This is a genomic window from Streptomyces sp. NPDC093984 (assembly GCF_044764595.1).
GTDB lineage: Bacteria > Actinomycetota > Actinomycetes > Streptomycetales > Streptomycetaceae > Streptomyces > Streptomyces cynarae.
The window spans coordinates 454139-569481 of sequence record NZ_JBIWIM010000004.1 but is presented as its reverse complement, the minus strand read 5'-3'; the positions used below and the strand labels follow the sequence as shown (position 1 = coordinate 569481).

The following is a 115343-nucleotide window of genomic DNA, read 5'->3' as shown; positions in this document are numbered from 1 at the left end:
AGGTGGCTCACCGATCCGTCCGGCCGCCGTACCGCCTTCAGGACCTCCCCCGCGTAGTAGCCGTCCAGTCCGGTCCAGGTGCCGTCCCCGTTGGGCCGCAGACGCGCTCGCCGACCCACACCGGACAAGGGCTCCAGCGTGACACCCCCATCGGCCGTCAGCCGCAGGACGAATCCCTGCGTGCCCCAGTACCACTGCCCCACCAGTTCCAGCACCGCCCGGTCCACGTCGGGCAGCGGCCGCCACGGCTCGGGGATCCGCGGCTCCGCCTCCGCCACGATCGCCACGAGGTCGGCGGCAACGGAGGAGACAGCCGGCCCCGACGTGCAGTTGGCCAGCACGACGGCCGCCACGTCATCCTCCACGCTCAGGGTGAGATCGGCCAGGAACCCGGGCAGGGAACCGGAATGCCCGATCAGGAGACGGCTGTCCCGGCGCTGAAGCCGCAACCCGAGACCGTACGCAGAACCCGCGACCACATCCGACGCCTCGGGCGGCGCGGCAGGCGTCCGCATCTCCCGTACGGACTCCGCACTCAGCACCCGCTCGTCACCCTGCGCCAGGAAGACAGCGAAACGGGCCAAGTCGCCGGTGGTCGACCACAGTTGACCGGCCGGAGCCATCCGCCCGAGATCCTCGGCCGGCTCCGGCAGCATCACATCCGCCCACGGATGCACTGCCCACCCGCCCGCATGCGGTGCCTGCGGCCGACCGCCGGTCCGGTGCAGCCCCAGCGGCTCCAGCACCTCACGCCGCAGAACGTCCTCCCACGGCGCCCTGCGCACCTCCTCGACCAGAGCGCCCAGCAGCGTGTAGCCGGGGTTGGAGTAGTGGAACCTGCGCCCGACCGGATGCCGCAAGGGATGCTCGCCCAGCACGTCCGCCAGCTCGGGCCGCAGCGTTCCGGGCGTCCGTTCCCACCACGGCCCGGGCGACTCCGCCGCGAGACCACCGGTGTGCGCGAGCAGATCGGCGATGGTCGCCTCCCCCACCCCTGTGCCGGGCAGATGTTTCTCCAGCGGATCGCCCAGATCCAGAAGCCCCTCGTCACGCAGTCGCAGGACGAGAACCGCTGTGAACGTCTTGGTGATGGACCCGATCCGGTACTGCACGTTCTCGTCCGGAGCATGGCCGTCCACGCAGGATCGCGCACCGTGCCACACCGTCCGCCCACCCCGGACAACGGCCGCCACCAGTGACGGCGCCCGCCCCTCGGCCTGCGCCACGGCGATCCGGTGCAGCAGGGCCCGGCGCGTTGCGGGAAGCAGCTCTTCCTGAGATGTCGTCATGGCCCCAGTCCACCCGGCACGGCGTCCCGCGTCGAGCCCCTGCACGGTTACCAGGTGGTTTGGGGACGAGCGTAGTCCCGGGTCGGAAGTGCGCGCACGCTTCGAGGCCGCTGGCGAGGGCCTGGACGCGGGCTGCCGGAGCGGAACTCGCGTGGACAAGCCTCCGGGTGTGTGACCCGCTCGATCGTGCCGCGCGGTCGATGCGCTTCCCCGGCCGGTCGGACGGGCGGATCAGCGCAGTCCGGCGAAGAGATCGTTCTCGGGTATGGCCGCGCCGGTGGCGTCCTGGACACGTACGAAGGTCTCCATGCCCATCAATTCGCCGAACCTCTCCTTGCCCATCTTGAGGAAGAAGATGTTCTCGCCCTGACTGGCGTGCGCGGCCAATGCGTCGAACTTCTGACTGCTGAACGCGGTGGTGTCCACCCACGTGGTGATCTCATCGTCGGGGAGGCCGATCTCGGCCAGCGCGGCGGTCTCGGCAGGATCCGGCTCCGGCATGTCCTCATGAAACTCGCGCATGATCTCGCCGAACCGCTGCATCATCGAGCGGGGCACCGTGGTCCAGTACACCTTCGGTGTCAGCGCGGTCATCTCCAGCGCCGCCATCGTGATGCGGTGGGCCTGGATGTGGTCGGGGTGGCCGTAGAAGCCGTTCTCGTCGTAGGTGACGACCACATCGGGTCGGTAGTGCCGCATGAGTTCCGCGAGTCGGGCCGCGCCTTCCTGCACGGGGGTCTGCCAGAAGGATCCGGGGGCCTCGTTGCTCGGCCAGCCCATCATCCCGGAGTCGGCATAGTCCAGCATCTCCAGATCGCTGACCTTCAGGACGTCACAGCTCGCCTCAAGTTCCTGACGGCGCATCAAGGCGACCGCCACCGGATCGTGCCCGGGATCGCCCGGCTTGACACCCCCCGGTCCGTCACCGCAACGGCCGTCGGTACACGTCACGAGAACCGTGCGGATGCCTTCCGCCGCGTACCGCGCGAGGACCCCTCCGGTGCCGGTGGCCTCGTCGTCGGGGTGGGCGTGTACTGCCATGAGCGTCAACGGCCGGTCAGTCATGAAACAGTCCTCCTGCAGAAATACGTCTTGGTCCCGAGTGTGCGCCGGGCATGTCGCGATCTTGGGACCCGGACCCTGCTGGGGCGGACAACCTCGTGGTCTCCGCGTTCCCAGCCCGGGCGGCGCCGGTCCCACGGTCGATGTAACCGCGCCGGCCGGTCCGGCTGTTCCTGGCGCGGCCGCTTGGCCTTCCAAGCGTCGCGTTCAACCCGAACGAGGTAGAGGCGCGACCCGCATGTTTCAGCGCCACGTCGGATCCGACTTCCACCCAGCGATCAGCCTCCAGGGGTTCTACCGTCTGAACCGCTCCGGGTCTGATGGAGGCTCGATTCCCTGAGAGGATCGAGTCATGGCACGTCCGAATCTCAGCTGGATGGCGTACCGCCATCACCCCGCCGAGAACCACGAGATTCCGCCACGAAATGCGAGATCCTGCAAGAAGACGGATCAGGTCTGTGCCATGTCCACGAACCGGGAGTAGTGGCCCTGGAAGGCGACCGTGATCGTCGCGGTGGGGCCGTTACGGTGCTTGCCGACGATGATGTCCGCCTCGCCCGCGCGCGGCGACTCCTTCTCGTAGGCGTCCTCACGGTGCAGCAGGATCACCATGTCGGCGTCCTGCTCGATCGAACCCGACTCACGCAGGTCGGACACCATGGGCTTCTTGTCCGTCCGCTGCTCCGGACCACGGTTCAGCTGCGACAGCGCGATCACCGGCAGCTCCAGCTCCTTGGCCAGGAGCTTCAGGTTTCGCGACATCTCAGAAACCTCCTGCTGCCGGCTCTCGGACCGCTTGGAACCGGACTGCATCAGCTGCAGATAGTCGATGACGACCAGTTTCAGATCATTGCGCTGCTTCAGACGACGGCACTTCGCCCGGATCTCCATCATCGACAGGTTCGGCGAGTCGTCGATGTAGAGGGGCGCGGCCGAGACGTCCGGCATACGACGCGCCAACCTCGTCCAGTCCTCGTCCGTCATCGTGCCCGACCGCATGTGATGCAGTGCCACCCGAGCCTCGGCGGACAGCAGACGCATCGCGATCTCGTTGCGGCCCATCTCGAGCGAGAAGATCACGCTCGGCAGGTTGTGCTTGATGGCAGCCGCTCGGGCGAAGTCCAGAGCCAGCGTCGACTTACCCATCGCGGGACGCGCGGCAATGATGATCATCTGGCCCGGGTGCAGACCGTTGGTGAGCTGGTCCAGATCGGTGAAGCCGGTCGGCACACCGGTCATCTCCCCCGACCGTGAGCCGATCGCCTCGATCTCGTCGAGCGCACCTTCCATGATCTCGCTCAGCGGGAGATAGTCCTCCGCCGTGCGCTGCTCGGTCACCGCGAAGATCTCGGCCTGAGCGCTGTTGACGATCTCGTCGATGTCGCCGTCGGCCGCGTATCCCATCTGCGTGATGCGCGTACCGGCCTCCACCAGGCGCCGCAGTACCGCACGCTCGTGCACGATCTGCGCGTAGTACTCCGCGTTCGCCGCGGTCGGCACCGTCTGCACCAGTGTGTGCAGATACGAAGCGCCGCCGACCTTGGTGATCTCACCACGCTTGGTCAGCTCCGCCGCGACCGTGATGGGGTCGGCCGGCTCACCCTTCGCGTACAGGTCGAGGATCGCCTGGTAGATCGTTTCGTGCGCCGGTCGGTAGAAGTCATGGCCCTTGAGGATCTCCACGACGTCCGCGATCGCGTCCTTGGACAGGAGCATGCCTCCGAGGACGGACTGCTCGGCGTCCAGGTCCTGCGGGGGCACCCGCTCGAAGGCGGAGCCACCCCCCTCCCACGCGCCGCTGTCCGGCCCCCTGTCGTGCTGCTCGTCACGGCCCCGGCCGCCCTCGCCGCGTCGGCGGGAGGCGGGGACACGATCGCCGGGGCCGCTGTCGGCCCACTGATCGTCCAAGGGCTCGGAAATGCTCACCGGGCCGCCTCCTCCCGTCCGCCGCGCGGACCTCGCCGTGCACCCCAGTTCTAGGGCACGACACTGACAAAGCGAGAAGCCCAGCTCCGGTTCAGACGCGTCGGCCGGGCGCGTCGTCCGAGGACGGAGAGGGAGTGGGCGCCGGACCACGTTAGGCCCCTGGGCACCGTCAGCCAATCTGGTTATCCACAGGCCATGTGGACGAGACGCCCAACACTGTGGACAACTCCGCGAAACCTGTGCACGACACGGTGGACAGCTCTGTGAACAAGCCCTCAGCTGATTCCTGACAACCCATCTGACCTGGAGATTTCCCGTCCACCGCTTGTGCAGAAGAAAAACTTTCCCAGTCGGATCAAGATCGCCACCGACCGTGGACAGCGCGGTGGGGCACAGCGTCTAAAGTAAGGGACACAATGCCATTGCGGCTCTTACCTGTGGACGATTAGATTGGTGGCCATGACACAGGCTCCCGCGACACCCCGCGCCCTTGGACGCCGGCACGACCGGGAGATCGTCGCACTGGCCGTCCCGGCCTTCGGCGCACTCATCGCGGAGCCCCTCTTCGTGATGGCCGACAGCGCGATCGTCGGCCATCTCGGCACCGCACAGCTGGCCGGCCTCGGCGTCGCCTCGGCACTTCTCACCACCGCCGTCAGCGTCTTCGTCTTTCTCGCCTACGCCACCACGGCCGCGGTCGCGCGCCGCGTCGGCGCGGGCGATCTACGATCCGCCATCCGCCAGGGCATGGACGGCATCTGGCTGGCGCTACTGCTGGGCGCGGCCGTCATCGCCGTCGTCCTGCCCACGGCACCCGGCATCGTGACCCTCTTCGGCGCCTCGCCGACCGCGGCCCCTTATGCGACCACGTACTTGCGGATCTCGGCACTCGGCATCCCCGCGATGCTGGTCGTGCTGGCGGCTACCGGCGTGCTGCGCGGACTGCAGGACACAAGAACACCGCTGTACGTGGCAGTCGCGGGCTTCATGGCGAACGCCGCCCTCAACGCGGGGCTCGTTTACGGCGCGGACCTGGGCATCGCCGGATCCGCATGGGGCACCGTGGCCGCGCAGTGCGGGATGGCGGCCGCGTACCTGTACGTCGTCGTCCGCGGCGCCCGTCGGCACGGCGCCTCGCTGCGGCCGGACGCGGCCGGGATACGTGCCTGCGCGCAAGCGGGGGCACCGCTGTTGATCCGTACGCTCTCGCTGCGGGCGATCCTCATGATCGCAACGGCCGTCGCCGCGCGGCTCGGGGACGCCGACATCGCCGCGCACCAGATCATCCTTTCCCTGTGGAGCCTGCTCGCGTTCGCGCTGGACGCGATCGCCATCGCAGGGCAGGCGATCATCGGACGCTATCTCGGCGCGGACGACGCGTGGGGCGCCCGCGCAGCATGCCGCCGCATGGTGCAGTGGGGCATCGTCGCCGGCCTCGTGCTCGGACTGCTCGTACTCATGGCCCGGCCGCTGTTCCTCCCACTGTTCACCAGCGACTCCGCGGTGAAGGCCACGGCACTGCCCGCCCTGCTGATGGTGGCACTGTCGCAGCCCGTATGCGGGATCGTCTTCGTCCTGGACGGAGTCCTGATGGGTGCGGGCGACGGGCCGTATCTCGCCTGGGCGATGGTCGTCACCCTGGCCGTCTTCGCACCCGTGGCCCTGCTCGTCCCCACGCTCGGCGGCGGACTCACCGCCCTCTGGGCGGCGATGACTCTGATGATGACGATCCGCATGCTGACCCTGTGGCTGCGCGCCCGCTCCGGTCGCTGGATCGTGACGGGCGCGACGCGCTGACCGTTTCACGTGAAACATGCCCTGGTGACGACTCCGGCCACTGAAAAGGGGCCGCACCCGTCACGGGTGCGGCCCCTTTCAGAGCTGCTCAAGCCGAGGGCAGCGATCAGGCCGCGACGACCTCGATGTTGACCTTGGCGGCAACCTCGGGGTGCAGACGCACGGACGTCTCGTGGGCGCCCAGCGTCTTGATCGGCGCACCGAGCTCGATGCGGCGCTTGTCGACCTCGGGGCCACCGGAGGCCTTGATCGCCGAGGCGATGTCGGCCGGGGTGACGGAACCGAAGAGACGGCCGGAGTCGCCGGAGCGGACGGCCAGGCGGACCTTCACGCCCTCGAGCTGGGCCTTGACCTGGTTGGCCTGCTCGATGGTCTGGATCTCGTGGATCTTGCGAGCGCGACGGATCTGCTCGACGTCCTTCTCGCCACCCTTGGTCCAGCGGATCGCGAACTTCCGCGGGATCAGGTAGTTGCGGGCGTACCCGTCCTTGACGTCGACGACGTCGCCCGCGGCGCCGAGGCCGGAGACCTCGTGAGTGAGGATGATCTTCATGAGTCGGTCACCCTTCCTTTAGCGCGCGGTGGACGTGTAGGGCAGCAGCGCCATCTCACGGCTGTTCTTGACGGCCGTGGCGACGTCACGCTGGTGCTGCGTGCAGTTGCCGGTCACGCGACGGGCACGGATCTTGCCGCGGTCGGAAATGAACTTCCGCAGCATGTTCGTGTCCTTGTAGTCCACGTACGTGACCTTGTCCTTGCAGAATGCGCAGACCTTCTTCTTCGGCTTGCGCACAGGCGGCTTCGCCATGGTGTTTCTCCTGTGTGATCAAGAAGTGTGGGGTACGGCCCGCCTAGAAGGGGGGCTCGTCCGAGTAGCCGCCACCGCCGCCGGAGCCACCGCCCCAGCCGCCGCCCTGGCCGCCTCCGCCCTGGCCGCCGGCGGGAGCGCCGGTCGCCCACGGGTCGTCGGCCGGAGCACCGCCCTGACCGCCGCTGGGGCCGCCGCCCCAGCCGCCGCCCTGACCGCCACCGCCGGCGTAACCGCCCTGGCCACCGCGGCCGGCGGTCTTGGTGACCTTGGCCGTGGCGTTGCGCAGGCTGGCGCCGACCTCGTCGACGTCGAGCTCGTAGACCGTGCGCTTGACGCCCTCACGGTCCTCGTAGGACCGCTGCTTCAGCCGGCCCTGCACGATGACGCGCATGCCTCGCTGAAGCGACTCGGCGACGTTCTCCGCCGCCTGGCGCCAGACCGAGCAGGTCAGGAAGAGGCTTTCGCCGTCCTTCCACTCATTGGTCTGACGGTCGAAGGTGCGGGGAGTGGACGCGATGCGGAACTTCGCGACCGCCGCACCGGACGGGGTGAAGCGCAGCTCGGGGTCATCGACAAGGTTGCCGACGACCGTGATGACGGTCTCGCCTGCCATGGGGGAACCTCTCGGCGGGTTTGCTGCTGGCTGCTGGTGCTGCTACTCGAATCCCGGGATCAGCTGAGCGGGAGGCTCAGTGGGTCTCGGGACGGAGGACCTTGGTCCGGAGGACCGACTCGTTCAGGTTCATCTGGCGGTCGAGCTCCTTGACGACCGCAGGCTCGGCCTGCAGGTCGATGACCGAGTAGATGCCCTCGGGCTTCTTCTTGATCTCGTAGGCGAGACGACGACGACCCCAGGTGTCGACCTTCTCGACCTTTCCGCCACCGTCACGGACGACGGAAAGGAAGTTCTCGATCAGCGGGGAGACAGCACGCTCCTCGAGATCGGGGTCGAGGATGACCATCACCTCGTAGTGACGCATGTGGAACCCACCTCCTTTGGACTCAGCGGCCACGGTCGTTCCGTGGCAGGAGGGTTGTGATGCGTACGTAACCGTGTCTGTCAGTAAATCAGCCGCCACTGACAATCGGAGGCCAGTCGACGGTTGACCAGGCTGTGCCTGGGCAGACACCGGTGCAGACGGTACAGAGTACCCGCACACGTGCTTCCGGTTGAAATCCGGCCCCGGAGGCCGTCAATCTGTACACATCGGGTGTGTATGGCGCTACGATGCGCCGCCTTCCGCAGGAGGTGCCCCATGGCACAGGTATTGCGACCCAACACCACCGGTTCCCTCTTCGCCACGGACGGCAAGGCCCACCCCGTCCAGGACACCCTGCTCGCGGTGACCCTGGTGCTCGGTGTCACGGCCTTCGTGACGGCGCTGGTGTCCAAGGACCTGCATCTGATCAGCTCCTGGACCGGCCTGGTGGGGATCTTCACCGGCGCCTACGGGCAGTACATCTCCGTGACGACCCGAGAGCGCTTCGGCCTGATCCTGGGGCTCGGTGCCTCGGCCGTCGGCTTCTTCCTGGGCATGGCCCACGGCGGTCTCTTCGGCGGCGTCGTCGGCCACTGACCGTCGGGTCGCGGTGTGTCCGGCGGGGCCGTGAGGCGACCCGCCGGACGCACAGGGGGCGTAGGGCCAGTCGGGGCGCTCGCGGGGCGCAGTAGGCTTCGGCGCGAGAGCCGGAGCCCCTGTACCCATGGGGACACACCAGCCCGAGGAGCGCCCCGAATGAGCCTGACCCTGAGGACGATCAGTCGCGAGCAGCATCTGGCGTACATCCAGAGCCTGCCGGCGGCGAGCCACATGCAGGTCCCGGCCTGGGCAGACGTCAAGGCGGAGTGGCGCTCCGAGAACCTCGGCTGGTTCGACAAGAGCGGCGAACTGGTGGGCGTCGGTCTGGTGTTGTACCGGCAGCTGCCCAAGATCAAGCGCTATCTGGCGTATCTGCCCGAGGGTCCGGTGATCAACTGGTTCGCGCCGAACCTGGAGGACTGGATCCAGCCGATGCTCGCGCACCTGAAGCAACAGGGCGCCTTCTCCGTGAAGATGGGCCCGCCGGTGGTCATCCGACGGTGGAACGCGGAGACCATCAAGAAGGGCATCCAGGACCCGGACGTCAAGCGGCTGCGTGACCTGGAGGCCGACTTCATCGAGCCGCGCGCGTTCGAAGTCTCCGACAAGCTGCGCCGGATGGGCTGGCAGCAGGGCGAGGACGGCGGCGCCGGCTTCGGCGATGTGCAGCCGCGGTACGTCTTCCAGGTGCCGCTCGCCAACCGGTCCCTGGAAGAGGTCCACAAGAACTTCAACCAGTTGTGGCGCCGCAACATCAAGAAGGCCGAGAAGGCGGGCGTCGAGGTGGTCCAGGGCGGCTACCACGACCTCGAGGAGTGGCAGCGCCTGTACGAGATCACCGCGGTGCGCGACCACTTCCGGCCCCGCCCGCTGTCGTACTTCCAGCGCATGTGGACGGCCCTCAACAGCGAGGACCCCAACCGTATGCGGCTGTACTTCGCGCGGCACAACGGTGTGAACCTGTCGGCGGCGACGATGCTGATCGTAGGCGGCCACGTCTGGTACTCCTACGGAGCCTCCGACAACATCGGCCGTGAGGTGCGGCCTTCGAACGCGATGCAGTGGCGGATGCTGCGCGACGCCTACGCGCTCGGTGCGACCGTCTACGACCTGCGCGGCATCTCCGACTCGCTGGACGAGACCGACCACCTCTTCGGCCTGATCCAGTTCAAGGTGGGCACGGGCGGGCAGGCCGCCGAGTACCTCGGCGAGTGGGACTTCCCGCTCAACAAGCTGCTGCACAAGGCGCTCGACATCTACATGTCGCGCCGCTGACGCCGGAGCCCCGCGCCGGGTCGCCCGAGCGGCCCGGACCAGCCCGTCGGTCCGGCGGATCCGTCACAATTCCCTCTCAGACCTCTGACACACGGCAGCCACGAGAAAGGTTCCGGGACCGGCCATGGCGCTCACGCTCTACGTCGACACCGCGCGCTGGCGGGCACACCACAAGCACGTGCAGGAGCAGTTCCCGGGGCTCGTCCCCGTCTGCAAGGGCAACGGCTACGGGTTCGGCCACGAGCGGCTGGCGGAGGAGGCCACCCGCCTGGGCGCGGACATGCTCGCCGTGGGCACGACGTACGAGGCGGCCCGGATCAAGGACTGGTTCGGCGGCGACCTGCTGGTGCTGACGCCGTTCCGGCGGGGTGAGGAGCCCGTGCCGCTGCCGGACCGCGTCATCCGCTCGGTGTCGTCCGTGGACGGCGTGTACGGGCTCGTGGGCGCCCGGGTGGTCATCGAGGTGATGTCCTCGATGAAGCGCCACGGGGTCAGCGAGCAGGACCTGCCGCAGCTGCACGCGGCCATAGAGAACGTGCGCCTGGAAGGCTTCGCCATCCACCTGCCGCTGGACCGTACCGACGGCTCCGACGCCGTGGAGGAGGTCATCGGCTGGATGGACCGGCTGCGCGCGGCCCGGCTGCCGCTGCACACGATGTTCGTGAGCCACCTCAAGGCGGATGAGCTGGCCCGGCTGCAGCAGCAGTTCCCGCAGACCCGCTTCCGCGCCCGCATCGGCACCCGGCTGTGGCTCGGGGACCACGAGGCCACCGAGTACCGCGGGGCGGTCCTGGACGTGACGCGCGTGGCCAAGGGCGACCGCTTCGGCTACCGGCAGCAGAAGGCGGCCTCCGACGGCTTCCTGGTCGTCGTGGCGGGCGGGACGTCACACGGGGTGGGCCTGGAGGCCCCCAAGGCCATGCACGGTGTTATGCCGCGCGCCAAGGGAGTGGCCCGGGCCGGCCTCGCGACGGTGAACCGGAACCTGTCGCCGTTCGTCTGGGCGGGCAAGCAACGCTGGTTCGCCGAGCCGCCGCACATGCAGGTCTCGATCCTGTTCATCCCGGCTGACGCCACGGAGCCGAAGGTGGGCGATGAACTGGTGGCCCATCTGCGGCACACGACGACGCAGTTCGACCGGCTCGTCGACCGCTGAGCACAGGCCCGGAAGCACGACGAAGGCCGTACACGAAGCTCGTGTACGGCCTTGTCCGTGACGGCCCGGCGACGGTTCTCTCAGCGCGAACCGTCGTCAGCCGGTTGTCCGCCGCGGCTCCCCCAGTCCACCTGCGGCCCCTCGAAATGCGCCGCGTGCCGCGGCGGATGAGCGGCGGCTCCTAGCGCGAAGACATCCGGCGCACCGTCCAGTACGCCGCCGGACGGATCGTCGTCGCCGGCCCGGCGCACCGTGTCCCGTTCCGGCAGGAAGATGTCGCGTACGACGACGGCGCACAGGTAGAGCGTCCCCAGCAGGTGGACGGCGATGGCGAGCTGGTACCCGTCCGTCGGCAGGCCCTTGTGGGCGTCTCCGCTGGTCGTGTACGCGAGGTACGTCCAGATCCCCAGGAAGTACGCGACCTCGCAGGCCTGCCAGATCAGGAAGTCCCGCCAGCGCGGCCGGGCGAGTGCGGCGAGGGGGACCAGCCACAGCACGTACTGCGGCGAGTAGACCTTGTTGGTCAGGATGAACGCGGCGACGATCAGGAAGGCGAGCTGGGCGAAGCGCGGGCGACGCGGAGCGGTCAGCGTCATCGCGGTGATGCCGGCGGAGGCCAGCACCATCATGATCAGCGCGTAGGTGTTGGCGGTGTCCCCGGTGATGTCGATGTTGAACCAGCGCGAGACGAACAGGAAGACGGACCCGAAGTCCACCCCGCGCTCCTGGCTGAAGCGGTAGAACTTGGACCAGCCCTCGGGGGCGAGCCACATCACCGGCAGGTTGACCACGAGCCACGCGCCGACGGCGCCCAGGACGGCGGTCCCGTACTCCCGCCACCTGCCCGCCCGCCAGCACAGCACGAGGAGCGGTCCGAGCACCAGGAACGGGTAGAACTTGGCGGCCGTCGCGAGCCCCACGAGGACGCCGAAGGCAAGGGCCCGGCCCCGTGACCACATCAGCATCGCGGCGGCCAGCAGGGCCACGGCGAGCAGGTCCCAGTTGATGGTGGCGGTCAGCGCGAAGGCGGGCGCGAGGGCGACGAGAAGGCCGTCCCAGGGGCGCCTGCGGTGGATGCGGGCGGTGCACACGGCGATGACCGCCGCGCACACCATGAGCATTCCGGCGTTGACCATCCAGTAGGTCTGCTCGCGGGCCTGGATGCCGCCGCCGCTCGGAGTCATCCAGGAGGCGACCTCCATGAACACACCGGTGAGCACCGGGTACTCGAGGTAGTCCATGTCGCCCGGAAGCTTGTCGAAGTAGGGCACGAGCCCGTCGGCGAAGCCGCGCCCCTGGTAGAGGTGCGGGATGTCCGAGTAGCAGGCGTGCGTGTACTGCGAGCTGGCGCCGAAGAACCAGCCGCTGTCGTAGCAGGGCAGCTTCTGGACCATGCCGAGGGCGAACATGCCGATCGCGACGAGCACCACGATCCGCACGGGCGTCCACCAGGACGTCCCGAGCAGGGAGCGCCGTCCGACGGGCCCGCCGATCAGCTCGCTGCCGGCCGCGGCGACCTCGTCCTCCCTGGTCGGCCGCACCACATCCGGCTGGGGCGCGCTCACGCGCGTCGTCTCTGCACTGGGCATGAGGCTCATCCTGCCGCATCCGGCCAGGAAAACGCCGAGGGCCGCCACACCGGTCGGTGTGACGGCCCTCTTCGGGCGGTGTTTCACGTGAAACGGAGTGTTTCACGTGAAACACATTCCGTGACTACTACCCGTTCGGCCCGGCGAAGATCCCTCCGTTGCCGTTGCCCCGGGTGTTTCCGCTGCCGGTCGACTCCGTCGGCGACGAGGTCACTCCGCCCGTGCCGCCCGCGTCGGTGCCGCCGGGGCCGGTTCCGCCGTTCCCGTTGCCCCCTCCATTGCCACTGCAGGGACTGTTGCCCCAGAAGCCGCAGGTGTCGCTCGGCGAGGGAGAGGACGAGGTCAGCGACGGGCTCGGCGTCGCGCTCGGCGTCGGGCTCTGGGTGACGCTCTGCGTGGGCGAGGGGGTCACGCTCGGGCTCGGGGTGTCGTTGACGACCGTACCGATGGGCTCCGGCGTCGGGAACGACTCCGCGGGCTGACCCTTGAGCGCCTGTTCCATGTAGTCGTGCCAGATCTCAGCCGGGAACGAGGCACCGTGGATCTGCTTCTGCCCGCCCGTTCCATACATCTCCAGGAACGTCCGGTTCTTGTTGGACTCGTTGTCGTCCATGCGGAACATGCTGATCGCGGTGGACAGCTGCGGGGTGTACCCGACGAACCAGGCGGACTTGTTGCCGTCCGTCGTACCGGTCTTGCCTGCCACGTCGCGCCCCGTCAGCTTCGCCGCGGTACCGGTGCCCTTGTCGACCACGGTCTTGAGGACGTCGGTGACGTTGTCGGCGACCTTCGCGGTGAACGCGTCCTTGGCCTGCTTGGTGTGCTGGAAGACCACCCCGTCCTTGCTGCTGACCTTGTCGACCGAGTAGGGATCGTTCTGCTTGCCACTGGCCGCGAAGGTGGCGTAGGCACCCGCCATGCGGATCGCGCTCGGGGAGGAGGTACCGATGGAGAACGAGGGGTAGTTCGAGCTGGCCAGGCTGCCCTCCAGGATGCCCGCGTCCAGGGCGGTCTGCTTCACCTTGTCGAGGCCGACGTCCATGCCCAGCTGCACATAGGCGGAGTTCACCGAGAACTGCATCGCCTCACGCAGGTCGATCTTGTAGGCCGGCGGGTCGCCCACCGACTCGTTGCCGTCGTTCGTCTGCAGCCACTCCTGGCCCTTCTCGTTCTTCCAGACGGTTCCGTTGTACTCCTTGATCTTCAGCTTGTTCTTGCCGCTGTAGAGACTCTTCGGTGAGACGACGGTGCGCTCGTCCTGGGCCTGCTCCGGTCCGAGGTCGGGGTTACGGACACCCCACTTCATCGCCGCCGCCAGCACGAACGGCTTGAACGTCGAACCCACCTGGGCACCGGTCGAGTCCGCGTTGTTGGTGAAGTGCTTGGTCGCGTCCTCACCACCGTAGATCGCCTTGATCGCACCGCTGGCCGGGTCCACGGACGCGCCGCCGAACTGGACGTATTTGTCGGTGTTCGGGCGCAGGTTCGGCTTGATGTTGGCCTTCTGGACGTTCTTGACCGCGGCCTCGAGCTCGTCGACCTTCTTCTTCTCGAAGGTCGTGTAGATCTGGTACCCGCCCTGCTGCAGCTTGTCCTGGGTGATGTGGGTCGTGCTGCTGTGGGTGACCAGGTAGCTGTTGGCCAGATCGACGAGATAACCGATCTGGCCGCTCAGCCGGGTGTTCGATCGCGGGTTCTGGACCTGCGGAAGCGTCGTGTACTTGGCGCGCTCCGCGGCGCTCAGGTGCCCGTACTGGACCATCTTGTTGAGGGTGTCCTGCATCTGCAGGGTGGCACGCTTCTGGTTTGCCTGGGGAGTGGCGTTCTTGGGGTCGATGGACGTGGCGCCTGCCGGGTCGTAGTACGTGGCGCCCTTGAGCATCGCCGCCAGGAAGGCGCACTCGCCGGGGTCCAGTTTGATGGCGGGCTTGTTGAAGTACGCGTGGGCGGCGGCCTCGATGCCGTAGGCGTTGCGCCCGTAGTACGCGGAGTTCAGGTAGCCGGCCAGGATGTCGTCCTTGGGGACGGTGGCGCCGACCTTGATGGCGATGAAGATCTCCTTGAACTTCCTGGAGACCGTCTGGGCCTGGTCGTCCAGCCTCGCGTTCTTCACGTACTGCTGGGTGATGGTGGAGCCGCCCTGGGTCTGACCGCCCGTGGCCATGTTGAACAGGGCGCGCGCGATGCCCTTGGGGTCGATGCCGCTGTCGGTGTAGAAGGTCTTGTTCTCCTGGGAGATGACGGCGTACTGCATCGCCTTGGGGATCTGCGACAGGTTGACGATCTGGCGGTTGGTCTCGCCACCCGTGGCGACCATCTGGCTGCCGTCGGCCCAGTAGTAGACGTTGTTCTGGGACTGCGCGGTCTTGGCGACGTCCGGCACGCTCACCATCGCGTACCCGACGCCCGCGACCGCCACCAGGCTCCCTATGAAACCGATGAACAGCCCCGCGACCAGTTTCCAGGAGGGCACCCAGCGTGCGGCGCCGTACTTGCCCGCGCGCGGGTAGTCGATGAAGCGCTTCGTGGCCGGAGCCGCGCCCCGGCCACGGCCGGCGCCGTCGGCCGCTCTGCGCCGGCCGCCCGCGTTTCTCTGGGCCGCCCTCCGGGCCTCGGCTCGGCCACCGTACGGGCGCTCCTCACCTCCCGCTCCGTAGGGGGCGGACGGAGACCCGGTGGCGCCTCGCGGTGCCGCGCGGCGGCCGGGGGACGCCGACTGACCGCGTCGGGCCGCGGCACGTCCGCCTCCCTGCGGCTGCGGCGGTTTGCGACGGTGCTCGCTCATCGAACGATTACTCCTCGGGCAGGCGCATCCTGGCGCGCCTGGAAACGGCGGCTGGTTTCCGGTCCCCCCGAAGTACGGATGCGGGCGTTTCGGCATTCACCCGTACTGCACCGAGGACGAGGACGTCCCCCATAGGTCACTCGGTTCCCGGTGGTGTGCATGCCGCACAGACTACGCACCGCCAAAACCGACGGAGGTCCGAACTTCACCCCAAACCAGGCAACTTGCGTCCTACGAATCGGTGATGTGACCCCGTTCACCATGCCCGCTCTTGTCGCGCCCGGAGAGGCGTTCTATCGTCGTGATGTATCGAGTCGATACATCAGCGCGACATAAAGACCGTGCGGACGAGTCAGCGACAGGAGGGAGGCGCACATGAGCCGGCGTTCCGGGATCCTCGAGTTCGCCGTCCTCGGCCTGCTCCGCGAGTCCCCGATGCACGGCTACGAGCTGCGCAAACGGCTCAATACGTCACTGGGTGTATTCCGCGCGTTCAGCTACGGGACGCTCTACCCCTGCCTCAAGACGCTGGTCGCCAACGGCTGGTTGATCGAGGAGTCGGGGAGCGCCTCCGAGGACGCCGGCGCCGTTCCGCTCGCCGGGCGGCGCGCCAAGATCGTCTACCGGCTGACACCCGAAGGCAAGGAGCACTTCGAGGAGCTGCTCTCCCAGACGGGCCCCGACGTGTACGAGGACGAGCACTTCGCCGCTCGTTTCGCCTTCTTCGGACAGACGTCCCGTGACGTGCGCATGCGCGTCCTGGAGGGCCGCCGCAGCCGGCTGGAGGAGCGTCTGGAGAAGATGCGTGCCTCCCTGGCGCGCACCCGGGAGCGCCTCGACGACTACACCCTCGAGCTCCAGCGCCACGGGATGGAGTCCGTGGAGCGCGAAGTGCGCTGGCTGAACGAGCTCATCGAGAGTGAGCGGGCCGGACGGGACCTCAGAGGTTCCACTGCCGACGGCTCCGCTCCTGACAGCACATCTGGAGCGACGGGCGGCCTGCCCCGGCACCGGGACAGCACCCGGCCGGATCCGTCCGACGACACCACCACGTGAGGCCCGGTCGGGGCCTCACACGTACACACAGGGAGCAACCGGAATGGGTTCGGTTCGCGTAGCCATCGTCGGCGTGGGCAACTGCGCCGCATCGCTGGTGCAGGGAGTCGAGTACTACAAGGACGCCGACCCGGCGTCCAAGGTCCCGGGTCTGATGCACGTCCAGTTCGGCGACTACCACGTGCGGGACGTCGAGTTCGTCGCCGCGTTCGACGTGGACGCCAAGAAGGTCGGCCTCGACCTCGCGGACGCCATCGGCGCCTCGGAGAACAACACCATCAAGATCTGCGACGTCCCGTCCACCGGCGTGACGGTCCAGCGCGGCCACACCCTCGACGGTCTCGGCAAGTACTACCGCGCCACCATCGAGGAGTCCGCGGAGGAGCCGGTCGACGTCGTCCAGGTCCTCAAGGACAAGCAGGTCGACGTCCTCGTCTGCTACCTGCCCGTCGGCTCCGAGGACGCGGCGAAGTTCTACGCCCAGTGCGCCATCGACGCCAAGGTCGCCTTCGTCAACGCCCTTCCGGTCTTCATCGCCGGCACCAAGGAGTGGGCCGACAAGTTCACCGAGGCCGGCGTCCCGATCGTCGGTGACGACATCAAGTCGCAGGTCGGCGCGACCATCACGCACCGCGTCATGGCGAAGCTGTTCGAGGACCGGGGCGTGATCCTGGACCGCACGATGCAGCTGAACGTCGGCGGCAACATGGACTTCAAGAACATGCTCGAGCGCGACCGCCTGGAGTCCAAGAAGATCTCCAAGACGCAGGCCGTCACCTCCCAGATCCCCGACCGGGACCTCGGCGAGAAGAACGTCCACATCGGCCCGTCCGACTACGTGGCCTGGCTCGACGACCGCAAGTGGGCCTACGTCCGCCTCGAGGGCCGTGCCTTCGGCGACGTCCCGCTGAACCTGGAGTACAAGCTCGAGGTCTGGGACTCCCCGAACTCCGCGGGTGTCATCATCGACGCCCTGCGCGCGGCGAAGATCGCCAAGGACCGCGGCATCGGCGGCCCCGTGCTGTCCGCGTCCTCGTACTTCATGAAGTCCCCGCCGGTCCAGTACTTCGACGACGAGGCCCGCGAGAACGTCGAGAAGTTCATCCGGGGCGAGGTCGAGCGCTGACGTCGCTCCCGTGCCCGTGCGGGGTCCCCGGGTCTCTGCCCGGGGACCCCGCACGTATGTGAGGCTGTGCCCCATGTCCGTCGTGCGCGATCTCCGCGTCCTCCTGCGCTTCAGCGGCTTCCGGCGCCTGCTCGCCGTACGGCTGCTGTCCCAGGGGGCCGACGGCGTCTACCAGGTCGCGCTCGCCACGTACGTGGTCTTCTCCCCCGAGAAGCAGACCTCGGCCACCGCGATCGCCTCCGCCATGGCCGTGCTGCTCCTGCCCTACTCCCTCGTCGGCCCCTTCGCGGGTGTCCTGCTGGACCGCTGGCGGCGCCGCCAGGTCTTCCTCCACGGCAACCTGCTGCGCGCCCTGCTGGCCTGCGCGACCGCCGTGCTGATGGTGAGCCATGTACCGGACTGGCTCTTCTACGTCTCCGCGCTGTGCGTCACCGCGGTCAACCGTTTCGTCCTGGCCGGCCTGTCCGCGGCGCTGCCCCGGGTGGTCGACGCCGAACGCCTGGTGATGGCCAACTCGCTCTCGCCGACGGCGGGCACGCTCGCCGCGACCGCGGGCGGCGGACTCGCCTTCGCCGTACGGCTGGTGATCGCCGACTCCGATGCCGCGGTGGTGCTGCTGGGTGCGCTCCTGTATCTGGGATCGGCCCTCGCATCGCTGAGCCTGGCTCCGGGAGCGCTGGGACCGGACGGGGTTGCGGTGCAGCCGCGCCTTGGTGCCGTGCTGGTCGGCACCACGCGGGATCTGGTGGCCGGTGTACGGCATCTCGCGGCACCCCCGCGCCGGGAGGCCGCCTGGGCGCTCACCGCGATGACCCTGATGCGGTTCTGCTACGGCGCGCTGCTCGTCCTGCTGCTCATGCTGTGCCGCTACGCCCTCTCCGCGAACCCGCGTCAGGGGCTGGCCCTGCTGGGACTGGCGCTGGGCATCTCCGGGGCCGGGTTCTTCGCCGCGGCCGTGGTGACGCCGTGGGCGGCGGGGCGTCTCGGCCCCGGCCGCTGGATCGCGGTGTGCGCGGGGTCCGCCGCCGTACTGGAGCCCTCGCTCGGCCTGCCGTTTGCCGCGGGACCCATGCTGATGGCCTCGTTCGTCCTGGGGCTGACCACCCAGGGCGCGAAGATCTCCACCGACACGATCGTTCAGTCCTCGGTCGACGACGGCTTCCGCGGCCGGATCTTCTCGGTCTACGACGTGCTCTTCAATGTGGCCTTCGTCGGCGCGGCCGCGGTCGCCGCCTTGATGCTGCCTCCTGACGGCCGATCAGCGGCTTTGGTCGTCATGGTCGCCGTGGTATACGCAGCGGTTGCTCTGTCTATGTCCCGCTTTGAGCGCCAGTAAGTGTCACGTCAAGGCTACGGAGCCGAAGGCGAGTCCAAGGTTGTCAGTTCGGCCCTGTAGCTTACGGGCGTCTTATTTCGCGCCATGCGCACCCGCGTTCGAGGGGGACCCCGAAAGTGACCACTCCGCCGCCCCAGGGCACGAATCCCTACGCCCAGCAGCCCACCGTGCCCATGGGGCAGCAGCCCGGCCAGCCGGGAGTCGCGCAGCAGGCATACCCGCAGCAGCCGTACGCTCCGCAGCAGCCCTATCCGCCGCAGCAGACGTACCCGCAGCAGCAGCCGTACGCACCCTTCCCGCAGCAGCAGGGCGCACCGGTTCCTCCGCCGGCCCCTGCCGCGCCCGCCAAGCGGAGCGGCAAGAAGGCGCTGAAGATCATAGGCGCCGTCGTCGCCTTCGTCCTCATCGCCCTCCTCAAGTTCGGCGCCGGGTTCGGCCTGAGCTGGTTCTTCAACCGCGACGACGCGGAGACCACCTCGGTGGGGTCCTGCATGCACAACGACGGCACGGACTCCAAGCCTGACCTCAAGGACGTCGACTGCTCCTCGAGCAACGCCCAGTACAAGGTCGTCCAGAAGTTTGACGGCAGTAGCGACGAGAACAAGTGCCAGGACGTCAAGGACGCGACGATCTCCTACATTCAGTACGGCGGCGGCCACGACGTTGTGCTCTGCCTGAACGAGCTCAAGAAGTAGATCGACCCACGGCACGCGCGGAGGGGCGGTGTTTCACGTGAAACACCGCCCCTCCGCGCGTGCCGTGGTGACGTTCCGGGGTCATGTTTCACGTGAAACATGACCCCGTTCCCTCATCCCTCGCTCTGCTCGGCCCACCACTCCTTGAGCGCGGCCACCGCAGCGTCATGTCCCATCGGCCCGTTCTCCAGGCGCAGCTCCAGCATGTGCTTGTACGCACGACCGACCACGGGCCCCGGACCGACGCCCAGGATCTCCATGATCTGGTTGCCGTCCAGGTCGGGGCGGATCGCGTCCAGCTCCTCCTGCTCCTTGAGCTGGGCGATGCGCTCCTCCAGGCCGTCGTACGCGCGGGAGAGCGCGGCCGCCTTGCGCTTGTTGCGGGTCGTGCAGTCCGAGCGGGTCAGCTTGTGGAGACGGTCGAGGAGCGGGCCCGCGTCACGGACGTACCGGCGCACCGCCGAGTCCGTCCACTCTCCCGTGCCGTAGCCGTGGAAGCGCAGGTGCAGTTCGACCAGACGGGAGACGTCCTTCACCAGCTCGTTGGGGTACTTCAGCTCCGTCATCCGCTTCTTGGTCATCTTGGCGCCGACCACCTCGTGGTGGTGGAAGGAGACACGGCCGTCCTTCTCGAAACGGCGCGTCTTCGGCTTTCCGATGTCATGCAGCAGCGCGGCAAGCCGCAGCGCCAGATCGGGTCCGTCCTGCTCCAGCGCCATCGCCTGCTCCAGGACGATCAGCGTGTGGTCATAGACATCCTTGTGCCGGTGATGCTCGTCGCGCTCCAGGCGCAGAGCGGGCAGCTCCGGCAGAACGTGATCGGCGAGCCCCGTCTCGACCAGCAGCGTCAGCCCCTTGCGCGGGTAGGCGGACAGGACCAACTTGTTCAGCTCGTCCCGTACACGTTCGGCGGAGACGATCTCGATGCGCCCGGCCATGTCCTTCATGGCCGTGACGACCTCGGGAGCCACCTCGAAGTCCAGCTGGGCCGCGAAGCGGGCGGCCCGCATCATCCGCAGCGGATCGTCCGAGAAGGACTCCTCGGGGGTCCCCGGAGTGCGCAGCACCCGGGCGGCGAGATCGTCGAGCCCCCGGTGCGGGTCGATGAACTCCTTCTCGGGCAGCGCGACGGCCATCGCGTTGACCGTGAAGTCGCGCCGGACCAGATCCTCCTCGATGGAGTCGCCGTACGACACCTCGGGCTTGCGCGAGTTCCGGTCGTAGGCCTCCGACCGGTACGTCGTCACCTCGATCTGGAACCGCTGGACAGCGTCTCCGACGCGGGCGTCCTTCTGGGCCCCCACGGTGCCGAAGGCGATCCCGACCTCCCATGTGGCGTCCGCCCACGGCCGCACGATCTTCAGGACGTCCTCGGGGCGGGCGTCCGTCGTGAAGTCCAGGTCGTTGCCGAGCCGGCCGAGGAGGGCGTCCCGCACCGAGCCACCGACCAGAGCGAGTGAGAAGCCCGCCTCCTTGAAGCGGCGGGCGAGGTCGTCGGCGACAGGGGAGACCCGCAGCAGTTCGCTCACAGCGCGCTGCTGTACCTGACTCAGGGCACGGGGATTGTCTTCGTTGGCGTTCGGCACAACAGAAAAGGGTACGTGTCCCAGGCGATGGCGGGCGCCCGCATTAAACCTGCACAAGCGTTCCGTGAACGGCCGTGAACAGCCAGTGGCGGGTGCCTTCCCGATCCCCGCCATGACGGGACTGCCCCGCTCCCTTTCCGATCTTGTGGTGCGGACCGCGGCACTTCCCTTCCACGCGCATCGTTACCATGCGGGGACGCACATTCCGACGACCACTGACGACGAGGGACGGGCGAGCGCGTGGCCGAGGCGGCAGACTTCCAGGGGATGAGTTCCTCACCTGCCCGCCGGTGGCTCCGGCGTACCGGAGCGCTGCTCGCGGGCGCACCCCTGCTGGCCGGCCTGCTGCAGCTGCCCGCCGGCCCGGCGGCGCACGCCGCCGCCAGGAGCGCCGCGGTGGAGGCCGGCAGCTCCCGAGCGGTCACTGTCTCCCTCGACTCGCTCAGCCCCAGCGTGCCGACCGACGGCGACACCCTCACCGTCTCCGGCACGGTCACCAACAACGGCAAGCAGGCCGTCACCGACGCCCACGTGGGCCTGCGCGTCGGCCAGGAGCTGACCAGCCGCGCGTCCATCGACAGCGTCGCCCGGCGCACCGCCTACCTGCCGGGCGTCGACGGCTCCGAGGTCGGTGGCAAGTACGTCGAGAAGTTCGCCCGGCTCGCGCCCGGTGCCACCCAGGAATTCAGCATCTCCGTGCCCGTCAAGGAACTGGACCTCGACTCCGACGGGGTCTACCCGCTCGGTGTCTCGCTCTCCGGCCAGACCGCCGCGCAACCCTACGATCAGGTGCTCGGCATCCAGCGGACGTTCCTGCCCTGGCAGCCCGACGACGCCGCCGCCAAGACGCAGACGACATTCCTGTGGCCGCTGGTCTCCGACGTCCACATGACCGCGGAGACCCTCCCCAACCAGCAGCAGACACCCGTCTTCCAGAACGACGACCTGGCCAAGGAGCTCTCCCCGGGCGGCCGTCTCTCGCAGCTCCTTTCACAGGGCAGGAACCTCGACGTCACCTGGGTGATCGACCCCGACCTGCTCGCCTCCGTGGACGCGATGGCGGGCAGCTACAGCATCAAGGGCGACGGCGACAAGGTCACGGCGGGCAAGAGCCAGGCGGTCGCCAAGCAGTGGCTCGCCGACCTTCAGAAGGCGGTCCAGAACAAGGAGGTCGTCGCTCTGCCCTACGGCGACCCCGACCTGGCCTCGCTCGCCCACAACGGCAAGAACGTCACCGGCTCCCTCAGCCACCTCAAGGACGCCACGGACGTCGCCGCGAGCACCGTGGAGACCATCCTCCACGTGAAACCCGACACGGACTTCGCCTGGCCCGTGGACGGCGCGGTCGACCCCTCCATCATCAAGGTCGCCACCTCCGCCGGCGCCGACAAGGTGATCGCCCGGAGCGACAGCCTCCAGGAGACCCGCGGCCTGTCCTACACGCCCACCGCCGCGCGCCCCATCGGGGGCGGCACCACGGCGGTGGTCTCGGACGACGGCCTGTCGAGCGCGTTCGACGGCGACATGACCTCGGCCACGAGCTCCACCCTCGCCGTACAGGATTTCCTGGCGCAGAGCCTGATGATCAACCTCGAGGAGCCGGACAAGCAGCGCAGCATCGTGGTCGCTCCCTCGCGGATGCCGTCCGCGAGCCAGGCCCAGTCGATGGCGGAGGCGCTGACGGCCCTGCAGGGCAGCCACTGGTCGGAGTCGGCCGATCTGTCGGCGGCCGCCGAGGCCAAGCCGGACCCGGATGCCACGACGAGGGTTCCGGCAGCGTCCCGCTACCCCTCCTCGCTGCGCAGGCAGGAGCTTCCGCAGTCCGCGTTCGAGCAGATCGAGAACACGCAGGACAAGCTCGACAGCTTCAAGGTGATCCTGACCGACCCCGAACGAGTGGTCACCCCCTTCGGGCGCGCCATAGACCGCGCGATGTCCACCTCGTGGCGCGGGCACGCCTCCGAGGCCTCGGTCTTCCGCCAGGGCGTCGAGTCCTACCTCGACGGGCTCACCGACCAGGTGCGGCTGATCGAGAAGTCCGAGACGAAGCTCTCCGGCCGCAGCGCGACCATCCCCGTGACGGTGCAGAACAATCTCATGCAGGGGGTCGACCACCTGGTCCTGCGGCTCACCTCCCAGCAGCCGACGCGTTTGAAGATCGGCAACGGCCCCTACTTCGAGCAGCCCATCTCCGTCTCGGGCGGGCACAGCCAGTCCGTGAAGTTCACCACCACGGCCAACGCCAACGGCCGGGCGGCGGTGGTCGCCCAGCTCTTCACCGAGGACGGGCAGGCGTACGGCCCTCCGATCACCTTCGACGTGAACGTCACCGAGATCACCCCCACGGTGATGCTCGTCATCGCCGGTGGCGTCCTGCTGCTGGTGCTCGCCGGGTTCCGCATGTACACCCAGCGCAAGCGCCTGGCCGCACGGCAGGCCGAGGAGGAGCGGCAGGACGACCCGCAGCACGCGGACGACGGGGGTCTGAACAAGGCCGCCGACGGCACCGTAGACACTGGGGACACCGCAGGATCCGCGGCGGCGCCCGCTCAGGAGTCGGACGCGGAGACCGGGGCAGACGACCCGGAGCACCCGAGTGACCCGGGGCCGGACACCGCACCGGAAAGCGCCGACCCGTCCGGGACGGGTGAGAGAGTGGACCGTTGAGCGATGTCGTGGCCAAGGGCCCGGGTACAACGAGGTGGGGTAACCATGAACGCGCCGTACGACGGTGACCGCGAGCAGGGCGCCGTGGGCAGCTCGGGCTACCCCGAGGGCCCGCCACCGCACCAGCCCGATCAGGTACCGCCGCAGCCCCCGGCCGACATGTACCTCCAGGACGCCTACCACCAGGACCCCTACCAGGCGCACGACCTCTCCGCCCAGGACCCGGTGACCGAGGCGCTCTACGACCGCGCCGCGCACCCCCCGCCGCCCCCCGGCCCGTACCAGCCGCAGCAGCCCCTGTACGCCCAGCCGCCGACGCCGCAGTACACCCCCGACCCTCGCGTGTGGGCCCAGCCGCCGGCGCCCGAGCCGGAGGGACCGTCGCAGTACCTGCCGCACGGCGACGACCCCCGCACCACTCAGTTCGTGGGCGTCGACGACCTCGTCACCCAGGCCGGCGAGGAGCGCCACGAGCCGGACGCCTTCGCGCACCTGTTCAGGGACCAGCAGCGGGGCGGCGGACAGCCGTACGTGCGGCAGCCGTCCGTGCCGGGCCCCGCACCGGCCCAGGGCCAGGGCCCGGCCGGGCCGTACCCGGCAGCGGCCTACGCCCAGGCGTCCCCGCAGGAGCGGACGTACGCCGCCCCTTCGCCGGCCGCCGATGCGGCACCGGCGGCAGCGCCCGAGGCGACCGCCGAGCCCGCCGCGCCACCCGCGCCCGAAGGGAAGAAGGGCGGGCGGGCTTCGAACCTGCTGAAGTCCAGCGCCGTGATGGCGGCGGGCACGATGGTCTCCCGGCTCACCGGGTTCATCCGCTCAGCGCTGATCGTCTCGGCGCTGGGCGTCGGCCTCCTCGGCGACACCTTCCAGGTCGCCTACCAGCTGCCGACGATGATCTACATCCTCACCGTGGGCGGCGGCCTCAACTCCGTCTTCGTGCCGCAGCTGGTGCGCGCCATGAAGGAGGACGAGGACGGCGGCGAGGCGTACGCCAACCGGCTGCTGACCCTGGTCATGGTGGCGCTCGGTGGGCTCACCGTGGTCGCGATCCTGGGGGCGCCCTTCCTGATCCGCCTGCTGTCCGACTCGGTCGCCAGCGACCCGGCGGCCAACGAGGTCGGCGTCACCTTCGTCCGGTACTTCCTGCCCTCGATCTTCTTCATGGGCATCCACGTGGTGATGGGGCAGGTCCTCAACGCGCGGGGGAAGTTCGGCGCGATGATGTGGACCCCGGTCCTGAACAACATCGTCATCATCGTGACGCTCGGCGCATTCATCTGGGTGTACGGCAGCGCGGCCAACTCCGGGATGAAGGTGACGAACATCCCGCCGGAGGGGCAGCGGTTGCTCGGAATCGGCGTGCTGCTCGGCATGGTCGTACAGGCCCTGGCGATGATCCCGTACCTGCGCGAGACCGGTTTCCGGCTGCGGCCGCGCTTCGACTGGAAGGGCCATGGCCTCGGCAAGGCCGCGACGCTCGCCAAGTGGACCGTCCTGTTCGTCCTCGCCAACCAGGCGGGCGCGCTCGTCGTCTCACAGCTGTCCACCTCGGCGGGCAAGCACTCCCCGGTCGACGGCACCGGCTTCGCGGCCTACGCCAACGCCCAGCTGATCTGGGGGCTCCCGCAGGCCATCATCACCGTCTCCCTGATGGCCGCCCTGCTGCCGCGCATCTCGCGCTCGGCCGCCGAGGGCGACGGCGGAGCGGTGCGCGAAGACATCTCGCAGGGCCTGCGCACCACGGCCGTCGCGATCGTGCCGATCGCCTTCGGGTTCGTCTCGCTGGGCATCCCGATGTGCACCCTGATCTTCGGCTCGTCGGGCACCAGCGAGGCCACCAACATGGGCTACATGCTGATGGCCTTCGGCCTCGGCCTCATCCCGTACTCCGTGCAGTACGTCGTGCTCCGCGCCTTCTACGCGTACGAGGACACCCGTACCCCCTTCTACAACACGGTCATCGTGGCCGCTGTGAACGCGGGGGCCTCCGCCGTCTGCTACTTCGTCCTCCCGGCCCGCTGGGCCGTGATCGGCATGGCGGGCTCCTACGGCCTCGCGTACGCGATCGGCGTCGGTGTCGCCTGGGCCCGGCTGCGCAAGCGGCTGGGCGGCGACCTGGACGGCGCCCGGGTGCTGCGGACGTACGCACGGCTCGGCATCGCCTCGGTGCCGGCCGCCCTGCTGAGCGGAGCGGCCTGCTACGAGATCGGCCACACGCTGGGGCAGGGGGTCGCCGGCTCGCTGGCCGCCCTCGTCGGCGGTGGCGTCCTGCTTCTCGGTGTCTTCTACGTCGCCGCACGCAAGATGCGCATCGAGGAACTCAACTCAATGGTCGGCATGGTCCGCGGGCGCCTGGGGCGCTGAGGCGGGGGTACGCGCACAACCATTGTCCGCCGCCGTGTGTCGTGCATAGCGGCGGACTGTGGGCACAATTGGTTTCTGCGTCGGACAGCGCGCAACGGATGGGGAGGCAGGTACGACGGTGGCGGAACGGAGCACGGCTGCCGTCGACGTGGCAGACAACAGCGGTGACGAGCCGCTGACCGCCAAGGCGGACCAGTCCACGTCCGACGGGGTGGCCAAGGACCGGGAGCGGGACACGGACAGCGACGAGCCGCAGGGGAGCGGCGGGACCGAGCGTCCCGGGAAGGCCTCACCACCCGAACTGCACAGCGGCCACAAGCTCGCCAGACGCTACCGTCTCGAGGAGTGCGTCACCCGTCTGGACGGATTCAGCAGCTGGCGTGCGGTGGACGAGAAACTCCGCCGCGCCGTCGGCATTCATGTCCTTCCCTCGGACCACACCAGGGCGCGTTCCGTGCTGGCCGCGGCCCGTTCCTCCGCGCTGCTGGGCGACCCGCGATTCGTGCAGGTCCTGGACGCGGTCGAGGAGAACGACCTCGTCTATGTCGTGCACGAATGGCTGCCCGACGCCGTCGAACTGACCACGCTGCTCGCCACCGGACCGCTGGAAGCCCACGACGCCTACCAGATGGTCACCCAGGTGGCCCAAGCCATGGCCGCCGCCCACCGCGAGGGCCTCTCCCATCTCCGCCTGAACCCCAGCACCATCCTGCGCACCTCCTCAGGCCAGTGGCGCATCCGCGGCCTCGCGGTGAACGCCGCCCTGCGCGGCATCAGCTCCGACACCCCGCAACGCACCGACACAGAGGCCCTCGGCGCGCTCCTGTACGCCGCCCTCACCCAGCGCTGGCCCTACGAGGACGACGCCTACGGTCTGTCCGGGCTGCCCAAGGGCGTCGGTCTGATCGCCCCCGACCAGGTGCGCGCCGGCGTGCACCGCGGTCTGTCCGAACTCGCCATGCGGGCGCTGGCCAACGACGGTGCCACCGCCTCCCGCCACGAGGCTCCGTGCACCACACCTGAGGAACTGGTCAAGGCGATCGGTGAGATGCCCCGCATCCGCCCGCCGGAGCCCTCGTTCACAGCGCCGCCCGACTACCAGCGCACGACGTACCAGCAGGGCACGTACGGCCGCCCCGCGGCCCACCCGGGCATCACCCAGCCCGTACCGGCCCCGCCGCCCCCACTGCAGAGCCGCACGGGCAAGGCCCTCAAGTGGGCGGTCTCCGCGCTGCTGATCGCGGCGCTGGGCCTGGGCAGCTGGCAACTCGCGGAAGCCCTGATGAACCAGGGCAAGAAGTCCGACAACACGAACCAGACGCATACGACGGACGGGAACGACAAGAACGGCGGCATCACGCCCAAGCCGCTCACCCAGATCAAGATCCAGGGTGCGCAGGAGTACGTCGCCAAGGGGGACGCCCAGGCGCCGGACGACGTGGCCAACACGTATGACAACGACAGTTCGACGTACTGGCGGACGAAGAGCTTCGTAGACGGCCCGGACATGAATCCGGCCTTCAAGCCCGGCGTGGGCATCGTCTACGACCTCGGCTCGGCGCAGACCGTGTCGGCGGCCTCGATAGGGCTGCGGTACCCCGGCGACCACACAACAATCACGCTGTATGCGACGGACTCCTTGAGCTCGTCGACGCCCGTGAGCTCGATGACGAAAATGGGAACGTTGACGACGACCGGGACCTCCGCGACAGTGAAGGCCACCAAGGCCGTCAAGACCCGCTATGTGCTGCTCTGGCTCACGGCCCTGCCGCACGCGGACGGGGACAGTTACAGCGGAGCCGGCTACAAGCAGGCCATCACCGACGTGAAGTTCACCGGCTGAGGAAGCGTCAAGGGGGAGGGGGTCCGATGGCGGATGGCACCGCATACGACGATGCAAGCGATCAGGACCTCCTCGCCCGTCACGTAGAGGGCGATCCCGACGCCTTCGGTGAGATCGTCCGCCGGCACCGCGACCGACTGTGGGCCGTGGCGCTGCGGACGCTGGGGGACCGTGAGGAGGCCGCCGACGCCGTTCAGGACGCTCTGGTTTCTGCCTACCGGGCGGCACATACGTTTCGGGGCCAGTCCGCCGTCACGACCTGGTTGCACCGGATCACGGTGAACGCGTGCCTGGACCGCGTCCGTAAGGCTGCTTCCAGGAAGACCTCGCCCGTGGACGACACCGAACGGCTGGAGCAGCTCCTGGAGCCGCATGAGTCGGCGTCGGCGCCGGCCGAACGGAATGATCTGCACCGCCAACTGCTGGAGGCTCTGGGCACCCTGCCCCCGGACCAGCGTGCCGCGCTCGTCCTCGTGGACATGCAGGGCTACCCGGTCGCGGAGGCCGCCCGCATCCTCGATGTGCCGACGGGCACGGTGAAGAGCCGCTGTGCCCGCGGCAGAGCCAGACTGCTGCCGCTGCTCACCCATCTGCGCGTGGAGGGCGGCGGGGACGTCAAAAAGTCGGGTGCCGGACGGAACCGGGCTCAGGGGGCATCCGTCCCACCCCCAGCAGGACCACATGATGCAGGGCCAAGCGATTCAGCTGCTGTGAAGGGCGGAGGTGGGCGAGCGTGACATCCACGACCGATATGGCCGGGCACCCGGACGTCGAGGAGCTCTCCGACCTCAGCGAAGGTCTTCTGCCGTCCTCCCGTGTCGAGGACGTGCGGCGGCATCTGGACGAGTGCCCCCTGTGTGCGGACGCGTACGACTCCCTGGAGGAGATCCGCGGGCTCCTCGGCACGATTCCGGGCCCGCCGCGCATGCCCGACGATGTGGCGAGCCGTATCGATGCCGCGCTCGCCGCGGAGGCGCTGCCGGACGTCGCGGCACCAGTGTCGGCACCCGAGAGCGCTGATGCCGACTCCCCCGAACTCACCGCGCATGTTTCACGTGAAACAGCGTTCTCTTCCGCCGCTGACCGCCCTTCGGGCCATGCCCGTGCGGCCACCGGACCGGGCCGCGCCCAGCGCACCCGTCGCGGCCGCCCCAGGACCGTCGCCGTGGCCGCCGTCTTCACAGCTGCGGCCGTGGGTCTGGGCGTCCTGCTGGTGCAGACGCTGGGCGGCGACACGGGGAAGAGCACAACGGCCACGCCGCAGCACACTGACGCCGCGCACACGTACTCCGAAGGCACGCTGCAGAGCCGGGTCACCAACCTGCTCGCCGGGAAGGCGGACGGGGGCGGCTCCGCCAGTGCCAAGCCCTGGGGCGTCCAGTCCGACCCCGGCACGACCGGGTCTTCAGGCATGCGGCCGAACAAGACGTTCCACGACACCACGGTCAACGTGCCGACGTGCGTACAGCAGGCCATCACCACCAACGAGACCGTCCTCGCCGCCGACAAGGGCGTGTACCAGGGGACCCTCGTCTATCTCCTCGTCACCCCCGACGCCTCCGACAGCACGAAGGTCACGGCCTACATCGTCGACGCGGCCTGCGTGAAGCAGGCCTCGGGGTCCCCCGGCAAGGTGCTGCTGACGCACTCGTACGCCCGCTCCTGAGGTTTCGCGTCTCGGAGCGGTTCCTACCCGGGTGTCATTGGGAACTCTGTGCGGTGCCGTGTCTCCGTGTGCCCGGACACACCGGGAATGCGGGCCCCTTAGGATCCGTTGGGTGGGGTGAGAGCGCCGAGCGAGGCTCCCACCGGCAGTAGGCAGCAGCAGTCTCCAGAGACGAGGAATCAAGCCGTGAGCGACGTCCGTAACGTGATCATCATCGGCTCCGGGCCCGCCGGTTACACGGCGGCGCTCTACACCGCGCGCGCGTCGCTGAAGCCACTGGTGTTCGAGGGCGCCGTCACCGCGGGTGGTGCGCTCATGAACACTACCGAGGTCGAGAACTTCCCCGGTTTCCAGGACGGCATCATGGGCCCCGAGCTCATGGACAACATGCGCGCGCAGGCCGAGCGCTTCGGTGCCGAGCTGGTTCCGGACGACATCGTCTCCGCCGACCTCACCGGTGAGATCAAGACCGTCACGGACACCGCGGGCACGGTGCACAAGGCGAAGGCCGTCATCGTCGCCACCGGCTCCCAGCACCGCAAGCTGGGCCTGCCGAACGAGGACGCCCTCTCCGGCCGCGGAGTCTCCTGGTGCGCCACCTGTGACGGGTTCTTCTTCAAGGACCAGGACATCGCCGTGATCGGCGGCGGCGACACCGCGATGGAGGAGGCCACCTTCCTTTCGCGCTTCGCCAAGTCCGTCACCGTCGTCCACCGTCGTGACACCCTGCGGGCCTCGAAGGCGATGCAGGACCGCGCCTTCGCCGACCCGAAGATCAAGTTCGTGTGGGACAGCGAGGTCGCCGAAATCAAGGGCAACCCCAAGCTCGAGGGCCTGACGCTGCGGAACCTGAAGACCGGGGAGCTCACCGAGCTGCCGGTGACCGGCCTGTTCATCGCGATCGGGCACGACCCGCGCACCGAGCTGTTCAAGGGCCAGCTCGACCTCGACGAGGAGGGCTACCTCAAGGTGGACGCCCCCTCGACCCGCACCAACCTGACCGGTGTCTTCGGCGCGGGCGACGTGGTCGACCACACCTACCGCCAGGCGATCACCGCAGCCGGCACGGGCTGCTCCGCCGCCCTGGACGCCGAGCGCTACCTCGCCGCCCTCGCGGACAGTGAGCAGCAGGCCGAGCCCGAGAAGACCACCGTCTGACCCCCCGATTCGCCCATCGCATCACCGAGGTAAGGAGCCCGCCGTGGCAGGCACCCTGAAGAACGTGACCGACGCCTCCTTCGAGGAGGACGTCCTCAAGAGCGACAAGCCCGTCCTGGTGGACTTCTGGGCTGCCTGGTGCGGCCCCTGCCGCCAGATCGCCCCGTCGCTCGAGGCGATCGCCGCCGAGTACGGTGAAAAGATCGAGGTCGTCAAGCTCAACATCGACGAGAACCCGGCGACGGCCGCCAAGTACGGCGTCATGTCGATCCCGACCCTGAACGTCTACCAGGGTGGCGAGGTCGCCAAGACCATCGTCGGTGCCAAGCCGAAGGCCGCGATCGTCCGCGACCTCGAGGACTTCATCGCCGAGTAGACGGCGAGGCCGCCGAGCCAGGCCGCGCCGAGCGCGGCCGACAGCGAGGTGGCGATGTTTCACGTGAAACGCGTAGGGGCCGACCTTCAGAGGTCGGCCCCTACGCATGAGCCCGGCTACAGAGGCCGCAATGCCGGCTCCTTCTGCACGGCTCCCAGCAGACGGTCCAACGCCAGCTCGACGTCTTCCTTCCAGGAGAGGGTCGAGCGCAGTTCCAGCCTGAGCCGGGGGTACGTCGGGTGCGGCCGTACTGTCTTGAATCCCACGGCCAGCAGATGGTCGGCAGGCAGCAGGCACGCTGGTTCCTTCCAGCGTGCATCGCCGAAGGCCTCGATCGCCTTGAAGCCCCGGCGCAGCAGATCCTTGGCGACCGTCTGGACCATCACCCGGCCAAGCCCCTGGCCCTGGTAACCGGGCATGATGAAGGCGGTCATCAGCTGGACCGCGTCCGGTGACACCGGGCTCGTGGGGAAGGCCGTGGAACGCGGGACATAGGCGGGCGGTGCGTACAGCACGAAGCCCACCGGTACGTCGTCCACGTAGACCACCCGGCCGCAGGAGCCCCAGTCCAACAGGACGGCGGAGATCCAGGCCTCCTTCTCCAGCGCGGAGGTGCCGGCCTTTACCGCCGCCTCTCCGCTGACGGGGTCCAGTTCCCAGAAGACACACGCGCGACAGCGCTTGGGAAGGTCCGGAAGGTTGTCCAGCGTGAGCGGTACGAGCCGACGCCCCATGAAGGCAGTTCCTCGCTTCCTTCGCCCGCAGCGCTGCGGGCGGCTGTCAGAGCGCTCCGCTCCCTGAGCAGGCTGCCGACGAACCCGCCGACCGCTCCCACACTCAGGCCCGCGGTCACCAGTCCGGTACGGCTCATGGTTCGCATGGCCCCCGCCTCCCCGATCAAGGTGCCGTCAGGTGGATGCGCCATACCCGAACGCATCGTATCCACGTTGGTGATTCGATCGATACTGCCTGAAAGCAAAGAGCGGGCCGTGTCCCGGTACACACCGGACACGGCCCACCCGGAGGATCGCCGATCCGCGACCGGCTTCACCCGGAAGGCTCAGTCCTCCGGCTCCTCGGCGTCGCCGTCCTGCAGACCCTTCTGCAGGACCGGCCCCTCGCCCGGGGCAAGCGTGCTGAGGATCCGCTCCAGATCCTCCATCGAGGCGAACTCGACGGTGATCTTGCCCTTCTTCTGTCCGAGGTCGACCTTCACCCGGGTCTCGAAGCGATCCGAGAGCCGCGTCGCCAGGTCGCTGAGCGCCGGGGAGACCCGGGCACCGGCGCGTGGCCCCTTGGAACGCGGGGCACTGCGCGGCCGGGACCCCATGAGCGTGACGATCTCCTCGACGGCGCGCACGGACAGCCCCTCGGCCACGATGCGGTGCGCCAGCCGGTCCTGCTCCTCCGAGTCCTCCACGGACAGCAGCGCCCGGGCGTGCCCTGCGGAGAGCACCCCGGCGGCCACCCGGCGCTGCACCGCCGGCGACAGCTTCAGCAGCCTCAGGGTGTTGGACACCTGAGGACGCGACCGGCCGATGCGGTCGGCCAGCTGGTCGTGGGTGCAGTTGAAGTCCCTGAGGAGCTGGTCGTAGGCGGCTGCCTCTTCCAGCGGGTTCAGCTGCGCTCGGTGCAGGTTCTCCAGGAGGGCGTCCAGGAGCAGCTTCTCGTCGTCCGTGGCTCGCACGATCGCCGGGATGGCCTCCAGGCCGGCCTCACGGCAGGCCCGCCAGCGCCGCTCGCCCATGATGAGCTCGTAGCGCGCCGGGCCCAGCTGACGCACCACGATCGGCTGGAGAAGGCCGACCTCCTTGATGGAGGTGACGAGTTCGGCGAGCGCGTCCTCGTCGAACACCTCACGGGGCTGCCGGGGATTCGGGGTGATGGCGTCGAGGGGCAGCTCGGCGAAGTGAGCACCGATCGGCGGCGCAGGCGTCTCCACCGCGCTCTGCGCGGACGTGTCCTCGGTTTCACGTGAAACAGTCGACAGCGTGGCCACCTTCGCGGCGGCCACCCCCCGGTCCGTCGTCAGGACGGGGGCCGCCGGTGAGGCGGGTGCGCCGCCACCCACCGCCCCCTGAGCCGTCGGCTTGTCCCCTGTCGGGGCAGCAGGGATCAGTGCGCCGAGACCACGGCCCAACCCCCTCCGTCGCTCGCTCACTGAATCCCCTCCACCATGCTCTGTTCCGTCCGGGCGCCGACATGGGCGTGCTGTCCGTCGTAGTGGACGCCGACACCCTTCAGCGCGATTTCACGTGCCGCCTCAAGATACGAGAGGGCACCGCTCGACCCTGGATCGTAGGTCAGCACCGTCTGCCCATAGCTCGGCGCCTCGGAAATACGGACCGAGCGAGGAATGCTGGTCCTCAGCACCTCGTCGCCGAAGTGATTGCGCACCTCTTCCGCGACCTGGGATGCCAGGCGTGTCCGGCCGTCGTACATGGTGAGCAGGATGGTCGACACATGCAGGGCCGGGTTGAGGTGCCCCCGCACCAGGTCGACATTGCGAAGCAGCTGCCCCAGACCCTCCAGTGCGTAGTACTCGCACTGGATCGGGATGAGCACCTCCTGCCCGGCGACCAGGGCGTTGACCGTCAACAGGCCAAGAGAGGGCGGGCAGTCGATGAGGATGTAGTCCAACGGCTGCTCATAGGCTTGGATCGCCCGCTCCAGTCGGCTCTCCCGGGCCACCAGGGACACCAGCTCGATCTCCGCACCCGCGAGGTCGATCGTGGCCGGAGCGCAGAAGAGACCTTCCACGTCGGGGACGGGCTGGACGACCTCTGCGAGCGGCTTGCTCTCGACCAACACGTCATAAATGGACGGGACTTCGGCGTGGTGGTCGATCCCCAGCGCGGTGGACGCATTGCCCTGCGGGTCCAGGTCGATCACCAGGACACGGGCGCCATGCAGGGCGAGGGAAGCGGCGAGATTGACGGTCGTCGTCGTCTTGCCCACGCCACCCTTCTGGTTGGCGACCACAATGACCCGGGTCTGCTCCGGCCGCGGCAGCCCCTCGCCGGCACGACCCAGTGCCTCCACCGCAAGTTGGGCAGCACGACCGATGGGAGTGTCGTCCATCGGGGGCGGTGTTTCACGTGAAACATCCTCCCCCATCGACTCGGTACGGGGACCGGGGACCGGATCGGTCATCGGTCCCGCGATGTTGGCGTCGGACCGCAAGGATTCACTCTCCTCGACATCAGGCTCGCAATGAACAGAGCCTCCCATGCCTTCGGGGTTGTGAACCAGTGAGGTCTGGTCTTCTGTGGAGAAATCCACCTCTGTGGACAACTCCGTACCCTCCACGGGGGGTACCACGCTATGAGTAGACCGCTTTCCGAGAGATCCGAGAGGCTTACGATCGCGGGGTTCGGCAGCCCGGCCGCGACTGATGATGCCGTGCAGCAGTGAGCGACGTTTCACGTGAAACACGATGCACAGCAGCCGCGGTCAAGCTTCCGCGACACTCCGAGATGCGTAGGTTTGGCAGCTTGTGTGGCCTACGGCCCACACTCAGACCAGATCAGACAACCGCCAGGTCAACGACGTCGGCGTGCCCGCCCCGTCCGGGCCGCCTTGGCCCGCTTGGCTGCGAACCGTACCCCACCGGGGCTCTCCCCGACCTCGACCCGCACGACGGTCGACGGCGGGTCCACGATGCCCTCCCCTACATGGAGGATGGACGTCTCGACCGCACCGAGCTTGGCCAGAGCGGTGGCCGCACTCTTCAGTTCCTCTTCCGCGGTGTCGCCCTTGAGGGCCAGCATCTCCCCGTAGGGACGCAGCAGCGGAATGCCCCAGGTGGCCAGACGATCCAGCGGCGCCACCGCCCGGGCGGTCACGACATGGACCGGCGGAATCCTGCCCATGACCTCCTCGGCCCGACCGCGAACGACGGTCACATGATCAAGGCCGAGCAGCTCGACGACCTCCGTGAGGAAATTGGTGCGCCGCAGCAGCGGCTCGAGCAACGTGATCTTCAGGTCGTCCCGAACGAGCGCCAGGGGAATACCGGGCAGGCCGGCACCCGAGCCGACGTCGCACACCGTCACCCCTTCGGGGACGACCTCCGAGAGCACCGCGCAGTTCAGCAGGTGCCTCTCCCACAGGCGGGGCACCTCCCGCGGGCCGATCAGCCCTCGTTGCACGCCCGCCTCTGCCAGCAGCTCGGCGTACCGGACCGCATCCGCGAAGCGATCACCGAATACGTCACGTGCCTGTTCGGGCGCAGGGGGGAGCTCCGCTGCCTCCGTCACGGGGACCGTCCTTCCGTACCGCATCAGCGCGACCAGCGCCGATCACCAGAACTACCAGGCTGACAAAGTTCGGCCCCGCCTGCGCTACAGACGGGGCCGGAGAGACGTACGGACCGATTCAGGCGGGCAGCACGACGACGAAGCGCTGCGGCTCCTCGCCCTCGGACTCGCTGCGCAGGCCCGCGGACTTGACCGCGTCGTGCACCACCTTGCGCTCGAACGGCGTCATCGGCTTGAGCTTCACGGGCTCCCCGGTGCTCTTGACCTCGGCCGCCGCCTTGGCGCCGAGTTCCGAGAGCTCGGCGCGCTTCTTGGCGCGGAAGCCCGCGATGTCGAGCATCAGGCGGCTGCGGTCGCCGGTCTCCCGGTGCACGGCCAGGCGCGTGAGCTCCTGGAGCGCCTCCAGCACCTCACCGTCACGGCCGACCAGCTTCAGCAGGTCACGGCTGCCCGTGTCGCTGATGATCGAGACGGACGCGCGGTCGCCCTCGACGTCCATGTCGATGTCGCCGTCGAGATCGGCGATGTCCAGCAGACCCTCGAGGTAGTCCGCCGCGATCTCACCCTCCTGCTCCAGGCGGGTCAGGGTGTCTGCACCCTCGGCAGCGGCGGAGGTGGTGCCTTCCGTCACGGGATGGACTCCTTCTTACTTCTTGGACGGGGACTTGGGCCGCTGCGGACCCTTGCGCTGGCCGGACTGGGCCCGGCTACGGGTGCCACCGCCGGGCTGCTGCGCCGCCTTCTTGGCAGCACCGGCCGGCTTGGCGTCCTGCGGCTCATCGGCCTTGTCCAGCGACGGCGAGGAGGTCTCCGGCTCGGAGCCCCCGGCCGGCTTGGCACCACCGGACTGGCGCTGCGCCTTGCTCTGCCGCTTGGGCTGCTGACGCTTCGGGGCGGCGGCACCGGTGACCGTCGTCGTACCGTCCTCGGCGGTGGCGACGGCCGTGACCTCGCTCTTCACCACGGTGCCGTCGGGCTGGGCCGCGAGGCCGGCCTTGTTCAGGGCGTTGATGAACTTGCGCTCGAACTCGTTGCGGTCCCGGCCCTTGGCGACGATCGCCTTGACGATGGTCTTCTCGCTGCGGCGACGGATCTTGCCGTGGTGCGTGACGTGCTTGCTCAGGCGCTCCAGGTAGGCCGCCTGCGCCTTGGAACCCGGGGTCGGGTTGTTGTGGATGACGTACATCTGCTGGCCCATGGTCCACACGTTGGTGGTCAGCCAGTAGACGAGGACACCGACCGGGAAGTTGATGCCGAAGACGGCGAACATGACCGGGAAGACGTACATCAGCATCTTCTGCTGCTGCATGAACGGCGTCTTCACCGTCGTGTCGACGTTCTTCGTCATCAGCTGGCGCTGCGTGTAGAACTGCGACGCCGACATCAGGACGATCATGACCGCGGTGACGACCCGGACGTCGGTCAGCGAGGCACCGAGCTGGGCGACCTTGCCCGAGCCGTCCGTGAACTTCGCGGCCAGCGGGGCGCCGAAGATGTGCGCCTTACGGGCGCTGGCAAGCAGCGTGTCGTTGATGACACCGATCGTCTTGCCCGTCGCGATGCCGTTGAGCACGTGGTACAGGGCGAAGAAGAACGGGGACTGCGCCAGGATGGGAAGGCACGAGGAGAGCGGGTTGGTGCCCGACTCCTTGTACAGCTTCATCATCTCTTCGGACTGACGCTGCTTGTCGTTCTTGTAGCGCTCCTGGATCTTCTTCATCTCGGGCTGGAGCGTCTGCATGGCCCGGGTCGCCTTGATCTGCTTCACGAAGAGCGGGATCAGGCAGATACGGATCAGGATCACCAGGGACACGATGGACAGGCCCCAGGCCCAGCCGGTGTCGGCGCCGAAGATCGCGCCGTACACCTTGTGGAACTGGACGATGACCCAGGAAACGGGTGTGGTGATGAAGCTGAAGAGGCTGGCAATCGTGTCCACTAATCATGCTCCTTGGGCATGGGACGAGGTCTCTGCGGCCGGGCTCGAAGGGAGATCCCCCTCGGTGGCCGGTTCGGCGGCGGAGGGCCCGCCCTTACGTGCACGCCAGGCGTCACGCAGCATTTCGTGCCACCGCGGACGCTTGCGCGGCGGGACATGGTCCACACCGCCGAGCGACCACGGATTGCACCGCAGGATGCGCCAGGCGGTCAGCGCCGTGCCCTTGATCGCACCGTGCCGGTCGATGGCCGTGTAGCCGTAGTGGGAACACGACGGGTAGTACTTGCACACGGGCCCGAGCAGCGGACTGATCGTCCACTGGTACAGCTTGATCAGAGCCAGCAGCGGGTACTTCATCGCGCGCCCCCTCCTCCCAGCAGCCGCTGGAGAGCGGCATCCAGGTCTCGGGCCAGCTGTGCATGGTCGGCGTCACCCGCACCGGGCAGCGCTCGTACGACTACCAGGCTACCGGGGGGCAACAGGGCCACTCGGTCACGCATCAGATGGCGAAGCCTGCGCTTCACCTTGTTGCGAACGACCGCTCCGCCCACTGCCTTGCTCACGACGAAACCCGCACGCGTCGGGGGAGCGCTCTCCCCAGGCGCGTGCGGGTCCGTGGCACCGCTACGTAGGTGGACGACGAGAAGCGGGCGTCCGGCCCGGCGTCCTCGGCGTACCGCGGTCGCGAAGTCCTCGCGCCGCCTCAGCCGATGCTCGGTAGGCAGCACGTCATGACCTGTACGCGATCAGGCGGACAGGCGGGCGCGACCCTTGCTGCGGCGGGACGCCAGGATGGCGCGGCCGGCACGGGTGCGCATACGCAGCCGGAAGCCGTGGGTCTTCGCGCGACGACGGTTGTTCGGCTGGAAGGTGCGCTTGCTCACTCGGGGGCTCCAGTAATGATTCGGTGGGTGGCGGGGTGTCGCCTGGCTGTCACCGTGCGCCCACGAGTAGCTCGCATTACGCCCGAGTGCACCGCTTCCCGATCACCGAAATGTGCCCTGGTCGGCACACTGGTACGTGATCTGTGCCCATCGGAGGCAGGCGGCAGCAGCCATCGACAACTCGACCTGGTTACGGTACGCGGGGCTGCGCCATCCGGTCAAACCGATGGTCGGTCGGGGACACTTGTCCACAGGCTGGGGACAACAACTTGAACCGCACGGGCCGCCCTGACTACCGTGACTGGACTCCGATTCGTTCCCTTATCCCTGCCCGAGCAGTTTTGCTCCCGACCTGACCGAACCGATTCACATCCCGACCCGTCCCGCAACCACACGTTCGTGGGACCTGTGAGAGAGCGTGCCCTGTGGCTGACGTACCCGCCGATCTTGCCGCAGTGTGGCCGCGAGTACTCGAGCAGCTCCTCGGTGAGGGCCACGGGCCGGGCGTCGAGGCGAAGGACGAGCACTGGATCAGGCGCTGCCAGCCGCTGGCGCTGGTGGCCGACACCGCCCTGCTCGCCGTTCCGAACGAGTTCGCGAAGGGTGTCCTCGAGGGCCGGCTGGCGCCGATCGTCAGCGAGACGCTGAGCCGTGAGTGCGGCCGTCCGATCCGTATCGCGATCACCGTCGACGACTCCGCGGGCGAGCCGCCCGCCCCGCCCGCCCAGTCGCGCTACGAGGAGCCCGAGCTGCCCTCTCCGCAGGGCCGCGACGGATATGACGGCGGCGGCTACGAGGGGTACGGTCGTCACCGCGCCGACGACCACCGCGACCACCGCGATCACCGCGCAGGCCGCCCCGACCAGCGTCCCGGCGACCAGCTCCCGCCCGCCCGCGCCGACCAGCTCCCTGCCGCCCGGCCTGCGTACCCGGGCGAGTACCAGCGCCCCGAGCCCGGCGCCTGGCCGCGCCCCGCCCAGGACGACTACGGCTGGCAGCAGCAGCGGCTCGGCTTTTCCGAGCGCGACCCGTACGCGACACCGGACTACCGCGCGCAGTCGCTGGACCGGTCGCCGTACGAGCAGCAGCGCTCGGACTACGACGGCGGACGCCCGGATTACGACGGCGGACGCCCGGATTACGACGGCGGACGCCCGGATTACGAAAGTGGGCGCCCGGAGTACGACAGCGGTCGCCCCGACTACGACAAGCAGCGGCCCGACCGCCGTGAGCTCCCGGAGCCGCCCTCAGGCAACGGCCATGTGCACAGAGGGGGCCCGGTCGGCCCGAACCTGCCCACGACCGGCGCACCCGGTCCGCTGGCCGCGCAGCCCGCGCCGGCGACCGGGCCGGGCGAGCCCACCGCGCGCCTGAACCCCAAGTACCTCTTCGACACGTTCGTGATCGGTGCCTCGAACCGCTTCGCGCACGCCGCCGCCGTCGCCGTCGCCGAGGCACCGGCCAAGGCCTACAACCCCCTGTTCATCTATGGGGAGTCGGGGCTCGGCAAGACCCACCTGCTGCACGCGATCGGGCACTACGCGCGCAGCCTGTACCCCGGCACGCGCGTGCGGTACGTGAGCTCCGAGGAGTTCACCAACGAGTTCATCAACTCCATTCGCGACGGCAAGGCGGATGCCTTCCGCAAGCGCTACCGCGACATGGACATCCTGCTCGTCGACGACATCCAGTTCCTGGCGCAGAAGGAGTCGACGCAGGAGGAGTTCTTCCACACCTTCAACACCCTCCACAACGCCAACAAGCAGATCGTGCTGTCCTCGGACCGGCCGCCCAAGCAGCTGGTCACCCTGGAGGACCGGCTGCGCAACCGCTTCGAGTGGGGACTGATCACCGACGTCCAGCCGCCGGAGCTGGAGACGCGCATCGCGATCCTGCGCAAGAAGGCGGTACAGGAGCAGCTGAACGCGCCGCCGGAGGTGCTGGAGTTCATCGCCTCCCGGATCTCGCGCAACATCCGCGAGCTGGAGGGCGCGCTGATCCGGGTGACGGCGTTCGCGTCGCTCAACCGGCAGCCCGTGGACCTGGGCCTGACGGAGATCGTGCTCAAGGACCTGATCCCGGGCGGCGAGGACACGGCCCCCGAGATCACCGCGACGGCGATCATGGCGGCCACCGCCGACTACTTCGGTCTGACGGTGGAGGACCTGTGCGGCACCTCGCGCGGCCGAGCGCTGGTGACCGCACGGCAGATCGCGATGTACCTGTGCCGTGAGCTGACCGATCTGTCGCTGCCGAAGATCGGCGCGCAGTTCGGGGGCCGCGACCACACGACGGTCATGCACGCCGACCGCAAGATCCGCGCTCTGATGGCCGAGCGGCGCTCCATCTACAACCAGGTGACGGAACTGACGAACCGCATCAAGAACGGCTGACGCGGTCGGCACGGGCCGGCACGGACGGTCCTACGCCTTCGCAGGTGCCCTGGGGCAAGGCCCCGGGGCGCCTTTTGCGTTCCCGTCGTGCCCAGGGCGGCTTGCCCGCGCCCCCGGTCCACGGACGCCCTACGACACCCGCTGTTCGATTAACTGCCGGGTTACGGCCACTCTCCACAGATCCGGTGACTTTCTTCCGTCCACATCCTGGGGACCGCCAAGTTGTCCAGATCGCATCCACAGGGGGTGCGGGGGAAAGACCATCACGCCAGCTCATCGGCTTGTGGATTCGTGGACGGCCAGTCTCCACAGTCTGTGGACGAGGAGAAGATCCACAGGCTGCGCACGGAGTTGTCCACCGGCAACCCACAGGCCGAGGCGGGTTGTCCCCAGTGATCCCCAGCTTCTCCACAGTCCTGTCCACTGTTCGGCAACGCGGCGCGCCTCCTCACCGACCGGAGTGAAAGGCGTCACACCAAGGTGCTGGGTTGCCCTGTGGGAAAGACGGGTAAAGCTGGGGACGGCACTGGGGAGAAGTGCCCCGAGGCTGTGCACGGGGTGTGCAGAACTTTCCGTTCTCCACAGAGACCCCTGGTTGTCCACGGGCTGCGCCCACAGGCCCCGTGGACAAAATTCCGCCTCCGACCTGGGACAACGCGGTTATCCACGGTTTCCACAGGCCCTACTACTACTCCCGACTAGAGAGACCGGGGAATTAGCTTGGAAGCGGGGTCTGTGCACAACTCGCCCTCCGGCTCCCGACTGCCCCTCGTCACGACTTGACCCCGAGAGGCACCTACTGTCAGTGGGGTGCGTCAGACTGGTCCCCGGTGTCCTTCCCCTCACCGGGACCCACGACACCGAGTCAGACGACGAAGGCCAGGCAGGGCGAGAGCGCCGGCAACAGCAGGAGGCGGCTTACGGTGAAGATCCGGGTGGAACGCGACGTACTCGCGGAGGCAGTGGCCTGGGCGGCGCGCAGCCTCCCGGCCCGTCCGCCGGCGCCTGTCCTCGCCGGCCTGCTGCTGAGGGCCGAGGACGGCCAGCTGAGCCTGTCCAGCTTCGACTACGAGGTCTCCGCGCGTGTGTCCGTGGAGGCGGAGGTCGAGGAGGAGGGCACGGTCCTCGTCTCCGGCCGCCTCCTCGCCGACATCTCCCGCGCCCTCCCCAACCGCCCGGTGGAGATTTCCACAGACGGTGTACGGGCGACGGTGGTCTGCGGCTCGTCCCGGTTCACCCTGCACACACTGCCTGTGGAGGAGTACCCGGCGCTGCCGCAGATGCCGAACGCGACGGGCACGGTGCCCGGCGAGGTCTTCGCCTCCGCCGTGCAGCAGGTCGCGATCGCCGCCGGCCGTGACGACACGCTGCCCGTGCTGACCGGTGTGCGCATCGAGATCGAGGGCGACACGGTCACGCTGGCCTCCACCGACCGCTACCGCTTCGCGGTCCGCGAGTTCCTGTGGAAGCCGGAGAACCCGGAGGCGTCCGCGGTGGCCCTGGTGCCCGCCAAGACGCTCCTGGACACCGCCAAGGCGCTGACCAGCGGCGACAGCGTGACCCTGGCGCTGTCCGGCTCGGGCGCGGGCGAGGGCCTGATCGGTTTCGAGGGCGCCGGGCGGCGGACGACGACCCGCCTCCTGGAGGGCGACCTGCCGAAGTACCGCACGCTGTTCCCGACGGAGTTCAACTCGGTCGCCACCCTGGAGACCGCGCCCTTCGTGGAGGCCGTCAAGCGCGTGGCGCTGGTCGCCGAGCGCAACACCCCGGTGCGGCTGAGCTTCGAGCAGGGCGTGCTGATCCTGGAGGCCGGTTCCAGCGACGACGCACAGGCTGTGGAAAGGGTCGACGCCCATCTGGAGGGCGACGACATCTCGATCGCCTTCAACCCGACCTTCCTGCTGGACGGCCTGAGCGCGATCGACTCCCCGGTGGCCCAGCTGTCCTTCACGACGTCCACCAAGCCCGCGCTGCTGGGTGGCAAGCCGGCCGTGGACGCCGAGGCGGACGAGGCGTACAAGTACCTGATCATGCCGGTGCGCCTCAGCGGCTGACGGTCGTCCACAGTCCTCTGGGGTCCGGTGGATGACGGGTCCCAGGGGGAAGCCGCAGGTGGGACTACGTATGAGCGCGTATGCCCACAGCTGTGCGTGACCGTCCGGGTTTAGGCTCGGACACGGGTACGGACGTGCCCCACACGCCACACAGCGACCTAAGGAACAACTGATGGAGCTCGGTCTCGTCGGCCTCGGCAAGATGGGCGGCAACATGCGCGAGCGGATACGCCGCGCAGGCCACACCGTCATCGGATACGACCGCAACCCGGACCTCGCCGATGTCCACAGCCTGGAAGAGCTTGTGGGCAAGCTGAAGGGCCCGCGTGTGGTCTGGGTGATGGTCCCGGCCGGTGCCGCGACCCAGTCGACGATCGACGAACTGGCCGAGCTGCTCGAGCCCGGTGACGTGGTCGTGGACGGCGGCAACTCCCGCTGGACGGACGACGAGAAGCACGCCGCCGAACTCGGCATCAAGGGCATCGGCTTCGTCGACTGCGGCGTCTCCGGCGGCGTGTGGGGCCTGCAGAACGGCTATGCGCTGATGTACGGCGGCGACCCCGAGAACATCGCCAAGGTGCAGCCGATCTTCGACGCGCTCAAGCCGGAGGGGCCGTACGGCTCGGTCCACGCGGGCAAGGTCGGCGCCGGCCACTTCTCGAAGATGGTCCACAACGGCATCGAGTACGCGATGATGCAGGCCTACGCCGAGGGCTGGGAGCTGCTGGAGAAGGTCAAGTCCGTGGACAACGTCCGCGAGGTCTTCCGCTCCTGGCAGGAGGGCACCGTCATCCGCTCCTGGCTGCTCGACCTCGCGGTCAACGCCCTGGACGACGACGAGCACCTGGACAAGCTGCGCGGCTACGCCGAGGACTCCGGCGAGGGCCGCTGGACGGTCGAGGCCGCCATCGACAACGCCGTCCCGCTCCCGGCGATCACGGCGTCCCTGTTCGCCCGCTTCAGCTCGCGGCAGGAGGACTCGCCGCAGATGAAGATGATCGCGGCACTGCGCAACCAGTTCGGCGGCCACGCCGTAGAGAAGAAGTAATCCTTAAGGGCCGCACGGCGGTCCACAACCCTGGGGGAGGTCGGCGAACGACCATGCACGTCACGCATCTGTCGCTGGCCGACTTCCGTTCGTACGCCCGGGTCGAAGTCCCGCTCGACCCGGGCGTCACCGCCTTCGTCGGCCCGAACGGCCAGGGCAAGACGAACCTCGTGGAGGCGGTCGGCTATCTCGCCACCCTCGGCAGCCACCGTGTCTCCTCCGACGCCCCCCTCGTCCGCGTGGGCGCCGAGCGCGCGATCATCCGGGCCGCGGTGCGCCAGGGCGAGAGACAGCAGCTGATCGAGCTGGAACTGAACCCCGGCAAGGCCAACCGCGCCCGCATCAACCGGTCCTCGCAGGTCAGGCCCCGGGATGTGCTCGGCATCGTACGGACGGTGCTGTTCGCGCCCGAGGACCTCGCGCTGGTCAAGGGCGACCCGGGCGAGCGGCGCCGTTTCCTGGACGAGCTGATCACCGCGCGCTCCCCGCGCATGGCCGGCGTCCGCTCCGACTACGACCGGGTCCTCAAGCAGCGCAACACCCTGCTGAAGTCGGCCGCGCTGGCCCGCCGTCACGGCGGTCGCTCCATGGACCTGTCCACCCTCGACGTCTGGGACCAGCACCTCGCGCGCGTGGGCGCCGAACTGCTCGCCCAGCGCCTCGATCTGATCGCGGCGATCCAGCCGCTCGCCGACAAGGCGTACGAACAACTGGCGCCCGGCGGCGGCCCGGTCGCCCTGGCGTACAAGCCGTCCGCGCCCGGCGAGGCCCACACGCGTGAGGCCCTGTACGAGCAGCTGACGGCGGCGCTCGCCGACGCACGCAAACAGGAGATCGAACGCGGCGTCACCCTGGTCGGACCGCACCGGGACGACCTGCTGCTCAAGCTCGGTCAGCTGCCCGCGAAGGGGTACGCGTCCCACGGCGAGTCCTGGTCGTACGCGCTGGCGCTGCGCCTGGCGTCGTACGACCTGCTGCGCGCCGAGGGCAACGAGCCGGTGCTCGTCCTCGACGACGTCTTCGCCGAGCTGGACAGCCGCCGGCGCGAGCGGCTGGCGGAGCTGGTGGCGCCCGGTGAGCAGGTCCTGGTGACCGCAGCGGTCGACGACGACGTACCCGACGTACTGACGGGGACGCGGTACTCCGTGTCCGACGGCACCGTGGAGCGCGCATGAGCACCGACGAGCCCACACCGAAGAAGACGCCTGAGCTGTCCGGCGTGGACCTCGCGCGCGTGGCGCTGCGCGCCGCCAAGGAGCAGGCACGCGCGCGGGGGGAGGCGGCGCAGCAGAAGAGGCAGGCGCGCAGCGGCGGTCTGCGCTCCGGCGCGCGCGGCGACCGGCGCGACCCCATGCCGCTCGGTGCGGCGATCAACCGGCTGATCGCCGATCGCGGCTGGGAGACCCCGGCCGCGGTGGGCGGTGTGATGGGCCGCTGGCCGCAGATCGTCGGCGAGGACCTCGCCCGGCACTGCGTTCCGCAGACGTACGACGAGGACGAGCGGGTCCTGGTCGTGCGGTGCGACTCCACGGCGTGGGCGACGCAGCTGCGGCTGCTGGCGCCGCAGCTGGTGGCGCGGCTCAACGAGGACCTGGGGCACGGCACGGTCCGGTTGATCAAGGTCCAGGGCCCCGGCGGTCCCGCCCCCCGCTTCGGCCCGCTGCGCGCCCCGGGGAGCTCAGGGCCCGGGGACACCTACGGGTGACAGACATCACATAAATCCGTCGGCGACAGGGAGGCGACGGCTCTTTCGCCGTGCCCGCGCGCGGTCGCGAAGACCGGTCTTACTCCCACGTAGCCAAGGGTTGACAGCCGGAAGCGCTGAGTGCCGCTCAGAGCCTCTTGGAGCCCCGCTCCGCATATGGGGAGTCGGGCGAGACCGGTTGAGGGCGGCACATGCGGACTCAGGTACCGGCAAACCCCCATCACTGTCGGCGCTACCGGTAGACTGGACGACAATCCCGCCCCGACCGTGGGGACCGTCCGGGAAAAGCTGAGCAACGCTGATCAAGGCTTACCAACGCAACATGCCGCAGCCGCTCCGGCAACCCGCCGACGAGCCCGGCTCGTGCTGTGCCAGAAAGGGCGCTTCGTGGCCGATTCCGGCAACCCCAACGAGAACATCCTGTCCACCGACGCCGGCCTGAACGGCGCGGAGGCCGCCTCCAACGGCGAGGTCACCGCGTCGTACGACGCCAGCGCCATCACCGTCCTCGAGGGTCTGGACGCGGTCCGCAAGCGACCCGGCATGTACATCGGTTCGACCGGTGAGCGAGGGCTGCACCACCTCGTGTACGAGGTCGTCGACAACTCGGTCGACGAGGCGCTGGCCGGTTACGCGGACACGATCGACGTGACGATCCTGGCCGACGGCGGCGTGCGCGTCGTCGACAACGGCCGTGGCATCCCGGTGGGCATCGTCCCCTCCGAAGGGAAGCCGGCCGTCGAGGTCGTGCTGACCGTGCTGCACGCGGGCGGCAAGTTCGGCGGCGGCGGCTACGCGGTCTCCGGCGGTCTGCACGGCGTCGGCGTCTCCGTCGTGAACGCCCTGTCGAGCAAGGTCTCCGTCGAGGTCAAGACCGACGGCCACCGCTGGACGCAGGACTACAAGATGGGCGTCCCGACGGCCCCGCTCGCCCAGCACGAGGCGACCGACGAGACCGGGACCTCGGTCACCTTCTGGGCGGACCCGGACATCTTCGAGACCACCGAGTACTCCTTCGAGACGCTCTCGCGGCGCTTCCAGGAGATGGCGTTCCTCAACAAGGGCCTGACGATCAGGCTCACCGACGAGCGCGAGTCGGCGAAGGCCACCTCCGGGGCGGACGAGGCGGGTGCCGACGAGAAGGACGAGGTCAAGACCGTCACGTACCACTACGAGGGCGGCATCGTCGACTTCGTGAAGTACCTCAACTCCCGCAAGGGAGACGTGGTGCACCCCTCCGTGATCGATCTCGAGGCCGAGGACAAGGACAAGAGCCTGTCCCTCGAGGTCGCGATGCAGTGGAACAGCGGTTACAGCGAGGGCGTGTACTCCTTCGCCAACATCATCCACACCCACGAGGGCGGTACGCACGAAGAGGGCTTCCGCGCCGCGCTGACCTCGCTGATCAACAAGTACGCGCGCGACAAGAGGCTGCTGCGCGAGAAGGACGACAACCTCACGGGCGACGACATCCGCGAGGGTCTGACGGCGATCATCTCGGTCAAGCTGAGCGAGCCTCAGTTCGAGGGTCAGACCAAGACCAAGCTGGGCAACACGGAGGCGAAGACCTTCGTCCAGAAGGCGGTCTACGAGCACCTCAACGACTGGCTGGACCGCAACCCGGTCGAGGCCGCGGACATCATCCGCAAGGGCATCCAGGCGGCCACCGCGCGCGTGGCGGCCCGCAAGGCCCGCGACCTCACCCGCCGCAAGGGCCTCCTGGAGAGCGCGTCCCTGCCGGGCAAGCTCGCCGACTGCCAGTCCAACGACCCGGCCAAGTGCGAGATCTTCATCGTCGAGGGTGACTCCGCCGGCGGCTCGGCCAAGTCCGGCCGGAACCCGCAGTACCAGGCGATCCTCCCGATCCGCGGCAAGATCCTGAACGTCGAGAAGGCCAGGATCGACAAGATCCTGCAGAACCAGGAGATCCAGGCGCTGATCTCCGCCTTCGGGACGGGTGTGCACGAGGACTTCGACATCGAGAAGCTCCGCTATCACAAGATCATCCTGATGGCCGACGCCGACGTGGACGGCCAGCACATCAGCACCCTCCTGCTGACCTTCCTGTTCCGCTTCATGCGGCCGCTGGTCGAGGCCGGACACGTGTACCTCTCCCGTCCTCCGCTGTACAAGATCAAGTGGGGCCGGGACGACATCGAGTACGCGTACTCGGACCGCGAGCGCGACGCGCTGATCGAGATGGGCCGGCAGCGCGGCAAGCGTGTCCGTGAGGACTCGATCCAGCGCTTCAAGGGCCTCGGCGAGATGAACGCCGAGGAACTGCGCATCACGACCATGGACCAGGAGCACCGCGTCCTCGGCCAGGTCACCCTCGACGACGCCGCCCAGGCCGACGACCTGTTCTCGGTCCTGATGGGCGAGGACGTCGAGGCGCGGCGCGCGTTCATCCAGCGCAACGCCAAGGACGTCCGCTTCCTCGACATCTGAGTCGGTCTCAGCTGACCGCACCAGGAAGGATCCTCACCAGCAATGACCGACGAGAACATGCCTGTGACGCCTGAAGAGGGCGGCGAGAGCGGCCTGCGAGTCGAGCCCGTCGGGCTCGAGACGGAGATGCAGCGCTCGTACCTCGACTACGCGATGTCCGTCATCGTCTCGCGCGCGCTGCCGGACGTACGCGACGGTCTCAAGCCCGTGCACCGCCGCGTGCTGTACGCGATGTACGACGGCGGCTACCGGCCCGAGCGCGGTTTCTACAAGTGCGCCCGCGTCGTCGGCGACGTCATGGGCAACTACCACCCGCACGGCGACTCCTCGATCTACGACGCGCTGGTCCGCCTGGCGCAGCCGTGGTCGATGCGGATGCCGCTGGTGGACTCCAACGGCAACTTCGGCTCCCCGGGCAACGACCCGGCGGCGGCGATGCGCTACACCGAGTGCAAGATGGCGCCGCTGTCCATGGAGATGGTCCGTGACATCGACGAGGAGACCGTCGACTTCACGGACAACTACGACGGCCGCTCCCAGGAGCCGACGGTCCTCCCGTCCCGCTTCCCGAACCTGCTGATCAACGGATCGGCCGGTATCGCGGTCGGCATGGCGACCAACATCCCGCCGCACAACCTGCGCGAGGTCGCGGCCGGCGCCCAGTGGTACCTGGAGAACCCCGAGGCCTCCCACGAGGAGCTGCTGGACGCGCTCATGGAGCGCATCAAGGGCCCCGACTTCCCGACCGGCGCGCTCGTCGTGGGCCGCAAGGGCATCGAGGAGGCCTACCGCACCGGCCGCGGCTCGATCACCATGCGCGCGGTCGTCGAGGTCGAGGAGATCCAGAACCGCCAGTGCCTGGTGGTCACCGAGCTGCCCTACCAGGTCAACCCGGACAACCTCGCGCAGAAGATCGCCGACCTGGTGAAGGACGGCAAGATCGGCGGCATCGCGGACGTCCGCGACGAGACGTCGTCACGTACCGGCCAGCGCCTGGTCATCGTGCTGAAGCGCGACGCGGTCGCCAAGGTCGTCCTGAACAACCTCTACAAGCACACCGACCTGCAGACGAACTTCGGCGCCAACATGCTGGCGCTCGTCGACGGCGTGCCGCGCACCCTGTCCCTGGACGCGTTCATCCGCCACTGGGTGACGCACCAGATCGAGGTCGTCGTCCGCCGTACGCGCTTCCGGCTGCGCAAGGCCGAGGAGCGGGCGCACATCCTGCGCGGCCTGCTGAAGGCCCTGGACGCCATCGACGAGGTCATCGCCCTGATCCGGGCCAGCCAGACCGTCGAGATCGCGCGCACCGGCCTGATGGGCCTGCTGGAGATCGACGAGATCCAGGCCAACGCCATCCTCGAGATGCAGCTGCGGCGTCTGGCCGCCCTGGAGCGCCAGAAGATCGTCCAGGAGCACGACGAACTCCAGGCGAAGATCAACGAGTACAACGAGATCCTCGCCTCCCCGGTCCGCCAGCGCGGGATCGTCAGCGAGGAACTGGCCGCGATCGTCGAGAAGTACGGCGACGACCGGCAGACCAAGCTGATCCCGTACGAGGGCGACATGTCCATCGAGGACCTGATCGCCGAGGAGGACATCGTCGTCACGGTCACCCGCGGCGGCTACATCAAGCGCACCAAGACCGACGACTACCGCGCCCAGAAGCGCGGCGGCAAGGGCGTGCGCGGCGCGAAGCTCAAGGAAGACGACATCGTCGACCACTTCTTCGTGTCGACCACGCACCACTGGCTGCTGTTCTTCACCAACAAGGGCCGCGTCTACCGCGCCAAGGCCTACGAGCTGCCCGACGCCGGCCGGGACGCGCGCGGCCAGCACGTGGCGAACCTGCTGGCCTTCCAGCCGGACGAGGCGATCGCCGAGATCCTCGCGATCCGCGACTACGAGGCCGCTCCCTACCTGGTGCTCGCCACCAAGGGCGGCCTGGTCAAGAAGACGCCTCTGAAGGATTACGATTCGCCCCGCTCCGGCGGTGTCATCGCGATCAACCTCCGTGAGACGGTGGACGGTTCCGATGACGAACTGATCGGGGCCGAACTGGTCTCGCCCGACGATGATCTGCTTCTGATCAGCAAGAAGGCACAGTCGATCCGGTTCACGGCGACCGACGAGTCCCTGCGCCCGATGGGCCGCGCCACCTCGGGTGTCAAGGGCATGAGTTTCCGTGAGGGCGACGAACTGCTCTCGATGAATGTTGTTCGACCCGGTACGTTCGTGTTCACTGCCACCGACGGTGGGTACGCGAAGCGCACCGCCGTCGACGAGTACCGCGTCCAGGGCCGCGGCGGCCTCGGCATCAAGGCCGCCAAGATCGTGGAGGACCGCGGCTCGCTCGTCGGCGCGCTGGTGGTCGAGGAGACCGACGAGATCCTCGCCATCACACTGTCCGGCGGTGTGATCCGTACGCGGGTCAATGAGATCAGGGAGACGGGCCGTGACACCATGGGCGTCCAACTGATCAACCTGGGCAAGCGCGATGCCGTGGTCGGTATCGCACGTAACGCCGAGGCGGGACGCGAGGCGGAGGAAGTCGACGGCGACGTGGCCGTGGACGAGACCGCGGAAGGTGCCGCGACCACCGGCACGGACGAGGGTGAGGCGCCCTCGGCCGAGTAGCACGAGGAGTGAGTCAGCGTGAGCGGAGCCACGGGCGCCGGATCGACCGGTATGGACACGGACGGCGGCGGCCGTGGCTCCGCCGCGGAAGCGACAGATCCGCACACGACGAATCTGAAGGCGATCAAGCCGCCCGCGACTGACTCGCCCTCGCCCGACCCGCAGCAGAAGCCCGGCTCCGGCTCGCCGGCCGCCACGGGCGCCGGCGCCGCGCAGCCGACCGCGTCCCCGCTGCCCGGAGAGCGCCGGCAGCAGCAGCCCGCGGGCCCCTACCACCCGCCGCAGGCCTACCCGCCGCAGGCCCCGGCCGGTGCCGTACGCCGCCCCCGCACCGGGGCGGGCACGGTGCCCCGCACCCGCAAGGCACGCCTGCGCGTGGCCAAGGCCGACCCCTGGTCGGTGATGAAGGTCAGCTTCCTGCTCTCCATCGCGCTCGGCATCTGCACGATCGTGGCCTCCGCGGTGCTGTGGATGGTCATGGACGCGATGGGCGTCTTCTCCACGGTCGGCGGCACGATCTCGGAGGCCACCGGCTCGAACGAGTCGAACGGCTTCGACCTGCAATCGTTCCTGTCCCTGCCGCACGTCCTGATGTTCACCACGATCATCGCGGTCATCGACGTCGTCCTGGCGACGGCCCTCGCGACGCTCGGCGCCTTCATCTACAACCTGTCGGCCGGTTTCGTGGGCGGCATCGAACTGACGCTGGCGGAGGACGAGTAGACACCGCCCTCGCGCTCTCGCGGGGCCCGGGAGCCCACCCGCCGGCTATCGATTTTGGGACTTCCCACCTGGTGCGCTAATCTTCAGGGGTCAGCGCGCGGGAGACACACCGCAGAGCGCGGCGGGGCTATAGCTCAGTTGGTTAGAGCGCATCCCTGATAAGGATGAGGCCACAGGTTCAAATCCTGTTAGCCCCACCAGCGAAAAGACCCCCGGTCCACTAGGGCCGGGGGTCTTCTGGTGTCGGCGATCTGGGGCGCAGGCTTCGGGCGATGAGCGGTACCGACAGCAGGAGCAGGGCTCCCTCGACGGCCAGGCTGAGCAGCCCGAGCGGTTCGGTCCAGTTACCGATGTCGTCGCCGTAGTCGGGCAGTCCCGGGCCCCTGGAGAGGATGTAGCCCAGGAGGGGGCCGACGGCGACACCGGCTGCCAGCAGCCATCCCGGCCGGACGAAGCCGACCAGGAGCAGCGCGGCGGCGACCACGGCCGCGATCTCGAGGACGTGGTATGCGACGCCGAGGTAATAGGGGTCCCTCGTCACCGTGATGCCGCCTTGGTCCACGACATGGATGGCGGCCACGGCGAGGGACAGCAGAGCTCCCACCCACCTGGCCACCCAGGCGGATCCCGGCACCGGCGCGGTGCGGTGTGACATCCGAGGTGCCTTCTCCCTGCTCGGGCAGCGCGTACACGCCGGTCCTGTATCGGGTCCAGCTTCGGCGCACGGCTGCTCCCCGTCGCCCCCGACGGGGCAGAGGAGTGACAGGGGGAGGTGCCGCCGCGGACGGCGCTGCCGCGGCCGGGATCGCTGATCGCCTCGGGCCGACGGCGGCGTCAGGGCATGGAAAGGCCCGACCGCCGGCGACGGGGGATGCACCGGCGATCGGGCTATGGCCAAGGGTAACAAGGTCACTTGCGCGGCGGGGGGCGACTGCGCGACGGCGGCCCGGCGTTGTGATCCGGATCACGGTTCGCCGCACGGTGGGTCGTACGAGAGGCGGGGCAGGTACTCCTGCCATTTCTCCCGCGTCAGAACGCCCCGCGTGGTCGAGCAGATGCGGCGGACGGCCTGGTCGACGTCCAGGTTCCAAAGCCGGACGGTGTCCGCGCCGCTCGACACCCCGAGGAGGTGACTGGCGGGGCTGAAGGAGAGGAAGTTGCCCGTCTTGGCGTTGGGGCTCATCGACTGGCCGATGGGGGACGCCTTGTCCGGGTCGGTGACGTTCCACAGCCGCACGGTGTTGTCGTTGCCACCGCTGGCCAGCCTGTGCCCGTCCGGGCTGAACGTCAGCGACACGACCGCCTCAGTGTGGCCGATGAGGGCCGTGCCCAGCCGGGTGGTGCGGAGCGGGTCGGTGACGTTCCACAGCCGGACCGTGTCGTCGTCGCTGCCGCTGGCCAGCGTGTGGCCGTCCGGGCTGTAGGCGAGCGTGTTGATCGGGCCCAGATGCCCGGTGAGCGGCGAGCCGAGCGATCGCGGGCGCCGCGGGTCGGTGACGTTCCACAGCCGCACGGTGCCGTCGGCGCTGCCGCTGGCGAGGGCGTGGCCGTCGGGGCTGTAGGCGAGGGCGTTGACGTAGCCGGTGTGGCCGGTGAGGGGCTTGCCCAGGCGGCGCGGGCGGGCCGGGTCGGTGATGTCCAGCAGCTGGATGGTGCGGTCGTCGTAGTCGACGGCCAGTGTGTGTCCGTCGGGGCTGAGCGCCAGCGCGTCCGCGCCCGCGTACCGGGTCCGCAGCGGGACGGCCGGGCCGTAGGGGACCGGATGGGCGGGATCGGCGACGTTCCACAGCTGGGCCGTGTTGCTGGTCCCCGTCAGGACGGCGAGGGTGCGGCCGTCGGGCGAGAACACCAGCGACCGCAGGTCCCGCTCCCCGGTCGTGAAGGGCTTGCCCAGTGCCACCGGCCGCTCGGGGTCCGTCACGTTCCACAGCCGGATCCTGCTGTCGCCCGCGGCCGTCGCGAGGACCTTGCCGTCCGGGCTGAACGCCCCGATCCGGCCGATCATGTCCGACCTCCGTATCGACCACAGCCGGACCTTGCTGTCGCCGCTGCCGGTGGCGAGGGTGTGCCCGTCGGGGCTGAAGCCGAGGGCGTACATCTCGCCGCTGCTGCCCGCGAGCGGTTCGCCGACCTGCGAGGGGTAGGCCGGGTTGCTGACGTTCCACAGGCTCGCCGTGCTGTCCGCGCTGGCCACGGCGATCAGGGACCCGTCCGGGCTGAAGGCCACGGACCACACCGGGCCGGTGTGTCCGGTCAGGGGCTCGCCGAGGGAGCTGGGGTGCCGTAGGTCGGTGACGTTCCACAGCCGGACGGTGTCGTCCGCGCTGCCGCTGGCGAGGGTGTGGCCGTCCGGGCTGAAGGCCACGGAGTGCACGGTATGGGTGTGACCGGTCAGGGGCTCGCCGAGGGAGTGCGGGTTCCGCGGGTCGGTGACGTCCCACAGCCGGACCGTGGTGTCGTCGCCACCGGAGGCCAGCGTCCTCCCGTCGGGGCTGAACGCGATGGACCGTACGGCGTTGGTGTGGCCGGTCAGCCTGGTGAGCGAGACCGGATGCCGTGGGTCGGTGACGTTCCACAGCCGTACGGTGTGATCCTCGTCGGCGGTGGCCAGCGTGTGCCCGTCCGGGCTGAAGGCGGCCAGGAAGATCGTGCCGTCGTGGCCGGTCAGGGGCTCGCCGAGGGAGCGCGGGTGCCCTGGGTCGGTGACGTCCCACAGCCGTATCGTGCCGTCGTCTCCGGCGCTGGCCAGGGTGTGGCCGTCCGGGCTGAACACCGCGCTGCTCACCCAGCTCGTGTGACCCCTGAGGGGCCTGCCCAGGGGGCGTGGGCGCGCCGGGTCCGTGACGTCCCACAGCCGGACGGTCCGGTCGTAGCTGGCGGTGGCCAGGGTCCGCCGGTCCGGGCTGAACGAGGTCAGATAGACGGCGCCGGTGTGGCCGAGCAGCGGCGTGGCCAGCGGCGCGTTCACGATGGAGATCAACCGGCTGTTGGTGCCCTCGTCGTCCGGTCGCAGGCGGTGGGCCACGACGTCGATCTGGGCGGAGAGCGACGGATCCGTGTACTGCACCCGGTCCGCCTCGGCGACCACCTGCTCGAACACCGCGTCGTCCCGCTGCTGCCACGCGACCACCGACGAACCGACCGCCAGCAGCGCCAGGACGACCAGCGCCGCCACCGCTCCCCGCCGGAGCCGGACGGTGCGCTTGCGCAGCCGGACCGAAGCGGCCAGGAACTCCACCGCGCTGCGGGTGAGGAAGGTGTCACCGGAGGACTTCGCCCAGGTATGAGCCTGCTCCAGACGAGAACCCCGGTACAGCAGCGCGCTGTCGCGGTCGGAGTCCTCCCAGGCCCTGCCGTCCTCCTCCAGCCGCTGGCGCAGCAGGTTCCCGTTCCTGTCCTCGTCGATCCAGTCGCGCAGGCGTGGCCAGGCGTGGAGCAGCGCCTCATGGGTGATCTCCACGGTCTCCGCGTCCAGCGTCACCAGTCGGGCGCGAACCAGCGCTTCGAGCGACTCCTCCGTCTTGCCGGGGTCCCTCGACTCCTCCGCCAGCTGCCGCCGGGTCCCCCGCCTGCGGGTGGCCTGGGTGTCCTCGCCCAGCCGGACCAGCCTGAGCAGCAGCAGGCGCGCGGCCGTGCGGGCCGCCGGGTCGAGACCGGACCAGGCCCGCTCGGCCGTCGCCGCCACCGCTCCCTGGATCCCGCCGGCCGCCCGGTAGCCGGCCAGCGTCAGCCGGCCCGCCTTGCGCCGCTGCCAGGTGGCGAGCAGGGCGTGCGAGAGCAGGGGCAGCACGCCCGCGTCGTGCGCCCCGCGCGGGCCGTCGACGCTGACCTCCCGGACGATCAGCTCCGCCAGCCCCGGTTCGAGTTCGAGCCCCACGGCCTTGGCCGGACCCGACACCGCCTCGCGCAGCTCCGCGGTGGTCAGCGGCCCGAGCACCATGTGCCGGTGCTGCAGCGCGTCGGCCAGTTCGGGATGCCCGAGGCACTGCTCGTAGAAGTCGGCGCGTATGCCGAGGACCACGAGCACGGGGGCGGGGTCACCGGGGGCGGCGGGGGAGCACGCGGCGTGCAGGAGCCGGACGAACATGCGCCGTTCGGCCTCGTCCGAGCAGAGGGTGAACGCCTCCTCGAACTGGTCCACGATGACGACCGGGCGGGCGGCGCGGGACGTCTCGCGCCGCGCCCAGGCCGCGACGGCCTCCCGCACCGCGTGCTCGAAGCGCCCGGTGCCGGGCTCGTGCGCCTCCGTTTCCTTCTCGGCGGACAGGACGGGGGCGAGCTCGGGGATCCGGCGGGTCAGCTCCGCGAGGGGGTCGCCGCCCGGTACGAGCTGCAGCACGTCCCTGTCCCGGCCGCCGCGCAGGACGGGCACCAGACCGGCGTTCAGCAGGGAGGACTTCCCCGCTCCCGAGGCGCCCACGAGCATGACCAGGCCGCCGGTCCGCTCGGCCGCCTCGAGCTGGCCGACGAGGGCGGCCGTCCACCGCTCCCGGCCGAAGAACCACCGGGCGTCCTCCCGGCGGTAGGGAGCCAGCCCCCGGTACGGGCACACGCCACCGGGGACGGCCGGGGCGTCGGCGGACGAACGCTCCTCGTCTTCCGTGTCCTCCTCGGACGCCGGGGGGCGGTCGCCGACCGGGTCGGCCATCGCGCGCTCCCACAGACGCTGCCACTGGGCCAGGTCGTACAGGCCGGTGGACACCGGCGCGGGCCGTGAGCGCCGTGCCTCGGGGATCAGGACGTGCAGCACCGCCGCGAGGGCGGCGAACTGGGCGGGCACGTTCCTGGCCCGCCGCCAGTCGCTGATCCGCTGCGCGGACACCCGTACGGGGCGCCCTCGTTCGTCGACCCGCTGCAGCCGGACGACCGCCTCCGCCACGCGTTTGAGGGGAGGGTTGCCGGCCTCCTTGTACAGCAGGGCGAGACGTTCCGCGAAGGCCGTGCGTGCTCCCGAGTCGGAACTCAAGGTCCCCACCTCTTACTTCCACCGCACCTGACGTCCGGACCGGAAAACTCACCTTATACGGCTGACCTGCGGTTAAGTCGCCCGGACCGTACCGGAATCTCCTCGTGGAAGGCATCAACTGGCAGGATCCACGGCGCGGGAGCGAACCGACCGCGCGGTGCCCGGACGGGCCACCGACCGGCGCTCGGCGAGACGACGTGCGACATCGCAGGTCCGCGACGCGCCCCGCCTTTCCTCGACCGTGCCGGTACGGCTCGGCGCGACGCCACCACCCGGTTCGGCACCGGTCTCCACGAGGGGAGGGACCGGTGCCGGACGGTGGGGCGCGGAGAAGTCGCCCCCGACTGCACCCGAGTGCCCCGGGTCGCCGTCCTCGCCACCGTACGCCGCCGCAGCACGCCCCTGGATAGCTGACGGTCCGTCAGTTATGGTCTGCCCTGCCGTACCGTTTCCGAAAGGGTGGGTGCAGTGCAGACACGTCCGCCAAGTCCCCGGCCGCCGGGCACCCCACGGTGGGTCGCGATGTACCACCAGCCGTCCACGGCCTCCTGGCGGGTGGCGGCGGAGTCGCCCCACCGCTCCGCCGTGCTGTACGCGGTCGGTGAGATGACCCAGACCGTGCGGGCGCGCGGAGACGATGTGACGGTCGCGCTGTGGGGTCCGAAGGACGGCACCTGGCATCTGTTCGAAGCGCCGGAGGGCACCACCGCCACGGCACCGCTTCCGCGCCCTGCCCGGAGCAGCGCGGAGCCGGGCAAGCTCGCCGAACGCATGGCCGACCGCCGCCACCAGGTCCTGATGGCCGGCCTGAGCAAGGCAGGGCTGTACGACCTCACGCAGGAGGACACGGCGGCGCTCCAGGAGCTGGTGGAGCGGCTCGACGAGCCGACGGTGCGTCGCGTCGCCCACTGGCTCGCCGCTGCCGGCGGCCAAGGGGCGTCCGTCTGACGACTCCCGTCGGGCGCGCGACGCCCGGCGGGAAGCCCCGAACGCCCCGAGCCCCAGGCCCAGGCCCAGGCCCAGGCCCAGGCCCAGGCCGCTCGGTCCGTCACCGCCCCGCGCGCGGAGCGCTACGGTTGCCTCTGTGCGGACGGAGAAGGAGGCGGACCGGATGAGCAGTACCGTCGCGGAGGCCCTGGTCACCCTGGGCCGCCGGTACGTACGGGACGCTCCGGGCTCGCTCGGCAAGGCGCTTGTGGCCGCGCGGTTCCTGAACCCGCATCTGCGGGACCACCCCCGCCGACGGGTCGTCGAGACCCGCTTCGGTGCGCGGTTCGCGGTCGACACCCAGGACCTGATCCAGCGGTACCTGTATCTCTTCGGGGTGTGGGAGCCGCACATGACCCGCTGGATCCAGCGCCGGCTGAAGCCGGGAGACGGCTTCGTCGACGTCGGGGCCAACATCGGCGTCTTCAGCGTGCTGGCCTCACACCTCGTCGGCGACCGGGGACAGGTCGTGGCGATCGAGGCCTCCCCGGCGTTCCACCACCGCCTGTTGCAGCAGGCCCGGCTGAACGGGTGCCGGAACATCCGGGCCGTGAACGCCGCCGTCTCCGACGCCCCCACCACACTGACCTTCGTGCTCGCCAGCTCGCGCAACATGGGCGCGAACAGCATCGTCCCGTACGACGGGCCCGCCGAGTCCACCTTCGAGATCGACGCCCTGCCGCTGCCGGAGCTGCTCGATCCGCAGGAGATCGCGAACGCCCGTGTGATCAAGATAGATGTCGAGGGGGCGGAGGGCCGCGTCGTCCGCGGACTGGCGCCCGTGCTGGACAAGCTCCGGCCGGACGCGGAGATCACCGTCGAGGTGACCCCCGAGCGCATGGCGCGACTCGGCGACCGCGCCGAGGACCTGATGAGCACCATGGCCGATGCCGGCTTCCACGCCTACCGGCTGGCCAACGACTACGCGGCCGAGAGCTACCCGCGAGCGCTGAGCGGGACGCCCGGGGTGGCGGTCCGCCTGCGGGGTCCGGTCGTCGAAGAGACCGATGTGGTCTTCTCCCGGGTGGACGCCGAGACCCTGCCCTGACGCGACGCGCCTCGGCAGCGGGCTTGGGGTCAGGTGGGTGCTTCCGGGCGTCTGGGGCCTGGGGTCGGGTGGGTGCTTCCCGGCGCCGGGCTGCGTCCGTGAGTGCTTTCCTGGCAGGAGTGGCCTGGGGTTCAGGTGGTGCTTCCGGGCGCGCGGGGCATGGGGTTCAGATGGTGCTTCCGGGCACGCGGGGCTTTGGGGTTCACATGGTGCTGCTGGGCGCGCGGGACCTGGGCCCAGGCGGTGCTTCCCGGCGCCAGGGGCCTGCGGTCAGGCCGTGTTTCCTGAGCTCGGGTATCGCCAGCCGCAGGACGCCAACGCCCTGGCCCTCGCCTCCACCACCGCCATACGCCGCTCCCGCTCGGCGGGATCGACATGCGACGCCTGGCCCGTGGCCTGCCCCTGCCACTTCCGGTACAGCAGCCCCACTTCCCGGGAGAACCAGCCCCGGCTCACGGCGTTCAGCGCGAGCAGCAGGCCCGTGTCCTCGGACGCCGGCAGCGCCATCCAGCCCCCCAGCGCCATTAGGAGATCGCGCCGGACGCAGAGCGTCGCCGGGTGGACCTGGGCGCGGAAGCCGTTCGCCTTCCAGTAGTCGAGGACCGCGCCGCGTTCGACCGGTCCGTCCGCCGGATCGCCGGGGAAGCCGGCCGTCGAGCCGTCCGGGAGGAGGTCCAGCGCGCGGGACGTGGTCCAGCCCAGGGTGGGGTCCGCTTCGAGGACGGCCAGGTCGCGGGCCAGGGTGCCCGGCAGCAGTTGGTCGTCGGCGTCCAGCACCTTCACGTACGCGCCGTCGGTGTGCGCCAGGGCCATCGTGCGGGCGACGCCGGGTCCGCCGGGCCGGCCCTGACGGAAGGTCACGCGCTCGTCGTCCGGGACGTACGGGCGGACGTCGTCCGTCTCCCCGTCCTCCTGGATCACCCAGCGCCACTCCCAGCCCTCCGGAAGCCACTGTTCGCCCAGGGACTTGTACGCCTCCGGCAGGAACCGGGCCGACGGGGCGTGGACAGCGGTGACGACGATGAGGCGCCGGCTCACGGCAGCGCTCACCACCTTTCCAGGGGAGTGACGAAGACCAGCTCCGTGCGGTCGCCGGGCAGTGTGACGTCGGTGATGTCCACGACGCGGCTGCCGGTGTCGTACGAGGTCTTGCGGAGCAGGATCACCGACGTCCCGGGCGGAAGCTCCAACTCCTGCGCCTCTTCGGGCGTCGGCGGACGGGCGGTGAAGCGCTCCTCGATGCGGTCGACCTCGATGCCGACCGTGTGGAGCTGGTTCTGTGTGCCGCCGGGCCAGGGCTCGTTGGAGTCGTCCAGCAGGTCCGGATTACCCGCGACCACGTCACGGACGAGGTAGGAGGTCACGAGGCTGAACGGGGCGGTCTCGGCCGCGCAGCGCGTCCGGTAGGTGCGCTCCAGCAGGACCGTGCCGTCCGGGACGCCGAACGCGTCCGCGAGGTCCTTGGGCGCCTTCGTCTCGCGGTACTTCGCGTCGAACACCAGGTGGTGCGACGGGAGCCCGGTGTCGTGCTCCGTCGCCCCGGTCCGCAGCCGCGTGGCCAGCGGCTGCCGGGCGCGGTCCTTCTCCCACTGGTGCCGCCCGTTGTGGCGCACCACGGGCGTGCGCGAACGCCCTACGCAGGTGCCGCGGCCGTGCCGCCCGTCCATCAGCCGGTCGTCCGTGATCAGCTCGTACGCCTTGGGCACTGGTGCTCTCACCGATCCGTCGGGGGCCCTCCCAGCCAGCCTAGGACTCCTCAAGAGGTCCTGACGACTCGGGAAGGGGCACGGGCTGCGCAGGCGCAAAGCTCCGGCTCCGGTGCCGGAACACGAGTACACGCAGACTGCCCGGCACCTGGGAGCAGGTGCCGGGTCGTCTGCCGCCGGCGTGTACGCAAGTCGCCTTGGTGGGTCCCTGAGCGTTTGGGTCCCTGAGCGTTTGGGTCCCTGGGTGTCCGGTCCCTGGGTGGTCGGTCCCTGGGTGGTCGGTCCCTGGGTGTTCGGGCCCCTGGGTGTTCGGGTGGCTGAGTGTTCGGTCCCTGTGTTTCCGTCCTGGACGTCGTCCGCGGATCCGTCAGCTGCGCAGCAGCACGGCCGGCTCCTCGAAGGGCCGGGGTGCGTCGTGGGAGCGGAGTGCGTGGTGGGTGAGGGGCGTGGTCGCGGCGGTGGCCGTGGACGGGCGGTGGCGGCAGGAGGGGGAGGAGCCGTGGGCCTCGGCCCTGATGCGTTGCTTCATCGTGGGGGGCAGGGACTGGGCAAGGGCCCGGTGTCCGTGTGCCGGCCACGGCATCATCTCCTGCGGGCCCAAGGTGCCCGCGGACTGCGGCTGTGGTACCGACGCGGCCGCGGCCGTGGTGGCGGTCGTGGTGGCGAATCCGAGCGCCGCGCACAGTGCCAGGAAGGCGGTGACGACGGCGGTCCACAGCTTCATGACCTTGTTCCGGGCCATGACCCCTCACTTTCGGGTTGGGCGATTTGCGTACTTTCCTCATGATGTGTATGAGGGCTGCGAAGTGGTGGACCGACGCCCGTGCCGCGTCGATCTTCGGATGAACACCACCCGGATGGGCGCACGAGGTCGCACAAGGCCGAAAAGGGCCGGAAATCGGTGGTGGAGGGCGGTGGACGTCACACACCGTGAGGTCCGCTCACCCGCGGATCGGCAGCGGTGAGGTCCGGCCGTACTGCGCTGAGCCGGGCCGGAGTTGAGCGTCGGCTCAGGTCACCGATCGATATCGATCGGTGTGTATAGTCGGGCGCCAGAGGTCCCCTACGTCAAGGAAAGACGAGGTCGCGCGGTGAAGAAGCTTCTCCTGGTCGCACTGGCCGCCATCGGCGGGCTCCTCGTGTACCGCCAGATCCAGGCGGATCGCGCCGAGCAGGATCTGTGGACGGAGGCGACTGACTCCGTGCCCACGGGTTCGTGAGTTCCGAGTTCCGACAGACAGCAGTTCAGAGCAGACCCCGGCCGCCGACGCGGTCGGGGTTTTGTGTTGCTTCCTCCAGGGACTCCCCGATGCGTTCCTGCCCGCCAAGGCATCGATTGCTGCCGCAAGCGCCGTTCCTCGGGGTGAGCATTTCGGCCGCTCCTCGGTGATGCCCTGATGCCTGTGTGGCCGGCGGGGCAGGATGGGCGACAGCCCGGTCCGGGGCGGCATACGGCCAGAGGGGGGCGCGGGATGTGGTGGCGCACGGAAGCGCGGCACGGAGCGCGGGGGCGTGGGCTCACGCAGGTGTACGCCGTGGTGGCCCTGTGTACGACGGCCGCGCTCGGTGTCACCCTGGCGCTTCCCGCACGAGCCGCCCACGCCGCCCCGGCGGCAGACGGTACGCCCGCTCCGTACGCCTTCGCGTCCGACGCCGGAACGGTCCAGGGCGCCACCGGCACCACCGACGCCGCACGCCTTGATCCCGGACACACGTACCGGAGCACCCTCCCCGCGGCCGGCAAGCTCTACTACCGCCTGGACCTCGACGCCACCACCAACGCCTACGTCTCCGCGACCGCCGTCCCCCGGGCCGGCGCCCAGGTCTCCGCCTCCGACGGCCTGCGGGTCTCCGTCCAGGACGCCGACGGCACCACCTGCTCCTCCGGCACCACACATTTCGGCCCCACCCAGAGCCCGCACCCCGTCGCCGCGTGGGCCGCCCGGGAGACCGGGCCCGGCAGCTACGGGTGCAAGGACGCCGGGGTGTACTACGCGGTCGTCGAGCGGCGCGACCTGTCCGGCTCCGCGACCGGCGCCTGGGACCTGGAGCTGGACTACGTCTCCGAGCCCGCCCTGCGGCAGCCGGACGCCACGACCACCACACCGCCCGGCGCCTGGAACTCCGCGACCCCCGACGCCCTGCTGGGCGACCCCGTCCGGCGCGCGGGCGGGGCCGGCTTCGCCACGGCGAGCGCTCTGGGCCAGGGCGTCTGGCAGGACGCGATCCGGCCGGGGCAGACCCTCTTCTACAAGGTGCCCGTCGACTGGGGCCGGCAGCTTTCCGCCACCGCCGAGCTGGGCAGCTCCCCCGGCGGCTCCCCCGGCGACGGCTACGTCGGCACCGCCCTGGCCATGGCGCTGTACAACCCGGTCCGCGGCCACGTCGACGACGCCACCACCGGGTACAGCGGTGCGCAGACCTCGGCGGCCCTCACACCGCTGCCGCCCGTCGCCTACGCCAACCGCCATGCCGCCGGCGAGCGCACGAGCGGAATGCGGTTCGCGGGCTGGTACTACCTCGCCGTGCACCTCGGCGCCCCCGTGGCGCAGCGGTTCGGGAACGGCCCGTTCGGGCTGACACTGCGCGTGCGGGTGAGCGGGACGGCGACGTCCGCTCCGGCGTACGCGGGGTGGTCCGCGCCGCGGGATGTTTTCCGGGTGACGGCGGGCGACCGGGAGGAAGCCGCGGTGGGGACGCCCGGAGGCGGCGGGGGAGAGGGAACGGCCGGAGCCGGCGGGTACCGGGATTCCCGCACGATGACGGCGGTCGCGGTGGGCGGGATCGGCACCGGGACCGCCCTGGTCCTGGTGCTCGCGGTGTGGACGGCGGCCGCCCGGCGGCGGGCGCGCGGCCGATGGGCCGGGTGACCGCCGCTCAGATCCGCAGCAACGCCCAGAACCCGACCGCGTAGCACAGCAGCGCGAGGAGCAGGACCGGCACGGCGACCTTCGCGGGCGGCCCGGGGCGGCGCCGGGTGGCCGCTCGCCTGCCGTGCCGGGCGACCCGCTGCGGCTGCGTGGGGGCGTGCGGGGACGGGACGCCGTGGGCCTGGAGGGGTTGCTGTACGGCGACGGCCGGGGGTGCCGCGGGCGCCGTGGCGGAGGGCACGCGGGTGGGGTCGTGGTGCGGGGCGTGGGCCGGGGCCACGGCCACCGCGGGCGGTGACGGCGGCCGGGCGGGCGGCCGTGGCACCACGGGGACCGCCTCGCGCGGCGAGGGCAGCGGCGGCGGCAGATGGAAACTCCCGGTGTCCGACATGGCGGACGGCCGCGGGGGCGACGCCGGGTCGGACGTCGGCGTGGGGCCGGATGTCGGTGTGGGGCCGACCGGCGGCGTGGAGCTCGCCGTCGGTGTGGAGCTCGCCGTCGGTGTGGGGCCGACCGGCGGCGTGGAGCTCGCCGTCGGTGTGGAGCTCGCCGTCGGTGTGGAGCCCGCCCTCGGCGTGGGGCCGGACGTCCACGTGGTGTCGGACGTCGGCTCCGAGGCGGCCGAAGGTGCAGGACCGGGCGACGGCGTCGGATCCACCGTGGGTCTGGGCGGTACGAAGAGGGGAGCGGTCACGGGCCGTACGGCAGGGGGAGGCGGCCCGGGCGTCGCGGTGCCCGAGACCCCGGGCCCGGCACCCGCCGTACCCGCACCGGTCGTCGGGGGCGCCGTGGTCGGCCGCGGCGGTATCGAACCGGTCGCCGGCCACGATGCCGACACCCGGTCCGCAGACACCCGGTCTGCCGGCACCCCGTCCGCCGGCACCCCACCGGCCGTACCACCCGCCCCCGCGCGCACCGGACCATCGGGCCCGAAGCCCGCCGGAAGCGGCCCGAGTTGGTCGAAGATCTCCACCTGCTCCACGTCGGGCCCCGGCTCCGGCAGCAGCTCCACGGCCGCGGCAAGCGCCTTGCGCGCCCCGGTCGCCGTACGGAACCGCGCGGCCGGATCCGGCTGCACCAGGGTCGCGACGACCTCCCACAGCGGCCCGGGCACGCCCTGTGGCGCCCCCGGCGTCCCGTTGGCCGTGAAGTACTCGACCAGCGCCTTGGTGTCGGGCTTGGCACCCTGCAGCAGATACAGGGCGACCAGGCCCACGGCGAACAGGTCGGCCGGGAAGTCCGGCTCGACGCCCAGCAGTTGCTCCGGCGCGAGATAACCGGGCGTGCCCACCACGTAGTCGGTCTCCGTCAGCCGCGGCTCGCCCAGCCGCATGGCGATGCCGAAGTCCGACAGCCGCAGCCGGGGCCGGGCGGTGCCGGTGGCCTCCAGAAGGATGTTGGCGGGCTTGATGTCCCGGTGCACGACCCCCTCCGCGTGCACGGCCGCGAGCCCGGACAGCAGCTGGTCCAGCAGGGTGCAGACGAACACCGGGGGCAGCGGCCCGTAGTCCGCGACGAGGTGGACGAGCGAGCCACCGGCGACCAGGTCCATGGTGAACAGCACCTTGTCGTCGTCCGCGGCCCAGCTCGCGGGCGCCAGCACATGAGGGTGGTCGATGCGCAGCGCCTGCTCGCGCACGAACCTCAGCAGGGAGTGGGCGTCGCTCTGCTGCAGCACCTTCGCGGCCACATAGCGGCGTCGCCGGTGGTCCCAGGCGCGCCACACCGCACCGACTCCCCCGCGCCCGATGGGATCGACCAGTTCGTACCGCCCGGCGAAGACCTCACCCATGGTCGTACGTCGCTCCCCCTCCCGGACGGCGACGAGGACCCCCGCGCACCCCCCGGCGCGAGAGTCCCCGGCGGCAAAGGCGTCGGCTCAGTTCTGGTGGGACTGGTAGTGGGCGACCGCGTCGGAGGTGCGGCCGGCGCCGTACACCCGGAGGAACTCTGCCAGTTCCGGGTGGCTCGGGGCGAGGGTGTCCGCCGCCTCGATGATGTCCCCGGCCGCCGCCACCGAGCGCAGCAGCGACTGGATCTCACGGACCACCCGCTTCACCGTGGGCGCGCCCGAACTGTTCGTCGTGTGCGTGGTGTTGCTCAGCACCGAGCCCCCCTGGGACTTCTTGATCTCCTCCATGCGCTCGGTCGCCTCGGCCGCGCTGACACTGCCGTCCGACACCTGCGCCGCCAGCTCCTGCAGCAGCTGCACCCGCTGGACCACCGCCGGGTTGCCGATCTTGGCCCGCTGACCGCTCATCAGCTGCGACAGCATCGGGGCGGACAGTCCGAGAACCCCCGCGAGACGGGCCTGGTTGAGCCCGAGATCCTCGATGAGCTTACGGAAGAGCGCCCCCAACGGCTCCCCGTACCAGTTCCGCTGCAGCTCCCGCGCTCTTGCGGTGGCTTCCTGCTGTGCGGCGTCCATTGCGTCTCCCCATCGCTTCCCCAAAAACCGTGGTTCGCTGTAGCGAACCACGACGAGCATCTTACGGAGAGTGGTTGTCCACGGGGACCCCCATCTTTGTGTGAGATACCGGCCAGGACCCGGTACGCTGGTCCGCAGCGCCCGGCGGTCTGTGTCCCACCGGCCGGACGTCTCCCCTCGGGGCCTTAGCTCAGTTGGTAGAGCGCTGTCTTTGCATGGCAGATGTCAGGGGTTCGACTCCCCTAGGCTCCACACTCGAAACCGGTCGGACGCCGCGTCGCGGCGATCGACCGGTTTTTGCGTGCGCCGTGACTCCGGTCACACGCGGAATTTGCAGCCGTTGCGATCCATAGCGCGAACAACCGGCGAAGGCCGGGCTCCTCGAGATCTCCCTTCGAGGACCCGGCGGCCACCGGCCCTCCGCCGGGGCGCGCGGGCAGTCCGTGTACCAGCTGGTAGGCCCCGGCGTACGTAACCGTGAGCGTGCTCTGAGTGAGCGAAGTCTCCACGGAACGTGCACACCAGAAGCGTTGCAAACGTCATCACGGAGGGAAGAGGTGAACGCCCGCCCGTTCCCCGTGAAACAACAGCGCCGTGGGGCAGGGGAACCCTCACCTTCCCCTGCCCCACGGCGTGATGGCAGCCCACTGCCGACCAGGCGGACTCAGCGGCGGTCGTCGCCGTCCGTGGAGTCCTCCTCGGCCTGCTTCGCCTCCACCTCCGGGTCCAGCACGCTGGGACCGCTGCCGTCCACCGACGACAGCCGCTCGCTCTGCGGGACCTCGGTCGCGGCAGGCGGCTCGACCAGCCAGTCGGGGTTCGCCTGCTTGTCCCACCACTTCCAGGCGGCGAAGGCGCCGCCAGCCGCGAGGCCCAGCAGAGCCAGACCCTTCGCCACGCGGCCGGCCCTGGCCCGCCGCCGCTGCCGGCGCACCAGCTTCTCGATCTGCCGCGGCGAGATCTGACCGCGCAGCGCGGCCAGCGCCGCCGCCCCGCGGGCCGCCGCCTCCTCCCGCACCGGACCGGCCGCGGCGACGGCCTGCTCGATCTTCGGACGGGAGTAGTCGGCCGCCTGGCGGGCCGCCTTGCGGGTGCGGGTCGCGGCCTGGTCCACGGCCGGCGGCACATGCGCGCGGGCCTGTTCCAGACGCGGGGCGAGATGGGCGTCGTACTGGACGCGGGCTTGCTCGGCGGCCTGCGACACCTTGGGCGCGAGACGGACACGCGCCTCATGTGCGTAGTGCGCTGCCTTGTCCTTGGCCGTGTCGGCGTAGGGCGCCACCACTTCCGCGGCATGCAGCACGCTGTCCTTCGCCGAACCGGTCGCGGCGCGCACGCTGTCGATGCGGGTCACGGGGTTCCTCCTCCTCGGTGGCGTACGGTAATTCGACTTTCCAGCCTTTTACGGATCATGCCTGTCGAACAGCATCCGGGCATGCGAGGAACGGCATCCGGGTCATGCGGCCCCAAGCGGACGATTGCGGTCCGTGCCCGGGCGGACGACGAGAGACGATCACGCGCATCAGCCGATCACGTGCAAGAGCGGATGAATACGGAGTAACAGGAGCTTGTCCCCGACAATGCCACGGATCGTCCGGCCGCGCCCTCGAGACAGGACGACTCGACCGGTTTTCCACACGCCCGCAGCCGCCACCGGCCGCACGAACCGCCCGCCGTCCGCACTCCCGCCCCAGCAGCACCACAGGAACCACCGACCGATGTCCCCCGGACGTGGTCGCCGGACGACGCGAAGGGCGTAGCGTGCGAGGATCAGGGGGTCACAAAGGACAACGGAAGGCAGATCGTGGCTGAGCAGCTCTACGCCACCCTGAAGACCAACCACGGCGACATCCTGGTCCGGCTCTTCCCGGACCACGCCCCCAAGACGGTCAAGAACTTCGTCGAACTCGCCAAGGGCGAGCGTGAGTGGACCCACCCCGCCACCGGCGAGAAGTCCACCAAGAAGCTCTACGACGGCACGGTCTTCCACCGGGTGATCAGCGGCTTCATGATCCAGGGCGGTGACCCGCTGGGCAACGGCACCGGCGGTCCCGGCTACCAGTTCGAGGACGAGTTCCACCCGGACCTGCGCTTCGACAAGCCCTACCTGCTGGCCATGGCGAACGCCGGCCCGGGCACCAACGGCTCGCAGTTCTTCATCACGGTCGCCCCGACGGCCTGGCTGAACCGCAAGCACACGATCTTCGGCGAGGTCACCGACGCGGGCAGCCAGAAGGTCGTGGACTCCATCGCCACCACCCAGACCAACCCGCGCACCGACCGCCCGGTCAACGACGTCGTCATCGAGTCGGTCGTCGTCGAGACCCGCGAGGGCTGACCCCCGCCGGGCACCCCGCACGAGGGAACAAAAGCGCCCCGCCCATCCGTAGAAGGAGGGGCGGGGCACCCCGTCGTACGGAGAAGTGAGGGACCCCATGGACCAGGCGCCAGGCAGCCCGCAGGGCCCGCAGAACCAGGGGCCGTCCGAGGCCCGGGAGCTGCCGGTCTGCTACCGGCACCCGGACCGCGAGACCGGCATCCGCTGCACCCGCTGCGAGCGCCCCATCTGCCCGGAGTGCATGGTCGACGCCTCGGTGGGCTTCCAGTGCCCCGAGTGCGTCCGCACCGGATCCGGCACGGGCCACGCCCCGGCCGCCTCCCGGCCGCGCACGCTCGCGGGCGGGACGGTCACCGCCGACCCCCGGCTGCTCACGAAGATCCTCATCGGGATCAACCTGGCCGCCTTCCTGCTCCAGATGTCGCTCGGCGACACCTTCACCAACCACTTCGAGCTGGTCGGACGAGCCAGCTTCTCGATCTCCGGCCCGCTCGAGGGGGTCGCGGAAGGCCAGTGGTACCGGCTGCTGACCGCGATGTTCCTGCACGGCAGCTACATCCACATCCTGTTCAACATGCTCAGCCTGTGGTGGATCGGCGGCCCGCTGGAGTCGGCCCTCGGCCGCGCCCGCTACCTCGCGCTCTACTTCGTCTCCGGGCTCGCCGGCAGCGCCCTCACGTATCTGATCGCCGCGCCCAACCTGCCCTCACTCGGCGCCTCCGGCGCGATCTTCGGACTGTTCGGCGCCACCGCCGTGCTGATGCGCCGGCTCCGCTACGACATGCGGCCCGTCATCGCCCTGCTGGTGATCAACCTGATCTTCACCTTCGGGTGGAGCAACATCGCATGGCAGGCCCACATCGGGGGACTCGTGGGCGGTGTCGTGGTCGGCTACGCCATGGTCCACGCCCCGCGCGAGCGGCGGGCCCTCGTGCAGTACGGGGTGTGCGCGCTGGTGCTGGCCGCCGTGGTCGTCATGACACTGCTGAGAACAGCACAGCTCACCTGAGTGGCGGATGTGCACAGGCCGTAGCCCGGGGTTGTACCCAGAGTTGTCCACAGCCCGGCCCGGGATCTTGTGCATGCCGCGGGGAACGCATGTGCCCCCTGTCACCGACCGGAGTTTTCCCAGGTGAGACAGGGGGCGAACAGGTTTGCGGGGGCCGGTGATTCCGTCATACCGGCGTCAATGCCCGACGGGTTATCCACAGATCGTCGTTCTTTTTCCACCGACCGCACCGGTTGTGGACAGGGCTGTGGATAACTCGGTGTGCAGCTGTGGGCAGAGCCGGCCGCGGACGGGCGTGAGGCCCTACTTCCACTGGGTGGAGACGCCGAACCCGGCGGCGATGAACCCGAAGCCCACCACGATGTTCCAGTTGCGCAGGGCGTGGATCGGCAGCGACCCGTCGGTCACGTAGAAGACGACGATCCAGGCCAGCCCGATGAGGAACATGGCCAGCATGACCGGCGCGACCCAGCCGCGGTTCTCCAGCTTGATGGCCTGGGCCTGCTTGGACGGCGGGGGCGTGTAGTCGGCCTTCTTGCGGATACGTGACTTCGGCACGAGGGTCTCTCCTGTCGATGCGCTGCGTCGCCGCGCAGGGAACTGGGGCTGGCTCCGGGGCAGCGTACAAGGGGACATGAGCGCTCCCCCGGGCGTCCGTTAGCGTAGTGCTTCCGCGGCGCCGAAGGAGATAAGGGTACGTGAGCGATACGGCCGACTCCCCCGGGACGGGTTCCGGTTCCCCGGATGCGGGGACCCCGTCCGACCGCGCGCGCCGATTCCGGCCCGTGCGGGTGCTCACCCTGGGCGTCTTCGCACTCGCCGGCCTGCTGTTCATGACGAGCTTCAACACGGCCAAGGGCACCAACCTCCGCACCGACACCTCGCTGCTGAAGCTGTCCGACCTCATCCACGAGCGCAGCCACAAGAACGCCCGGCTCGACGAGTCCGACGCCGCCCTGCGCTCCGCCGTGGAGGCCCTGGCCAAGCGCACCGGCGGCACCATGAGCAAGGCCGAGCAGGACCGGCTGGCGGCGCTGGAGAAGGACGCCGGCACCCGGAAGCTCACCGGCAGGGCCGTCACGGTCACCCTCAACGACGCCCCGCCGAACGCCACCGCCAAGCTCCCCGGATACCCGGAGCCGCAGCCCGACTACCTGGTGATCCACCAGCAGGACCTCCAGGCCGTGGTGAACGCGCTGTGGCAGGGCGGCGCCCAGGGCATCAAGGTCATGGACCAACGGCTGATCTCCACCAGCGCGGTGCGCTGCGTCGGCAACACCCTGATCCTCCAGGGCCGCGTCTACTCGCCCCCCTACAAGATCACCGCCGTCGGGAACCCGGACAAGCTGCAGAAGGCGCTCGCGGACTCACCCGCGATCCAGAACTACATGGTGTACGTCAACGTCTACGGCCTCGGCTGGAAAGTCACCGAGGACGGGACGGTGACTCTTCCCGGATACTCCGGCACAGTGGACCTGCACTACGCCAAGCCCGTGGAGTAGAGGCCGCTGCCGCTGGGGGGATCCGTGCCGGTGCGCGTGATCGTCAGGACCGTCAGCGAACTGTGCGTCACCGTGGGTGCCCTCATCGTGCTGTTCGTGGTCTACGTGGTGTTCTGGACCGGGGTGAAGGCGGACGGCGCGATGAACGACCAGATCGGCCAGTTGCAGAAGCAGTGGGCGAAGGGGACGGTGCGCGCGTCCGCCGCGCCGACGAGCGCCGCGGGCCCCGGCAGTCCGGGGCCGTATGCCGAGGGCCGGCCGTTCGCCGTCATGTACGTCCCGCGGTTCGGTTTCACGTGGAACAAGCCCGTGCTCGAGGACACCGCCGTGGACACCCTGAAGAAGGGGCTGGGCCACTACGCGGGCACCGCCCGGCTCGGCCAGGTGGGCAACTTCGCGGTCGCCGGTCACCGGCGTACGTACGGCGATCCCTTGAAGGACTTCCCCGGGCTGCGGCCCGGCGACGCGGTGGTCCTCACCGACGGCACCACCTGGTTCACGTATCGGATCGACAAAGGCCCTTACAAAACGGTGCCCTCCGACGTTGAAGTGATCGACCCTGTGCCACGTACGTCCGGGTACAGGCGTCCGGGACGCTATCTGACGCTGACCACGTGCGATCCCGAGTGGGGGCACAGTCACCGGCTGATCGTCTGGGCGCACCTGGATTCCACACAGCCTGTGGAGGCAGGGAAACCGGCGGCTCTGCGCCAGTAGTCTGGTGGCGTACGGCGTGAGTCTGGTGCCGTGGTGAGACGGAAGGGACGGCATGTACGGCTGGATCTGGCGGCATCTGCCGGGGAACGCATGGGTGAGGGCACTGATTTCCGTCGTGCTGGTCCTGGCCGTGGTGTACGTCCTGTTCCAGTACGTCTTCCCGTGGGCCGAACCGCTGCTGCCCTTCAACGATGTGACGGTGGACAACCAGTGAGTGCGCGCATTCTCGTCGTCGACAACTACGACAGCTTCGTCTTCAACCTGGTGCAGTACCTGTATCAGCTGGGCGCCGAGTGCGAGGTGCTGCGCAACGACGAGGTGTCGACGGCGCACGCCCAGGACGGCTTCGACGGCGTCCTGCTGTCCCCCGGACCGGGCACCCCCGAGGAGGCGGGCGTCTGCGTCGACATGGTCCGCCACTGCGCCGCGACGGGCGTCCCGGTCTTCGGGGTCTGTCTGGGCATGCAGTCGATGCAGGTGGCGTACGGCGGTGTCGTCGACCGGGCGCCGGAGCTGCTGCACGGCAAGACCTCGCTGGTGGAGCACGAGGGCAAGGGCGTCTTCGCGGGGCTGCCGTCCCCCTTCACGGCGACCCGCTACCACTCCCTGGCCGCCGAACCGGCCACCGTCCCGGCCGAGCTGGAGGTCACGGCGCGCACGCACGACGGGATCATCATGGGTCTCAGGCACCGGGAGCTGCGGGTGGAGGGTGTGCAGTTCCACCCCGAGTCGGTGCTGACCGAGCACGGGCACCGCATGCTGGCCAACTGGCTGGTGGAGTGCGGTGACGAGGGGGCCGTGGCGAGGTCGGTGGGGCTGGCCCCGGTGGTGGGCAGGGCCACGGCGTGACCGCGCTGCGCCCCGAGCGCGAGACCGGCGCCACCTACGGGGACGCCGCGGAGCAAGGGTCCTCGTACGGGCAGCAGCCGTACGGGGACTTCGGCGTGTGGCAGGGGCAGGAGCCGGGCCTTCAGTGGCAGGGCGCCGGGGAGTACGCGCAGCAGACGTACGAGCCCCAGCAGGGGTACGACGCGACGGCGGTGCTCCCGTCGTACGAGGAACCGCGACCGGCAGCGGCTCCCGGGTACGACGAGCCGCTGGCGGACAACGAGACCGTCGCGCTGCGCACCTCTGACATCGAGGAGGCGCGGCGGGCCGGGAACCGCGCCGCCGAGGCCGCTCCGGCGCCCGGTGGCCGTGCCGCGCGCCGCAAGGCGGCCCGGAGGCACGGGCGGCGCGGGAGTGGGCCGCAGACGCCCGAGAAGGCCACGGGGACGCCCGCTCAGGCGCCGCGTTCCCGGGTGGAGGCCCGGCGGGCGGCGAGGGCGCAGAAGCCCGGGGCGGCGGTCGTGGCGAGCCGGGTGGTGGGCGAGCTGTTCATCACGACCGGTGTGGTGATGCTGCTGTTCGTGACCTACCAGCTGTGGTGGTCGAACGTGCGGGCGCACCAGGAGGCGGGCAGCGCCGCGCAGCACCTCCAGCAGGACTGGGCGAGCGGCAAGCGGGAGCCGGGGGTGTTCGCGCCGGGGCAGGGCTTCGCCATCCTGCACATCCCGAAGCTGGACGTGGTGGCGCCGATAGCGGAGGGCACCAGCAAGACCAACGTGCTCGACAAGGGCATGGTCGGGCACTACGGCGAGGGCACCCTGAAGACGGCGATGCCGAGTGACAAGACGGGCAACTTCGCGCTCGCGGGGCACCGGAACACGCACGGCGAGCCGTTCCGGTACATCAACCGTCTGCAGCCGGGTGACGCGATCGTGGTGGAGACGCAGGACGAGTACTACGTCTACAAGATGACGTCGATGCTGCCGGTGACGTCCCCGGCGAACACCAGTGTCCTGGACCCGATCCCGAAGGGCTCGGGCTTCACCGCACCGGGCCGCTACATCACGTTGACCACGTGCACGCCGGAGTTCACCAGCAAGTACCGCTTGATCGTGTGGGGCAAGATGGTCGAGGAACGGCCGCGCAGCAAGGGCAAGCCGGACGCGCTCATTTCGTAGGCGCAGGGCACGTGGACGCACGGGCACGTGGAACAGACAGGGCAGATGCAGTGGGAGTGACCACCGACCAGGACGAGCGGACCGCCGCTTCCCCGTCGGCTCGGCGCCGGGGGCGGGGCCGGATCGCGCTGGCCGTCAGCGTCTTCGGCGAGCTGCTGATCACGGCGGGCCTGGTGCTGGGCCTGTTCGTCGTCTACTCCCTGTGGTGGACGAACGTCATAGCGGACCGCAGGGCCGACCATCAGGGCGACAAGGTGCGCGACCACTGGGCGGCCGAGAAGGACAGCGGCCCGGGCGCCCTGGACACGAAGGACGGCATCGGCTTCCTGCACGTGCCGGCGATGAAGAACGGCGAGGTGCTCGTCGAGAAGGGCACGTCGACGAGCGTCCTCAACGACGGCGTGGCCGGCTACTACACGGACCCGGTCAAGGCGACGCTGCCGATGACGGGCAAGACGGGCAACTTCGCGCTGGCCGCGCACCGGGACGGGCACGGGGCGAAGTTCCACAACATCGACAAGCTGAAGAAGGGCGACCCGATCGTCTTCGAGACGAAGGACGACTGGTACGTCTACAAGGTCTTCGCGATCCTGCCCGAGACGTCGAAGTACAACGTGAAGGTGCTCTCGGCGATCCCGAAGGAGGCGGGCGTGAAGAAGCCGGGCCACTACATCACCCTGACGACGTGCACCCCCGTCTACACCTCGGAGTACCGGTACATCGTGTGGGGCGAACTGGTGCGGGTGCAGAAGGTGGACAGCGAGCGGACGCCGCCGAAGGAGCTGGGCTGAGTAGCATGGTGAGGGCCCGAAGCCGCAACTTCGACTTGCGGCTTCGGGCTTCTGTGCCGTGGGCCTGGCGAAGGGTCCTCAGGCGCACCCCGGAGGTCCATGCCTCCAGCTCGTAGCGGTCCACGAGGACGATCCCGCTGAGCCTGGCGATCGCCTGCGCTTCGTGGGTGAAGGTGCAGGTGGCGACGTAGAGTGCGATGTCGGCGGGCTCGACGGTGCGTGCGGCGCCGGCGAACTTCTGCATGTCGGCGCTCGACACATACTGCCGATCGCTGTACCTCTTGCACTGGACGGCCACCGTGCGTCCGTCGGCCGTGCGGGCGGTGACGTCGATTCCTCGGTCGCTGTTGGCCCTCCGGTCTCAGTGGGTTTTCCACAGGCTGTGTGCGGGCCAGGTACTCCGCGTCGAGGAGATACACACGCACCTGACGTGCGACTTCGCTGTCGCGGAGCAGCATGCCGATGTTGAGGACGGCTCGACGAGAGTAGAGCGTGAGGCTCGATCGAGGCTGTGGATAAGCTCCTGGATAGCGTGACAAGGCGTCACGCTTAAACTTCGCGAGCGCTTCGCCCTGGAGCGTGACCATTCCGTTGCCGGTCAGCTCTTCCTGGTGGCGCGCCTTGACCTGGCGGATCACCTCGACCGTGACCCCGAAGTACGTCGCCACCATTGCCGTCGTCACATGCATCCCGTCCGGCAGCAGCGAGAGCGCCTTCACTCTGTCGAGCACGTCCGTGCGGCCCAGCACACTGCTTCGCAGAGCCTTCGATTCCAGCAGCGCCGATTCGTTGATCACCTTCTGCCCTTCCACCCGTGTCGTGTTCGCATGGTGGGGCAGGGAGCAATGCCCCACCGTCAACTCGAGCAACGAGCCAGGACATATGAAGATGTGGTCGGGCTTCGTACAACGAGTCGGAAGTGCGGGTTCGGCCCTGTGCGAGAGCCCCGGCCCCCCTTCTCGGGGGCCGGGGCTCAGTCGTCGGGCGTGGCCGTGCGGGCCGGTCGGGCTCAGCCGCCGGTCAGTCCGCTGAAGAAGCCACCGTCGTTGCCGCCGTTGTTTCCTCCGGCCGACACCGTGGTCAGGGTGATCGTCTGGCTGTTCGGGTCGGCCTGGGTGTTGGGCTGCGGGTCCTGGGCGGTGACCCGGGCGTTGCCGTCCGTCGGACCGTTGACCTGAATGCGGGTGAAGCCCTTCTGCTGCAGGATCTTCACGGCGTCGCTCAGCTTCTGGCCGAAGACGCCCGGGACCTGCGTCTGCTGGTTGGCCAGCTTGCCTATCTGGATGTTGACCGTCGTGCCCGCCTTGACCTGGGTGAGCACCCCGGGGTTGGTCTGTATGACCTTGCCGACCTGGTTCGGGTCGGTGGTGTCGGTGTCGACGCAGTTGCCCGGCGTCAGGTTGTTGGCCTGCAGCTGCTTCTTGGCGTCGTCACAGCTCTGGTTCCTCACGTCCGGCACGGTCACGGTCTGCGGGGCCGCGGCCACCGTGAGGGTTATCGTCGAGCCCTTTTCCTTCTCCGTGCCGCCCGCGGGGTTCTGGTCGGTGACGACGCCCGGAGTCTGGTCGGACTCCACCGTCTTCTGCTCGACCACGAAACCCTTGTCCTCGAGCTGGGACTTCGCCTTGGCGAACTGCAGTCCCCTCACGTCCGGCACCGCCACCTTGGGCGCCCCCGTGGACACCACCAGATTGACGACGCTGCCCTTCTTGACCTCGGTGTTCGCCTTCGGGTCCTGGGAGCAGACGTTGCCCTTCTTCTGGTCCTCGCAGGGCTTCCTGGAGATGGACAGCTTCAGGTCCGAGTTGTCGGCGAGCGTCTGCGCGTCCTTCTGGGACTGGCCGATGAAGTTCGGCGCCGGCACGGTGTCGTTGCCGACCCCGCCGTTGCCGCTGAAGATCCACTTGCCGATGAGGATGGCGCCGACCAGCACCAGGACACCCGCGACGACCAGCAGGACCGTCGAGGTGTTCGACTTCTTCTGGCGGCGGCGGTCCGGGCGGTCGTCGTAGCCGTAGCCCCCGTCGTCCGGGTTCATCGGCGGCATCATCGTCGTCGCGCCGGCACCGCCGTCCGCGCGCAGGGCCGTCGTGGGCTGGTCGTCGGGGTAGCCGCCGTAGCCGACCGAGCCCATCGCCGCCGTCGCCGCGACCGGCTGGCCGTCGAGGCACGCCTCGATGTCGGCGCGCATCTCGTCGGCGGACTGGTAGCGGTAGTCGGGGTCCTTGACCAGGGCCCTGAGCACGATCGCGTCCATCTCGGGCGTGATCTCGGGGTCGAAGACGCTCGGCGGCTGCGGCTCTTCGCGGACGTGCTGGTAGGCCACCGCGACCGGGGAGTCGCCGACGAAGGGCGGGCGGACCGTCAGCAGCTCGTAGAGCAGGCAGCCCGTCGAGTACAGGTCCGAACGGGAGTCGACCTGCTCGCCCTTGGCCTGCTCGGGCGAGAGGTACTGGGCGGTGCCGATGACCGCCGCGGTCTGCGTCATCGTCATGCCGGCGTCGCCCATGGCGCGGGCGATGCCGAAGTCCATCACCTTGACCTGGCCGTTGCGCGTCAGCATGACGTTCGCGGGCTTGATGTCGCGGTGGACGATGCCGTTGCGGTGGGCGTACTCCAGGCCCTGGAGGATGCCGATGGTCATCTCCATGGCGCGCTCCGGCAGCAGCTTGCGGCCGCTGTGAAGAAGCTCACGGAGTGTGGAGCCGTCGACGTACTCCATGACGATGTACGGGATCGAGACCCCGTCGATGTAGTCCTCGCCGGTGTCGTACACCGCGACGATCGCGGGATGGTTCAGCGAGGCGGCCGACTGGGCCTCCCGGCGGAACCGGGCCTGGAAGGAAGGGTCGCGCGCCAGGTCGGCGCGCAGCGTCTTCACCGCCACGGTGCGGCCGAGGCGGGTGTCATGCGCGAGGTAGACCTCGGCCATGCCACCACGGCCGAGCACCTGGCCCAGCTCGTACCGGCCGCCGAGGCGACGCGGCTCTTCCATAGCTTCCTACCAGCCCTCTCCGTCGGTCCCGACCACACCCGCGTGTGGTCCGGCGGTGTGCTGTCCGGGCATACGGTACCCGGCTCGCTGTGTGTGACCTGGCCACATCCGCCACCCGATACAGGACCGGTATCGCAACGTGCACCGATGTGAAGGGGACGTGACGGGGGTCACTTCTTGCTGTTGATGACCGCCTCCATGACGTTCTTCGCGATGGGGGCGGCGAGGCCGCCACCGGAGATGTCGTCACGGTTGGCCTTGTCGTCCTCGACCACCACGGCCACGGCGACAGGGGAACTGCCGTCCTTGAGCTTGGCGAACGAGATGAACCAGGCGTACGGCTTCTCGCTGTTGTTCAGACCGTGCTGGGCGGTACCGGTCTTGCCGCCCACGGTGACACCGGGGATCTGCGCGTTGGTGCCGGTGCCCTTCTCGACGACGGTCTGCATCATCGACTGCAGGATCTGCGCGTTCTTCTCCGACAGCGGCCGGCTCAGCTCCTCCGGCTGAGTCTGCGTGATCACGTCGAGGCTGGGCGCCTGCAGCTTGTCCACCATGTACGGCTTCATGAGCTTGCCGTCGTTGGCGACGGCGGAGGCGACCATGGCCATCTGCAGCGGGGTCGCGGCGGTCTCGAACTGGCCGATGGAGCTGAGCGCGGTCTGCGGCCGGTCCATCTTCTCGGGGAAGGTGGAGGCGGCGGAGCGCACCGGCGTGTACTGCTCGGAGTCGAAGCCGAACTTCTTAGCCTCCTCGAGCATCTTGTCCTTGCCGAGGTCGGCGCCGATCTTGCCGAAGACGGTGTTGCAGGAGTACCGCAGCGCCTCGCGCATGGTCGCGTTCTCGCAGGGGATGTTCCCCTCGTTCTTCAGCTCCCTCGTGGTGTCCGGGAGAATGTAGGGCAGCGGCGACTTCGTCGGGTCGTCCGCGCTGGTGTACAGCCCGTTCTCCAGGGCCGCCGCCGCGGTGACCACCTTGAACGTGGAGCCCGGCGGGTAGGTCTCGCGCAGCGCCCGGTTGAGCATCGGGTCGCTCGGGTCGTTCTTCTTCTGCAGCTTCTGCCAGGCCTTGGAGTCCGTCGACAGGGAGTTGCCCGCGAACGTGGACGGGTCGTACGACGGGTAGGAGGCCAGCGCCAGGATCGCACCGGTCTGCGGGTCGAGCGCCACGGCCGCGCCCTTGCCGCCGACCTTCTTCAGACCGTCGTACGCGGCCTTCTGCGCGGCCGCGTTGAGGGTGGTGACGACATTGCCGCCCTGCTGCTGCTTGCCCGTCAGCATGTTGAGGGTGTTGCGGAAGAACAGCCGGTCGTCGGTGCCGGTGAGGATGCCGTCCTCGATGGACTCCAGCTGCGTGGCGCCGAAGGCCTGCGAGGCGTAGCCGGTGACCGGCGCCCACATCGCGCCGTCCTTGTAGGTGCGCTTGTACTTGAAGTCGTTGAGGCTGTTGGTGGGCGTCTCCTTGGACCCGGTGATCGGGTCGCCGTCGACGATGATGTCGCCGCGCGGCGTGGAGTACCGCGCGATCAGCACCCGGCGGTTGTTCGGGTCGGTACGCAGGCTGTCGGCCTGGAGGTACTGGAGCCAGTTGTCGCGGACGAGCAGAGCGAGGACGAGGAGCCCGCAGAAGATCGCGATCCGGCGCAGGGGCTTGTTCACGGTCGGACCACCTGGGTCATTTCGGCGTCGGGGTTGGGGGCGGGAGCGGGGGCCGGGCGGCGCGCGGTGTCGCTGATGCGCAGCAGGATGCCGATCAGGGCCCAGTTGGCGATCACGGAGGAACCGCCGTACGCCAGGAAGGGCATCGTCATACCGGTCAGCGGGATGAGCCCCATCACACCGCCGGCGACCACGAAGACCTGCAGCGCGAACGCGCCGGACAGGCCGACGGCCAGCAGCTTGCCGAACGGGTCGCGGGCGGCGAGGGCGGTGCGCACGCCGCGCTCCACGATCAGGCCGTAGATCAGCAGAAGGGCCATGATGCCGGCCAGGCCCAGCTCCTCGCCGAAGGTGGCGAGGATGAAGTCGGAGTTGGCGGCGAACCGGATCAGGTCGGAGTGGCCCTGGCCGAGGCCGGTGCCGAGGGTGCCGCCGGATCCGAACGCCCACAGGGCCTGCTGTAGCTGCTCGGAGTGGCCGCCGACGCCCTGGCGGCTGAGCGTGTACTCCTTCATCGGGTCGAGCCAGGCCTGGACGCGCATCTTCACGTGCGGCTCGATGCTGGCCACGCCGACCGCACCGGCCGCGGACATCAGCAGACCGAAGACGATCCAGCTGGTCCGCTCGGTGGCGACGTACAGCATGATGACGAACATTCCGAAGAACAGCAGCGACGTACCGAGGTCGGTCTCGAAGACCAGGATGAGGATCGAGATCGCCCAGACGACGAGGATCGGTCCGAGGTCGCGTCCGCGCGGCAGGTACAGGCCCATGAAGCGGCGGCTGGCCAGGGCGAGCGCGTCGCGCTTGACCATCAGGTAGCCGGCGAAGAACACGGCGAGGACGATCTTCGCGAACTCACCGGGCTGGATGGAGAAGCTGCCGACGTGGATCCAGATCTTCGCGCCGTAGATGTTGGCGCCGAGGCCCGGGATGAGCGGCAGGATCAGCAGGACCAGCGCGGCGACCATGGAGATGTAGGTGTAGCGCTGCAGGACCCGGTGGTCCTTGAGGAAGACCAGCACGGCGACGAACAGCGCGATGCCCAGCGCGGTGTACAGCAGCTGCTTCGGCGCCGCGCTGCCCGCCTGGCCGATCGCCTGCAGCAGCTTGGACTGGTCGAGCCGCCAGATCACCACCAGACCGAGGCCGTTGAGCAGGGTCGCCAGCGGCAGCAGCAGCGGGTCTGCGTACGGGGCGAACTTCCGTACGACGAGATGGCCGACGCCGGCCAGCAGACCGAGGCCGACACCGTAGCTCAGCAGGCCGGGCGGCACCTTGTTGTTGATGGCGAGGCCCACGTTGGCGTAGGCGAACACCGGGATGACGACGGCGAACACCAGCAGCGCCAGCTCGGTGTTGCGGCGGCTCGGTGTACCGATCGCGCCGATCGTGGACGTGTGGTGCGTCGACGTGTTCGTACTGCTGCTCATGGTGTGACAGGGCCCCTCACGGCTTGCTTACTGCTTACCGCACAGTGAGACGACCTTCTGCTCTTGCTCCGAGAGGCTGGGGCCGGGTGTGGGAGTGGGTGCGGTCTGGGTCTTGGACGCCGACGCCGAGGGGTTCGGAGTCGGTGTGGCCTTGGACGTCGGGGAGTTGCTCGCGGTTCCCGTGGTGCTGCCGGGCTTGGGGGTGTTCTTGGACTCCGCGGTGCGGCGTTCGACGTCCTTCCTGCACGCGGACGCCTGCACGCCCAGCTCGGAGATCTTCGACTGGGCCGCCTGGAGACCGCCCTCGGCGATGGTCGCCTTGACCTGCTTCTGCTGGTAGGGCGGCAGGTACTTGAGTTCGATCTCCGGGTGGTCCTTCTCCACCTTGGACAGCGACACCCAGGCCAGGTCCTGGCTGATGCCGCGGTACAGCGCGACGTGCTCGCCGTTGGCACCGACGTAGTACTGCGTCTGCGTCCACCGGTAGGCGCCGTAGCAGCCGCCGCCGATGACGGCGAGCGCGAGGGCCGTGTAGAACGATCTCTTCAGCCACCGGCGGCCCTTCCTCGGCTTGACGAAGTCCTCGTCGGTGTAGTCGCCGAAGCTGCCCGCCGGGATGTACCCGGTGGTGTCGCCGCTGCCGGGCGGCCCGAATGCGCCCCCGCCGCCCTGCCCGGCCGCGTGGCGGCCCAGTCCGGCGGCGCGGCCCGCGGGCGTCTGCATGATGCCGTTGTCGTGCAGGTGGTTCTGGTTCTCGGCGACCGCGCCCACCACGACCGGGGTGTCGGACAGGTGCCCGGCGAGAGTGTCACCGGTGTCCAGGTCCAGCACGTCGGCCACGATCACCGTGATGTTGTCGGGGCCGCCACCGCGCAGCGCCAGCTCGATCAGCGCCTGCACGGTCTCCTCGGGGCCGTGGTAGCTGGCGAGGGTCTCCTCCAGCGTCTGGTGGGAGACCACCCCCGACAGCCCGTCGGAGCAGATCAGGTACCGGTCGCCGGCGCGCACCTCGCGGATGGACAGGTCCGGCTCGACGTGGTCGCCGCTGCCCAGCGCACGCATCAGCAGGGACCGCTGCGGGTGGGTGGTGGCCTCCTCCTCGGTGATGCGGCCCTCGTCGACGAGCCGCTGCACCCAGGTGTGGTCCTGGGTGATCTGTGTGAGGACGCCGTCCCGCAGCAGGTACGCGCGGGAGTCGCCGACGTGGACGAGGCCGAGCCGCTGACCGGTCCACAGCAGCGCGGTGAGCGTGGTCCCCATGCCCTCGAGCTGGGGGTCCTCCTCGACCATCGCCCGCAGCTGGTCGTTGGCGCGCTGCACCGCGGTGCCGAGCGAGGTGAGGATGTCGGAGCCGGGGATGTCGTCGTCGAGCGCGACGATGGTGGAGATCACCTCGGACGAGGCGACCTCGCCGGCGGCCTGGCCGCCCATCCCGTCGGCGATCGCGAGCAGGCGCGGACCGGCGTAACCGGAGTCCTCGTTGCCCTCGCGGATCATGCCTTTGTGCGATCCGGCGGCGAAGCGCAGTGAGAGACTCATGCGCACCTCGCCCGTCGGCTCCGGGTACATCCGCACGGTGCCCACCCTCCGGTCGGGAGCGCGCCGGGGCCCTGGGTGGAGGCCACCGCTGCGTGCTCGCTCCGCTCGCTCATTGTCGTACTACTTCCGCAGCTCGATGACGGTCTTGCCGATGCGGATCGGCGCGCCCAGCGGAATCGGTGTGGGGGACGTCAGCCGGGTCCGGTCGAGGTACGTGCCGTTGGTGGACCCGAGGTCCTCGACGATCCACTGGCCGTCGCGGTCGGGGTAGATCCTGGCGTGCCGGCTGGAGGCGTAGTCGTCGTCCAGCACGATCGTGCTGTCATGGGCACGGCCGAGCGTGATGGTCTGGCCCTGCAGCGCGACCGTGGTCCCGGTCAGCGAGCCCTCGGAGACGACCAGCTTGGTGGGTGCCCCGCGGCGCTGCCGGCCGCCGCTCGGCTGCTGGCGCTGCGGCGGGGGCGCCGCCTGGCGGGCGGTCTGCTGCGGCCGTGCGGCCTCGCGACGCGCGCCGCGCTGGGTGACCCGCGTACCGAACAGGTCGCTCCTGATGACCTGCACGGCCACGATCACGAACAGCCACAGTACGGCCAGGAAACCCAGCCGCATGACCGTGAGGGTCAGCTCTGACATTGCCCCCGCTTCACCCTTCGGCTTGCCTATAGATAACGGTGGTGCTGCCCACGACGATCCGCGAGCCGTCGCGGAGCGTAGCGCGGGTGGTGTGCTGCCCGTCCACCACGATGCCGTTGGTGGAGCCGAGATCCTGGATCGTTGAGGGCGTTCCGGTCCGGATCTCACAGTGCCGGCGGGAGACGCCGGGGTCGTCGATCCGCACGTCGGCGTCGGTGCTGCGCCCCAGCACCAGCGTCGGGCGGGAGATCTGATGGCGGGTGCCGTTGATCTCGATCCAGTAGCGGGTGCGCCCGCCGGACGCCGGAGCGGCACCGGGGCGCTGGCCGGCGGGCTGCGGGTAGCCGTATCCGCCGGGCCGCGCGCCGGGCGGCGGCGCGGACGGCATGGGCGGGGCGCCCGCCGGCGCAGCGGAGGGCGGGTAGCCGTAGCCGCCGGAGCGCGCGGAGGCGCCGCCCTGCGCGGGCGCCTGCTGGTTGGTGGAGGAGGCGAGCGTACGGCTGCGCACCCGGTACAGACCGGTGTCGAGGTCGTCGGCCTTCTCCAGATGGACCTTGATGGTGCCCATGAAGGTGTAGCGCTGCTGCTTGGCGTAGTCGCGCACCATGCCGGCGAGCTCGTCGCCGAGCTGGCCGGAGTAGGGGCTGAGGCGCTCGTAGTCCGGCGCGCTCAGCTCCACGATGAAGTCGTTGGGGACGACGGTACGGTCGCGGTTCCAGATGGTGGCGTTGTTGTCGCACTCGCGCTGGAGCGCGCCGGCGATCTCCACGGGCTGGACCTCGGACTTGAAGACCTTGGCGAAGGTGCCGTTGACCAGACCTTCGAGACGTTGCTCGAACTTCTTCAGGACTCCCATGGGGCACCTCCTCCGTCGTTGCCGTCCTGTGTACTGCTTACCTGGTACTGCTTACTGATCGTATCCACGCGCCGGAAAATCGGCTGGTTCCCCCCATCGGACCTGTCGACGGGTGTCGACGCCTCCGGGTTTCCCTCCGGACGGCCCCTTCGAACACCTTCCGGGCGTACTCCTTGACGTACTCCTCGGAGCACTCCGCGGTGGTACTCCCGCCATGGATCGTAGAGGCGGCCGCAGACCAGTGTCCCGCACCCGGCTGTGGACCCGTCCGGCTCCTGGGGAGATGGGCGGGACCGGTACGAGGTTGATACGTGAACAGACACGCCTTGAGACGTTGCGGGGGCGGCGGGGCTCGGGGCGGGCGGGGGTGCCGCGGGGAGAGTGGGAGCTGGGCGTGGGGTGGTGCCTGCCGGGGTGCCGGATGTTCGGTGTCCGGTGTCTGGATCCGGTATCCGGTGTCTGGTGTTCGGTGTCGGGTGTTCGGTGTCGGGACCGGATCCGTGGGTGGTGGTCGGTGGGGGCGGGTGCGCGGGATGGGCCGGGAGCCGGGGGTTCGGGGACGTCGCTGGTCGGGAGGGGGTTTCGGGCGCGGGGCCGGGGCCCCCAGGGGAAAGGGATGTGAACCCACCCTCTCCAGCGTGCTAATGTTCTGGGTGTCGGAAGGCGCCGGGCCGAGAGGGCCGGAGCCGGAGGACACACCCAATGCGCGGGTGGCGGAATAGGCAGACGCGCTGGATTCAGGTTCCAGTGCCCGCAAGGGCGTGGGGGTTCAACTCCCCCCTCGCGCACAGAGGAGCACCGACGAAAGTGCTCTGGCTGCACCGACGGAATGGGCGGCATCGCGATGGTGATGCCGCCCATTCCTGTTTCTCCGGGTGTGATGGATGTCTCTGGGCATGGCGGAGCGGATCGTCGATGGCTGGGAGGCTATCGGCGGTCCGCGTGGTGTCGTGGATCTTCGATTGATCAACCCTCTGTGAGGAAGCTCTCAGGGTTGGCTGACGTGGCCCTGGGGAGTCCAGGTCCCCCAGGGGCCTGTCTGGCGGCGGCGGGTGGGCCGTCGGCGGGGCCGCTCATCGCCCAGGGCGATGGCGTCGGCGGCGGGTGCCGGCGTCTTCTAGGCGTTGGAGGCGGTCCTCGGCGGAGCCGCGGCGCACGCTGGTGGCCCTTGACGAGCTACACGGCTAACCGCACAGGGACGCGCGTGCATCCGCCTGCCCACACGTGCGCCCGGCATCGGCTTGCGGCGCGGCTCCTTATCGGCGTCTACCCGGTGCTGCACCCCGCCAGCTATCTGATCGGCCGCGCCCAGCAGGCCGACAACGACACCACTCCATGACTGCGCCGGCACCTGGCCGATCACGACGGCCGGTCCAGCTCAGAGATGTCCCGGGTTCCAGGGTGGTTCCGCACTTCGTCGAGGCGATCCTTCAGGCCACCATGGTCGGGACCGATCGAGTCGTCGGTTGATCTCTTCCAGGGGCAGAGGGCGCGTATGGACATTCGGCAGCTGGAGTACTTCCTTGCGATTGTTGATCGTGGGGGGTTCAACCGTGCGGCCTCGGCTCTGTATGTGTCGCAGCCGTCGCTGTCGCAGGCCGTGCGGGCGCTGGAGCGTGATCTGGGCTCCGAGCTGTTCCATCGCATCGGGCGCAGGGCGGTGCTGACGGAGGCCGGAAGAGCCCTGATCGAGCCTGCCCGGGAGGCCGTGCGGAGTCTGCAGACGGCGCGGGCGAGTGTCGCGGCGGTGCACGAGCTGCGTGAGGGGCGCCTGGATGTCGCATCGATGCCGTCGCAGGCGGTGGAGCCGCTGACAAGTTTGGTGAGTGCCTTCAGCCACCGGTATCCCGGCGTCTCCGTGGCCATCAAAGCCGCGTTCACCTCGCGTGATGTGATCGACATGGTGCGCACGGGTGCCGTGGAGCTGGGGCTTTTGGCGTCCGCCGGTCCCCTCTCCGACAAGGAGGTCGTCTCCCATGCGCTGGGGCGGCAGCGTTTTGTGCTGATGGTGCCGGCCGACGGCCCGTTCGCCGGCCGGACGGCGGTGGAGTGCCGGGAGCTTGCGGGGCAGCGGCTGATCGTCGGGCAGCCGGGTACCGGAATGCGCGCCTACGTCGACGCGCTGCGGGAACAGGGCATCGAGTTCACCGTCGCCGCCGAGACCGAGCACCGCGTGTCGCTCATGCCCCTGGTACTGGCCGGGGTCGGGCTCGCGGTGGTCACGGATTCCTGGCGGGACGTCGCCCGGCGGCTGGGCGCCCGCGTCCTGGACATCGAGCCGGAGACCACCTTGGACATCGCCCTCGTCAGCCGCCGCGGCAGCCTGTCGCCCGCAGCCGCCGCGTTCGTCACGGCCGCCACCTCGGCCGCCGACAACTGATAGGGAGTGCTTATAAGGGAGATCCGCTTTGCGTCTTGGACGCCCCGCGACCGCCTTGCTCCAATCGACGGCATGACGACGAACCACCGCATTGCCCTGATCCCCGGCGACGGCATCGGCGCCGAGGTACTGCCCCCAGCACAGCAGGTGCTCGATGTTCTCGGCCGCCGCCACGGCTTCAGCCTGTCCTACACGTCGTACGACTGGTCGTGCGAGCGGTACCTGCGGGAGGGCGCCATGATGCCCGCCGACGGGATCGACCAGCTGCGCGACAAGGACGCGATCCTGCTGGGCGCGGTGGGGTATCCGGGGGTGCCCGACCATGTCTCGCTGTGGGGGCTGCTGATCCCGATCCGGCGCAGCTTCCGCCAGTACGTCAACCTCCGGCCCATCCGTGTCTTCGAAGGCATCGACAGTCCGGTGCGCGGCGCACGGCCGGGCGAGGTCGACATCGTCGTCGTGCGGGAGAACGCCGAGGGTGAGTACAGCGAGATCGGCGGACGGCTGAACCAGGGCACGTCCGAGGAACTGGCCGTCCAGGAGGCGGTGTTCACCCGGGCCGGGGTCACCCGTATCGCCGACTACGCGTTCTCGCTCGCCGCGCGCCGCCGGGGGAAGGTCACCTCCGCCACCAAGTCCAACGGCATCATCCACACCATGCCGTTCTGGGACGAGCTGATCGCCGAGCGGGCCGCCGAGCACCCCGGCGTCGCCTGGGACCAGGAGCACATCGACGCGCTGGCGGCCAAGTTCGTCCTCGACCCCGCCCGCTTCGACGTCGTCGTCGCCTCCAACCTGTTCGGCGACATCCTCAGCGACCTCGCGGCCGCGGTCGCCGGATCCATCGGCATCGCCCCCGCGGCCAACCTCAACCCCGAGGGGGACTTCCCCTCGATGTTCGAGCCGGTGCACGGCTCTGCCCCCGACATCGCGGGCCAGGGCATCGCCAACCCGCTGGGTGCGATCTGGTCCGCGGCCATGATGCTCGACCACCTCGGCCATCCCGCCGCTGCCAGGGACATCACGGACGCGATCGCCTCGGTCCTGGCCAAGACCGATACCCGCACCCGTGACCTGGGCGGAACCGCGACCACCGCCGAGTTCACCGACAAGCTGATCGAGCTGCTCTGAGCCGTCTTGCTCTCGGTGGGCGGCAGGGACGGCGCCGCCCACCGCTCACCCACCCTGGCGACCCCTCGCCGACGGCGTGCACTCCTCGGCGACGGAAGAAGTCTTTGCGCAGCCGCGGCACCCCGATCTGCACGCGTCTCGGGAAGCTGCCCCGGTGCCGCCCAGTCCTGCTCGAGCGCCCCCGGCCATGACGTCAACTCAGGGTCGGACACGACGCACGTGCACAGGCTTCTCCCCCGGCACCGGTTGCCGCACGGCGACGCGCGTGACGGCCGACGTGCCCCGTCACGCGCCGGGAACAGCTGCTTCTCCCGCGTCCAGGACCAGCACCGCGACGTGCAGGGACGTGCGCTGCAGACCTGATTCCAGGTCGCAGCCGAGGAGCCGCTCGATCGTGTGCAGGCGCTGGTAGTACGCCTGCCGGGACATGCCGGCGAGTTTCGCCGCGACCGACTTGTTCCCGGCCGCCGCCAGATAGGCGCGCAGTGCCGGGAGCAGATCGCCGCCGTTGCGGCCGTCGTGCTCGATGAGGCGGGTCAGTTGCCGTTCCGCGTACCGCTGAAGACGGGTGTCCTCCCGAAGGACGCCCAGCAACTCCGGCAGCCGGACGTCGGCGGGGACGTAGAACCACCGCTCCGGGGAGGCCGGTGTGATGGCCTCGGCCGTCTGCTCCGCCTCCTGCCACGACCGGGCGATCCCGCCGAGGTCGGTCACCCCGGGGCCCACCGCGACGACTGCCCGCGGCCCGAGCTCCTCCCGGGTCAGGCGGCCGATCCGCTCGGCGACCGGCTGCCAGGCGCTCGCCTGTGCCAGAGCCATGAGTACGCCGATGCGGCCCGGGGCCGTCTCGCCGACCAGGGCTCGGATACCGGTCTGCGTCAGCGCCTTCGCGATCCGTTCGTCGAGGTGCTCCCCCTCGGTGCCGGTGTACGGGTGGCGGATGACCACGGCGAAGAGGCGGTGTCCGAGGGTGGGCAGTCCTAGTGCCTCGGCGCGGGCGCGGGCATCCGCGGGGGAGCGGAAACGCCGTTCGTACAGGTCTCGCAGTACGGAGCGGTGGGCCCGGCGCTCCCACCAGGCCTGCCCCGCCAGGCGCGCCATGGTCAGCGCGACCGCCGCACGCTCCAGCACCAGGACGTGTTCCGGGTCGGGCTCGGCGCTCAGCCGGTCCTCCAGCAGGACCAACCGCCCCCACAGGCCGTGGTGGTCCTGCACCGGCGCGATCAGCCACCCCTCCGGGCCGCTCGGCGTGATCCTCTCCGGCGTCGGGGCGGCCCGCGAACGCCGCGACCAGGCCGACACCACCGGCTCGTACGGCCGGCCGAGCAGCTCGCACACCAGGACCCGGTGGGTGAGATCCTCCAGCACCACGGGGGCTCCGGTGAGCTCCGCGGTGGTGTGCACCAGTTCCTCGGGGTCCGCGCCCCGCAGCGTCAGGGCGGTGAAGATGTCCTGGATGTCCCTCCCGCGGCGCAGCAGGGCCCCCTGGGCGTCGAGGATGAGCGCGTGCACCGTCTGCGTGACGTCGATGAACCGGACGCCACGGGCCAGCTCGACCAGCGGCACGTCACGGGCACGGCACGCCGCCACCAGCTCGGCGGGCACCTTCTGGTACCGGTAACCGAGCTCCACGATCAGGCCGGCCGCGCCGACGTCCGCGAGCTGGTCGACGTAGCCGCGCAGCTCGGAGGCGTCCTCGGGATGCGGCATGCCGGTGGTCAGCACCAGCTCGCCGCCCTCCAGGAAATCGGCGGGGTTGAGCAGCTCGGTGACATGCACCCAGCGCACCGGGCTGTCCAGCTGTGACTCGCCGGCCAGCACACGAGGCATCCCTTCGGCGAGCACGGGCAGGCGCAGTACCTCCCTGACCGTGGGGAAGTGCCCGGGTGCGTGATGTCTGGGCGGCATAGGGGTGCTTTCATCCGAGGCAATCGGGCTCACCTTCGCATCGGCCACCCATCGTGACAAGAGTGGGTCCGGCATTTGTACAGCCCGGCCGTCCGCAGTGACAGACCGTCTCAAGAAGGCGCCAAGGCGGAACACCGTGTGGGTTGCCCTGCAGGTTCACCCGGGCGGAAAGTGAACGCCATCCCCAGCAGGACGCGAACCGGAAAGGTCCGCACGATGTCCGCACAGTGCTGGGCCCGACTGCCACCCACCACACCATCGAGAGGAGCGACCTCATGCGCGTCCCGAAGCGCGTCGCCGTGATCGGTGCCGGCAGCATGGGCAGCCAGGCCATGTGGCGACTGGCCGCCCGCGGAGCCGAGGTCATCGGCTACGACCGGTACGCACCGGGTCACGACCGCGGCGCGGCCGGGGGCGAGAGCCGTATCTACCGAGCCGCTCACCTCGGCGAGCCGGGGTACATTCCGCTGCTGCAGCTGGCGGACCGGATGTGGGAGCAGCTCCAGGCGGAGACGGGCCGGTCGCTGCGACGCCGCAGCGGTAGCCTCGTGATGGGAGAGACCGCCTCGCCGTCCATGCGCCTCCTGCTGTCCACCAGCGCCGCCCATGGGCTGGATCACGAGGTCCTGGACCGGGAGGAACTCGCCCGCCGCTACCCGCAGCACCGGCTCCCGGACGGACACACCGCCGTCCTCGACCGGTTGGGCGCCGTCATCAGGCCGGAGGCGTCGATCCAGGCCGCCGCCGCCCGTGCCGAGCAGCTGGGCGCCCGGCTGCACCGCTACACCACGGTGCGTGAGGTCGTCCCCGCGGCGGGTGGCGGGGTGCGGATCGTCACCGACCTGGGCACGGACCACGTGGACGCCGCCGTGGTGACCGTGGGCCCCTGGATCAACACCCTGCTCCCGGACCTCCCGCGGACCATCGACGTCCGCCGGGTGATCTGCTCCTGGCACCTGCCCACCCGCCACGACTGGTTCGCGGGCGGTGCCCCTTCCTTCGTGCGCGCCACACCCCACGACTGCTTCGGAATCCCGTCGCCCGACGGCATCTCCGTCAAGCTCGGTCTCTCCTTCAAATACCACGCGCCGGTGCCCGAGCCCGAACGGCTCGAGCGTACGGTCCGCCCCGAAGAACTCGGCATCTTCCGCGAGCTCATCGGCGAACTCATGCCCGACCTGAACCCCGACCCCATCAGGATGTCGGCCTACATGGAGGGCTACACGGAGTCCGGAAACCCGCTCGTCGGTCATCTCCCCGGCGAGGACGACATCATCGTCATGGCCGGGTTCTCCGGCAGCGGCTTCAAGTTGTCGCCCGCGATGGGAGAGATCGCCGCCGACCTGGCGCTCGACGGCACCACGCAGCACCCCGTCGACTTCCTCGCTCCGGCAGGAGTCGGCGCCGCCTGATCCCCGGCGATCGCCGACGGCACCACCCCGACCCCACCCCATCACCCCCCACGCCTGAACGTCTCTGTCACGAGCATGTCAAACAGGGGGCTCCGCGCTGGCCCTGTCCCGTTCCCCGCCGCAAGAAAGTGAAGCACTTCCATGCCCATTCCCTCCTTCCAGTTCCGCCCGAAGTACGTCTCGTTCGACTGCTACGGCACGCTGATCGAGTGGCCGATGAACCCCATCACCTACGAGCTTGTCGGTGACCAGATCCCGGCCGAGCACTGGGACCAGTTCGTCAAGGAGTTCCGCGGCTACCGCTACGACTCGGTCCTCGACAAGTACTACCCCTACGAGCAGACGCTGCAGGCCGCCTTCGAGGGGGTCTGCCGCAAGTGGGGCATCAAGGCCGCCCCGGACGCGGGCAAGCGGTTCGCCGACGCCATCCGCAGCTGGGGCCCGCACGCCGATGTGCCGGAACCGCTGAAGAAGATGGGCGAGAACTACAAGCTGGTGATCCTCTCCAACGCCGAGGACGCCTTCCTCGAGGAGACCGTGCCCCGGCTCGGTGCGGACTTCCACGCGGTCTTCACCGCGGAGCAGGCCGGCTACTACAAGCCCCGGTACGCGGCGTTCGAGTACATGCTCGACCAGCTCGACGCGTCCCCCGAGGACTTCGTGCACGTCTCCTCGCACACCCGCTACGACCTGATGCCGATGCACGACATGGGCTTCCGCAACCTCGTCCTCCTGGACCGCGGCTGCGACCCGGTCACCCACGGCTACGACTACGTGACCGTCAAGTCCCTGAACGAGCTCAACCAGATGCTGGGCATCTGACGCGCGACGCACACCCGCTCACTCAGCACCTTCTTTCCGACAGGCGCCCGGTCTCGCGCGGCCGCCCATGAGCCCTGCGCGTTTCCGGGCGCCGACTGACGACGTCCCACCCCCCGTCCTATCCCGCACGTCGTCCCCGCATCACGGATTCCCCGTATCCCCCGTATCCCCCGCGTTCCCCAGGAGGCACCGCCATGGAAACCAACCGGACAGGCCGCAGAACCGTACTCCGCACCGCAGGCGCTGTGGCCGCCGCCATGCAGGTCAACAGGCACTTGAGCATCCCGATCGTCACGACCGCCCTGGCCCTCGCGCTCACCGCGTGCGGGGCGAGCGGCACCCCGCAGAACGTGGGGTCGAAGAGCACGACGCAGGGCGGAGGTTCCGGCGCGTCGGCCGAGCACACCGACGACATCTCGGTCGGTGTGAAGCCGGATGCGAAGGCGGTGAAGCTGCTGCCCGCGGCGGTGAAGGCCAAGGGCACGCTCTCGGTGGCCATGGACCTGGCCTACCCGCCCACCTCGTTCCTGGCGTCGGACAACAAGACCCCGATCGGGTTCAACCCGGACATGTCCCGGCTGATCGCCGCCAAGCTCGGGCTGAAGCTGCAGATCAACAACGTCAAGTTCGACACCATCATCACCGGCCTGCAGGCCAATCGGTACGACTTCACCGCCTCCACCATGGGCGCCACGAAGGACCGGCTGAAGGTCCTCGACATGGTCGACTACGTCAACTCCGGAACCGGAGTGTCCGTCCCCTACGGGAACCCGCAGAAGCTGACCACCCACACCCTGTGCGGGCACCGCGTGGCTGTCGCCTCCGGCACCACCGCGGAGCTGCAGTGGCTGCCGCAGCTGTCCAAGCAGGACTGTACGAGCAAGGGCAAGCCGGCCATCAAGGCGGTGACCCTGCCCAGCGTGAACGACGCCCTGACCCAGCTGGTCTCCAAGCGGATCGACGCGGTGATGAACGACTTCATCGCGCTCGAGTGGGCGGCCACGCAGCAGCCCAAGACGTTCGACGTCCTCAAGCCCCTGGTGGCCACCAAGACCGCGACCATCGCCCTGAAGAAGGACTCGCCGCTGACCCCCGCGGTGCAGGCCGCCATCCAGTCCATCATCGACGACCCCAAGTACGCCGAGGCGCTGGGCCGCTGGGGTTTCCAGGACCTCGGGATCAAGACCGCGGCCATGGCCGTCCCGCAGGACTGACATGTCCACGGATCTGATCGGTACGAAGACCAGGAGCCGACCGGTGCAGGAACTGCTGGCCGAACACAAGAAGCGGATCACGCCGAAACGTCCGCGCGACTATGTCGCCTGGGTGGTCGCGATCGCGATCGTGGCCGGCCTGGTGTGGACCGCGGTGACGAACGAGAACTATCGCTGGCCGGTGGTCTTCAGCTACTTCACCACTGAAACCATCCTCAACGGCCTGCTGATCACGCTCCTTCTGACCGTGGCGAGCATGGCCCTGGGCACGCTGCTGGGGCTGGTGCTGGCGGTGATGCGCATGTCGCACCAGCGGCCCATCTCCGGGCTCGCCCAGCTCTACATCACCTTCTTCCGCGGCACCCCGGTGCTCGTGCAGCTGATCTTCTGGTTCAACATCGCCGCGCTGTACCCGAACATCTCCATCGGCATCCCGTTCACCTCCATCTCCACGCCGGTGAACGTCAACGCGATCATGACGCCGATGACCGCGGCCGTCGTGGGCCTGACGCTGAACCAGGCCGCCTACATGTCCGAGATCATCCGCGGCGGGTTCGCATCGGTTCCCCGCGGACAGCACGAGGCCGCGGAGTCCCTGGGCATGTCGGGCTTCACGAAACTCCGGCATGTGATCATCCCGCAGACCATGCCGGCGGTCATCCCGGCCACCGGCAACCAGGTGATCGGCATGCTCAAGGAGACCTCGCTGGTGAGCGTGCTGGGCGTCGCCGACCTGCTGAACAGCGCACAGGCGATCTACGCCCGCAACTACCAGACCATTCCGCTGCTGATCGTGGCCAGCCTCTGGTACCTGATCATGACGCTGGTACTGAGCGTGCCGCAGTCCATGATCGAGCGCCGTTTCTCCCGCTCGACCCGGGCGCGGCTGACCCCGGCCGCCACGTCGGCCGAGCCCGGGGCGGGCCAGCCCGTTCCCACCACGAGGGAGTCCCTGCTGTGAACGCCGACGGAACGATCGTCGCACGCAAGCTGTGCAAGAGCTACGGACGTCACCAAGTCCTGCGTGACATCGACCTGACCGTCGCGGCAGGCGAGATCTCCTGCATCATCGGGCCCAGCGGATCCGGCAAATCGACCCTGCTGCGGTGTATCAACGGCCTGGAGACCGTCGACCGCGGAGTCCTGAAGGTCAACGGTGAGGACTTCGGCTACGTCGAGAAGGACCACGCCTACCACGCCGTCCGCCCCAAGCGGCTGGCCGAGCAGCGCGCCCGCATCGGCATGGTGTTCCAGCAGTTCAACCTGTTCCCCAACATGACCGCCGAGAGCAACGTCATGTCCGGACCGGTGCTGGTGAAGAAGAAGGACCGCGCCGCCAGCCGGGAGCGGGCACGAGAACTGCTGGCCAAGGTCGGTCTTGAGGGGTGCGGCCACAAGTACCCCGCCCAGCTCTCCGGCGGCCAGCAGCAACGCGTGGCCATCGCCCGCGCGCTCGCCATGGAACCCACCATCATGCTGTTCGACGAGCCCACCAGCGCCCTGGACCCCGAACGCGTGGGCGAAGTCCTCGCCGTCATGCGCGACCTCGCCGGCAACGGAATGACCATGCTGGTCGTCACCCACGAGATGGGCTTCGCCCGCGAGGTCGCCGACGAGGTGCTCTTCATGGACGGCGGCATCGCGGTCGAACGCGGCGACGCCCGCGAAGTCCTGGCCAACCCCCGGGAGAAACGAACCCAGGCATTCCTCGAAAGGGTGCTGTAGAAGCGGCTGGGACACGCGGTAGCGGCTCCGGCAGCGAGTCCGGAGAAGACGCCGGCCGACTGCGGCTGACGTGGCTTCCGCACCCTGCCGGTCCCGGTCTTCAACGCCCTCCAGTTCGACGTCGATCCGACCGTCACAGCGCTGACAGCGCCGTCGGCCGGGCCCCTGGTCGTGCCCGGCCGCCCCCACTTCGAAACTCCCCGCTAAGGACCCGACATGAAGACGATTCCCTACTGGATAGAAACCGCTGGGGCGTTTCCCGACCGGTCCGGCAAGCCGCTGACCGAGGACACCGACCTGGTGGTCGTCGGCGCCGGCCTGACGGGTCTGTCCACCGCCCTGCACTCCGCCCGCAAGGGCGCCCGCGTCACCCTCGTCGAGAAGGGCCAGATCGGCTCCGGTGCCTCCGCCCGCAACGGTGGCATGGCGAACCTGGGCTTCACCATCGGCGTGGCCCAGGCCATCCGACGGTACGGCCTCGAGCGGGCCCGCGAGATCTACAACTCCTACGGCGAGGCGGTGGACACCGTCGAGCGGCTCGTAAACGAGGAGTCCATCGACTGCCAGTTCCGCCGCGTCGGACGTCTGGGCGTCGCGTCCCGCCCCGCCCACTTCGAGAGCAAGAAGGCCCAACAGCGCGACCTGGCCAAGTACTTCGGACACGAGACCACGCTGATCGGCAAGGCCGAGCTGCGTTCCGAGATCGGATCCGGCGCCTACCACGGCGGCCTGCTCGACCCGCTCAGCGCCGCACTGCACGTCGGCCGCTTCGTGCGCGGTATGGCGGACGCGTGCGAGCGCACCGGTGTCGAGATCCACGAGCGCAACGCGGCCATCGGCGTGCGGCGTACCGCCGCCGGCCGGTTCGAGGTCAGCACCGAGCGCGGTGTCATCCGTGCCGGGCAGGTCCTGATGGCCACCGACGCCTACACCGACAGGAACTTCCCGTGGCTGCGCCGCCAGCAGGTCTGCGTGGGCAGCTTCATCATCGTCACCGAGCCGCTCGGCGAGGAGCTCGCCCGGGACATCATCCCCAAGGCCCGCCTCATCGTCGACTCCAACAAGGTCTGCCACTACTTCCGGCTCACCCCGGACAACCGGCTGCTGTTCGGCGGCCGTGCCCGCTTCGCACCGTCCGACCCGACCTCGGACAAGAAGAGCGGAGCGGTCCTGTTCCGTGAGATGTGCGAGATCTTCCCCCAGCTCTCCCGCACCAAGATCGAGTACGTGTGGGGCGGCTCCGTCGGCTTCGCCATGGACCGCATCGTGCACGCCGGGCAGACCGACGACGGCGTCTACTACTCCCTGGGCTACGCGGGCCACGGCGTGCAGATGGCCACGCACATGGGGCACGTCATGGCCGAGGTGATGGACGGCCACCCCGAGGTCAGCCCCGTCCGCGACATCGCCCCGCCCCGCATCCCCCTCTACAACGGCACCGCCTGGTTCCTGCCCTTCGCGGGCGCCTACTACAAGACGCTTGACCGCATCCGCTGACCGGTCGGCAGCCCCTTCCACACCTCCAAGGAGATACCCACGATGACTGTCGTCCGTGATGTTCCCAAGCAGCTGTTCATCGGCGGTGCCTGGCAGGACGCCGAGTCCGGCCGGACCCTGTCCGTCGACAACCCGGCCACCGGCGAGGAACTGTGCCAGGTCGCCGACGCCTCACCCGCCGACGGCCGGCGTGCCGTCGAGGCGGCGGTCACCGCGCAGGCCGCCTGGGCCGCCACCCCGCCCCGGGTGCGCAGCGAGATCCTGCGCCGCGCCTACGACATCATCATCGCGCGCACCGAGGACCTCGCGCTGCTGATGACCCTGGAGATGGGCAAGCCCCTGGCCGAGGCGCGTGCCGAAGTCGCCTACGCGGCGGAGTTCTTCCGCTGGTTCTCCGAGGAAGCCGTCCGCATCGACGGCGGCATGATGACCGCCCCCGACGGCAGGAACCGCCTGCTGGTCAGCCGTCAGCCCGTGGGCCCCTGCCTGCTCATCACCCCCTGGAACTTCCCCCTGGCGATGGGCACCCGCAAGATCGGCCCCGCCATCGCCGCCGGCTGCACCATCGTCCTCAAACCCGCCCCCCAGACGCCCCTGTCCAGCCTCGCCCTGGCGGACATCCTCACCGAAGCGGGTCTGCCGGCCGGTGTGCTGAACATCGTCACCACCTCCGACGCCGCCGGCGTCGTCGAACCACTCCTGCGCGGCGGGCAGATCCGCAAGCTCTCCTTCACCGGATCCACCCAGGTCGGCCGGATCCTGCTGGCCCAGTGCGCCGACACCGTCATCCGCACCTCCATGGAACTGGGCGGCAACGCCCCCCTCATCGTCTTCGACGACGCCGACCTCGACGTGGCCGTCGAGGGCACCATGGTCGCCAAGATGCGCAACATGGGCGAGTCCTGCTGTGCCGCCAACCGCATCTTCGTCCACGCCTCCGTCGCCGAGGAGTTCGCCTCCCGCCTCGCCGCCCGCATGGCCGCCCTCACCGTCGGACCCGGCACGGAACCCGGTACGGACGTCGGCCCCCTCATCGACAACGCCGGCCGCAGCAAGGCCCACGACCTGGTGCGGGACGCCGTCAAGCGCGGCGCCACCGTCCTGACCGGCGGTGAACTCCCCGAAGGGCCTGGCTGCTTCTACCCGCCCACCGTCCTCACCGGTATCGCCCCCGACTCCGCGATCATCGACACCGAGATCTTCGGCCCCGTCGCCGCGATCCGTACCTTCGAGACCGAGGACGAGGCCGTCGCCGCCGCCAACGACACCGAATTCGGTCTGGCCGCCTACCTGTTCACCCAGCACCTCGACCGTGCCCTGCGTGTCGCCGAACGCCTCGAAAGCGGCATGATCGGCATCAACACCGGACTGGTCTCCAACCCCGCCGCCCCCTTCGGCGGCGTCAAGCAGTCCGGCCTGGGCCGCGAAGGCGGACGCGTCGGCATCGACGAGTTCCTGGAGTACAAGTACATGGCCGTCCCCGTCGGAGCCTGACATGCGCGACCGACTCGTCGTCCTCTACCGCGGCAACCGGCCCCCCGCCACCGCACGCATCGAACGCCTCGCGGACACCGTCTACGCCACCGAGGAGGAACTGCCCTACCTCCTGCCCGGCGCCGACGTCCTCCTGGCCTGGGTGACCAGCACCCCGGCCATCCGCGAGGCCTGGCCCGACGATCCGGAGAAGGCACCCCGCTGGGTCCACGCGGCCTCAGCGGGCGTGGACTCCTTCCTGTTCCCCGCCCTGGTGGACGATCCGCGCGTTGTCCTGACCAACGCCCGCGGGGTCTACGAACAGCCGACCGCCGAGTACGTCCTCGGCATGATCCTCGCCCTCGCCAAGGACTTCCCCGGCACCTGGGAGCACCAGCGGCGCCGCGAGTGGCGTCCGCGCCCCAGTGACGGCATCACCGGACGTACCGCGCTGGTCTGGGGGACGGGGCCGATCGGCCGGGCCATCGCCCGGCTGCTGCGCGCTGTGGGGATGCGGGTGTGCGGCGCGGGCCGCAGGGCCCGCCCGGACGACCCCGACTTCGGCACGGTCCACGGTGCGAGGACCCTGCGCTCCGCGCTGACGGAAGCGGACTACGTCGTCCTGGCCGCACCCCTCACCCAGGACACCCGGGGCATGGTCGACGCCTCCGTGCTCGCCGCCATGAAGCCGGGGGCGCGGCTGATCAACGTGGGCCGTGGCGGACTCGTCGACGAGGAGGCGCTGGTCGACCACCTCGCCGCCGGACGGCTCGCCGGCGCAGCCCTGGACGTGTTCGCCCAGGAACCGCTGCCCGCCGAGTCTCCCCTGTGGAACATGCCCGGCGTGATGATCTCCCCGCACACGGCGGGCGAGACCACCAGCGAGCGGGAGGCGCTCGTCGAGTTGTTCCTCGACAACTTCGCCCGGCACATCGAGGGCCGGCCACTGCGCAACGTGGTGGACAAGCGGCGCGGATACGTGGTCGACGACACGCGCCCCGCCTGAAGGCGAGCAGCACGCGCCCCGGCCGGTGGGAGTTACCGGCCGGGGCGCGTGCTACTCGCCTTTCTCTCTCTGATCAGGATGGGACCGGGCGGTAGTCGCCCGGTCCCATCGCCCCATACCGCATCGCGGAGCCGGGTTTATGAAACGGTCAGGTAGATCTTGCGCACGGTTTCGATGGTCTTCCAGACCCCGACGTAGCCCGGTTTCATGACAAAGCTGTCCCCTGCCTTGTAGACCACCGGCTCACCACCTTCCGGCGTGAGTTCGACGACGCCGGACAGGATGTGGCAGAACTCGAAGAGCTCGCCCTTGATCGAGTGCGTCTCGCCGGGCGTGGCTTCCCAGACGCCCGTTTTGATCGTTTCCCCGCGGGCGGAGTCCTGGGCCCAGGTCTTGTAAGTCGGGTTGCCGGAAATCAGGCGTTCCGGCAGCGGGCCGGACTCCTGGGGTGCGAAGGAGGGGTTGGGATCGATGGTCTTCAGGAGCGACATGCTTTTCCTCCAGTGGATTTGACAACGACGAAAATCGGGAGCGGACAAACCAGACGTCACGGGGCCGAGTTCGACCAGACTGATCGCGCATCTCGGAGTAGGGCCCTGACGGCTGCCGCCACGGTCTCGCGTGCGGTGGACCGATGTGTCCGGGTGGGCGGTCACCAGGCCGGTACACCTCTCGAAACCGGCGACCGTGCGGGTATGAACTCCGACACGAAGGGCCGGACGATCGACTCGAAGGCGTTGAGGTGTGCTGTCCGTTCTCCGTCGCCATGGTGGTGGTGACGGCGTGCCGATCACCGAAGGCGACCTGATGGGCGGCCTCGGTAAGCACCGGATTGACCGTGCCGGGCATGATGCTGGAACCGGCCTGCACCGGCGGCGTGGAGCGTGCGACTGCTCCGGCCCATCGAGTATTTCTGACGCCCCGCACGGAGCCCACGCGTGCTCTGTCCGTTGCGGGCACGATGTTCGGACGTTGTGTCAGGCGGGAGGCCAGGAGCGGCATTGGCCCGTCCATCGGTGCACCACGCTTGACGAGGTGCTCATGGGCTTTCCCCAAGCTGGCTCCAGTAGTCGTGGAGCCAGCGGAGACCTTCGCTCGTGCCGGCGCGGGGGCGGTACTCGCAGCCGATCCAGCCGTCGAAGCCCAGCTCGTCGACCACGTCGAGCAGGTGGCGGACGTTGAGCTCACCCTGGTCGGGCTCACCCCGGTCGGGCACGCCCGCGATCTGCAGATGACCGACCCGGCCGGTGGGCAGGTCGCGGCGCAGGGTCGCGGTGAGGTCGCCCTCGACGATCTGGCAGTGGTAGAGGTCGAACTGCACCTTGAGATGCGAGGCTCCCACCTCCTGAACGACGGCGTGGGCCTCGGCCTGGGTGCTCAGGAAGTACCCAGGCATGTCGCGGCCGTTGATCGGCTCGATCAGGATGTCGACGCCGGCCGCGGCGGCCCGCTCCGCGGCCCAGGCCAGGTTGGTCAGGTAGGTGTCACGGTGCTTGGCCCGCTCGGCCGGTGGCGCGTCCGGCCGGACCAGCCCGGCCATCAGGTGCACCCGCGGGCAGCCCAGCGCCGCCGCGTACTCCAGCGCCCGGTCGACCCCGGAACGCACCTCCGCCTGGCGTCCGGGCAGTGCCGCCATCCCGCGCTCCCCTGACTCCCACGCCCCGGGAGGCGCGTTGAAGAGCACCTGCTCCAGGCCGTGGTCGTCGAGCCGGCGGCGCAGCTCGGCGGCGTCGTACGCATAGGGGAAGAGGTACTCCACGGCCTCGAAGCCGTCAGCCGAGGCCGCGGCGAAACGGTCGAGGAAATCGTGCTCGGTGTACATCATGGACAGGTTCGCTGCGAACCTCGGCATGCTGGCTCCTGTGTTCCGGCCGGGGACGGCCAAGGGCAGTGGTTGACGACCTGCTTCTTGAGGGCTATCGCAGGGGACAAGGCGTACTCCTGGTCCGAGCCGGCCGTGCTCACCTGCGCAGACGGAAGATCTGGGCGGTGATCCCGGAGCAGGCCGAACCAGGCGGCCATCCGTAAGGAAAGGGGTATGGCGGAGGTCGCCCGGTCCGCCACGACGCCACGCACTGAAAAGATCGCAGCACCGTGGACCGCGCCATCAAAGCCGGACCGCACTGATGCGGTGCCATCATCTGGCTCCGCAGCCTCCCTGCCATTCCATGGTCTCGAAGGCCCTGGCTGTGGCATGGACAGGTTCAGCCGCCTGCTGGTTCAGCACACGCACCGCGTCCTCCGCTCCGCTGCGGGGGCTGGAGAGCACGGGCTTGCCGACGGCTTCGGCGATCGCGGGAGCCAGCCGTGCCATGGACGCTTGGGCCAGCACGATCACGTCGGCCTCGGTGGCCAGCGCCCGTGCCCCCTCCAGCACCATCGCGTCGTGGCGGTCGCGGTCACCGGACATCAGCACCGAGAAGGCGCCCTCGCAGAGCCGCTCCTGGACGGTGATGTCGCGACCGGCCGCCCGGGCCTTCTCCTCGACGAGGGCACGGGTCGGCGGCAGCGTCGTGGGGACCGTGGCCAGGACGCCGATGGCGTCAGCGGTCTCGACCGCTGCCGCGGTCATCGCGTCGTCGATCTTGACGATCGGGACGGACACCAGGCGTCGGGCCACGTCGATGGCCGGACCGACCGAGGAGCAGGCGGAGAAGATGACATCGGCCCCCGCGGCCTCCGCGGCCTGGGCCAGGTGCACCATGCGCTGCGTGCTCGCAGGTGAGATCCCACCGTCGCGCACCACGGCAGCGAGCACGTCGCTGTCGACGAAGTGCAGGACCTTGGCGTCCGGCGCGAGTTCCGCGAGGTATTCGTTGATGACCGAATCGGGGTTGACGAACAGCAGGCTGGTGTGCAGCACGGCGATCGAGGGGGTGGTGGACATGGTCTCTCCAACAGGGTGAGGTATCGGCCCGCGTGCCGGTAAGGGCACGAGAGCACGAGACGAAGCGGTGCGAACCGCGCGCAACGCGCACGGCCGGTGGCGTACGACGGCCTGGTGCCCGTCGCTGTGGCGCGGTCCAGGTCAGCGGGGCTGAGTTCAGGTCATGCGTTTCCCCCTTCGGCGCGGGGGCTCAGGCGGCCGATGACATCCAGGGCGGCGTCCCGGACCGCGTCGCGGCCGGCCGCCCACAGGGAGACGACGTCGGAGCCGGGCAACGCGGACGGGAGGGTCACGCGGGTGGCCTCCAGATAGGCGCGGCGCAGTTCGGCGTTGACGTTGACCTTGGCGACGCCTCGGGCGAGGGCGCCGTGCAGCTCCTCGACGGGCAGACCGCTGGTGCCGTGCAGGACGAGCGGGACGGTTACGGCCTCGTGGATCGCGGCCAGCCGCTCCAGGTCCAGGCGGACCGGGTGCCTGGTGAAGCCGTGGACGTTGCCGACGGCGACGGCGAGCGCGTCCACGCCCGTCGCGGACACGAATTCGGCCGCCTGCTGCGGGTCGGTCATCGCCGCGGCCGGCGCGACGGCGTCGGTGGAGACGTCCTCGTCGCCCGGCAGGGCACCGAGCTCGGCCTCCACCCAGGCACCGTGGTCGCGGGCCCGGCGGACCGCCTCCTTCGTCAAGGCGATGTTCTCGGCGAACGGCAGGTGGGAGCCGTCGACCATGACAGAGGTGTAGCCCGCCTCCAGGCAGGCCGTGATCTCGTCCAGGTCCCGGCTGTGGTCGAGGTGCACACCGAGAGAGGCCGTGGAGCGTGCGGCGGCGTCCAGCGCCAGCCGCATCAGGGCCTCGCGGCCGGCGTGCTTGAAGGGACTGGAGCCCGCCTGGATGATGACCGGCCGTCCGGCGGCTTCGGCGGCGGCCGTGATGCCCTGGATGGTCTCCAGGTTGTAGGCGACGAACCCGGGCAGGGCGTGACCGGCGGCCGCGGCCTCCTTCAGGGCATCGGTTCCACGCAGCAGCATCAGGCACTCCTGAGCAGGTCGAGGGCGTCGGCGAGGGCGTCGGGGCCCCCGACGTTCCCGGCGAAGACGATGTAGGGGATGCCGGCGGCGGGGCCGTCCACGGGCTCCCAGAGCGAGACGATGCCCGGCAGCAGCGTGCCCCGGGCCCAGGCACGGCGGATCCGAAGGCCGTGGGTGGCGGTGTCGCTGGAGGTGATCCCGCCCTTGGCGACGACGAAAGCGGGCCGCCGGGAGGCGTTGACCTGGCGCACGGCCTGAACGAGCGCGGCGGAGACCCGGCGGGAGATCGCCAGACTGTCGTCCGCGTCGGCACCCGTCACGAGCATGCGAGAGGTGCGGATCACGGCGTCGGCCGAGTCCAGCGCGCCGGCGGCCGCGGCCGCGACCTCGGCGATGTGGGCGTCACGCCGCTCCTCGTCGAGCAGCAGGGCTACGTCCAGCTCGTACTCGGCGATTCCGCCTCGCTCCCGCAGCCGGTCCAACTGCCGTGTCGTCAGAGCGACATGAGACCCCACGACGATGAGACCGTGCGGTGCGTTGCCGCGCAGCGGGCGCAGTTCGGCCGGGGTGAGCGGTGCCCGCGCCGCCTGTCCGGCGCGGGCCCTGACGAAGGACGGCCCGACCCGGTACAGCAGCCGCGTGCCGTTCTCCTCCGCCTGAGCGAGGGCCAGGGCGAGCACCCGCAGATCGTCGTCGCACACCGCGTCGACCACGGCGGTACGTCCGCCGCGCAGCGAGGACAGCAGCCGCGCCGTGTGCGCCGGGCCGCCGCCGCGCAGGTCGTCGAGGGTGACGCGCAGGACCTCGTCCGCGGGGACGCGTCCGCCCGTCTTCTCCTCGACCCACTCGGGCAGCGACGAGCTGCGGTAGCCGAAGGTGACGTCGCGGGCGAACTCGGTCATCCCGACCGGGAGCAGTCCGTCGGCGGTCCGCATCCAGTGGCGGGAGCCGATGGTCAGCCGACCCGCCTCGATGTAGGCGGGGACCAGCACGACGCCGTCCAGAGCTTTGCCGTCCAGCTCGGTCAGCTCTTCGGCGAGGACGTCGGTCTCCAGCGGGAAGTGGCCGCGCAGCGTCGAGTCCCCGCGGCTGGCCAGGACGTAGCCGGTGTCCTCGGCCGCCGACGCCGCGTGCAGGGCGCGGACCACCTCGCGGTTGCGGGCGGCCGCGTCCTCGGGCGACAGGCTGCGGGTGTTGGTCAGGACGAAGAAGACGGAGCTGTCCTGGCGCAGCGCCCAGCGCAGGTCGTCCACCGTCCAGGACGTCAGGACGGGCACGTCGGCGACCGTCTGGGTGCCGGTGGGATCGTCGTCGAGGACGACGAGACGGGGACCACCGGATATCCGGGCGGCCACTTCCGCGGCGCTCACCTCGCGGACTGGGGGCAGCCCTTCCAGCACCGCGGCCTCGGGGACGGGCCGCGTCTGGGCATGGAGGGGTAGGGGCATGGCGAATTCCTGCTCCATTACGGGTAGTTAGGGGGAACGTCAGTCGGGGTCGCGCTTGATCACGTCACACCAGGGCTTGACCGGGTCCCGCGACGGCCTCGGGACGAAGCAGCTCGGCGAGGGTGCCGGCGGGCAACAGGCCCTTGTCCAGGACGAGTTCGGCGACCCCGCGTCCGGTGGCGAGGGCCTCCTGGGCGATGCCGGTCGCCGCCTCGTAGCCGATGTACGGGTTCAGGGCGGTGACCAGGCCGATCGAGTTCTCCACCGCCGCCCGCAGCGCATCGGCGTTGGCCGTGATCCCCGCGACGCACCGCTCGGCCAGGGCCAGGCACGCGCGCTGAAGGTGCGTGATGCTCTTTGAGAGGGAGTGCCAGATGACCGGCTCGAAGGCGTTCAGCTGGAGCTGCCCGGCCTCGGCGGCCATGGTGATGGTGACGTCGTTGCCGATCACCTCGAAGGCGACCTGGTTGACGACCTCCGGGATCACCGGGTTGACCTTGCCCGGCATGATCGACGAACCGGCTTGTACGGGCGGCAGGTTGATCTCGTTCAGGCCGGCGCGCGGCCCGGACGACAGAAGACGCAGGTCGTTGCAGCTCTTGGAGAGCTTGACCGCGATCCGCTTGAGCACACCGGACATCTGCACGAACGCCCCGCAGTCCTGGGTCGCCTCCACCAGGTTGACCGCGGTCACCAGCGAAAGCCCGGTGATCTGCGACAAGTGGCGCCGCGCCGACGCGGCGTATCCGGCAGGAGCGTTGAGGCCGGTGCCGATCGCCGTGGCGCCCAGGTTGATCTCGTGGATCAGCTCCACCGCCTCCGACAGCCGGCTGCGGTCCTCCTCCAGCATGACCGCGTACGCCGAGAACTCCTGCCCCAGCGTCATCGGCACGGCGTCCTGCAACTGGGTGCGGCCCATCTTCAGCACGTCACGGAACTGAACCGCCTTGGCCGCGAACGCGTCCTGAAGCACCGCCATCGCCTTCAGCAGCCCGCGCACCGCATATACCGTCGCGATCTTGACGGCGGTCGGATAGACGTCGTTGGTGGACTGGCCGAGGTTGACGTCCTCATGCGGGTGCAGGAATCCGTACTCCCCCCTCGCGTGGCCCAGCAGCTCCAGCGCCCGGTTGGCGATCACCTCGTTGGCGTTCATGTTGGTCGAGGTGCCCGCGCCGCCCTGGATGACGTCGACGACGAACTGGTCGTGCAGCTTGCCGCCCCGGATCTCCCGGCATGCCTCGACGATGACGGCGGCCTTCTCCGGCTCCAGCAGCCCGAGTCCCTCATTCGCGCGAGCGGCGGCCTCCTTCACGGCGGCCAGAGCGTCGATCAGATGCGGGTGGGCGGCGATGGGCGTCCCCGTGATGGCGAAGTTCTCCCTGGCGCGCAGGGTGTGGATGCCCCAGTACGCCTCGGCGGGTACCTCGCGGTGGCCGAGCAGGTCGTGCTCGCTGCGGTGAGCTACGGCGGTCATGGCAGGCCGGGCCTTCTCTCGGAGCCTGTTCAGGCGTGCGGGTGCGTGGGGTGCGTCAATGGGGGCGAGCGAGCACGATCCGCCAGGGCGGTGGGGACTTCCCACGATCACGCCGCGCAAAGTCTGCGCAGTGTCACCGCCGTAGGTGTCGGCGCAGAACGACTTGTCCTTCGCCTCGTAGTAGGCGCTGCTGAGCGGCAGGAACCAGGCGGTGCCGTCGTAGAAGTCGTAGAAGGGGACGGGTGCCCTCGGGACTCGCCGTGCGGGCGGCAGGACCTCGGTCCCGATACCGTCACCGGGGATGAGGACGATGCGGTGGTTGGTTCGTCATACGGCCGATTGCACCAGCGGGCCGGGCAGCGCGTCCAAGACACAATCCCGATGTGCCTTATAAGGTCGCCCTATAAGGCGACCTGCTCGCGGTTTCGTCAGCGCTCCGTCCAGGAAGGCCATCGCCGCCGGGGACAGCGGGCCGCGGTCTGGGCGTGGCCCTCAAAAGCGCGCCGCAAGATAAGAAGGCGCCGTACACGCGGACCTCTCAGCAGCCCAGCGGTGCGTCGCAGAGTCGGCGACGCCTCCTTTCGAAGAGTCGGCCGATGAAGCACGAGGCGCCCCACACCTCTGCGGCGCCCGCCCCAGGGCTGTTCGGTCCGCGGACACCTCGACGCACGTGACCCCGCGCTGCCCGCCTGGCCCGCGATAGGCCGTTCACCGGCGCGGTGGGAAACGATCAACCTGAGCTCGGGAAACGATCTTCATGGCGGGCCGCATAGGTGCTGACCAGCGCATTTCGTCGGTTCCCCACAGAGAAACCGGCGAACGGGTCTCTGCCAAGGACGGAAGTCCTGGCGGAGGCCCGTTCGTCGTTGTGTGCGGTTCGTCATCGTATGGACTGGAGCCATGTGAGGCATCGCACGTCCGGCGCGGGAGGCGCCAAGGCTTGGGCGCGTGAGGTATATCACGCCATTCGCGGGCCGGGACCTCTCATGCCCGTGGGGCCGGGTCGAGCGGATCCGGGGGGTCCGGCGGGTCCGGCAGGTCGGGCGGGTCGGGCGGGTTGTCCAGGAAGTCGCTGGTGGGCACATGGAACAGCGATCCGGTGACCGGTGTGGAAAAGTCCAGGATCCGGTCGTGGGACGCCGGCGGTGCGCCCCGGAACATGCGCTCCAACATGGTCTCCAGCACCGTCGGGGTCCGGGCGTACCCGATGAAGTACGTGCCGAACTCGCCCTTGCCGACGGTGCCGAAGGGCATGTTGTCGCGCAGGATCTCGTGCTTCGTACCGTCGCGGTCGACGATCGTGGTCAGGGCGACATGGGAGTCGGCCGGCTTGACCTCGTCGTCGAGTTCGACGTCGGACAGCTTCCGACGCCCGATCACCCTCTCCTGGGCCTCCACCGGAAGGGCGTTCCAGGCCCGCAGATCGTGGAGGTACTTCTGCACCATCACATAGCTTCCGCCCGCGAAGCGGGGGTCCTCGTCGCCGACCAGCACCGCCTCGCTCGCCGCCGGGCCGACCGGGTTCTCCGTCCCGTCGACGAAGCCGAGCAGGTCCCGGACGTCGAAGTACTTGAAGCCGTGCACCTCGTCGCACACCGTCACGGCACCGCGGAGACGTTCCATGATTTCGCCCGCCAGCGCGAAGCACAGGTCGAGTCGGGCGGCACGGATGTGGAAGAGCAGGTCACCGGGCGTGGACACCGCGCGGTGCACGGGGCCGGCCAGCTCACGGAAGGGATGCAGCTCCGCGGGACGCGGCCCGGAGAACAGACGGTCCCACACGTCGGATCCGATGCCCGTGACACAGCTGAGCTTTCCGCTGGGCGTGGCACGGAAGCCGACGGCCCGCTGCAACCCGTTCAGGTCGGACAGCAACCCGCGGACGACCGGTTCGCCCCCCGGGTCCACGGTCATCACCAGGAAGATCGCGGCGTCCGTCAACGGGGAGAGCACCGACTGGGGAACCGGCTCCGCGGACGACCGGGTCACGGGCCACCCCCCTTCCCAGGGCACAAGCGGGTTTTCACTCTAGGGCGGCCTTTACGGGTGTGCCACCGCGCAGCGGGCGGACGCCGACGCCGGACGTTTTCCACAGCCGCGGAGTTGTCCACAGGCTCTGCCGCGCCTCGACGGCCGACCTGTACGGTCATCCGCAGTTGATGTTCACACGGCTGCATGGACAGCGGGGGAGGCGATCGGTGTGACCGAGGTCGAGGCTGGGGTGGGGACGGCGAAGCCGCGGCAGGCGGCCCGGATTTCCGCGGTGCGCGGCTTCGCGCGGTGGCCGGTCGAGGACTCACCGAAGGAGGAGGGCAAGGCACTGCGCGCACGGGTGCCGCGCCGGGCCCACGCCGAACTGGTGCTGGACGCCGACCGCCCGGACGCGGTCACCGCCGTCGAGGAGTCCAACCGCGGCCGCCTCCCCGAGCTCACGCCGATACGCGTCGGCAGAATGGCGGCCACACCGTTCGCGTTCCTGCGCGGCTCGGCGGGCCTCATGGCCCACGACCTCGCACGCACCCCGATGACCGGCATCCGCGCCCAGATCTGCGGCGACGCCCACGCGGCGAACTTCGGCCTGTACGGGGACGCGCGCGGCGGCCTGGTCATCGACCTGAACGACTTCGACGAGACGGTGCACGGCCCCTGGGAGTGGGACCTCAAGCGGCTCGCCGCCTCGCTGGTGCTCGCCGCCCGTGAGGCCGGGGCCGACGAGGACCGCTGCCGTCAGGCGGCGCACGACGCGGCCGGCGCCTACCGGCGCACCATGCGCCTGCTGGCCAGGCTCCCGGTCCTGGACGCCTGGAACGCGATCGCCGACGAGGAGCTCGTCTCCCACACGGACGCCCACGATCTGCTCGGCACGCTGGAACGGGTCTCGGAGAAGGCGCGGGCCAACACGAGCGGGCGGTTCGCGGCGAAGGCGACCGAGCCGGTCGAGGGCGGCGGCCGGCGTTTTGTGGACGCGCCGCCGGTGCTGCGCCGCATACCGGACGCGGAGGCCGAGTCGGTCGCGGCGGCGCTGGAGGAGTATCTGACGACGCTGCCCGAGGACCGGCTCCCGCTCCTCGCCCGGTACGCGGTGCACGACGTGGCGTTCCGCGTCGTCGGCACGGGAAGTGTGGGCACCCGCTCCTATGTGGTGCTGCTTCTCGACCACCGAGGCGAACCGCTGATCCTCCAGGTCAAGGAGGCCCGCCCGTCGGCCCTGCTGCCCCATCTGGCCACGTCCGGGCACCCGGTGCCGCAGGTGGAGCACGAGGGGCGCCGGGTCGTCCAGGGGCAGAAGCGCATGCAGGTCGTCAGCGACATCCTGCTGGGCTGGACGACGGTCGACGGACGCCCCTACCAGGTACGGCAGTTCCGCAACCGCAAGGGCAGCGTCGACCCGGCGGCCCTGGCCGCCGACCAGATAGACGACTACGCCCGCATGACCGGGGCGCTGCTGGCCCGCGCCCACAGCCACAGCGCCGACCCGCGCCTGGTCTCCGGCTACTGCGGCAAGAACGAGGAACTGGACGAGGCGACAGCGGCGTTCGCCGTGGCGTACGCGGACCGCACGGAGGCGGATCACGCGGAACTGGTGGCGGCTGTTCGGAGGGGGCGGATCGCGGGGGAGATGGGGGTCTGAGGGGTTGGGGGAGAGGGGGAGGGGGGAGGGGGGAGGGGAGGCCCCCCAAGGGTGTCGATCTGCCGGGCGTCCCGACCTCACCGGACCACGGCAGAGCCCCAGCGACCGTGTCTTACGCTGGTGCGGTGACGACGCCCGATGCCGAGCAGAGCCAGACCGTGTCCGAGGCCGAGGAGCCGGTTGCCGAGGGCACCGGTTCGGGCGGGGCCGAGGGCACCGCCGGTTCCGGCGGGGCCGGGGGTGCCGGGGCGCGGCCCGAGGAGCGGCTGGAGCGGGCCGTGCGGGCCGCCGAGCAGGCGTTGATCGAGTACGAGATCGCCGTGGAGACCTTCCGTGTGGAGGTCGAGAACTTCTCTCGGTTGCACCACCAGAAGCTCGGCCCCGTGTACGCGCGCCTGGAGGAGCTGGACGCGGAGATCGCCGAGGCGCGGGCCGCCCGCACCCAGGATCCGGAGGACATACGCCGTGCCCATGAGGCACGTGCCCGGGTCGTGCCGATGCCGGGTGTGGAGGAGCTGTTCCACGGCTGGATGGACTCCGGGGGGCTGTTCCCGGAGGCGCAGGCCATGCTGACGGATCAGCCCGTGCGGCCTCCGCAGCGCGTGCGGCCCAGCGAGGAGGCGCGCAAGCTCTACCGCGAGCTGGCCCGCAAGGCCCACCCCGACCTCGCCCAGGACGAGGACGAGCGCAAACGGCGGGACGAGTTCATCGCCCGGGTCAACGTCGCCTACGCCCGCGGCGACGAGGCCCTGCTGCGGGAGCTGTCCGAGGAGTGGGCCGCCGGCCCCGTCCCCGAGGAGCGTCGGCCGAGTCACAGCGAGGAGCTCTACGCCCGTCTCGAGTGGCTCTCGCGGCGCAAGGAACTGCTCACGCTGGTGGCCCGGGAGCTGGAGGAGGGTGCGATCGGCTCGATGCTGCGGCTGGCCCCCGACGACCCGGACGCTCTCCTCGAGGAGATCGCGGAGCAGTTGCTGGCCCAGGTCGCGCAGAAGGAAGCCGAGCTGGAGGCGCTGCGCGGCTGAGCCCGTCGCGGCGGTCGACGATGGCGGGCACGTCCGCGTCGGCGTCGGGTAGCGTCGGGGTATGCATTTCGGAGCTGGTGTGCCCACGGTCGGGGTCGCGGACCTCAAGGATGACGACTTCCTGCTGGACGTCCGCGAGGACGACGAGTGGCGGGCGGGTCACGCCGAGGGGGCGCTGCACATCCCCCTCAGCGAGTTCGTCGCACGCTACGGAGAGTTCACCGAGGCGGCGCCGCAGGACGGCCGGGTGCATGTGATCTGCCGCTCGGGGGGCCGTTCGGCTCAGGTGGCGATGTACCTGGTCCAGCAGGGCATCGACGCGGTGAACGTCGATGGCGGCATGCAGGTGTGGGCTGCCGAGGGCCGGCCGGTCGTGGACGCCAAGGGCGAGCCCGGCGTCGTGCTGTAGTACGGCTCCGGAGCTCGTGCCGCAGTCCGGCCCCGGAACATCGGGCCGTCGGCCGGTCTTGGGACGTCGGGCTGTGGTCCGGCCCCGGGACGTCGGGCTGTGGTCGGCCCCGGGACGTCGGGCTGTGGTCCGGCCGGGGACTTTTGCGAGCGGGGCGGCCCGCTCAGCCCAGCGGGTGCGCCGCCAGCAGGTCGCCCAGGCTCTCCTCGTGTGCCGCCGCCGGGCCGAGTGACAGCTCCAGGTGCTTGGCCCAGGCGTGGTACCGGTGCAGGGGGTAGTCGGTGTCGGCGCCGAAGCCGCCGTGCAGATGCTGCGCGGTCTGCACCACCCGCCGTACGCCGTCCGAAGCCCAGATCTTCGCCACCGCCACGTCCCCGGCCGCCGGCAGCGCTCCCGCCGTGCCGGACGTGATCCGCCACGCGGCCTGCCACAGTGTGGCCTCCATGGCGCGCAGGTCCATGTACCGGTCGGCGGCCTGCACCGCGACCGCCTGGAACGTGGCGATGGGGTGGCCGAACTGTTCCCGCTTGCCGGCGTACTCGCTCGTCATCCTCAGCGCGGCCTCGGCGAGGCCGAGCGCGAGCGCGCAGGTCCCGGTGGTGAGCAGCAGGCGCAGCCACTCCCAGGCCCCCTCGGTGTCGAGCACATACCGTCCGGCGATCCGTGCCGACTCCAGGCGCAGCTCGGCGAGCCGCTCCCCGGTCGTGGAGAGCTGCTCGGCCAGAACGGCACTCTCGTGCGTGCGCGGCACCAGGGCGAGGACGGCGCGGCCGGAATCGTCGGTGTGGGCCGGTAGGAGGACGGCGTCGGCGTTGTATGCCCACGGCACTGCCGTCTGTGTCCCCTCCAGCACCCAGGTGTCGCCCTCCTGCCGTGCCACCACTGCGAGATCGGCGGGGTCGTGCCCGGTCCGGCCGTGTGCGGCGACCGTGAGGACGGTTTCTCCCCGGCCGGTCCGTGCGAGCAGTTCCTCCTTCAACTCCGCGCTGCCGTAGGTCTGTACGGCGACCGCCGCCGCCGTGTTCTCCAGCAGCGGCACCCGTGCGAGTACCTTGGCCGACTCCCGCAGCACCAGGCAGAGGGCGATCGCGTCGAGACCCGCGCCGCCGTATTCCCCGTCCAGCAGCAGGCTGAGCAGGTCCGCGTCGGCGAGTCGCGCCCACAGCGTCCGGTCGAAGTCGTCGGCGACGGCGCCGGCGGTCAGTGCGGGGCTGGGCACTCCGTCCGGTGCGACCCCGGCGAACACGGCCCTCGCCGCCTCGACTGCCGCCTGCTGCTCCTCGCTGAAGGTGAAGTCCACGGCCTGTCCTCCTGGCGGTCCGCTGATCTGACGGTCCGTCAAGATAGAACAGGTTCTAGAAGAAGGGAACGGTCCGCGGACAGGCCTTCCCTGGGAACGCCTGGCGAGCGGCTCCGTGGGGAGCGCTCACCGGTCGAAGTCCAGCTCCACCGTCTCCGTGACTGGATGCGACTGGCACGCCAGCACATATCCGGCCTCCGTCTCCTCCGGCTCGAGCGCGAAGTTGCGGTCCATCCGTACCTCGCCCGAGACCAGGAAGGCCCGGCAGGTCCCGCACACGCCGCCCTTGCAGGCGTAGGGCGCGTCGGGACGGTTGCGCAGAACCGTCTCCAGCAGCGACTCGCCGTCGTGGACCGGCCAGGTTCCGCCGCGTCCGTCGAGTCGCGCGGTCACCCTGCTGTGCGCGGGGGCCGGAGCGGACGGCGTGGTCACGGCTCCGTCTTCCACATGGAAGATCTCTTCGTGGATCCGTGTCCGTGGAACTCCCAGCCTGCGCAGCGCCCGCTCCGCCGACTGCACCAGTCCGAACGGTCCGCACAGGAACCAGCCGGCGACCTTCTCCACCGGCAGCAGTGCGGGCACCAGCCGGGCCAGCCGCTCCCGGTCGAGCCGCCCGGAGGGAAGTCCCGCCTGCTGTTCCTCCCGGGAGAGCACCGTGACGAGCTGGAACCGCTCCGGGTAGCGGTCCTTGAGGTCGGCGACCTCCTCCAGGAACATCGTCGAGGCCGTCGTGCGGTCGCTGCGTATGAGGCAGAACCGCGCGCCGGGTTCCCGCTCCAGGAGTGTCGTCACGATCGACAGCACCGGGGTGATGCCGCTGCCGCCCACCACCGCCGCGTACAGCCCGGGTGCCGGCTCGAGCGTGAACCGTCCCGCCGGTGTCATCACCTCCAGCTCGTCGCCCTCGGCGATCTCCTTGAGCGCGTAGGTCGAGAAGGCTCCGCCCTCGACCAGCCGCACGCCGACCCGCAGCGTGTGCGGGCCCTCTTCGTCCGGTGCCGGAGCGGGGGAGCAGATCGAGTACGTACGCCGTATCTCCCTGCCGTCGGCGGTGCGGCGCAGCGCGAGGTGCTGGCCGGGCGCATGCCGGTATTCCTCCCGCAGTGCGGGCGGCACGGCGAAGGTCAGGGCCACGGAGTCGTCGGTGAGCCGCTCCACCGAGGCCACCGGGAGCGGGTGGAATCGGGCCATCACAACTCCTTGAAGTGGTCGAACGGCTCACGGCAGGCGAGGCAGCGGCGCAGCGCCTTGCAGGCGGTGGACGAGAAACGGCTGAGCAGCTCGGTCTCGGCGGACCCGCAGAACGGGCAGCGCACGGGCGTGTCCGCCTCGGCGGAGTCGGCGACGGTACGGGTGGGGCCCAGCTCCACGGGCACCGGGCCCGACGTGTGCCGTCCGCGGACGCGAGGGGGCGCTATCCCGAACTCCTTCAGCTTGCGGCGGCCCTCCTCGGAGATGTCGTCCGTCGACCAGGCGGGGCTGAGGACCGTGCGTACGACGACCTCCCGTACGCCGTGCTCGCGCAGCACCCGCTCTATGTCCACGGACATTGCTTCGAGCGCGGGGCATCCCGTGTACGTCGGGGTCAGCTCGACCTCCACCGCGTCCGTGCCGCGGACATGGACGGACCGGAGAACGCCCAGCTCCTCCAGGGTGAGCACGGGCAGCTCGGGGTCGGGAACGGAGCCGGCGAGCCGGCGCAGTTCCTCTTCGAGGGCCGTGGCGGTCACCATGACGCCCCCGGGTGGCTGCGGTGCAGATGCTGCATCTCGGCGAGCATCCGCCCGAACGGTTCGGTGTGCAGGCCCTGCCGTCCCGCGCCCGCGGTCCAGGCCCCGGTTCGCGGTCCCTGGGGGACTTCGAGGGTGGCCCGGCGCAGGATCTCGCCGACCGAGTCCAGCCAGGCCTGCTCCATGCCGGTCCAGTCGACGTCCGCGCCCTCCACCGGTTGGAACATCTCTGCCGTGTACCGCCACAGCGCCTCGCACGCGCGACGCATCCGCTCATGGCTCATGTCGGTGCCGTCGCCGAGCCGCAGCGTCCACTGTTCGGCGTGGTCCTGGTGGTAGGCGACCTCCTTGACCGCCTTGGCCGCGAGCCCGGCGAACTCGCTGTCCCCGGCGGCGAGTTCGCTGTACAGGAGCCGCTGGTAGGTCGAGAAGTACAGCTGACGGGCGATGGTGTGGGCGAAGTCGCCGTTCGGCTGCTCCACCAGTTGCAGGTTGCGGAAGGCGCGCTCCTCGCGCAGGTACGCCAGCTCGTCCTCGTCGCCCGCCATGGACAGCAGCACGCGGGCCTGGCCGAGCAGGTCGAGGGCGATGTTGGCGAGGGCGACCTCCTCCTCCAGTACCGGCGCGTGGCCCGCCCACTCCCCCAGGCGGTGCGAGAGCACTAGGGCGTCGTCGCCGAGGGCCAGGGCGGCCGCGGTGTGCGCGGTGACGGTCACAGGTGCTTCACCCCTTCCGGGATCTCGTAGAACGTCGGGTGCCGGTACGGCTTGTCGGCGGCCGGTTCGAAGAACGGGTCCTTCTCGTCCGGCGAGGACGCGGTGATCGCGGCGGAGGGCACCACCCAGATCGAGACGCCCTCGCCGCGCCGGGTGTACAGGTCGCGCGCGTTGCGCAGGGCCAGCTCGGCGTCCGGGGCGTGCAGGCTGCCGGCGTGGGTGTGGGAAAGGCCGCGGCGTGAGCGCACGAAGACCTCCCACAGGGGCCAGTCGGTGTTCGTCATGCGTGCTGCTCTCCCGTCCCGCCGTTGTGCTTCGCCGCGTATGCCGCGGCTGCCTCCCGTACCCAGGCGCCGTCCTCGTGGGCCTGCCTGCGCTGGGTCAGCCGCTGCTCGTTGCAGGGGCCGTTGCCCTTGAGGACCTCCCAGAACTCCGTCCAGTCGATGGGGCCGAAGTCGTGGTGCCCCCGCTCCTCGTTCCACTTCAGGTCCGGGTCGGGGAGGGTCAGGCCCAGGGACTTTGCCTGGGGGACGCAGATGTCGACGAAGCGCTGGCGCAGCTCGTCGTTCGAGTGCCGCTTGATCTTCCAGGCCATCGACTGCGCGGAGTGGGCGGACTCGTCGTCGGGCGGGCCGAACATCATGAGGGACGGCCACCACCAGCGGTTCACGGCGTCCTGCGCCATCGCGTGCTGCTCCGGTGTGCCGCGGCTGAGGGTCAGCAGCAGCTCGTAGCCCTGGCGCTGGTGGAAGGACTCCTCCTTGCAGATGCGGACCATCGCGCGCGCGTACGGCCCGTAGGAGCAGCGGCACAGGGGCACCTGGTTGGTGATCGCCGCGCCGTCCACCAGCCAGCCGATGGCGCCGACGTCGGCCCACGTCAGCGTCGGGTAGTTGAAGATCGACGAATACTTCTGGCGGCCCGTGTGCAGCTTGTCGAGCAGCTCGTCGCGGCTGGTGCCGAGCGTCTCCGCCGCGCTGTACAGATACAGTCCGTGGCCCGCCTCGTCCTGGACCTTGGCCATCAGGATCGCCTTGCGGCGCAGTGAGGGAGCGCGCGTGATCCAGTTGGCCTCCGGCTGCATGCCGATGATCTCTGAGTGCGCGTGCTGGGCGATCTGCCGGACGAGGGTGGCGCGGTAGGCGTCGGGCATCCAGTCGCGTGGCTCGATGCGCTCGTCGGCGGCCACGGCGGCGTCGAACACGGCCTCGTACGCCGTCGCGTCCGCCTCTGTGCCGTCCGCGCGGGCCGTCCGGTGCGCTGCTGCTGTCGCCATGCGGTCCCCCTGACCAGTTCGCCTTTTCCCGACCGATCGTTCGGTCCGGTCGATTCAATGGTGAGGCGGGGCGCCGTAGGGTGTCAACCGCTGTGGACAAGCTGCGGCGACCGTCCGGCCGCTGTGCCGATTGGGCTGTGCGGGGCGGGCGGGGCTGAGTACCGTTCCGGGTGCGCATGCCCGGCGTGCTGCGAACGGGTGAGGCGAGCCGCGCGGCCCGCCGCGTACACGGCAGGTGACGGCCCGGCCGGAGGACAGGGGCATCACGGCGGGAGAGCTCGGGAGACGGGGCGGGATGGACGCGTACGACAAGGGACCGGACGCCCGGCGGGATCGGCCGGGCGACCGTGCCGACCCGCTCTCCGCCCTGCCCGAGGGCGCCGCGACGGACGTCGCCGAGGGGCAGGAGGAACAGAGGGACGCCTGGGTTGCCCCTCCCGCCGAGACCGCCGCCTTCCCGGAATCAGCTCCCCCGGAATCCACCGCCCCGGCCCCCGCGCCCCGCACCGGCATAGCCGCCCTCTCGCTCCGCTACCAGGTCGCCGCCGCGCTGGTGCTCGCGGTCGTCGCGGTCGCCGCCTGTGTGCATATGGGCATGGTGTTCCTGCACGTCGCGCCCCCGAACACACTCACGAAGAAGCACGGCAAGGCGATCGACGACTGGATCTACCCGGAGTTCGAACAGAACTGGAAGCTGTTCGCCCCCAACCCGCTGCAGCAGAACATCGACGTCCAGGTCCGCGCCGAGGTGCGCACCCGGGACGGCTCAGAGCGCACGACCGGCTGGTACGACCTGTCGGCGCTCGACGGCGACGCCATCCACGGCAATCTGCTGCCGAGCCACACCCAGCAGAACGAACTGCGTCGCGCCCTGGACTTCTACGTCGCCTCGCACGACGGCGAGAACCGCCCGGCGGGCCTGCGCGGCGCCCTGTCCGAGGACTATCTGCGCCGCGTGGTCGTGGTGCGTCTCGACCGGGAGCACGCGGCAGGCCACGGCGAGACCCTCGAGAGCGTCCAGGTCCGCTCCCGCACCACCAACGTGCCGCCGCCCAAGTGGAGCGACGAACAGGTGTCCAGCACGCCCGTGTACCGCCAGTTGCCCTGGTGGCCGCTTCCGGACGTCGAGCGGACGGGGG

At 69.7% G+C, this 115343-nt stretch carries 98 protein-coding genes and 3 tRNA genes (2 of these 101 running past the window's edge); 52 read left to right on the top strand and 49 right to left on the bottom strand.

Annotation, left to right across the window (positions count from 1 at the left end; genetic code table 11):
* The 3 genes from ACIRC0_RS18565 to dnaB form a co-directional block, all read right to left on the bottom strand.
* Positions 1 to 1289, bottom strand: the 5' portion of a protein-coding gene (locus ACIRC0_RS18565; protein ID WP_403617208.1) for a serine hydrolase domain-containing protein. The gene continues 97 nt to the left of window position 1, outside the view; the window shows 1289 of its 1386 coding nt (coding positions 1-1289); its start codon is at positions 1287 to 1289; its stop codon lies off the left edge, out of view.
* Between the two features lie 231 nt (positions 1290 to 1520).
* The gene (locus ACIRC0_RS18560; protein WP_403617207.1) at positions 1521 to 2354 is read right to left on the bottom strand and encodes a PIG-L family deacetylase; all 834 of its coding nucleotides are present in this window, start codon (positions 2352 to 2354) and stop codon (positions 1521 to 1523) included.
* 447 nt (positions 2355 to 2801) lie between these two features.
* Complete coding sequence (gene dnaB / locus ACIRC0_RS18555; protein WP_403617206.1) at positions 2802 to 4277, bottom strand: replicative DNA helicase; 1476 nt, start codon at positions 4275 to 4277, stop codon at positions 2802 to 2804.
* A gap of 459 nt (positions 4278 to 4736) precedes the next feature.
* Between dnaB and ACIRC0_RS18550 the strand changes: the two genes are divergently transcribed.
* Positions 4737 to 6074, top strand: a complete 1338-nt coding sequence (locus ACIRC0_RS18550) for an MATE family efflux transporter (protein ID WP_403617205.1) — start codon at positions 4737 to 4739, stop codon at positions 6072 to 6074.
* A 106-nt stretch (positions 6075 to 6180) separates the two neighbouring features.
* On the opposite strand, the gene rplI is transcribed toward ACIRC0_RS18550, so the two are convergent.
* The 4 genes from rplI to rpsF all read right to left on the bottom strand — a co-directional run bounded on the left by rplI (position 6181) and on the right by rpsF (position 7865).
* Positions 6181 to 6627 (bottom strand): 50S ribosomal protein L9, encoded by a 447-nt coding sequence (rplI, locus tag ACIRC0_RS18545; protein WP_030786327.1) that lies wholly within the window; start codon positions 6625 to 6627, stop codon positions 6181 to 6183.
* Positions 6628 to 6645: 18 nt separating this feature from the next.
* Positions 6646 to 6882: a 30S ribosomal protein S18 gene (rpsR, locus tag ACIRC0_RS18540; RefSeq protein ID WP_003949403.1), complete on the bottom strand. Its 237-nt coding sequence runs from the start codon at positions 6880 to 6882 to the stop codon at positions 6646 to 6648.
* 43 nt (positions 6883 to 6925) lie between these two features.
* Positions 6926 to 7498: a single-stranded DNA-binding protein gene (locus tag ACIRC0_RS18535; protein WP_403617204.1), complete on the bottom strand. Its 573-nt coding sequence runs from the start codon at positions 7496 to 7498 to the stop codon at positions 6926 to 6928.
* A gap of 76 nt (positions 7499 to 7574) precedes the next feature.
* Positions 7575 to 7865, bottom strand: a complete 291-nt coding sequence (gene rpsF, locus ACIRC0_RS18530) for a 30S ribosomal protein S6 (RefSeq protein ID WP_014673750.1) — start codon at positions 7863 to 7865, stop codon at positions 7575 to 7577.
* A 276-nt stretch (positions 7866 to 8141) separates the two neighbouring features.
* On the opposite strand from rpsF, the gene ACIRC0_RS18525 reads away from it, so the two are divergent.
* The 3 genes from ACIRC0_RS18525 (at position 8142) to ACIRC0_RS18515 (ending at position 10896) form a co-directional block, all read left to right on the top strand.
* Positions 8142 to 8462, top strand: coding sequence for a hypothetical protein (locus ACIRC0_RS18525; protein WP_388989108.1), 321 nt, complete (start codon positions 8142 to 8144; stop codon positions 8460 to 8462).
* A gap of 159 nt (positions 8463 to 8621) precedes the next feature.
* Positions 8622 to 9740 (top strand): peptidoglycan bridge formation glycyltransferase FemX, encoded by a 1119-nt coding sequence (gene femX / locus ACIRC0_RS18520; RefSeq protein ID WP_403617203.1) that lies wholly within the window; start codon positions 8622 to 8624, stop codon positions 9738 to 9740.
* A gap of 124 nt (positions 9741 to 9864) precedes the next feature.
* Positions 9865 to 10896, top strand: a complete 1032-nt coding sequence (locus ACIRC0_RS18515; RefSeq protein ID WP_263230888.1) for an alanine racemase — start codon at positions 9865 to 9867, stop codon at positions 10894 to 10896.
* Between the two features lie 80 nt (positions 10897 to 10976).
* Here the strand turns inward: ACIRC0_RS18515 and ACIRC0_RS18510 are convergent, their stop codons facing one another.
* Both ACIRC0_RS18510 and ACIRC0_RS18505 read right to left on the bottom strand, forming a co-directional pair.
* Positions 10977 to 12485, bottom strand: a complete 1509-nt coding sequence (locus ACIRC0_RS18510) for a glycosyltransferase family 87 protein (protein WP_403617202.1) — start codon at positions 12483 to 12485, stop codon at positions 10977 to 10979.
* Positions 12486 to 12612: 127 nt separating this feature from the next.
* On the bottom strand, positions 12613 to 15270 hold the full coding sequence (locus ACIRC0_RS18505; RefSeq protein ID WP_403617201.1) for a transglycosylase domain-containing protein: 2658 nt from the start codon (positions 15268 to 15270) through the stop codon (positions 12613 to 12615).
* A 375-nt stretch (positions 15271 to 15645) separates the two neighbouring features.
* Between ACIRC0_RS18505 and ACIRC0_RS18500 the strand changes: the two genes are divergently transcribed.
* The 4 genes from ACIRC0_RS18500 (at position 15646) to ACIRC0_RS18485 (ending at position 19483) form a co-directional block, all read left to right on the top strand.
* A complete protein-coding gene (locus ACIRC0_RS18500; protein ID WP_403617200.1) occupies positions 15646 to 16326 on the top strand; it encodes a helix-turn-helix transcriptional regulator in 681 nt (226 codons plus the stop codon).
* 43 nt (positions 16327 to 16369) lie between these two features.
* Positions 16370 to 17452 (top strand): inositol-3-phosphate synthase, encoded by a 1083-nt coding sequence (locus ACIRC0_RS18495; RefSeq protein WP_403617199.1) that lies wholly within the window; start codon positions 16370 to 16372, stop codon positions 17450 to 17452.
* 73 nt (positions 17453 to 17525) lie between these two features.
* Positions 17526 to 18788, top strand: coding sequence for an MFS transporter (locus ACIRC0_RS18490; RefSeq protein ID WP_403617198.1), 1263 nt, complete (start codon positions 17526 to 17528; stop codon positions 18786 to 18788).
* 116 nt (positions 18789 to 18904) lie between these two features.
* Positions 18905 to 19483, top strand: a complete 579-nt coding sequence (locus tag ACIRC0_RS18485; RefSeq protein ID WP_403617197.1) for a hypothetical protein — start codon at positions 18905 to 18907, stop codon at positions 19481 to 19483.
* 113 nt (positions 19484 to 19596) lie between these two features.
* Here the strand turns inward: ACIRC0_RS18485 and ACIRC0_RS18480 are convergent, their stop codons facing one another.
* Positions 19597 to 21069, bottom strand: a complete 1473-nt coding sequence (locus ACIRC0_RS18480) for a CCA tRNA nucleotidyltransferase (RefSeq protein ID WP_403617196.1) — start codon at positions 21067 to 21069, stop codon at positions 19597 to 19599.
* A gap of 240 nt (positions 21070 to 21309) precedes the next feature.
* Between ACIRC0_RS18480 and ACIRC0_RS18475 the strand changes: the two genes are divergently transcribed.
* The 7 genes from ACIRC0_RS18475 (at position 21310) to trxA (ending at position 31143) form a co-directional block, all read left to right on the top strand.
* Positions 21310 to 23736 (top strand): DUF6049 family protein, encoded by a 2427-nt coding sequence (locus ACIRC0_RS18475; protein WP_403617195.1) that lies wholly within the window; start codon positions 21310 to 21312, stop codon positions 23734 to 23736.
* A gap of 45 nt (positions 23737 to 23781) precedes the next feature.
* A complete protein-coding gene (murJ, locus tag ACIRC0_RS18470) occupies positions 23782 to 26100 on the top strand; it encodes a murein biosynthesis integral membrane protein MurJ (protein WP_403617194.1) in 2319 nt (772 codons plus the stop codon).
* A 118-nt stretch (positions 26101 to 26218) separates the two neighbouring features.
* Positions 26219 to 27943 carry a protein kinase family protein gene (locus ACIRC0_RS18465; RefSeq protein WP_403617193.1) on the top strand — a complete coding sequence of 575 codons (1725 nt, stop codon included), beginning with the start codon at positions 26219 to 26221 and terminating at the stop codon, positions 27941 to 27943.
* A 26-nt stretch (positions 27944 to 27969) separates the two neighbouring features.
* A complete protein-coding gene (gene sigM / locus ACIRC0_RS18460; RefSeq protein WP_403617192.1) occupies positions 27970 to 28680 on the top strand; it encodes an RNA polymerase sigma factor SigM in 711 nt (236 codons plus the stop codon).
* On the top strand, positions 28677 to 29609 hold the full coding sequence (locus ACIRC0_RS18455; protein ID WP_403617191.1) for an anti-sigma factor family protein: 933 nt from the start codon (positions 28677 to 28679) through the stop codon (positions 29607 to 29609). Before sigM ends, ACIRC0_RS18455 begins: the two co-directional genes overlap by 4 nt.
* Positions 29610 to 29795: 186 nt before the next feature.
* Positions 29796 to 30767: a thioredoxin-disulfide reductase gene (gene trxB / locus ACIRC0_RS18450; protein WP_403617190.1), complete on the top strand. Its 972-nt coding sequence runs from the start codon at positions 29796 to 29798 to the stop codon at positions 30765 to 30767.
* 43 nt (positions 30768 to 30810) lie between these two features.
* Positions 30811 to 31143 (top strand): thioredoxin, encoded by a 333-nt coding sequence (gene trxA, locus ACIRC0_RS18445; RefSeq protein ID WP_103837288.1) that lies wholly within the window; start codon positions 30811 to 30813, stop codon positions 31141 to 31143.
* Positions 31144 to 31259: 116 nt separating this feature from the next.
* Here trxA and ACIRC0_RS18440 read toward each other — a convergent pair whose 3' ends face one another.
* The 9 genes from ACIRC0_RS18440 to rpmH all read right to left on the bottom strand — a co-directional run bounded on the left by ACIRC0_RS18440 (position 31260) and on the right by rpmH (position 38225).
* A complete protein-coding gene (locus ACIRC0_RS18440) occupies positions 31260 to 31877 on the bottom strand; it encodes a GNAT family N-acetyltransferase (RefSeq protein WP_403617189.1) in 618 nt (205 codons plus the stop codon).
* A gap of 326 nt (positions 31878 to 32203) precedes the next feature.
* Positions 32204 to 33304, bottom strand: coding sequence for a ParB/RepB/Spo0J family partition protein (locus ACIRC0_RS18435; protein WP_403617188.1), 1101 nt, complete (start codon positions 33302 to 33304; stop codon positions 32204 to 32206).
* Positions 33301 to 34374, bottom strand: a complete 1074-nt coding sequence (locus tag ACIRC0_RS18430) for a ParA family protein (RefSeq protein WP_403617360.1) — start codon at positions 34372 to 34374, stop codon at positions 33301 to 33303. Before ACIRC0_RS18430 ends, ACIRC0_RS18435 begins: the two co-directional genes overlap by 4 nt.
* Before the next feature lie 311 nt (positions 34375 to 34685).
* Complete coding sequence (rsmG, locus tag ACIRC0_RS18425) at positions 34686 to 35402, bottom strand: 16S rRNA (guanine(527)-N(7))-methyltransferase RsmG (protein ID WP_403617187.1); 717 nt, start codon at positions 35400 to 35402, stop codon at positions 34686 to 34688.
* A 118-nt stretch (positions 35403 to 35520) separates the two neighbouring features.
* Complete coding sequence (locus ACIRC0_RS18420) at positions 35521 to 36033, bottom strand: R3H domain-containing nucleic acid-binding protein (RefSeq protein WP_366025284.1); 513 nt, start codon at positions 36031 to 36033, stop codon at positions 35521 to 35523.
* A 15-nt stretch (positions 36034 to 36048) separates the two neighbouring features.
* Positions 36049 to 37341, bottom strand: coding sequence for a membrane protein insertase YidC (yidC, locus tag ACIRC0_RS18415; RefSeq protein ID WP_403617186.1), 1293 nt, complete (start codon positions 37339 to 37341; stop codon positions 36049 to 36051).
* 3 nt (positions 37342 to 37344) lie between these two features.
* Positions 37345 to 37698, bottom strand: a complete 354-nt coding sequence (gene yidD, locus ACIRC0_RS18410) for a membrane protein insertion efficiency factor YidD (protein ID WP_103837294.1) — start codon at positions 37696 to 37698, stop codon at positions 37345 to 37347.
* Positions 37695 to 38069 carry a ribonuclease P protein component gene (rnpA, locus tag ACIRC0_RS18405; protein ID WP_200421635.1) on the bottom strand — a complete coding sequence of 125 codons (375 nt, stop codon included), beginning with the start codon at positions 38067 to 38069 and terminating at the stop codon, positions 37695 to 37697. The genes yidD and rnpA overlap by 4 nt, the downstream gene beginning before the upstream one ends.
* Before the next feature lie 18 nt (positions 38070 to 38087).
* The gene (gene rpmH, locus ACIRC0_RS18400; RefSeq protein WP_003956500.1) at positions 38088 to 38225 is read right to left on the bottom strand and encodes a 50S ribosomal protein L34; all 138 of its coding nucleotides are present in this window, start codon (positions 38223 to 38225) and stop codon (positions 38088 to 38090) included.
* 425 nt (positions 38226 to 38650) lie between these two features.
* Here rpmH and dnaA point away from each other — a divergent pair, with 425 nt between their 5' ends.
* From dnaA to ACIRC0_RS18355, 9 genes are all read left to right on the top strand, one after another.
* A complete protein-coding gene (dnaA, locus tag ACIRC0_RS18395; protein ID WP_403617185.1) occupies positions 38651 to 40618 on the top strand; it encodes a chromosomal replication initiator protein DnaA in 1968 nt (655 codons plus the stop codon).
* Positions 40619 to 41541: 923 nt separating this feature from the next.
* Positions 41542 to 42672, top strand: a complete 1131-nt coding sequence (gene dnaN, locus ACIRC0_RS18390; RefSeq protein ID WP_403617184.1) for a DNA polymerase III subunit beta — start codon at positions 41542 to 41544, stop codon at positions 42670 to 42672.
* Between the two features lie 172 nt (positions 42673 to 42844).
* Positions 42845 to 43720 carry a phosphogluconate dehydrogenase (NAD(+)-dependent, decarboxylating) gene (gnd, locus tag ACIRC0_RS18385; RefSeq protein WP_403617183.1) on the top strand — a complete coding sequence of 292 codons (876 nt, stop codon included), beginning with the start codon at positions 42845 to 42847 and terminating at the stop codon, positions 43718 to 43720.
* 53 nt (positions 43721 to 43773) lie between these two features.
* Entirely contained in the window at positions 43774 to 44895 is a 1122-nt protein-coding gene (gene recF, locus ACIRC0_RS18380; protein ID WP_403617182.1) for a DNA replication/repair protein RecF, read from the top strand.
* Complete coding sequence (locus ACIRC0_RS18375) at positions 44892 to 45425, top strand: DUF721 domain-containing protein (RefSeq protein ID WP_403617181.1); 534 nt, start codon at positions 44892 to 44894, stop codon at positions 45423 to 45425. The genes recF and ACIRC0_RS18375 overlap by 4 nt, the downstream gene beginning before the upstream one ends.
* Before the next feature lie 363 nt (positions 45426 to 45788).
* Positions 45789 to 47873, top strand: a complete 2085-nt coding sequence (gene gyrB, locus ACIRC0_RS18370) for a DNA topoisomerase (ATP-hydrolyzing) subunit B (RefSeq protein WP_403617180.1) — start codon at positions 45789 to 45791, stop codon at positions 47871 to 47873.
* 42 nt (positions 47874 to 47915) lie between these two features.
* Positions 47916 to 50510, top strand: a complete 2595-nt coding sequence (gyrA, locus tag ACIRC0_RS18365) for a DNA gyrase subunit A (RefSeq protein WP_403617179.1) — start codon at positions 47916 to 47918, stop codon at positions 50508 to 50510.
* A gap of 18 nt (positions 50511 to 50528) precedes the next feature.
* On the top strand, positions 50529 to 51233 hold the full coding sequence (locus ACIRC0_RS18360; protein ID WP_403617178.1) for a DUF3566 domain-containing protein: 705 nt from the start codon (positions 50529 to 50531) through the stop codon (positions 51231 to 51233).
* 123 nt (positions 51234 to 51356) lie between these two features.
* Positions 51357 to 51433, top strand: a tRNA-Ile gene (locus tag ACIRC0_RS18355).
* 20 nt (positions 51434 to 51453) lie between these two features.
* Here the strand turns inward: ACIRC0_RS18355 and ACIRC0_RS18350 are convergent.
* A complete protein-coding gene (locus ACIRC0_RS18350; RefSeq protein WP_403617177.1) occupies positions 51454 to 51888 on the bottom strand; it encodes a hypothetical protein in 435 nt (144 codons plus the stop codon).
* A 309-nt stretch (positions 51889 to 52197) separates the two neighbouring features.
* Positions 52198 to 56208, bottom strand: coding sequence for an AAA family ATPase (locus tag ACIRC0_RS18345; protein WP_403617176.1), 4011 nt, complete (start codon positions 56206 to 56208; stop codon positions 52198 to 52200).
* A 513-nt stretch (positions 56209 to 56721) separates the two neighbouring features.
* On the opposite strand from ACIRC0_RS18345, the gene ACIRC0_RS18340 reads away from it, so the two are divergent.
* Both ACIRC0_RS18340 and ACIRC0_RS18335 read left to right on the top strand, forming a co-directional pair.
* The gene (locus ACIRC0_RS18340) at positions 56722 to 57147 is read left to right on the top strand and encodes a hypothetical protein (RefSeq protein WP_403617175.1); all 426 of its coding nucleotides are present in this window, start codon (positions 56722 to 56724) and stop codon (positions 57145 to 57147) included.
* 163 nt (positions 57148 to 57310) lie between these two features.
* Complete coding sequence (locus tag ACIRC0_RS18335; protein WP_403617174.1) at positions 57311 to 58234, top strand: FkbM family methyltransferase; 924 nt, start codon at positions 57311 to 57313, stop codon at positions 58232 to 58234.
* A gap of 270 nt (positions 58235 to 58504) precedes the next feature.
* Here ACIRC0_RS18335 and ACIRC0_RS18330 read toward each other — a convergent pair whose 3' ends face one another.
* The 3 genes from ACIRC0_RS18330 to ACIRC0_RS18320 form a co-directional block, all read right to left on the bottom strand.
* Positions 58505 to 59272: a glycosyltransferase family 2 protein gene (locus tag ACIRC0_RS18330; protein WP_403617173.1), complete on the bottom strand. Its 768-nt coding sequence runs from the start codon at positions 59270 to 59272 to the stop codon at positions 58505 to 58507.
* Between the two features lie 8 nt (positions 59273 to 59280).
* Complete coding sequence (locus ACIRC0_RS18325; protein ID WP_403617359.1) at positions 59281 to 59901, bottom strand: UTRA domain-containing protein; 621 nt, start codon at positions 59899 to 59901, stop codon at positions 59281 to 59283.
* 406 nt (positions 59902 to 60307) lie between these two features.
* Positions 60308 to 60682, bottom strand: a complete 375-nt coding sequence (locus ACIRC0_RS18320) for a DUF6344 domain-containing protein (RefSeq protein ID WP_403617172.1) — start codon at positions 60680 to 60682, stop codon at positions 60308 to 60310.
* A gap of 349 nt (positions 60683 to 61031) precedes the next feature.
* On the opposite strand from ACIRC0_RS18320, the gene ACIRC0_RS18315 reads away from it, so the two are divergent.
* Entirely contained in the window at positions 61032 to 61160 is a 129-nt protein-coding gene (locus tag ACIRC0_RS18315) for a DLW-39 family protein (RefSeq protein ID WP_003999697.1), read from the top strand.
* 315 nt (positions 61161 to 61475) lie between these two features.
* Entirely contained in the window at positions 61476 to 62810 is a 1335-nt protein-coding gene (locus ACIRC0_RS18310) for a hypothetical protein (RefSeq protein ID WP_403617171.1), read from the top strand.
* A 7-nt stretch (positions 62811 to 62817) separates the two neighbouring features.
* Here the strand turns inward: ACIRC0_RS18310 and ACIRC0_RS18305 are convergent, their stop codons facing one another.
* A complete protein-coding gene (locus ACIRC0_RS18305) occupies positions 62818 to 64602 on the bottom strand; it encodes a protein kinase (RefSeq protein ID WP_403617170.1) in 1785 nt (594 codons plus the stop codon).
* Between the two features lie 87 nt (positions 64603 to 64689).
* A complete protein-coding gene (locus ACIRC0_RS18300) occupies positions 64690 to 65238 on the bottom strand; it encodes a helix-turn-helix domain-containing protein (protein WP_403617169.1) in 549 nt (182 codons plus the stop codon).
* Positions 65239 to 65417: 179 nt separating this feature from the next.
* On the opposite strand from ACIRC0_RS18300, the gene ACIRC0_RS18295 reads away from it, so the two are divergent.
* Positions 65418 to 65490, top strand: a tRNA-Ala gene (locus tag ACIRC0_RS18295).
* Positions 65491 to 65902: 412 nt separating this feature from the next.
* Here ACIRC0_RS18295 and ACIRC0_RS18290 read toward each other — a convergent pair.
* Positions 65903 to 66592 (bottom strand): DUF5324 family protein, encoded by a 690-nt coding sequence (locus ACIRC0_RS18290; protein WP_384610889.1) that lies wholly within the window; start codon positions 66590 to 66592, stop codon positions 65903 to 65905.
* 450 nt (positions 66593 to 67042) lie between these two features.
* Between ACIRC0_RS18290 and ACIRC0_RS18285 the strand changes: the two genes are divergently transcribed.
* Both ACIRC0_RS18285 and ACIRC0_RS18280 read left to right on the top strand, forming a co-directional pair.
* On the top strand, positions 67043 to 67576 hold the full coding sequence (locus tag ACIRC0_RS18285; protein ID WP_403617168.1) for a peptidylprolyl isomerase: 534 nt from the start codon (positions 67043 to 67045) through the stop codon (positions 67574 to 67576).
* 97 nt (positions 67577 to 67673) lie between these two features.
* Positions 67674 to 68585 carry a rhomboid family intramembrane serine protease gene (locus ACIRC0_RS18280; protein ID WP_403617167.1) on the top strand — a complete coding sequence of 304 codons (912 nt, stop codon included), beginning with the start codon at positions 67674 to 67676 and terminating at the stop codon, positions 68583 to 68585.
* Positions 68586 to 68888: 303 nt separating this feature from the next.
* Here ACIRC0_RS18280 and crgA read toward each other — a convergent pair whose 3' ends face one another.
* Positions 68889 to 69143, bottom strand: a complete 255-nt coding sequence (gene crgA, locus ACIRC0_RS18275; protein ID WP_103837311.1) for a cell division protein CrgA — start codon at positions 69141 to 69143, stop codon at positions 68889 to 68891.
* A 140-nt stretch (positions 69144 to 69283) separates the two neighbouring features.
* Here crgA and ACIRC0_RS18270 point away from each other — a divergent pair, with 140 nt between their 5' ends.
* The 5 genes from ACIRC0_RS18270 to ACIRC0_RS18250 all read left to right on the top strand — a co-directional run bounded on the left by ACIRC0_RS18270 (position 69284) and on the right by ACIRC0_RS18250 (position 73601).
* Positions 69284 to 70087 (top strand): DUF881 domain-containing protein, encoded by an 804-nt coding sequence (locus tag ACIRC0_RS18270; RefSeq protein ID WP_403617166.1) that lies wholly within the window; start codon positions 69284 to 69286, stop codon positions 70085 to 70087.
* Between the two features lie 30 nt (positions 70088 to 70117).
* Positions 70118 to 70804: a class E sortase gene (locus tag ACIRC0_RS18265; protein WP_403617165.1), complete on the top strand. Its 687-nt coding sequence runs from the start codon at positions 70118 to 70120 to the stop codon at positions 70802 to 70804.
* A 210-nt stretch (positions 70805 to 71014) separates the two neighbouring features.
* Positions 71015 to 71653, top strand: a complete 639-nt coding sequence (locus ACIRC0_RS18260; protein ID WP_103837314.1) for an aminodeoxychorismate/anthranilate synthase component II — start codon at positions 71015 to 71017, stop codon at positions 71651 to 71653.
* Complete coding sequence (locus tag ACIRC0_RS18255; protein WP_403617164.1) at positions 71650 to 72810, top strand: class E sortase; 1161 nt, start codon at positions 71650 to 71652, stop codon at positions 72808 to 72810. Before ACIRC0_RS18260 ends, ACIRC0_RS18255 begins: the two co-directional genes overlap by 4 nt.
* Before the next feature lie 50 nt (positions 72811 to 72860).
* Positions 72861 to 73601, top strand: coding sequence for a class E sortase (locus ACIRC0_RS18250; protein WP_403617163.1), 741 nt, complete (start codon positions 72861 to 72863; stop codon positions 73599 to 73601).
* On the opposite strand, the gene ACIRC0_RS18245 is transcribed toward ACIRC0_RS18250, so the two are convergent.
* From ACIRC0_RS18245 to ACIRC0_RS18215, 7 genes are all read right to left on the bottom strand, one after another.
* On the bottom strand, positions 73483 to 73899 hold the full coding sequence (locus ACIRC0_RS18245) for a restriction endonuclease (RefSeq protein WP_403617162.1): 417 nt from the start codon (positions 73897 to 73899) through the stop codon (positions 73483 to 73485). The genes ACIRC0_RS18250 and ACIRC0_RS18245 overlap by 119 nt on opposite strands.
* Positions 73900 to 74610: 711 nt before the next feature.
* Positions 74611 to 76596, bottom strand: a complete 1986-nt coding sequence (gene pknB, locus ACIRC0_RS18240) for a Stk1 family PASTA domain-containing Ser/Thr kinase (protein ID WP_403617161.1) — start codon at positions 76594 to 76596, stop codon at positions 74611 to 74613.
* Between the two features lie 170 nt (positions 76597 to 76766).
* Entirely contained in the window at positions 76767 to 78254 is a 1488-nt protein-coding gene (locus ACIRC0_RS18235; RefSeq protein ID WP_403617160.1) for a peptidoglycan D,D-transpeptidase FtsI family protein, read from the bottom strand.
* Positions 78251 to 79687 (bottom strand): FtsW/RodA/SpoVE family cell cycle protein, encoded by a 1437-nt coding sequence (locus ACIRC0_RS18230; protein WP_403617159.1) that lies wholly within the window; start codon positions 79685 to 79687, stop codon positions 78251 to 78253. Before ACIRC0_RS18230 ends, ACIRC0_RS18235 begins: the two co-directional genes overlap by 4 nt.
* 27 nt (positions 79688 to 79714) lie before the next feature.
* On the bottom strand, positions 79715 to 81226 hold the full coding sequence (locus ACIRC0_RS18225) for a Stp1/IreP family PP2C-type Ser/Thr phosphatase (RefSeq protein WP_403617158.1): 1512 nt from the start codon (positions 81224 to 81226) through the stop codon (positions 79715 to 79717).
* Positions 81227 to 81346: 120 nt separating this feature from the next.
* The gene (locus ACIRC0_RS18220; RefSeq protein WP_403617157.1) at positions 81347 to 81859 is read right to left on the bottom strand and encodes an FHA domain-containing protein; all 513 of its coding nucleotides are present in this window, start codon (positions 81857 to 81859) and stop codon (positions 81347 to 81349) included.
* Between the two features lie 10 nt (positions 81860 to 81869).
* On the bottom strand, positions 81870 to 82715 hold the full coding sequence (locus tag ACIRC0_RS18215) for an FhaA domain-containing protein (RefSeq protein ID WP_403617156.1): 846 nt from the start codon (positions 82713 to 82715) through the stop codon (positions 81870 to 81872).
* Positions 82716 to 83419: 704 nt separating this feature from the next.
* On the opposite strand from ACIRC0_RS18215, the gene ACIRC0_RS18210 reads away from it, so the two are divergent.
* From ACIRC0_RS18210 to ACIRC0_RS18195, 4 genes are all read left to right on the top strand, one after another.
* Positions 83420 to 83503, top strand: a tRNA-Leu gene (locus tag ACIRC0_RS18210).
* 416 nt (positions 83504 to 83919) lie between these two features.
* Positions 83920 to 84054 (top strand): hypothetical protein, encoded by a 135-nt coding sequence (locus ACIRC0_RS18205; protein WP_403617155.1) that lies wholly within the window; start codon positions 83920 to 83922, stop codon positions 84052 to 84054.
* Positions 84055 to 84210: 156 nt separating this feature from the next.
* Positions 84211 to 85095 carry a LysR family transcriptional regulator gene (locus tag ACIRC0_RS18200; RefSeq protein ID WP_403617154.1) on the top strand — a complete coding sequence of 295 codons (885 nt, stop codon included), beginning with the start codon at positions 84211 to 84213 and terminating at the stop codon, positions 85093 to 85095.
* A gap of 72 nt (positions 85096 to 85167) precedes the next feature.
* Positions 85168 to 86226 carry a tartrate dehydrogenase gene (locus tag ACIRC0_RS18195; protein ID WP_403617153.1) on the top strand — a complete coding sequence of 353 codons (1059 nt, stop codon included), beginning with the start codon at positions 85168 to 85170 and terminating at the stop codon, positions 86224 to 86226.
* A gap of 285 nt (positions 86227 to 86511) precedes the next feature.
* On the opposite strand, the gene ACIRC0_RS18190 is transcribed toward ACIRC0_RS18195, so the two are convergent.
* Positions 86512 to 88134: a PucR family transcriptional regulator gene (locus ACIRC0_RS18190; protein ID WP_403617152.1), complete on the bottom strand. Its 1623-nt coding sequence runs from the start codon at positions 88132 to 88134 to the stop codon at positions 86512 to 86514.
* Between the two features lie 275 nt (positions 88135 to 88409).
* On the opposite strand from ACIRC0_RS18190, the gene solA reads away from it, so the two are divergent.
* The 8 genes from solA to ACIRC0_RS18150 all read left to right on the top strand — a co-directional run bounded on the left by solA (position 88410) and on the right by ACIRC0_RS18150 (position 97283).
* Entirely contained in the window at positions 88410 to 89546 is a 1137-nt protein-coding gene (gene solA, locus ACIRC0_RS18185; RefSeq protein WP_403617151.1) for an N-methyl-L-tryptophan oxidase, read from the top strand.
* A gap of 141 nt (positions 89547 to 89687) precedes the next feature.
* Positions 89688 to 90368, top strand: coding sequence for a haloacid dehalogenase type II (locus tag ACIRC0_RS18180; protein ID WP_403617150.1), 681 nt, complete (start codon positions 89688 to 89690; stop codon positions 90366 to 90368).
* A 194-nt stretch (positions 90369 to 90562) separates the two neighbouring features.
* On the top strand, positions 90563 to 91582 hold the full coding sequence (locus ACIRC0_RS18175) for an ABC transporter substrate-binding protein (RefSeq protein WP_403617149.1): 1020 nt from the start codon (positions 90563 to 90565) through the stop codon (positions 91580 to 91582).
* Position 91583: 1 nt separating this feature from the next.
* Entirely contained in the window at positions 91584 to 92543 is a 960-nt protein-coding gene (locus tag ACIRC0_RS18170; RefSeq protein ID WP_403617148.1) for an amino acid ABC transporter permease, read from the top strand.
* Positions 92540 to 93307, top strand: a complete 768-nt coding sequence (locus ACIRC0_RS18165; protein WP_403617147.1) for an amino acid ABC transporter ATP-binding protein — start codon at positions 92540 to 92542, stop codon at positions 93305 to 93307. The genes ACIRC0_RS18170 and ACIRC0_RS18165 overlap by 4 nt, the downstream gene beginning before the upstream one ends.
* Positions 93308 to 93523: 216 nt before the next feature.
* Positions 93524 to 94804, top strand: coding sequence for an NAD(P)/FAD-dependent oxidoreductase (locus tag ACIRC0_RS18160; protein WP_403617146.1), 1281 nt, complete (start codon positions 93524 to 93526; stop codon positions 94802 to 94804).
* A gap of 42 nt (positions 94805 to 94846) precedes the next feature.
* On the top strand, positions 94847 to 96298 hold the full coding sequence (locus tag ACIRC0_RS18155) for an NAD-dependent succinate-semialdehyde dehydrogenase (RefSeq protein WP_403617145.1): 1452 nt from the start codon (positions 94847 to 94849) through the stop codon (positions 96296 to 96298).
* Position 96299: 1 nt separating this feature from the next.
* Positions 96300 to 97283, top strand: a complete 984-nt coding sequence (locus ACIRC0_RS18150) for a D-2-hydroxyacid dehydrogenase (protein ID WP_403617144.1) — start codon at positions 96300 to 96302, stop codon at positions 97281 to 97283.
* A gap of 137 nt (positions 97284 to 97420) precedes the next feature.
* Here ACIRC0_RS18150 and ACIRC0_RS18145 read toward each other — a convergent pair whose 3' ends face one another.
* The 7 genes from ACIRC0_RS18145 to ACIRC0_RS18115 form a co-directional block, all read right to left on the bottom strand.
* Complete coding sequence (locus ACIRC0_RS18145) at positions 97421 to 97774, bottom strand: cupin domain-containing protein (protein ID WP_403617143.1); 354 nt, start codon at positions 97772 to 97774, stop codon at positions 97421 to 97423.
* Between the two features lie 548 nt (positions 97775 to 98322).
* The gene (gene otnI, locus ACIRC0_RS18140) at positions 98323 to 99135 is read right to left on the bottom strand and encodes a 2-oxo-tetronate isomerase (protein ID WP_403617142.1); all 813 of its coding nucleotides are present in this window, start codon (positions 99133 to 99135) and stop codon (positions 98323 to 98325) included.
* Positions 99136 to 99420: 285 nt separating this feature from the next.
* Positions 99421 to 100170, bottom strand: a complete 750-nt coding sequence (locus ACIRC0_RS18135; protein ID WP_403617141.1) for an aspartate/glutamate racemase family protein — start codon at positions 100168 to 100170, stop codon at positions 99421 to 99423.
* A 161-nt stretch (positions 100171 to 100331) separates the two neighbouring features.
* The gene (locus ACIRC0_RS18130) at positions 100332 to 101195 is read right to left on the bottom strand and encodes a ketose-bisphosphate aldolase (RefSeq protein ID WP_403617140.1); all 864 of its coding nucleotides are present in this window, start codon (positions 101193 to 101195) and stop codon (positions 100332 to 100334) included.
* The gene (locus ACIRC0_RS18125; RefSeq protein ID WP_403617139.1) at positions 101195 to 102643 is read right to left on the bottom strand and encodes a four-carbon acid sugar kinase family protein; all 1449 of its coding nucleotides are present in this window, start codon (positions 102641 to 102643) and stop codon (positions 101195 to 101197) included. Before ACIRC0_RS18125 ends, ACIRC0_RS18130 begins: the two co-directional genes overlap by 1 nt.
* Before the next feature lie 64 nt (positions 102644 to 102707).
* Positions 102708 to 104120, bottom strand: coding sequence for an aspartate ammonia-lyase (locus ACIRC0_RS18120; RefSeq protein WP_403617138.1), 1413 nt, complete (start codon positions 104118 to 104120; stop codon positions 102708 to 102710).
* 984 nt (positions 104121 to 105104) lie between these two features.
* Positions 105105 to 106109, bottom strand: a complete 1005-nt coding sequence (locus ACIRC0_RS18115; RefSeq protein WP_403617137.1) for a Dyp-type peroxidase — start codon at positions 106107 to 106109, stop codon at positions 105105 to 105107.
* A gap of 211 nt (positions 106110 to 106320) precedes the next feature.
* Between ACIRC0_RS18115 and ACIRC0_RS18110 the strand changes: the two genes are divergently transcribed.
* From ACIRC0_RS18110 to ACIRC0_RS18100, 3 genes are all read left to right on the top strand, one after another.
* Positions 106321 to 107751, top strand: coding sequence for a DUF2252 domain-containing protein (locus tag ACIRC0_RS18110; protein WP_403617136.1), 1431 nt, complete (start codon positions 106321 to 106323; stop codon positions 107749 to 107751).
* Between the two features lie 125 nt (positions 107752 to 107876).
* Positions 107877 to 108773: a hypothetical protein gene (locus ACIRC0_RS18105; protein ID WP_403617135.1), complete on the top strand. Its 897-nt coding sequence runs from the start codon at positions 107877 to 107879 to the stop codon at positions 108771 to 108773.
* Between the two features lie 79 nt (positions 108774 to 108852).
* A complete protein-coding gene (locus tag ACIRC0_RS18100; RefSeq protein ID WP_403617358.1) occupies positions 108853 to 109182 on the top strand; it encodes a rhodanese-like domain-containing protein in 330 nt (109 codons plus the stop codon).
* Between the two features lie 163 nt (positions 109183 to 109345).
* Here ACIRC0_RS18100 and ACIRC0_RS18095 read toward each other — a convergent pair whose 3' ends face one another.
* The 6 genes from ACIRC0_RS18095 to paaA form a co-directional block, all read right to left on the bottom strand.
* A complete protein-coding gene (locus tag ACIRC0_RS18095; protein ID WP_403617134.1) occupies positions 109346 to 110482 on the bottom strand; it encodes an acyl-CoA dehydrogenase family protein in 1137 nt (378 codons plus the stop codon).
* Positions 110483 to 110608: 126 nt separating this feature from the next.
* Positions 110609 to 111673, bottom strand: coding sequence for a 2Fe-2S iron-sulfur cluster-binding protein (locus ACIRC0_RS18090; protein WP_403617133.1), 1065 nt, complete (start codon positions 111671 to 111673; stop codon positions 110609 to 110611).
* Positions 111673 to 112215 carry a 1,2-phenylacetyl-CoA epoxidase subunit PaaD gene (paaD, locus tag ACIRC0_RS18085; RefSeq protein ID WP_403617132.1) on the bottom strand — a complete coding sequence of 181 codons (543 nt, stop codon included), beginning with the start codon at positions 112213 to 112215 and terminating at the stop codon, positions 111673 to 111675. The genes ACIRC0_RS18090 and paaD overlap by 1 nt, the downstream gene beginning before the upstream one ends.
* The gene (paaC, locus tag ACIRC0_RS18080) at positions 112209 to 112928 is read right to left on the bottom strand and encodes a 1,2-phenylacetyl-CoA epoxidase subunit PaaC (protein ID WP_403617131.1); all 720 of its coding nucleotides are present in this window, start codon (positions 112926 to 112928) and stop codon (positions 112209 to 112211) included. Before paaC ends, paaD begins: the two co-directional genes overlap by 7 nt.
* The gene (paaB, locus tag ACIRC0_RS18075; RefSeq protein ID WP_037614825.1) at positions 112925 to 113212 is read right to left on the bottom strand and encodes a 1,2-phenylacetyl-CoA epoxidase subunit PaaB; all 288 of its coding nucleotides are present in this window, start codon (positions 113210 to 113212) and stop codon (positions 112925 to 112927) included. Before paaB ends, paaC begins: the two co-directional genes overlap by 4 nt.
* Positions 113209 to 114204 carry a 1,2-phenylacetyl-CoA epoxidase subunit PaaA gene (paaA, locus tag ACIRC0_RS18070; protein WP_403617130.1) on the bottom strand — a complete coding sequence of 332 codons (996 nt, stop codon included), beginning with the start codon at positions 114202 to 114204 and terminating at the stop codon, positions 113209 to 113211. Before paaA ends, paaB begins: the two co-directional genes overlap by 4 nt.
* A 295-nt stretch (positions 114205 to 114499) precedes the next feature.
* On the opposite strand from paaA, the gene ACIRC0_RS18065 reads away from it, so the two are divergent.
* Positions 114500 to 115343, top strand: the 5' portion of a protein-coding gene (locus ACIRC0_RS18065) for a DUF5819 family protein (protein WP_403617129.1). 11 nt of this gene lie beyond the right edge of the window; 844 of the gene's 855 nt are visible here — the first part of the coding sequence; its start codon is at positions 114500 to 114502; its stop codon lies off the right edge, out of view.

What these genes read in the sequence shown, in the direction of transcription:
- ACIRC0_RS18560 (WP_403617207.1), bottom strand. Translation starts at nt 2,354, where the DNA reads ATGACTGACCGGCCGTTGACGCTCATGGCAGTACACGCCCACCCCGAC.
- ACIRC0_RS18550 (WP_403617205.1), top strand. Translation starts at nt 4,737, where the DNA reads ATGACACAGGCTCCCGCGACACCCCGCGCCCTTGGACGCCGGCACGAC.
- rplI (WP_030786327.1), bottom strand. Translation starts at nt 6,627, where the DNA reads ATGAAGATCATCCTCACTCACGAGGTCTCCGGCCTCGGCGCCGCGGGC.
- rpsR (WP_003949403.1), bottom strand. Translation starts at nt 6,882, where the DNA reads ATGGCGAAGCCGCCTGTGCGCAAGCCGAAGAAGAAGGTCTGCGCATTC.
- ACIRC0_RS18535 (WP_403617204.1), bottom strand. Translation starts at nt 7,498, where the DNA reads ATGGCAGGCGAGACCGTCATCACGGTCGTCGGCAACCTTGTCGATGAC.
- rpsF (WP_014673750.1), bottom strand. Translation starts at nt 7,865, where the DNA reads ATGCGTCACTACGAGGTGATGGTCATCCTCGACCCCGATCTCGAGGAG.
- ACIRC0_RS18525 (WP_388989108.1), top strand. Translation starts at nt 8,142, where the DNA reads ATGGCACAGGTATTGCGACCCAACACCACCGGTTCCCTCTTCGCCACG.
- femX (WP_403617203.1), top strand. Translation starts at nt 8,622, where the DNA reads ATGAGCCTGACCCTGAGGACGATCAGTCGCGAGCAGCATCTGGCGTAC.
- ACIRC0_RS18515 (WP_263230888.1), top strand. Translation starts at nt 9,865, where the DNA reads ATGGCGCTCACGCTCTACGTCGACACCGCGCGCTGGCGGGCACACCAC.
- ACIRC0_RS18510 (WP_403617202.1), bottom strand. Translation starts at nt 12,485, where the DNA reads ATGCCCAGTGCAGAGACGACGCGCGTGAGCGCGCCCCAGCCGGATGTG.
- ACIRC0_RS18505 (WP_403617201.1), bottom strand. Translation starts at nt 15,270, where the DNA reads ATGAGCGAGCACCGTCGCAAACCGCCGCAGCCGCAGGGAGGCGGACGT.
- ACIRC0_RS18500 (WP_403617200.1), top strand. Translation starts at nt 15,646, where the DNA reads ATGAGCCGGCGTTCCGGGATCCTCGAGTTCGCCGTCCTCGGCCTGCTC.
- ACIRC0_RS18495 (WP_403617199.1), top strand. Translation starts at nt 16,370, where the DNA reads ATGGGTTCGGTTCGCGTAGCCATCGTCGGCGTGGGCAACTGCGCCGCA.
- ACIRC0_RS18490 (WP_403617198.1), top strand. Translation starts at nt 17,526, where the DNA reads ATGTCCGTCGTGCGCGATCTCCGCGTCCTCCTGCGCTTCAGCGGCTTC.
- murJ (WP_403617194.1), top strand. Translation starts at nt 23,782, where the DNA reads ATGAACGCGCCGTACGACGGTGACCGCGAGCAGGGCGCCGTGGGCAGC.
- sigM (WP_403617192.1), top strand. Translation starts at nt 27,970, where the DNA reads ATGGCGGATGGCACCGCATACGACGATGCAAGCGATCAGGACCTCCTC.
- ACIRC0_RS18440 (WP_403617189.1), bottom strand. Translation starts at nt 31,877, where the DNA reads ATGGGGCGTCGGCTCGTACCGCTCACGCTGGACAACCTTCCGGACCTT.
- ACIRC0_RS18430 (WP_403617360.1), bottom strand. Translation starts at nt 34,374, where the DNA reads ATGGGAGGCTCTGTTCATTGCGAGCCTGATGTCGAGGAGAGTGAATCC.
- yidD (WP_103837294.1), bottom strand. Translation starts at nt 37,698, where the DNA reads ATGAAGTACCCGCTGCTGGCTCTGATCAAGCTGTACCAGTGGACGATC.
- gnd (WP_403617183.1), top strand. Translation starts at nt 42,845, where the DNA reads ATGGAGCTCGGTCTCGTCGGCCTCGGCAAGATGGGCGGCAACATGCGC.
- recF (WP_403617182.1), top strand. Translation starts at nt 43,774, where the DNA reads ATGCACGTCACGCATCTGTCGCTGGCCGACTTCCGTTCGTACGCCCGG.
- ACIRC0_RS18375 (WP_403617181.1), top strand. Translation starts at nt 44,892, where the DNA reads ATGAGCACCGACGAGCCCACACCGAAGAAGACGCCTGAGCTGTCCGGC.
- gyrA (WP_403617179.1), top strand. Translation starts at nt 47,916, where the DNA reads ATGACCGACGAGAACATGCCTGTGACGCCTGAAGAGGGCGGCGAGAGC.
- ACIRC0_RS18350 (WP_403617177.1), bottom strand. Translation starts at nt 51,888, where the DNA reads ATGTCACACCGCACCGCGCCGGTGCCGGGATCCGCCTGGGTGGCCAGG.
- ACIRC0_RS18340 (WP_403617175.1), top strand. Translation starts at nt 56,722, where the DNA reads ATGTACCACCAGCCGTCCACGGCCTCCTGGCGGGTGGCGGCGGAGTCG.
- ACIRC0_RS18335 (WP_403617174.1), top strand. Translation starts at nt 57,311, where the DNA reads ATGAGCAGTACCGTCGCGGAGGCCCTGGTCACCCTGGGCCGCCGGTAC.
- ACIRC0_RS18325 (WP_403617359.1), bottom strand. Translation starts at nt 59,901, where the DNA reads ATGGACGGGCGGCACGGCCGCGGCACCTGCGTAGGGCGTTCGCGCACG.
- ACIRC0_RS18320 (WP_403617172.1), bottom strand. Translation starts at nt 60,682, where the DNA reads ATGGCCCGGAACAAGGTCATGAAGCTGTGGACCGCCGTCGTCACCGCC.
- ACIRC0_RS18305 (WP_403617170.1), bottom strand. Translation starts at nt 64,602, where the DNA reads ATGGGTGAGGTCTTCGCCGGGCGGTACGAACTGGTCGATCCCATCGGG.
- ACIRC0_RS18300 (WP_403617169.1), bottom strand. Translation starts at nt 65,238, where the DNA reads ATGGACGCCGCACAGCAGGAAGCCACCGCAAGAGCGCGGGAGCTGCAG.
- ACIRC0_RS18280 (WP_403617167.1), top strand. Translation starts at nt 67,674, where the DNA reads ATGGACCAGGCGCCAGGCAGCCCGCAGGGCCCGCAGAACCAGGGGCCG.
- pknB (WP_403617161.1), bottom strand. Translation starts at nt 76,596, where the DNA reads ATGGAAGAGCCGCGTCGCCTCGGCGGCCGGTACGAGCTGGGCCAGGTG.
- ACIRC0_RS18230 (WP_403617159.1), bottom strand. Translation starts at nt 79,687, where the DNA reads ATGAGCAGCAGTACGAACACGTCGACGCACCACACGTCCACGATCGGC.
- ACIRC0_RS18225 (WP_403617158.1), bottom strand. Translation starts at nt 81,226, where the DNA reads ATGAGTCTCTCACTGCGCTTCGCCGCCGGATCGCACAAAGGCATGATC.
- ACIRC0_RS18220 (WP_403617157.1), bottom strand. Translation starts at nt 81,859, where the DNA reads ATGTCAGAGCTGACCCTCACGGTCATGCGGCTGGGTTTCCTGGCCGTA.
- ACIRC0_RS18215 (WP_403617156.1), bottom strand. Translation starts at nt 82,715, where the DNA reads ATGGGAGTCCTGAAGAAGTTCGAGCAACGTCTCGAAGGTCTGGTCAAC.
- ACIRC0_RS18200 (WP_403617154.1), top strand. Translation starts at nt 84,211, where the DNA reads ATGGACATTCGGCAGCTGGAGTACTTCCTTGCGATTGTTGATCGTGGG.
- ACIRC0_RS18195 (WP_403617153.1), top strand. Translation starts at nt 85,168, where the DNA reads ATGACGACGAACCACCGCATTGCCCTGATCCCCGGCGACGGCATCGGC.
- ACIRC0_RS18190 (WP_403617152.1), bottom strand. Translation starts at nt 88,134, where the DNA reads ATGCCGCCCAGACATCACGCACCCGGGCACTTCCCCACGGTCAGGGAG.
- solA (WP_403617151.1), top strand. Translation starts at nt 88,410, where the DNA reads ATGCGCGTCCCGAAGCGCGTCGCCGTGATCGGTGCCGGCAGCATGGGC.
- ACIRC0_RS18180 (WP_403617150.1), top strand. Translation starts at nt 89,688, where the DNA reads ATGCCCATTCCCTCCTTCCAGTTCCGCCCGAAGTACGTCTCGTTCGAC.
- ACIRC0_RS18175 (WP_403617149.1), top strand. Translation starts at nt 90,563, where the DNA reads ATGGAAACCAACCGGACAGGCCGCAGAACCGTACTCCGCACCGCAGGC.
- ACIRC0_RS18170 (WP_403617148.1), top strand. Translation starts at nt 91,584, where the DNA reads ATGTCCACGGATCTGATCGGTACGAAGACCAGGAGCCGACCGGTGCAG.
- ACIRC0_RS18160 (WP_403617146.1), top strand. Translation starts at nt 93,524, where the DNA reads ATGAAGACGATTCCCTACTGGATAGAAACCGCTGGGGCGTTTCCCGAC.
- ACIRC0_RS18155 (WP_403617145.1), top strand. Translation starts at nt 94,847, where the DNA reads ATGACTGTCGTCCGTGATGTTCCCAAGCAGCTGTTCATCGGCGGTGCC.
- ACIRC0_RS18150 (WP_403617144.1), top strand. Translation starts at nt 96,300, where the DNA reads ATGCGCGACCGACTCGTCGTCCTCTACCGCGGCAACCGGCCCCCCGCC.
- ACIRC0_RS18145 (WP_403617143.1), bottom strand. Translation starts at nt 97,774, where the DNA reads ATGTCGCTCCTGAAGACCATCGATCCCAACCCCTCCTTCGCACCCCAG.
- otnI (WP_403617142.1), bottom strand. Translation starts at nt 99,135, where the DNA reads ATGCCGAGGTTCGCAGCGAACCTGTCCATGATGTACACCGAGCACGAT.
- ACIRC0_RS18135 (WP_403617141.1), bottom strand. Translation starts at nt 100,170, where the DNA reads ATGTCCACCACCCCCTCGATCGCCGTGCTGCACACCAGCCTGCTGTTC.
- ACIRC0_RS18130 (WP_403617140.1), bottom strand. Translation starts at nt 101,195, where the DNA reads ATGCTGCTGCGTGGAACCGATGCCCTGAAGGAGGCCGCGGCCGCCGGT.
- ACIRC0_RS18125 (WP_403617139.1), bottom strand. Translation starts at nt 102,643, where the DNA reads ATGCCCCTACCCCTCCATGCCCAGACGCGGCCCGTCCCCGAGGCCGCG.
- ACIRC0_RS18120 (WP_403617138.1), bottom strand. Translation starts at nt 104,120, where the DNA reads ATGACCGCCGTAGCTCACCGCAGCGAGCACGACCTGCTCGGCCACCGC.
- ACIRC0_RS18090 (WP_403617133.1), bottom strand. Translation starts at nt 111,673, where the DNA reads ATGGCCCGATTCCACCCGCTCCCGGTGGCCTCGGTGGAGCGGCTCACC.
- paaD (WP_403617132.1), bottom strand. Translation starts at nt 112,215, where the DNA reads ATGGTGACCGCCACGGCCCTCGAAGAGGAACTGCGCCGGCTCGCCGGC.
- paaB (WP_037614825.1), bottom strand. Translation starts at nt 113,212, where the DNA reads ATGACGAACACCGACTGGCCCCTGTGGGAGGTCTTCGTGCGCTCACGC.
- paaA (WP_403617130.1), bottom strand. Translation starts at nt 114,204, where the DNA reads ATGGCGACAGCAGCAGCGCACCGGACGGCCCGCGCGGACGGCACAGAG.